Origin of the sequence: Streptomyces sp. CA-142005 (genome assembly GCF_050942335.1) — a bacterium.
Classification (GTDB): Bacteria; Actinomycetota; Actinomycetes; order Streptomycetales; family Streptomycetaceae; genus Streptomyces.
In genome coordinates, this window is the sequence record NZ_CP192078.1 from 8607793 (window position 1) to 8722004 (window position 114212).

General features: G+C 72.1%; 95 protein-coding genes, 2 pseudogenes and 1 riboswitch (1 of these 98 running past the window's edge). Of the genes and pseudogenes, 62 read left to right on the forward strand and 35 right to left on the reverse strand.

Annotated features, from left to right (window positions below; genetic code table 11):
* Positions 1–32: the beginning of a beta-glucuronidase AbsR1 gene (gene absR1 / locus ACQPXS_RS39740; protein ID WP_433454352.1), read on the reverse strand. The gene continues 1060 nt to the left of window position 1, outside the view; the window shows 32 of its 1092 coding nt (coding positions 1–32); its start codon is at positions 30–32; its stop codon lies off the left edge, out of view.
* Positions 33–126: 94 nt separating this feature from the next.
* Here absR1 and ACQPXS_RS39745 point away from each other — a divergent pair, with 94 nt between their 5' ends.
* Positions 127–1842: a LuxR family transcriptional regulator AbsR2 gene (locus ACQPXS_RS39745; protein ID WP_433454353.1), complete on the forward strand. Its 1716-nt coding sequence runs from the start codon at positions 127–129 to the stop codon at positions 1840–1842.
* A gap of 9 nt (positions 1843–1851) precedes the next feature.
* On the opposite strand, the gene ACQPXS_RS39750 is transcribed toward ACQPXS_RS39745, so the two are convergent.
* The gene (locus ACQPXS_RS39750; protein WP_433454354.1) at positions 1852–4464 is read right to left on the reverse strand and encodes a CHAT domain-containing protein; all 2613 of its coding nucleotides are present in this window, start codon (positions 4462–4464) and stop codon (positions 1852–1854) included.
* Between the two features lie 76 nt (positions 4465–4540).
* On the opposite strand from ACQPXS_RS39750, the gene ACQPXS_RS39755 reads away from it, so the two are divergent.
* The 3 genes from ACQPXS_RS39755 to ACQPXS_RS39765 are packed head-to-tail and all read left to right on the forward strand — an operon-like array spanning position 4541 to position 7076.
* Entirely contained in the window at positions 4541–5965 is a 1425-nt protein-coding gene (locus ACQPXS_RS39755; protein ID WP_433454355.1) for a S8/S53 family peptidase, read from the forward strand.
* Positions 5962–6600 (forward strand): RNA polymerase sigma factor, encoded by a 639-nt coding sequence (locus ACQPXS_RS39760; RefSeq protein ID WP_351808120.1) that lies wholly within the window; start codon positions 5962–5964, stop codon positions 6598–6600. Before ACQPXS_RS39755 ends, ACQPXS_RS39760 begins: the two co-directional genes overlap by 4 nt.
* A complete protein-coding gene (locus ACQPXS_RS39765) occupies positions 6597–7076 on the forward strand; it encodes a hypothetical protein (protein WP_433454356.1) in 480 nt (159 codons plus the stop codon). Before ACQPXS_RS39760 ends, ACQPXS_RS39765 begins: the two co-directional genes overlap by 4 nt.
* A 6-nt stretch (positions 7077–7082) precedes the next feature.
* Here the strand turns inward: ACQPXS_RS39765 and ACQPXS_RS39770 are convergent, their stop codons facing one another.
* Both ACQPXS_RS39770 and ACQPXS_RS39775 read right to left on the reverse strand, forming a co-directional pair.
* Positions 7083–8306: a cytochrome P450 gene (locus ACQPXS_RS39770; protein WP_351808122.1), complete on the reverse strand. Its 1224-nt coding sequence runs from the start codon at positions 8304–8306 to the stop codon at positions 7083–7085.
* 116 nt (positions 8307–8422) lie between these two features.
* Positions 8423–9202: an N-formylglutamate amidohydrolase gene (locus ACQPXS_RS39775; RefSeq protein WP_433454357.1), complete on the reverse strand. Its 780-nt coding sequence runs from the start codon at positions 9200–9202 to the stop codon at positions 8423–8425.
* Positions 9203–9285: 83 nt separating this feature from the next.
* On the opposite strand from ACQPXS_RS39775, the gene ACQPXS_RS39780 reads away from it, so the two are divergent.
* Positions 9286–9627, forward strand: a complete 342-nt coding sequence (locus tag ACQPXS_RS39780) for a DUF5713 family protein (protein WP_433454358.1) — start codon at positions 9286–9288, stop codon at positions 9625–9627.
* A gap of 130 nt (positions 9628–9757) precedes the next feature.
* Here the strand turns inward: ACQPXS_RS39780 and ACQPXS_RS39785 are convergent, their stop codons facing one another.
* Positions 9758–11977 carry an NADP-dependent isocitrate dehydrogenase gene (locus ACQPXS_RS39785; protein WP_433454359.1) on the reverse strand — a complete coding sequence of 740 codons (2220 nt, stop codon included), beginning with the start codon at positions 11975–11977 and terminating at the stop codon, positions 9758–9760.
* A 246-nt stretch (positions 11978–12223) separates the two neighbouring features.
* Between ACQPXS_RS39785 and ACQPXS_RS39790 the strand changes: the two genes are divergently transcribed.
* Positions 12224–13771 carry a M1 family metallopeptidase gene (locus ACQPXS_RS39790; protein ID WP_433454361.1) on the forward strand — a complete coding sequence of 516 codons (1548 nt, stop codon included), beginning with the start codon at positions 12224–12226 and terminating at the stop codon, positions 13769–13771.
* Here ACQPXS_RS39790 and ACQPXS_RS39795 read toward each other — a convergent pair whose 3' ends face one another.
* The 3 genes from ACQPXS_RS39795 to ACQPXS_RS39805 are packed head-to-tail and all read right to left on the reverse strand — an operon-like array spanning position 13772 to position 15044.
* On the reverse strand, positions 13772–14176 hold the full coding sequence (locus ACQPXS_RS39795; protein WP_351808127.1) for a DUF4186 domain-containing protein: 405 nt from the start codon (positions 14174–14176) through the stop codon (positions 13772–13774).
* Between the two features lie 32 nt (positions 14177–14208).
* The gene (locus tag ACQPXS_RS39800; protein ID WP_433454362.1) at positions 14209–14535 is read right to left on the reverse strand and encodes an SHOCT domain-containing protein; all 327 of its coding nucleotides are present in this window, start codon (positions 14533–14535) and stop codon (positions 14209–14211) included.
* 50 nt (positions 14536–14585) lie between these two features.
* Positions 14586–15044, reverse strand: a complete 459-nt coding sequence (locus tag ACQPXS_RS39805; protein ID WP_433454363.1) for a DUF6325 family protein — start codon at positions 15042–15044, stop codon at positions 14586–14588.
* A gap of 211 nt (positions 15045–15255) precedes the next feature.
* Between ACQPXS_RS39805 and ACQPXS_RS39810 the strand changes: the two genes are divergently transcribed.
* The 6 genes from ACQPXS_RS39810 to ACQPXS_RS39835 all read left to right on the forward strand — a co-directional run bounded on the left by ACQPXS_RS39810 (position 15256) and on the right by ACQPXS_RS39835 (position 23153).
* Positions 15256–16164 carry a YhjD/YihY/BrkB family envelope integrity protein gene (locus ACQPXS_RS39810; protein ID WP_433454364.1) on the forward strand — a complete coding sequence of 303 codons (909 nt, stop codon included), beginning with the start codon at positions 15256–15258 and terminating at the stop codon, positions 16162–16164.
* A gap of 112 nt (positions 16165–16276) precedes the next feature.
* On the forward strand, positions 16277–17761 hold the full coding sequence (locus ACQPXS_RS39815) for a hypothetical protein (RefSeq protein ID WP_433454366.1): 1485 nt from the start codon (positions 16277–16279) through the stop codon (positions 17759–17761).
* 221 nt (positions 17762–17982) lie between these two features.
* Positions 17983–20598 carry a LuxR C-terminal-related transcriptional regulator gene (locus tag ACQPXS_RS39820; RefSeq protein ID WP_433454368.1) on the forward strand — a complete coding sequence of 872 codons (2616 nt, stop codon included), beginning with the start codon at positions 17983–17985 and terminating at the stop codon, positions 20596–20598.
* Positions 20599–20694: 96 nt separating this feature from the next.
* Positions 20695–22323, forward strand: a complete 1629-nt coding sequence (locus ACQPXS_RS39825) for an MFS transporter (protein ID WP_433454370.1) — start codon at positions 20695–20697, stop codon at positions 22321–22323.
* 16 nt (positions 22324–22339) lie between these two features.
* Positions 22340–22858, forward strand: a complete 519-nt coding sequence (locus ACQPXS_RS39830; RefSeq protein WP_365322607.1) for a hypothetical protein — start codon at positions 22340–22342, stop codon at positions 22856–22858.
* Positions 22859–22955: 97 nt separating this feature from the next.
* On the forward strand, positions 22956–23153 hold the full coding sequence (locus tag ACQPXS_RS39835; protein WP_351808134.1) for a hypothetical protein: 198 nt from the start codon (positions 22956–22958) through the stop codon (positions 23151–23153).
* Positions 23154–23185: 32 nt separating this feature from the next.
* Here the strand turns inward: ACQPXS_RS39835 and ACQPXS_RS39840 are convergent, their stop codons facing one another.
* On the reverse strand, positions 23186–24595 hold the full coding sequence (locus ACQPXS_RS39840; RefSeq protein ID WP_433454372.1) for a DUF2252 domain-containing protein: 1410 nt from the start codon (positions 24593–24595) through the stop codon (positions 23186–23188).
* A gap of 238 nt (positions 24596–24833) precedes the next feature.
* Between ACQPXS_RS39840 and ACQPXS_RS39845 the strand changes: the two genes are divergently transcribed.
* The 3 genes from ACQPXS_RS39845 (at position 24834) to ACQPXS_RS39855 (ending at position 26541) form a co-directional block, all read left to right on the forward strand.
* On the forward strand, positions 24834–25481 hold the full coding sequence (locus tag ACQPXS_RS39845) for an HdeD family acid-resistance protein (RefSeq protein ID WP_433454373.1): 648 nt from the start codon (positions 24834–24836) through the stop codon (positions 25479–25481).
* A 119-nt stretch (positions 25482–25600) separates the two neighbouring features.
* The gene (locus ACQPXS_RS39850) at positions 25601–26077 is read left to right on the forward strand and encodes an SHOCT domain-containing protein (protein WP_433454375.1); all 477 of its coding nucleotides are present in this window, start codon (positions 25601–25603) and stop codon (positions 26075–26077) included.
* A 32-nt stretch (positions 26078–26109) separates the two neighbouring features.
* A complete protein-coding gene (locus ACQPXS_RS39855) occupies positions 26110–26541 on the forward strand; it encodes a DUF7144 family membrane protein (RefSeq protein WP_351808137.1) in 432 nt (143 codons plus the stop codon).
* A gap of 78 nt (positions 26542–26619) precedes the next feature.
* Here the strand turns inward: ACQPXS_RS39855 and ACQPXS_RS39860 are convergent, their stop codons facing one another.
* From ACQPXS_RS39860 to ACQPXS_RS39870, 3 genes and pseudogenes are all read right to left on the reverse strand, one after another.
* On the reverse strand, positions 26620–27708 hold the full coding sequence (locus ACQPXS_RS39860; protein WP_356317168.1) for a mechanosensitive ion channel family protein: 1089 nt from the start codon (positions 27706–27708) through the stop codon (positions 26620–26622).
* A gap of 181 nt (positions 27709–27889) precedes the next feature.
* A pseudogene (locus tag ACQPXS_RS39865) lies at positions 27890–29423 on the reverse strand (amino acid permease).
* Positions 29424–29467: 44 nt separating this feature from the next.
* Positions 29468–30454 carry a hypothetical protein gene (locus tag ACQPXS_RS39870; protein ID WP_433454376.1) on the reverse strand — a complete coding sequence of 329 codons (987 nt, stop codon included), beginning with the start codon at positions 30452–30454 and terminating at the stop codon, positions 29468–29470.
* A gap of 251 nt (positions 30455–30705) precedes the next feature.
* Between ACQPXS_RS39870 and ACQPXS_RS39875 the strand changes: the two genes are divergently transcribed.
* Genes ACQPXS_RS39875 through ACQPXS_RS39885 form a run of 3 tightly spaced genes read left to right on the forward strand, consistent with a single transcriptional unit; the run spans position 30706 to position 34975 of the window.
* Positions 30706–32136, forward strand: coding sequence for an FGGY family carbohydrate kinase (locus tag ACQPXS_RS39875; RefSeq protein WP_433454377.1), 1431 nt, complete (start codon positions 30706–30708; stop codon positions 32134–32136).
* Positions 32133–33611, forward strand: a complete 1479-nt coding sequence (locus ACQPXS_RS39880; protein WP_433454378.1) for an FAD-dependent oxidoreductase — start codon at positions 32133–32135, stop codon at positions 33609–33611. The genes ACQPXS_RS39875 and ACQPXS_RS39880 overlap by 4 nt, the downstream gene beginning before the upstream one ends.
* The gene (locus ACQPXS_RS39885) at positions 33608–34975 is read left to right on the forward strand and encodes an FAD-dependent oxidoreductase (protein ID WP_433454379.1); all 1368 of its coding nucleotides are present in this window, start codon (positions 33608–33610) and stop codon (positions 34973–34975) included. The genes ACQPXS_RS39880 and ACQPXS_RS39885 overlap by 4 nt, the downstream gene beginning before the upstream one ends.
* Positions 34976–35007: 32 nt before the next feature.
* Here the strand turns inward: ACQPXS_RS39885 and ACQPXS_RS39890 are convergent, their stop codons facing one another.
* On the reverse strand, positions 35008–35772 hold the full coding sequence (locus ACQPXS_RS39890; RefSeq protein ID WP_433454381.1) for a crotonase/enoyl-CoA hydratase family protein: 765 nt from the start codon (positions 35770–35772) through the stop codon (positions 35008–35010).
* Between the two features lie 40 nt (positions 35773–35812).
* The gene (locus ACQPXS_RS39895) at positions 35813–36787 is read right to left on the reverse strand and encodes a lysylphosphatidylglycerol synthase transmembrane domain-containing protein (RefSeq protein WP_433454382.1); all 975 of its coding nucleotides are present in this window, start codon (positions 36785–36787) and stop codon (positions 35813–35815) included.
* A gap of 96 nt (positions 36788–36883) precedes the next feature.
* Here ACQPXS_RS39895 and ACQPXS_RS39900 point away from each other — a divergent pair, with 96 nt between their 5' ends.
* The 7 genes from ACQPXS_RS39900 (at position 36884) to ACQPXS_RS39930 (ending at position 48798) form a co-directional block, all read left to right on the forward strand.
* Positions 36884–38803, forward strand: a complete 1920-nt coding sequence (locus tag ACQPXS_RS39900) for an ABC transporter ATP-binding protein (protein WP_433456167.1) — start codon at positions 36884–36886, stop codon at positions 38801–38803.
* Between the two features lie 207 nt (positions 38804–39010).
* Positions 39011–40369: a lectin gene (locus tag ACQPXS_RS39905; RefSeq protein WP_433454383.1), complete on the forward strand. Its 1359-nt coding sequence runs from the start codon at positions 39011–39013 to the stop codon at positions 40367–40369.
* Between the two features lie 18 nt (positions 40370–40387).
* A complete protein-coding gene (locus ACQPXS_RS39910; RefSeq protein WP_433454385.1) occupies positions 40388–42601 on the forward strand; it encodes an RICIN domain-containing protein in 2214 nt (737 codons plus the stop codon).
* A 94-nt stretch (positions 42602–42695) separates the two neighbouring features.
* A complete protein-coding gene (locus ACQPXS_RS39915) occupies positions 42696–43235 on the forward strand; it encodes a (2Fe-2S)-binding protein (protein ID WP_433454386.1) in 540 nt (179 codons plus the stop codon).
* The gene (locus ACQPXS_RS39920) at positions 43232–44227 is read left to right on the forward strand and encodes an FAD binding domain-containing protein (RefSeq protein ID WP_433454388.1); all 996 of its coding nucleotides are present in this window, start codon (positions 43232–43234) and stop codon (positions 44225–44227) included. Before ACQPXS_RS39915 ends, ACQPXS_RS39920 begins: the two co-directional genes overlap by 4 nt.
* A gap of 45 nt (positions 44228–44272) precedes the next feature.
* The gene (locus ACQPXS_RS39925) at positions 44273–46426 is read left to right on the forward strand and encodes a xanthine dehydrogenase family protein molybdopterin-binding subunit (protein ID WP_433454390.1); all 2154 of its coding nucleotides are present in this window, start codon (positions 44273–44275) and stop codon (positions 46424–46426) included.
* Entirely contained in the window at positions 46423–48798 is a 2376-nt protein-coding gene (locus tag ACQPXS_RS39930) for a glycoside hydrolase family 65 protein (protein ID WP_433454392.1), read from the forward strand. Before ACQPXS_RS39925 ends, ACQPXS_RS39930 begins: the two co-directional genes overlap by 4 nt.
* A 6-nt stretch (positions 48799–48804) precedes the next feature.
* Here ACQPXS_RS39930 and ACQPXS_RS39935 read toward each other — a convergent pair whose 3' ends face one another.
* Positions 48805–49848: a bifunctional class I SAM-dependent methyltransferase/NUDIX hydrolase gene (locus tag ACQPXS_RS39935; protein ID WP_433454393.1), complete on the reverse strand. Its 1044-nt coding sequence runs from the start codon at positions 49846–49848 to the stop codon at positions 48805–48807.
* Positions 49849–50001: 153 nt separating this feature from the next.
* Here ACQPXS_RS39935 and ACQPXS_RS39940 point away from each other — a divergent pair, with 153 nt between their 5' ends.
* From ACQPXS_RS39940 to ACQPXS_RS39955, 4 genes are all read left to right on the forward strand, one after another.
* A complete protein-coding gene (locus ACQPXS_RS39940) occupies positions 50002–50817 on the forward strand; it encodes a LytR/AlgR family response regulator transcription factor (protein ID WP_433454394.1) in 816 nt (271 codons plus the stop codon).
* A gap of 124 nt (positions 50818–50941) precedes the next feature.
* Positions 50942–51313, forward strand: coding sequence for a hypothetical protein (locus ACQPXS_RS39945; protein ID WP_433454396.1), 372 nt, complete (start codon positions 50942–50944; stop codon positions 51311–51313).
* 31 nt (positions 51314–51344) lie between these two features.
* On the forward strand, positions 51345–53081 hold the full coding sequence (locus tag ACQPXS_RS39950; RefSeq protein WP_433454397.1) for a cation acetate symporter: 1737 nt from the start codon (positions 51345–51347) through the stop codon (positions 53079–53081).
* Positions 53082–53273: 192 nt separating this feature from the next.
* Positions 53274–54473, forward strand: coding sequence for a sensor histidine kinase (locus ACQPXS_RS39955; protein ID WP_433454398.1), 1200 nt, complete (start codon positions 53274–53276; stop codon positions 54471–54473).
* A 207-nt stretch (positions 54474–54680) separates the two neighbouring features.
* Here the strand turns inward: ACQPXS_RS39955 and ACQPXS_RS39960 are convergent, their stop codons facing one another.
* Positions 54681–55445 (reverse strand): alpha/beta hydrolase, encoded by a 765-nt coding sequence (locus ACQPXS_RS39960; RefSeq protein ID WP_433454399.1) that lies wholly within the window; start codon positions 55443–55445, stop codon positions 54681–54683.
* Positions 55446–55705: 260 nt separating this feature from the next.
* A riboswitch (cobalamin riboswitch) is annotated at positions 55706–55843 on the forward strand.
* 36 nt (positions 55844–55879) lie between these two features.
* Here ACQPXS_RS39960 and ACQPXS_RS39965 point away from each other — a divergent pair.
* Both ACQPXS_RS39965 and ACQPXS_RS39970 read left to right on the forward strand, forming a co-directional pair.
* Positions 55880–56101, forward strand: a complete 222-nt coding sequence (locus tag ACQPXS_RS39965; RefSeq protein ID WP_356313533.1) for a CbtB domain-containing protein — start codon at positions 55880–55882, stop codon at positions 56099–56101.
* A gap of 21 nt (positions 56102–56122) precedes the next feature.
* Positions 56123–56875, forward strand: coding sequence for a CbtA family protein (locus tag ACQPXS_RS39970; protein WP_433454401.1), 753 nt, complete (start codon positions 56123–56125; stop codon positions 56873–56875).
* A gap of 64 nt (positions 56876–56939) precedes the next feature.
* Here the strand turns inward: ACQPXS_RS39970 and ACQPXS_RS39975 are convergent, their stop codons facing one another.
* The 4 genes from ACQPXS_RS39975 to ACQPXS_RS39990 all read right to left on the reverse strand — a co-directional run bounded on the left by ACQPXS_RS39975 (position 56940) and on the right by ACQPXS_RS39990 (position 62146).
* Complete coding sequence (locus tag ACQPXS_RS39975; protein ID WP_433454402.1) at positions 56940–57521, reverse strand: histidine phosphatase family protein; 582 nt, start codon at positions 57519–57521, stop codon at positions 56940–56942.
* Positions 57522–57626: 105 nt separating this feature from the next.
* Positions 57627–58724 (reverse strand): DUF4185 domain-containing protein, encoded by a 1098-nt coding sequence (locus ACQPXS_RS39980; protein WP_433454404.1) that lies wholly within the window; start codon positions 58722–58724, stop codon positions 57627–57629.
* A 157-nt stretch (positions 58725–58881) separates the two neighbouring features.
* A complete protein-coding gene (locus ACQPXS_RS39985) occupies positions 58882–60516 on the reverse strand; it encodes a fucose isomerase (RefSeq protein ID WP_433454405.1) in 1635 nt (544 codons plus the stop codon).
* A gap of 142 nt (positions 60517–60658) precedes the next feature.
* A complete protein-coding gene (locus tag ACQPXS_RS39990) occupies positions 60659–62146 on the reverse strand; it encodes an FGGY-family carbohydrate kinase (protein ID WP_433454407.1) in 1488 nt (495 codons plus the stop codon).
* Between the two features lie 243 nt (positions 62147–62389).
* Here ACQPXS_RS39990 and ACQPXS_RS39995 point away from each other — a divergent pair, with 243 nt between their 5' ends.
* The 4 genes from ACQPXS_RS39995 (at position 62390) to ACQPXS_RS40010 (ending at position 66764) form a co-directional block, all read left to right on the forward strand.
* Positions 62390–63481: a glycoside hydrolase family 172 protein gene (locus ACQPXS_RS39995; RefSeq protein ID WP_433454408.1), complete on the forward strand. Its 1092-nt coding sequence runs from the start codon at positions 62390–62392 to the stop codon at positions 63479–63481.
* 109 nt (positions 63482–63590) lie between these two features.
* On the forward strand, positions 63591–64958 hold the full coding sequence (locus ACQPXS_RS40000; protein ID WP_433454410.1) for an ABC transporter substrate-binding protein: 1368 nt from the start codon (positions 63591–63593) through the stop codon (positions 64956–64958).
* Entirely contained in the window at positions 64955–65917 is a 963-nt protein-coding gene (locus ACQPXS_RS40005; protein WP_365322548.1) for a carbohydrate ABC transporter permease, read from the forward strand. The genes ACQPXS_RS40000 and ACQPXS_RS40005 overlap by 4 nt, the downstream gene beginning before the upstream one ends.
* Positions 65907–66764, forward strand: coding sequence for a carbohydrate ABC transporter permease (locus tag ACQPXS_RS40010; protein ID WP_356313511.1), 858 nt, complete (start codon positions 65907–65909; stop codon positions 66762–66764). The genes ACQPXS_RS40005 and ACQPXS_RS40010 overlap by 11 nt, the downstream gene beginning before the upstream one ends.
* Positions 66765–66871: 107 nt before the next feature.
* Here the strand turns inward: ACQPXS_RS40010 and ACQPXS_RS40015 are convergent, their stop codons facing one another.
* On the reverse strand, positions 66872–67882 hold the full coding sequence (locus ACQPXS_RS40015; protein WP_356313508.1) for a LacI family DNA-binding transcriptional regulator: 1011 nt from the start codon (positions 67880–67882) through the stop codon (positions 66872–66874).
* Positions 67883–68224: 342 nt separating this feature from the next.
* On the opposite strand from ACQPXS_RS40015, the gene ACQPXS_RS40020 reads away from it, so the two are divergent.
* The 5 genes from ACQPXS_RS40020 to ACQPXS_RS40040 all read left to right on the forward strand — a co-directional run bounded on the left by ACQPXS_RS40020 (position 68225) and on the right by ACQPXS_RS40040 (position 74401).
* Complete coding sequence (locus tag ACQPXS_RS40020) at positions 68225–69190, forward strand: cyclase family protein (protein WP_433454412.1); 966 nt, start codon at positions 68225–68227, stop codon at positions 69188–69190.
* Positions 69191–69301: 111 nt separating this feature from the next.
* Entirely contained in the window at positions 69302–70882 is a 1581-nt protein-coding gene (locus tag ACQPXS_RS40025) for a GMC oxidoreductase (protein WP_433454413.1), read from the forward strand.
* A gap of 163 nt (positions 70883–71045) precedes the next feature.
* Entirely contained in the window at positions 71046–71885 is an 840-nt protein-coding gene (locus ACQPXS_RS40030; RefSeq protein WP_433454414.1) for an SDR family oxidoreductase, read from the forward strand.
* 39 nt (positions 71886–71924) lie between these two features.
* Positions 71925–73367, forward strand: a complete 1443-nt coding sequence (locus ACQPXS_RS40035; RefSeq protein WP_433454415.1) for a cytochrome ubiquinol oxidase subunit I — start codon at positions 71925–71927, stop codon at positions 73365–73367.
* Complete coding sequence (locus ACQPXS_RS40040) at positions 73364–74401, forward strand: cytochrome d ubiquinol oxidase subunit II (RefSeq protein ID WP_433454417.1); 1038 nt, start codon at positions 73364–73366, stop codon at positions 74399–74401. Before ACQPXS_RS40035 ends, ACQPXS_RS40040 begins: the two co-directional genes overlap by 4 nt.
* A gap of 252 nt (positions 74402–74653) precedes the next feature.
* Here the strand turns inward: ACQPXS_RS40040 and ACQPXS_RS40045 are convergent, their stop codons facing one another.
* The gene (locus ACQPXS_RS40045; protein ID WP_433454418.1) at positions 74654–76492 is read right to left on the reverse strand and encodes a glycoside hydrolase family 15 protein; all 1839 of its coding nucleotides are present in this window, start codon (positions 76490–76492) and stop codon (positions 74654–74656) included.
* A gap of 243 nt (positions 76493–76735) precedes the next feature.
* Between ACQPXS_RS40045 and ACQPXS_RS40050 the strand changes: the two genes are divergently transcribed.
* The 6 genes from ACQPXS_RS40050 (at position 76736) to ACQPXS_RS40075 (ending at position 86570) form a co-directional block, all read left to right on the forward strand.
* Positions 76736–77071, forward strand: coding sequence for a hypothetical protein (locus ACQPXS_RS40050; protein WP_433454419.1), 336 nt, complete (start codon positions 76736–76738; stop codon positions 77069–77071).
* A gap of 185 nt (positions 77072–77256) precedes the next feature.
* Entirely contained in the window at positions 77257–79551 is a 2295-nt protein-coding gene (locus ACQPXS_RS40055; RefSeq protein ID WP_433454421.1) for an FUSC family protein, read from the forward strand.
* 118 nt (positions 79552–79669) lie between these two features.
* Positions 79670–82402, forward strand: coding sequence for a SpoIIE family protein phosphatase (locus ACQPXS_RS40060; RefSeq protein WP_433456168.1), 2733 nt, complete (start codon positions 79670–79672; stop codon positions 82400–82402).
* A 60-nt stretch (positions 82403–82462) separates the two neighbouring features.
* Positions 82463–84550, forward strand: coding sequence for a SpoIIE family protein phosphatase (locus ACQPXS_RS40065; RefSeq protein WP_433454422.1), 2088 nt, complete (start codon positions 82463–82465; stop codon positions 84548–84550).
* A gap of 155 nt (positions 84551–84705) precedes the next feature.
* The gene (locus ACQPXS_RS40070; protein ID WP_433454424.1) at positions 84706–85134 is read left to right on the forward strand and encodes a DUF7144 family membrane protein; all 429 of its coding nucleotides are present in this window, start codon (positions 84706–84708) and stop codon (positions 85132–85134) included.
* 44 nt (positions 85135–85178) lie between these two features.
* Positions 85179–86570: a diacylglycerol kinase family protein gene (locus tag ACQPXS_RS40075; RefSeq protein ID WP_433454426.1), complete on the forward strand. Its 1392-nt coding sequence runs from the start codon at positions 85179–85181 to the stop codon at positions 86568–86570.
* A gap of 34 nt (positions 86571–86604) precedes the next feature.
* Here ACQPXS_RS40075 and ACQPXS_RS40080 read toward each other — a convergent pair whose 3' ends face one another.
* The 3 genes from ACQPXS_RS40080 to katG form a co-directional block, all read right to left on the reverse strand.
* Positions 86605–86754: a hypothetical protein gene (locus ACQPXS_RS40080; protein WP_433454428.1), complete on the reverse strand. Its 150-nt coding sequence runs from the start codon at positions 86752–86754 to the stop codon at positions 86605–86607.
* 118 nt (positions 86755–86872) lie between these two features.
* On the reverse strand, positions 86873–87592 hold the full coding sequence (locus ACQPXS_RS40085) for a ribonuclease BN (protein ID WP_433454429.1): 720 nt from the start codon (positions 87590–87592) through the stop codon (positions 86873–86875).
* 289 nt (positions 87593–87881) lie between these two features.
* Positions 87882–90074 carry a catalase/peroxidase HPI gene (katG, locus tag ACQPXS_RS40090; RefSeq protein WP_433454430.1) on the reverse strand — a complete coding sequence of 731 codons (2193 nt, stop codon included), beginning with the start codon at positions 90072–90074 and terminating at the stop codon, positions 87882–87884.
* A gap of 539 nt (positions 90075–90613) precedes the next feature.
* Here katG and ACQPXS_RS40095 point away from each other — a divergent pair.
* From ACQPXS_RS40095 to ACQPXS_RS40125, 7 genes are all read left to right on the forward strand, one after another.
* Complete coding sequence (locus tag ACQPXS_RS40095) at positions 90614–91327, forward strand: FadR/GntR family transcriptional regulator (protein WP_433454431.1); 714 nt, start codon at positions 90614–90616, stop codon at positions 91325–91327.
* A gap of 1 nt (position 91328) precedes the next feature.
* Complete coding sequence (locus tag ACQPXS_RS40100) at positions 91329–92162, forward strand: sterol desaturase family protein (RefSeq protein ID WP_433454432.1); 834 nt, start codon at positions 91329–91331, stop codon at positions 92160–92162.
* Positions 92163–92282: 120 nt separating this feature from the next.
* Positions 92283–92588 (forward strand): hypothetical protein, encoded by a 306-nt coding sequence (locus ACQPXS_RS40105; RefSeq protein ID WP_433454433.1) that lies wholly within the window; start codon positions 92283–92285, stop codon positions 92586–92588.
* On the forward strand, positions 92585–92884 hold the full coding sequence (locus ACQPXS_RS40110) for a hypothetical protein (protein ID WP_433454434.1): 300 nt from the start codon (positions 92585–92587) through the stop codon (positions 92882–92884). Before ACQPXS_RS40105 ends, ACQPXS_RS40110 begins: the two co-directional genes overlap by 4 nt.
* A 339-nt stretch (positions 92885–93223) precedes the next feature.
* Positions 93224–94183: a response regulator transcription factor gene (locus ACQPXS_RS40115; protein WP_433454435.1), complete on the forward strand. Its 960-nt coding sequence runs from the start codon at positions 93224–93226 to the stop codon at positions 94181–94183.
* 207 nt (positions 94184–94390) lie between these two features.
* On the forward strand, positions 94391–95806 hold the full coding sequence (locus ACQPXS_RS40120; RefSeq protein ID WP_433454437.1) for a DEAD/DEAH box helicase: 1416 nt from the start codon (positions 94391–94393) through the stop codon (positions 95804–95806).
* A 133-nt stretch (positions 95807–95939) separates the two neighbouring features.
* A complete protein-coding gene (locus ACQPXS_RS40125; RefSeq protein ID WP_351812895.1) occupies positions 95940–96182 on the forward strand; it encodes a DUF5302 domain-containing protein in 243 nt (80 codons plus the stop codon).
* 647 nt (positions 96183–96829) lie between these two features.
* Here the strand turns inward: ACQPXS_RS40125 and ACQPXS_RS40130 are convergent.
* The 3 genes from ACQPXS_RS40130 to ACQPXS_RS40140 all read right to left on the reverse strand — a co-directional run bounded on the left by ACQPXS_RS40130 (position 96830) and on the right by ACQPXS_RS40140 (position 98130).
* Entirely contained in the window at positions 96830–97264 is a 435-nt protein-coding gene (locus ACQPXS_RS40130) for a DUF5994 family protein (protein WP_433454439.1), read from the reverse strand.
* A 193-nt stretch (positions 97265–97457) separates the two neighbouring features.
* The gene (locus ACQPXS_RS40135) at positions 97458–97796 is read right to left on the reverse strand and encodes a hypothetical protein (protein ID WP_433454440.1); all 339 of its coding nucleotides are present in this window, start codon (positions 97794–97796) and stop codon (positions 97458–97460) included.
* A 73-nt stretch (positions 97797–97869) separates the two neighbouring features.
* Complete coding sequence (locus ACQPXS_RS40140; RefSeq protein ID WP_433454441.1) at positions 97870–98130, reverse strand: hypothetical protein; 261 nt, start codon at positions 98128–98130, stop codon at positions 97870–97872.
* Positions 98131–98552: 422 nt separating this feature from the next.
* Here ACQPXS_RS40140 and ACQPXS_RS40145 point away from each other — a divergent pair, with 422 nt between their 5' ends.
* Entirely contained in the window at positions 98553–99140 is a 588-nt protein-coding gene (locus ACQPXS_RS40145) for a hypothetical protein (RefSeq protein WP_433454443.1), read from the forward strand.
* Positions 99141–99341: 201 nt separating this feature from the next.
* On the opposite strand, the gene ACQPXS_RS40150 is transcribed toward ACQPXS_RS40145, so the two are convergent.
* Together ACQPXS_RS40150 and ACQPXS_RS40155 are read right to left on the reverse strand one after the other, a co-directional pair.
* Positions 99342–99716 (reverse strand): SpoIIE family protein phosphatase, encoded by a 375-nt coding sequence (locus ACQPXS_RS40150; protein WP_433454444.1) that lies wholly within the window; start codon positions 99714–99716, stop codon positions 99342–99344.
* Between the two features lie 35 nt (positions 99717–99751).
* A complete protein-coding gene (locus ACQPXS_RS40155; protein WP_433454445.1) occupies positions 99752–100045 on the reverse strand; it encodes a hypothetical protein in 294 nt (97 codons plus the stop codon).
* A gap of 311 nt (positions 100046–100356) precedes the next feature.
* Between ACQPXS_RS40155 and ACQPXS_RS40160 the strand changes: the two genes are divergently transcribed.
* On the forward strand, positions 100357–100845 hold the full coding sequence (locus ACQPXS_RS40160) for a GNAT family N-acetyltransferase (RefSeq protein ID WP_433454447.1): 489 nt from the start codon (positions 100357–100359) through the stop codon (positions 100843–100845).
* Positions 100846–101058: 213 nt separating this feature from the next.
* On the opposite strand, the gene ACQPXS_RS40165 is transcribed toward ACQPXS_RS40160, so the two are convergent.
* Complete coding sequence (locus ACQPXS_RS40165; RefSeq protein WP_351813216.1) at positions 101059–102744, reverse strand: ribonuclease J; 1686 nt, start codon at positions 102742–102744, stop codon at positions 101059–101061.
* Between the two features lie 478 nt (positions 102745–103222).
* Here ACQPXS_RS40165 and ACQPXS_RS40170 point away from each other — a divergent pair.
* Positions 103223–103408 (forward strand): annotated as a pseudogene (locus ACQPXS_RS40170) (transposase); the annotation flags it as partial.
* A gap of 23 nt (positions 103409–103431) precedes the next feature.
* Positions 103432–103632 (forward strand): hypothetical protein, encoded by a 201-nt coding sequence (locus tag ACQPXS_RS40175; protein ID WP_433454449.1) that lies wholly within the window; start codon positions 103432–103434, stop codon positions 103630–103632.
* A 216-nt stretch (positions 103633–103848) separates the two neighbouring features.
* Here ACQPXS_RS40175 and ACQPXS_RS40180 read toward each other — a convergent pair whose 3' ends face one another.
* Both ACQPXS_RS40180 and ACQPXS_RS40185 read right to left on the reverse strand, forming a co-directional pair.
* Positions 103849–105474, reverse strand: a complete 1626-nt coding sequence (locus tag ACQPXS_RS40180; RefSeq protein ID WP_433454450.1) for an ATP-binding SpoIIE family protein phosphatase — start codon at positions 105472–105474, stop codon at positions 103849–103851.
* Complete coding sequence (locus ACQPXS_RS40185; RefSeq protein ID WP_433454452.1) at positions 105465–105938, reverse strand: PAS domain-containing protein; 474 nt, start codon at positions 105936–105938, stop codon at positions 105465–105467. The genes ACQPXS_RS40180 and ACQPXS_RS40185 overlap by 10 nt, the downstream gene beginning before the upstream one ends.
* Before the next feature lie 174 nt (positions 105939–106112).
* Between ACQPXS_RS40185 and ACQPXS_RS40190 the strand changes: the two genes are divergently transcribed.
* From ACQPXS_RS40190 to ACQPXS_RS40205, 4 genes are all read left to right on the forward strand, one after another.
* Positions 106113–106646, forward strand: coding sequence for a hypothetical protein (locus ACQPXS_RS40190; protein ID WP_433454454.1), 534 nt, complete (start codon positions 106113–106115; stop codon positions 106644–106646).
* A 71-nt stretch (positions 106647–106717) separates the two neighbouring features.
* Positions 106718–107731, forward strand: coding sequence for a hypothetical protein (locus ACQPXS_RS40195; RefSeq protein WP_433454455.1), 1014 nt, complete (start codon positions 106718–106720; stop codon positions 107729–107731).
* Positions 107732–107751: 20 nt separating this feature from the next.
* Positions 107752–109086 (forward strand): Dyp-type peroxidase, encoded by a 1335-nt coding sequence (locus ACQPXS_RS40200; RefSeq protein WP_433454456.1) that lies wholly within the window; start codon positions 107752–107754, stop codon positions 109084–109086.
* Between the two features lie 63 nt (positions 109087–109149).
* Positions 109150–110061, forward strand: a complete 912-nt coding sequence (locus ACQPXS_RS40205; protein WP_433454458.1) for a bile acid:sodium symporter family protein — start codon at positions 109150–109152, stop codon at positions 110059–110061.
* 20 nt (positions 110062–110081) lie between these two features.
* Here the strand turns inward: ACQPXS_RS40205 and ACQPXS_RS40210 are convergent, their stop codons facing one another.
* Positions 110082–111587 (reverse strand): long-chain-fatty-acid--CoA ligase, encoded by a 1506-nt coding sequence (locus tag ACQPXS_RS40210; RefSeq protein WP_433454460.1) that lies wholly within the window; start codon positions 111585–111587, stop codon positions 110082–110084.
* Positions 111588–111609: 22 nt separating this feature from the next.
* Entirely contained in the window at positions 111610–112719 is a 1110-nt protein-coding gene (locus tag ACQPXS_RS40215; RefSeq protein ID WP_433454461.1) for a TauD/TfdA family dioxygenase, read from the reverse strand.
* 189 nt (positions 112720–112908) lie between these two features.
* Between ACQPXS_RS40215 and ACQPXS_RS40220 the strand changes: the two genes are divergently transcribed.
* Positions 112909–113931, forward strand: a complete 1023-nt coding sequence (locus ACQPXS_RS40220) for an AraC family transcriptional regulator (protein WP_433454463.1) — start codon at positions 112909–112911, stop codon at positions 113929–113931.
* Positions 113932–114212: the final 281 nt, after the last annotated feature.

Consider the following 114212-nt stretch of genomic DNA (forward strand, 5'->3'; position numbering starts at 1 on the left):
TGCCGCGGGAGCGAGCAGAGGCGTCGGGTCATGCGGCCAGCGTGCCCGCCCGAGCGGCCGGGCGCCTGAGTCGGGGGCTACTCAAGTCGCCCTGTATCAACCGTGAGTACGCGCGCTCTGCATGATGTGAGGACTTACGAGCAGGACGCCAAGACGCTGGAGCAGCCCTGGCCGTTCACCGGCCGGGACGAGGAACTGGAGCTGGTGCGCACCTCGTCGGCCGCCGGCCGGCACGGCATCGTGGTGACCGGACCAGCCGGCCACGGCAAGACCCGGCTGATCACGGAGGCGGTCCGGGGCACGGAGCACACCCTGGTCACCGGCACCCCCGAGGCCCAGGGCCTGCCCTTCGCGGCCTTCGCCCACCTGCTGCCCGAGCCCGTCTCGTTGCACCGCGCGGTGCGCGTCCTGTCCGGCGTACGGCTCCTGGTCGTGGACGACGCGCATCTGCTGGACGAGGCCTCCGCCGCCCTCGTGCACCAGCTCGCCGTGCACGGCCGCACCCGGCTCGTCGTGGCCGCCGTGGACGGCGTGCCCGCGCCCGGCGCGGTGTCCCGGCTGTGGACCGGGGAACTGCTGCCCCGGCTGCCCCTCGAACCGCTGCCCTGCGAGGACGTGGCCCGCCTGCTCGCCGCCGCCGGGCTGGAACCGCTCACCGTCCGCCGCCTGCACCGGGTCTGCCGGGGCGATCTGCGCTTGCTGCGCGACGTGGTCGCCGCGCTCGGCACGACCGGGCGGCTGATTCCCGTTCCCGGTACGCAGGAGCGGGCCTGGCGGGGGGCGCTGCCGGTCACCGCGGCTGTGAAGGAGCGACTGGCGCCCGTGCTCGGGCGCTCCCACCCTGGTGAACGGGACATCCTCGAACGCCTCGCGTTCGCCGAGCCGCTGCCGTTGCCCCTGCCCCTGGACGACGTGGATCCGGGCGTCCTGGAGCGTCTGGAGCGGGACGGTCTGATCCAGGCCGACGACCGAGGCGGCGCCGTCACTCTCGCCCACCCCCTGCACGGGGCGGCCCTGCGCGCCACGGCCGGCCGGCTGCGTGCCCGCCGGCTGACCGGCGCACCACGCGACCACGGACCGGCCCTCGAAGCCGAACGGCGGGTCCTGCTGCGGGCGATCGAGCGGTTCGACGTGCGGTCGGTGCCCACCCCGGTGGGGGAGTGGCTGGTGGCGGAGGGCGCGGTGCTGCCGGCCGGGTACGCCGCCGTCCGCGCCCGGTTCGCGCGGCTGCGGGGTCAGGTCCGCGACGCCGCCGCCTGGGCGCGGGAGGGACTGCGGGGAGCGCCCGGGGACCAGGGGTACCGTGCGGAACTGCGGTCCGCCGAGGGGGAGTCGGGCCAGAGCGGAGACGACGACGTCTACGCCCGGTACGACGCCGTACGCCTCGGTGACGCCGAGGGGGCCGCCCGGCGGTTGCCTGCCGGCAGCGTGTTCGCGCGGCACGCCGATGCGCTGGCGCGCAAGGACGCGGAAGGCCTGGACCGGGTCGCCGAGGCCCTCGAAGAGCGCGGCTTCCTGCTGTTCGCGGCCGAGGCGCGTGCGCAGGCCGTGCGGGTGCACCGGGATCCGCGGGCCGCGCGCGTCTCCCGCACCCGTGCCGTCGCGCTCGCGCGCCGGTGCCAGGGTGCGCGGACGCCCGCCTTGGCCGGGCTGGTCCTCGGTGAACTCACCGCCCGGCAGCGGCAGATCGTGACGCTCGCGGCGGCGGGCCTGAGCAATCGGGAGATCGCCGAGCGGTTGACCCTGTCCGTGCGGACCGTGGGGAATCATCTGTACAGCGCGTACAGCCGTCTCGGCACCGGTGATCGGGGAGCGCTGCCGGTGCTGTGCGCATCCGCGTAGGCGGTGCTCTCACGCCGCCCCGAACGCGGCGAACGCCCAGCCCGTCGCCTGGTGGACCGGGTCCCCGGGCAGGGTGGTGCGGGCATCCCGGAGTGCCTCCGCCAACGACAGTCCCGCGTCCAGGCCCTTGTGCAGGGCCAGCATCAGGGGGACCACGGCCGCGTCGTTGACCGGTGCGCTGCTCGCCACCACCCCGGCCGTGCCGAGCGGCAGCAACGCGGTGACCAGGCCGAGGAGTTCGTCGGCGCCGACGGAGGCGAGGCGGGCGGTGTCGCAGCTGGAGAGGATGATCCGGTACGGGCTGCGGGCGAGCCGTTCGAAGTCGTGCACGATGAGCGGGCCGTCGGCCATGCGGAGGGCGGAGAAGAGCGGGCTGTCGGCGCGGAACGTGCCGTGGGCCGCGAGATGTGCGAGGGCCGCCCCGTCGAGGTGGTCCAGGACCCGCGGGACCTGGGCGTCGTCGCCCTCCAGGACGGTCGCCGTGCCGTAGCGGGCGGCCAGTTCCGGTACTTCCGCGCCGCCGGTGGCGAGGCCCGGTCCGCGCACCAGCACGTGCCGGCCGCCCGGTGGGGGCTCGGTCTCGCGGGCGCGCAGCCAGCTGCCCGCCGACGGGGACACGCTGAGCACCCGCTCGCGCAGCGCGGGCAGCAGTGCCCACGGCACCCGGTGCAGCGCCCCCGGTGGCACGATCACCGCGGGTCCCGAGCCGAGCTGGGCCGCCGCGGCGCCCAGCAGCAGTTCCTGCAGGCGCAGGCCCGCGGCCTCCACCAGCGGCAGCCGGGCCTCGGCGCCGGGATGGGCGAGGCGCCGCAGCCCGGCCTGCACGTACTCGGCCTCGGTGACCGCCTCGGCCAGCGGGCCGCCGGTGAACCGCCGCACCCGGCCCTGCCCGCACAGCAGGACGTGCACCCGCCCGTCGACCACGGCGAGTTCGACCAGGCGGGCCTCGCCGAGGCGGTCCAGCAGCCGGGGCACCTCGAAGCGGTCGCCCTCGTGCGGGGCGGAGCCGCGTATGTGGTGGGTGCGGGAGCGGATCTCCCGTTCCAGGCGCCGCTGTTCGCGCTCCAGCGCGGGCACCGGGCGGCCCTCCATCCGGGCCTCCTCGGCACGGGCCGCGATCTCCCGGTACGCGGTCAGACCGCTCAGCAGCGCCGGGTCGGCGGGCGGCCGGGTGGGCGGCGCGGACAGCACGGTGGCCCGCCAGCGCTCGCTCCACCGCAGCAGCCGCCGCGGTGAGCCGTGGGCGAGGCTCACCTCCTGGGCCAGCGCGGCCAGTTCGGCGCCCTGCGCGGTGGCGTGGGCCCGCAGCTCCGAGGCGCCGAGCGTCATCCGGTGGTCGTCCAGCACGTCCAGGCCGCGCCGGCAGGCCTCCAGCACGCCCCGCCGGGACCCGGCCGCGCGCGCCCGGAGCGCCTGGGCCGCCCAGCCCGTCACCCGGGCCGGCGGCGGACCGCCGTAGCGGCTGCGCGCGGCCACGGCCAAGTGCCGTTCGGCGTCGGCGGTCCAGCCCAGCGCGAGCGCGATCCGGCCCGCGAGCAGCGAGGCCTCCGGCGCCGCCGGGGAGCCGAAGGAGGCCAGCTTCTCGGCGACCGCCGCCGCGTCCGCCACCAGCCGCCCGGAACGGCGTCCGGCCGCCACTCGCGCCTCGATCAGCACCAGCCGCGCATGGGTCTCCCACCACATCCGGCGCTGCGCCGCGAACAGCCGTACGGCGACGGCGGCGCGGGCCACCGCGGTGTGCGCGTCCCCGGCCGAGCGGGCGGCCCGCGCGGCGGCCAGCAGCAACTCGGCCTTGCGGGTGGACTGTCCGCCGATCCGGTCCAGCAGCGCGATCGTCGCGTCCGCCTCGGCCAGCGCCTCCGGGGCCAGCCCGGCCGCCATCAGCACCTCGCAGCGCCGCAGGGACAGCATGTAGGTGGGCGTGCCGAGTTTCGCGTACCGCTCCTCGGCCTCGTCCAGCAGCCGCAGGGCCGCCGGGATGTCCCCGGACCGGAACGCGGCGAGCCCGCGGCTCTCCACCGCGTCGGCCTTGTCGTGCTCCTGGCCGGTGGTGTCCCACAGCCGCTCCGCCGCCGTGAAGTCGGCGACCGCCCGGTCCACCGCGCCGAGCGCCAGGTGCACGGTGGCCCGCAGGGTCAGCGCCCGCGCGGTCCAGATGTCGTCGCCGAGCTGCCGCAGCACCGGCAGCGCCCGCCGTACGTCCTCCAGCGCCTCCCGGTGATGCCCCAGCACCCACCACACGTACGCCCGCCGGTACAGCACCCGGGCCCGGGTGTGCCCGCTGCCCCGGGCGATCCCGCGCTCGAAGGAGGTGAGCCCCTGCCGCGTGCGCCCCGCGTGCACCAGTGCGACCCCGAGCGTGGCGAGCACATCCGCCTCACGGTCGGCCGACTCGGCGCGCGCGGCCAGGTCACGGGCCCGGCGCAGATGCCGGAGCGCGATCCGCAGATCCCCGAAGTCCCGCTGCCAGATGCCGAGCACCTGGTGGGCGACACTGGCGTGCAGCGGCGGCGGACCGGCCCCCAGCACCTGTTCCGCGCGTGCCCGGGCCTCGCCCGGGTCGGCGAACACCAGGGGCAGCAGCTCGAGCACCGACTCGCTTCCCGCCGTCACGTCTCGCATGGTAGTGGCCACCTGTATCAGACGGTGGCCCCGCGGCTCTCACTGTCGAACACCGTCGACAGGGGGAGGACAGGACATGGCACCACAGCGGTTCCACGAGCAGTTCGAGCACATCCAGCGCTCCATGCCGGACGTGTCCCTGGCCATGGGGCCGGACGAGGACGCCCACTTCCTCTACGAGAAGGGCGTCGTGCTGGCCCGGGACGGCGAGGAGGCCCGGGTCGTCGAGGACACCGTGCGCGCCCACTTCACCGCGACCGAGGGTCTGGTCCCCGACCACGTCCGGCGCGACGGCCCGGAGACCAACCGCACCGGCGTCACCCGCATCCGGGTCGGCGACCCGGGTTCCGGCGACGACACCGTCCCGCACGCGCTGCGCGCCCTGGGGGAGGCCGAGGACCGCCGGGGCCGCCGGCTGGTGAGCCGCAACCACGTGGTGCACATCGCGGTCAACGCCTGCCCCGGCGACGAGCCGGTGCCGGTCGCGCGCACCCAGCCGGCCAACCCGGCCGCCGCCGACGGCGGTTACGACGCGGACAGCGCCGTCGGCGTCCTCGTGATCGACACCGGCCTGGTCCACGACCACGGCTCCTACCCGCTGCTCGCCCACACCACGGGCGACGCCCAGACGGCCGAGACCGACGCCGACGGCGTGCTCCGCCAGTACGTCGGCCACGGCACCTTCATCGCCGGGATCCTCGCGGCCGTCGCGCCCAACACCGAGGTGACCGTCCGCGGCACCCTGAACGACGCCGGGGCGATCCTGGAGTCCGAGTTCGGCGCCCGGCTCTTCGACGCGGTCGACCAGGGCGGCTGGCCGGACATCATCAGCCTGTCCGCCGGCACCCCGACGGAGAGCGGCGAGGGCCTGCTCGGCCTGGACGCCTTCATGCGCGAACTGCGCGAGCAGCGCACCCTGCTGGTGGCCGCCGCCGGCAACAACGCCAGTGACACGCCGTTCTGGCCCGCCGCCTACGCCACCCTGCCCGAGTACGCGGACAGCGTGCTGTCGGTCGGCGCGCTCCGCGCGGACGGCGACGGCGAGGCCTGCTTCAGCAACCACGGCCCCTGGGTGCGGGTCTACGCCCCCGGCGAGCGCCTCACCAGCGCCCTCACCGGCTTCGACACACCGGTGCCGTACATCTACCAGCACTCCACCTACGACGCCTGCCGGTTCGGGTTCGACTACCCGTGCACCTGCCAGGTCCCGCGCCACACCGGTGTGTTGAGCGAGGGCCGGGAGAGCACCGGGGCCAAGCCGGACCAGGTGATGTTCGACGGCCTCGCGCAGTGGAGCGGCACCTCCTTCGCCACCCCGGTCGCCGCCGGTCTCGTCGCCGCGCTGATGACGGCGCGGGGGGAGCGCGATCCGCGGGCCGCGCTCGCCCGGCTGCTCGCGGCGACCACGGACACCGCCGAGGTGCGCGGGACGCAGGTCCCGGCGCTCCGGCCGGCCACCTGGCGCCCGGTGCCGGTCGTGGCACCGGCCGTGTCCGCATGAGGTCCGGAACGCTCCGCTCCACGGCGTACGATGACGTGCCGTACATGAGGGGTGGAGCCGTGGACCGAACAGAGGTCGGCGCGCTCGTCCGGTCCGCCGTCGACGGGGACGCCGCGGCCTGGAAGGCGCTGGTGGAAGGGATGAGCCCGCTGGTGTGGTCGGTCGTGCGCGCACACCGGCTCTCCGACGCCGACGGGCACGAGGTCTACCAGACCGTGTGGTTCCGCTTCGCCCAGCACCTGGGCCGGATCCGCGAACCCGACAAGGCGGGGTCCTGGTTGGCCAGCACGGCCCGCCACGAGTGCCTGAAGGTGCTCAAGAGCCTGACCCGGCTGACCCTGACGGACGATCCACGGGTGCTGGACCGGGCCAGCGACGACCGGACCCCGGAGGAGTCGCTGATCGACTCGGAGGACGAGGCGGACCGGGCCGAGCGGGTCCGCCGCCTCTGGCAGGAGCTGGACGGACTGGGGGAGCGCTGCCGGCAGCTGCTGCGCGTGCTGGTGGCCTCCCCGCCGCCCAGCTACGGTGAGATCTCGGCCGCGCTCGGTATCGCGGTCGGCAGCATCGGACCGCTGCGCCAGCGCTGTCTGCGCCGGCTGCGGGCCCGGATGGACGCACGGGGTGCGGCGTGAACGAGGACAACAAGTTCCCGGAAGCGGGCTCGGCGGACGACGAGTTCGCGGACGCCCTGCTGGAGGAGGAACTGCGCCAGGCGGCCGCGGTCCTCGACCCGGTCCCGGACGCCCTGCGCCAACTGGCCCTGGACGCCTACGCGTTGCACGACCTGGACGCGAAAATCGCCGAGCTGACCTTCGACTCGCTCGTGGACGCGCTGCCGGTCAGGGGGGTGCCGGACGCCCCGCGGATGCTGACGTTCAGCGCGGGCGAGGTCACCGTCGACGTCGAGGTCACCGAGGACGGGCTGATCGGCCAGGTGCTGCCGCCGCGGTCCGTGCGCATCGAGGTGCTCGGCGGCCCGCGGACCGCCCACCCGGTCGCGGTCGACACCCTCGGCCGCTTCACCAGCGACACACCGCCGGCCGGCCCGTTCGCCCTGAGGCTGCGGACCGGCGCGGAAGTGATCGTCACGGAGTGGCTGCGGGCCTGAACAGGGTCAGGCGGCCCAGGTCACGGGGAGCGTCCGCGGCCCGCGGATCATCGTCCTGTGCCGCCACCGCACCTCCTCGGCCGGCACCGCGAGCCGCAGCCTGGGCAGCCGGTCCAGCAGGGTGTCCACCAGCAGCTCGGTCTGCAGCCGGGCCAGCAGCGTGCCGGTGCAGAAGTGCGGGCCGTTGCCGAACGCCACGTGGGGGTTCGGATCGCGGTCCGGGTCGATGCGGTCCGGGTCCGGGAAGACGGCCGGGTCCCGGTTGGCGGCGAGGTAGGAGACGTAGACCGGCTCTCCCGCGGCGATGCGGTGACCGGCGATCTCCACGTCCTCCAGCGCGATCCGGGCGAGCCCGACCGAGCTGCGGTGCGGGATCCACCTCAGCAGCTCGTCCAGCACCGGACCGCGCGCCTCGGGCCGCGCCCGCAACCGCTCCATCAACTCGGGCCGGGTCAGCATCAGGTACAGCATCTGCCCGCAGTTGTGCGTGACGGCCTCGCCGCCGATCTGCAGCGGTCCGGCCAGCCCGACGGCCTCCTCCTCGCTGATCTCCCCGCGCGCCACGGCCCCGCCCAGCATCGAGTAGACGTCCTCGCCGGGGCTCTCGGCGCGGGCCCGGACGGTCGCGGTGATCCATCCGTACAGGCCCTCCTTGGCCCGGCCGGCCGCCTCGGCCCCGTTGGTGGAGATGATCTCCCGCGTCCAGGCGTGCACCCGCGCCCGGTCGGCGGCGGGCACGCCCATCACCTCGCTGACCACCGTGAGCGGGAACGGCTCCAGCACCCGCTCGACCAGATCGGCCGGCGGCCCGTCCCGTACGACACCGTCCATCAGCTCGTCCAGGATGGCCTGCGCGCGGGGCCGCAGCCGCTTCATGGCACTCACCGTGAAGGCGCCGGCGACCGGCTTGCGCAGCCGGTTGTGGTCGGGCTGGTCGGCCCAGGCGAGCGAGCCCGGGCGGGGCGCGAAGTTCGGCGCCATCCGGGTCACCTGACGGCGTGTCACCTCGGCGCGGCTGAACCGCGGGTCGTTGGTGATCAGCTTCACGTCGTCGTAACGGGTCGCCAGCCACGCCCAGCCCTCGCCGAACGGCAACCGGATCCGGGTCAGCGGACCCTCCCGCATCAGGGCGGCGAGGCCCGGGTCGAAGTCCGTTCCGTCCAGGTCGGGTGTGGGCCAGTCCCGTACGGGTGGCGGGGCCTGGCCGGTGAGCGTGGTCTCCTCGGTCATGCGTCCCACCCTGGTACGGGCAGCGGCGGCTGTCTCGCGGGAGTAGTCCAGGCGGAGGAGGCGGGGCGCCTTGCACACGCCGGCCACCGGCACCGCACCCCTGGGGGACGCGGTGGTCAGACCGCGTCGACGAGTGCGGCCAACGCCGCGGCCAGGAGGCCGAAGCCGGGCCCGGTGGCTCCCGACGGCTCCGCCATGTAGGTGTCCCGCCGTATCTCCACCATCAGGGCGCTGACCCGGGCGTCGGCGCCGTAGAACTCCAGGGGTACGTACGTCCCGGCGAACGGGCTGTCCAGCCCGGTCCCCCCGCAGTCCGCGAACGCCTTGCGGGCCGCCTCGGTCAGCTCCGACGGCGTGTGGAAGGAATCCGTGCCCAGGCACACCGGCGGACGCGGCCCGGTGCCGTGCAGCTCGTAGGGCAGCGGCTGGGCCGGATACGAGTGCACGTCGATCACCACGGCCCGCCCGGTGGCCGCCAGCCGGTCCGTCACGGCCTCGGTCATGGCCCGCGCGTACGGCCGGAAGTACCGTTCCAGCAGCGGTTCCGGATCGGTGTCCGCGGGCCGCAGCTCGGCCCGGTGCGTGGTCCGCGTGTACACGGCGCCCATGCCGGCGGCCGTCATCTCCTCCCGCTCGTCCGGGAACCGCTCGGGATCCACGACCAGCCGGGACAGCCGGTTCACGAACCGCCACGGTGTCACGGCGGCCAGATGCGCGGCCCGCTCGGCGAGCTCGGCCGTGTGCGCGTCCGTGATGTGGTCCAACTCCCGCTCCAGCGCGGCGTCGTCCAGCACGATCCCGCGGCGCACGTCCTCGGGAATCGTCCGCGCCGAGTGCGGCACGTGCAGCAGCACGGGGGAGGCGGGGTCACCGGGGAGGAGTTCGAAGGAGGACACGGGTGGCTCCGGGGGGCGTTGTCAGTGGTCTGGTGCAGGATCAAGGTGTCACATCGACACCGGGCGAGGGGCGGGGCCGGAGCATGCCGATCAGCAATCCCCGGGCGGCGGGGCACGCCTTCCTGGACGGGCTGTACCGGGACGGGTACTTCCCGGACCACGTCGTGGACAAGGGCCGGGCGGTCCTGCTCGCCCTGTGCGCGCGGATCGAGGCCGAGCGGCCCGCCGACCTGGCCGCGCTCTACCGGCTGACGCAGGCCGCCACCGAGGAGTTCGACGCACTGGAGGCGGAGTTCGAGGCGGCCGGCAGCGAGATCGAGACGGTGGCCCGCGAGGAGATAGGCGGCGACTTCCGGTTCGTCGCGCGGGCCTACGGCTTCGAGGACGCGGACGTGGAGGAGCTGATCGCCACCCGGGAGTGGTGACGGCCGGTCCGCTCTGCCGCAGGGGGGGGTGCGCGGAGACGCCTCCGCCCCGGCCGGTGTCGCTGCCGGCCGGGGCGGAGGGCCACTCACGAGGGCGGCTCGGGCGCCGCAGGTACGGGCGCCGCGGGCACTAGCTCAGGGACGCCAGCGCCTCGTTCCAGGTGGCCGACGGGCGCATGACCGCGTCCGCCTTGGCCTTGTCAACCTTGTAGTAGCCGCCGATGTCGGCCGGCTTGCCCTGCACGGCGAGCAGCTCGTCCACGATCTTCTGCTCGTTCGCGGCGAGGGTCTCGGCGAGCGGCGCGAACGCCTTGGCCAGGTCGGCGTCGTCGGTCTGCCGGGCCAGCTCCTGCGCCCAGTACAGGGACAGGTAGAAGTGGCTGCCGCGGTTGTCGATGCCGCCGACGCGACGGGTCGGGGACTTGTCCTCGTTGAGGAAGGTCGCCGTGGCACGGTCGAGGGTGTCGGCGAGGACCTTGGCGCGGGCGTTGCCGGTGGCCGCCGCGTACTGCTCGAAGGAGGGCACGAGCGCGAAGAACTCACCGAGGGAGTCCCAGCGCAGGTAGTTCTCCTTGACCAGCTGCTGGACGTGCTTCGGCGCGGAGCCGCCGGCGCCCGTCTCGAACAGGCCGCCGCTCGCCATCAGCGGGACGACCGAGAGCATCTTGGCGCTGGTGCCCAGCTCCAGGATGGGGAAGAGGTCGGTCAGGTAGTCACGCAGCACGTTGCCGGTCACCGAGATGGTGTTCTCGCCGCGGCGGATGCGCTCCACCGACAGCTTGGTGGCCTCGACCGGGGACAGGATCCTGATGTCCAGGCCCTCGGTGTCGTGCTCCGGCAGGTACTGCTTCACCTTGGCGATCAGCTGCGCGTCGTGGGCGCGGGTCTCGTCCAGCCAGAACACCGCCGGGTCGCCGGTGGCGCGGGCGCGCGTGACGGCCAGCTTGACCCAGTCGCGGATCGGGGCGTCCTTGGTCTGGCAGGCGCGGAAGATGTCGCCGGCCGAGACCGGCTGCTCGATGAGCACGGTGCCGGCCTGGTCGACCACCCGGACCGTACCCGCGACCGGGACCTCGAAGGTCTTGTCGTGCGAGCCGTACTCCTCGGCCTTCTGCGCCATCAGGCCCACGTTCGGGACCGAGCCCATGGTGGACGGGTCGTAGGCGCCGTTGGCCCGGCAGTCCTCGATGACGGCCTGGTAGACACCGGCGTAGGAGGAGTCCGGGATGACCGCGAGGGTGTCGGCCTCCTGGCCGTCCGGGCCCCACATGTGGCCGGAGGTGCGGATCATCGCCGGCATGGAGGCGTCGACGATGACGTCGGAGGGCACGTGCAGGTTGGTGATGCCCTTGTCGGAGTCGACCATGGCGAGGGCCGGGCCCTCGGCGATCTCGGCGTCGAAGGAGGCCTTGATCTCGGCGCCCTCGGGCAGGTTGTCCAGGCCCTTCAGGATGCCGCCGAGGCCGTCGTTCGGGGTGAGGCCGGCCGCCTTCAGGGTCTCGCCGTACTTGGCGAACGTCTTCGGGAAGAAGGCGCGCACCACGTGGCCGAAGATGATCGGGTCGGAGACCTTCATCATCGTGGCCTTCAGGTGCACGGAGAACAGGACGCCCTCCTGCTTGGCGCGGGCGACCTGCGCGGCGAGGAACTGCTCCAGCTCGGCGACGTGCATGACGGAGGCGTCGACGACCTCGTCCTTCAGCACCGGCACGGACTCGCGCAGCACGGTGGTGGTGCCGTCCTCGCCGGCCAGCTCGATCCGCAGCGCGCCGTCCTCGGCGATGACGACGGACTTCTCGGTGGAGCGGAAGTCGTTCTCGCCCATGGTCGCCACATTGGTCTTGGACTCGGAGGTCCAGGCGCCCATGCGGTGCGGGTGGGTCTTGGCGTAGTTCTTCACCGAGGCCGGGGCGCGGCGGTCGGAGTTGCCCTCACGCAGCACCGGGTTGACGGCGGAACCCTTGACCTTGTCGTAGCGGGCGCGGATCTCGCGCTCCTCGTCGGTCTTCGGGTCGTCCGGGTAGTCCGGCAGCGCGTAGCCCTTGCCCTGCAGCTCGGCGACGGCGGCGCGCAGCTGCGGGATCGACGCCGAGATGTTCGGCAGCTTGACGATGTTGGCGGCGGGCGTCTTGGCCAGGTCACCCAGCTCCGCCAGCGCGTCAGGGATGCGCTGGTCCTCGTTCAGGTACTCCGGGAAGTGGGCGATGATGCGTCCGGCCAGCGAGATGTCCCGGGTGGTCACGGGCACACCGGCCTGCGAGGCGTACGCCTGGATCACCGGCAGGAACGAATGCGTCGCCAGGGCCGGGGCCTCGTCTGTGTAGGTGTAGATGATGGTCGAGTCAGTCACCGGGTGCTCCGCTCCACGTCTGCAACATTGCTCGACATCAAGATATCTCGTGATGGGGACCGGCTCGACAGGGGTCCCGGCCGTCCCGGCCGGAAAACGTGCCGCGCCGGCGCAACCGGAACCCGCCTTTGATGGTCATGACAAATGATCACCCGCAGACCACGGTGATCATCACCCGCGGACCACGGGTGATCGTCACGACCGGCGGCCGGACCGACCACCCGGCCGCCCGAGCGAAGGCGGACCATGAGATATCGCAGCAGAGTGACGGCCCCGGTGGCCGCCCTCATCGGTACGGCCACGGCGCTGACCGTCGGCTCCCCCGCCCTGGCGGCCGGCACGGCCGGGCGCACCGGGGAACCGGGTCCCGAGACCCTCGGCGACCCTGTCATCCCGGCCCTCGGCAACGACGGCTACCGCGTGTCGTCGTACCACCTCGACCTCGCCTACGACCCCACGACCCAGCGGGTGGAGTGCACCGCCACCCTGAAGATCCGCACGATGCGGGCACTGACCCGGTTCTCGCTCGACGCGCTCGGCCTGGACATACGCTCCGTGACGGTCTGCGGCACGGCGGCCGTCTGGGAGGAGGGCCAGGAGAAACTGCGGATCACCCCCGCCCGGCCGCTCGCGGCGAACGCGGTGGCGACCGTCCGGGTCGGCTACGTCGCCGACCCGCGCGGCACCCTCTCGCACACGGCCTGGGTGCCCACCCCGGACGGCTTCGCGATCTGCCCGCAGCCGAACTCCGCGCACACCGTCTTCCCGTGCAACGACCACCCCTCGGACAAGGCGGACTTCACCTTCCGCATCACGGTTCCGAACGGGCTGCGCGGAGTCGCGAACGGCGTGCTCACCGGCACCGAGAGCCTGAGCGGCGGCCGCACGGCGTACTCGTACCGCTCCCTGTCGCCGATCGCCACCGAGCTCGTCCAGATCACCGTCGGCGACTACGTGATCAAGGACCGGCAGGGGCCGCACGGCCTGCCCCTGCGCGACGTGGTCCCGTCGGCCCGCGCCGCCGCCCTGGAACCGGCCCTCGCGCTCACCCCCGGCCTCGTGACCTGGCTGGAGGACCGCCTCGGCGCCTTCCCGTTCGAGACGTACGGCCTGCTGCCGTGCAACTCCGACGCCCCCAACGCCTTCGACTTCACCGGCCTGGAGACCCAGACCCTCACCCTGTACAAGCCGAACTTCCTGCTCCAGGAGGAGAAGAAGATCGGCTCGCACATGATGCACGAGCTGGTCCACTCCTGGTTCGGCAACCTGGTCAGCCCCGCCACCTGGGCCGACCTGTGGCTGAACGAGGGACACGCCGACTTCTACGGGCTGCTCTACCGCTACGAGCGCGGCTGGACCGACTCCCTCGGGCTGACCACGATGGAGGCCCGGATGAAGGACACCTACGCCCGCGGCGACCAGTGGCGCCACGACTCCGGCCCGGTGGCCGCCCCGAACGCCACGAACCTCTTCGACAGCCAGCGCTATCTCGGCGGCGTCCTCGTCCTGTACGCCTTCCGCGAGCTGGTCGGCGAGGACGTCTTCCACGCCGTCGAGCGCACCTTCCTGGACCGCTTCCGCAACTCCTCGGCGTCGACGGCCGACTACATCGCCGTCGCCTCGGAGGTTTCCGGCCAGGACCAGTCCGGCTTCCTGCGCGACTGGCTGTACGGCACGAAGACCCCGCGCATGCCGGGCCACCCCGACTGGACGGTGACCCCGGTCGCCTCCTCGCTCATGGCCCCGCACAGCAGGCGCGGCGGTCACTGGCACGAGAACTCCGCGACGCTCTGATCAGCGGTGACGGGCGGGACCCGGACCGGTCCCGCCCGTCAGCTCCCGCTCGATCCAGCGGCAGATCACGTCCACCACGTACACATGCTCGGCACGCGTCAGCTCCCGCCCCTTGGGAATCCCGTGCCAGCGCTCCAGACAGCCCCGGCAGCAGGTCGCCGTCGCGTGCTGGGCGACGAAGACGGGGTGACCGCGGTACGGAGTCTGCTTGCCGTCCTTGTACGGCTCGGCCGGCGCGAGCCGCCTGGCGATCAGGTCGTAGGCATGCCACCGGATCGTCGCCGGGCCCTTCAGCTCGGCGGTGGCCCGGTCCCGGCCGCGCAGACGGAACCGGGCCCGGAACGGCTGGCGGGCGATCGCGTCCAGCTTCCGGTCCAGGGGACGGGGGTCGGGCGAGGTGGTCATGCCGTGCCGAGCCTACGGCGTGGCGACGTGGCTCAGCCGAGGAGCAGGCGCTTCTGGCTCTCGAACTCCTCCTCCGTCAGCACTCCCTGGGCCTTCAGATCCGCCAGCTGCTTGAGCTGCTCGATCTTCGCGGTCATGTCGTGGGCGGCCGCGGCCGGCTGCGCGGCCGGAGCGGGTGGCGCCGCCTGCTGCGGCTGTGCGTACTGCGGTGGTGGGTACTGCTGTTCGTACTGTTGCTGCCGTTCGTAGTCCTGCTGAGCCCACCTGCCGGCCTGCCGCCGTGAGACGCGGTTGGACACGGCGGTGGCGGTACCGGCGACGACGGCCGTGCGGGCGACGCCGCGAAGCAGTCCGGGCATGTTCGGTCATCTCCCATGGATCGATGCGGCGGGATACGGGACGCTCCGGTTCAGGCGGCCGCGGAGCCGCCGGGCGGTACCGTCTCCTCCGTGGCGTCCAGCGCCGCCAGCAGCGCCTGCACCGGAATCCGGCCGCTCGCGACGAGCTGTGCGCCGCTGCGCCTGAGCGCGCCGGCCAGGGGAGCCGCCCACAGGTTCTCGTAGACCAGCACCGCGGCCGAGTTGCCCGGCTCCAGCGCGTTGGCCGCCTCCTCGAGGTCGCTCTGGTCGAGCACACGGGCCGAGGCTCCCTCGAAGACCGTCAGATCGGTCTCGCCGCCCAGGTCCTGCAACTCCAGTCCGACGACCGAGCCGTCGGCCTCCTTCCGCACGAAGGCGAGGTCGATGATCCGGACGATCCCGCGGTCGACGAGGTCGACCAGCAGCGGGAACGCCTCTCCCGTCATCCGGTTGCCGGGGAACTCGATGACCAGGTAGTCGACGGGCCCCATCTCTTCGACGCTTTCCATGACTTCTCCTCACGGGGCGCAGGGAGGCACCTCCAGTCCACCATGCGGCGCGAGGGGCCGCATATGCAGCGGACGGGGCACGGCGGGGCGGCGGCCCGCCGTGCCCCGGCCCCGGAATGCCGCGGGCCGCTCGGCCCGCCACCCTGGTTCCCAGCGAAGGGAGCGATGTCATGCCGACCGTCGGGGTGCCGTCAGCGGGCGGGGTCCGGGTGTGCCCGCAGAGTCTCCCGCCGGGACGCTGATGGCGACGGCAGGGCGGGGCAAGAAGCTGACCGCCTGGGCGACATCGGTGCACCGGCGGGCGGAGAGCCGGTTCCCCGTGGTCACGCATCTCGCGGACCGCATGGTGTCGGTGAACATCTTCGACTCCGCCACGCGCCTCGCGGCGCAGTGCTTCCTGACGGCGGTCCCCCTGCTGTTCGTGTTCGCGGCGTGCGCTCCGGGGGCGGTGCGCCATCAGCTGATCGCCTCCGTGACAGCGGTCTTCGGGCTGACCGGCACGTCGCGTGCCGAGCTGGATCAGGCGCTCCAGCCCACGTCCGGCGACCTGAAGCAGACCACCGGCGTGGTGGGCGGACTGATGGTGCTGCTGTCGGCCACCGCCGTCAGCCGGGCGATGCAGCGCCTGTGCAAGCGCGCCTGGGAGATCCCGCGCACCGGAACCCGGATCGCCCCCTGGCGGTGGCTGGCCTGGCTGGCCCTGTGGCTCGGGGTCCTGGTGCTCCAGGGCCCGTTGCGCGAGGGCTTCGGAGTCGGCGCCTGGCTCGGCATCCCGCTCACCTGGGTCAGCCAGGTGGGGCTGTGGTGGTGGACCCAGCACCTGCTGCTCGGCGGCCTGGTCGGCTGGAAGCCCCTGCTGCCGGGCGCCCTGATCACGGCGACGGTCCTCACCGTGCTGGCGATGACCGCGCGTCTGTACATGCCCCGGGCCCTCGACCGTGCCCTCGCGGACTACGGGTCCGTGGGGTCGGTGTTCGTGCTCATGTCCTGGCTGATCGTGGTGTGCGTCGCCGCGGCCGTCGCCGTCAGCGCGGGCGCCGTACTGGCGCAGGAGCCCTTCCTCGCGGGCCGCCTCGGCAGCCCGCCGCCGCGGCGCGACCGGGCGGCGCGGGACTCCTGAGGCTTCGCCGTGGGGCGCGGTGTCGCCCGTACGGTCCACCCGGCGCGCGGAACGTCCACGGGGCTGACGCAATGGGGATGTTCAGGCACACCACCCCGCGGCCGGAGGTCCTGTGAACAAGCCGCCCGACTCGCAGCCACCGGAGCCGGACCCGCACCAGCCGGCGGACGCGCAGGGTCGGGACGGGGCCGAGACCGGGCCGGCGAGCGGCTCGGGACGGCCGGATCCGGGCTCGGACCAGGCGGGCGGCAAGGCGGCCCGGCCGGGCCAGGACCCGCAGCGGCCCTACCCGGTGCCACCCGCGTCGGAGCGTGAACAGCCGCCGGCGGGCCGCCCCGCCGGGTCCGCCGCGGGCCGGATCGCGCGCACCACCTCCTCGGCCGTGCTCATCGTGCTGACCTGCATCCTCGTACCGGTCGCGCTGATGGCCACCTGGGTGCACGACATCGCGCTCGACACCGACCGCTATGTGTCCACGGTGGCGCCCCTGGCCACCGAACCCGCCGTCCAGGACGCGGCGGTGCACCGGATCACCGAGGCGGTGGGAGCCCACGTCGACGGCAAACGGGTCGCCGGGGACATCGCCTCCTGGCTGCGGTCCCAGGGCCTGCCGCCGCTCGCCGCCGACGCGGTCAGCCGGCTCGGACCGACGATCGACTCCGCCGTCGACACGGCCGTGACCAGGATCGCCACCCGTGTCGTCCACAGCGACGTCTTCGTGACGGTGTGGCGCAACGCCAACCGCACCGCCCACAACGCCGTCGTGCACGCCCTGACCGGCAAGGGACGCGGTGCGTTCGGCGTCAGCGACGGCACCGTCACCCTGGACGTGGGTACGGCCGTCGACCGGGTGAAGAACGAGCTCGTCGACGCCGGCCTGAAACCCGCCGCCAGGATCCCCCAGGTGAACAAGCAACTGGTGCTGTTCCACTCCGACGAGCTCGCCAAGTTCCGCAAGGGCGCCCGCCTCCTCGACATCGTCGGGAACTGGTTCCCGGTGCTCGTCGTCCTCTTCGGCGCCGCCGGGGTCTTACTGGCCCGCCACCGGCGCCGGGCCCTGGCGCGCACCGCGCTGGGCGCCGCCTTCACCTGCCTGCTGGTGGCCATCGGCCTGGTCGTGGCGCGCGGCTACTACCTCGATCACCTGCCGCCCCAGGTGCAGTCGAGGGCCGCGGCGGAGGCCGTCTTCGACACCCTGCTGCGCTTTCTGCGGGTCAGCCTGCGTACGGCCATTGTCCTGGGCGTGGTCATCGCCCTGGGCGCCTATCTCATCGGTCCGGGACGGCTGCCCGTGGCCGTCCGCGGCTACTCCGACCAGACGGCGGACTCCGCGGCGCGCTGGGCGGCCGGCCATCACATCAGCGCCGGGCGCGTCGGCGCGTACGCGCTGGCCTACCGCCGGGCCGTCACGCTCCTCACCCTGCTGATCATCGCGCTCGTCTTCGCGCTCTGGAACCATCCGACGGTGCTCACCGTCCTGTTGCTGGTCCTCGTCCTCCTCGGCGTCCTGGCGCTGCTCGCCCTGCTGGCGGCCGCGGGCAGGGTGCAGCTGGAGGCGGCACGCGGCGCGCCCAGTCCGCCCGGGAAAGCCCGCTGACAGCGGCGTTCGCCGGAGTCGGCCGGCGACCGCGGCCGGCTCGGGGACCTTCGTGTGCGGTGCGAGAGAACCTGGACGGGCCGGGCGGCCAGGTGCGAACTGCGGGACGGCCGAAAGCCTGGGATCCTGATCGAGTGGAGCCCGCTCCGCAGGCCGGCGGTGACCCTGTGACCACGCGGCAGAAGCAGACGAGGCGATCGGCCGTCACGCACGTCGATCCCATGGGAGAGCCGTTTCTGCAGACCCGGTTCGCCCTGCCCGCCACGCCGGCCACGTTCCTGCGCCGACCGCGGCTCGCCGAACGCCTCGGCCAGGCCTTCGAGACCCCCCTGACGATGGTCAACGGCTCGGCCGGCGCGGGCAAGACCCTGCTGGTCGCGGACTGGGCCGCCCGGCTCGGACAACCGGTCGCCTGGTTCACCAACGAGGCGGGGAACCAGGGCTGCGGAGTCTTCTGGGCCTATGTGCTCCAGGCGCTGCGGGCCGCCGGGGTACCGCTCCCGGCCGACCTCGGCTGCCCCGGCGAGGCGCATCGCGTGGACCACAGGCTGCTGGCCCGTCTCGCCGACGAACTGAGCGGGCTGGAGCGGCCCGCCGTCCTCGTGCTGGACGAGTTCGACCGGGTGACCTCGGCACGGATCGCGGAACAGCTGGAGTTCGTCCTGCACCACTCCGGTCAGGGGCTGCGCCTGGTCCTCGTCACCCGCACCGAGCCGCTGCTGCCGCTGCACCGCTACCGGGCGGCCGGGGACATGACCGAGATCCGGGACGCCGAGCTGGCCTTCACCGACGACGAGGCCGCCGCACTCCTGGACCTGCACGGGCTGCGGCTGCCCGCCGAGGCCACCCGTGCCCTGGTGGAGCGCACCGGAGGCTGGGCCGCCGGACTGCGCCTGTGCGCCCTGGCCGCACGGCAGAGCCCGGACCCCGAGAGGTATCTGAAGGACTTCGAGGCGGGCCGGAGCCCGATCGCCGACTTCCTGCTGGCAGAGGTGCTGAAACGGCAGCCGGCCCGCGTCCAGGACCTCCTGCTGCGCGTCAGCGTCGTGGAAAGGTTCACCCCGGCACTGGTGGCGGAGCTGACCGGGCGCGGCGGCGCCGAGCAGGCCCTCGCCGCACTGCACGGCCAGAACGCCTTCGTGGAGGACCTGGGGCACTCCTGGTACCGCCTGCACCCGCTGTTCGGCGAGATCCTCCGGGTCCATCTCAGGGTCCGCTCGCCAGGACTCGAGACCGAACTCCACCGGCGGGCCGCACAGTGGCTGCGCGGCTCCGGCGCCCTGCCCGAGGCGCTGGCGCACGGGGCCGCCGCCGGCGACTGGAACCTCACCGCCCAGGCCCTCGTCGACGACCTGGCGATCGGTCAGCTCTTCACCGGCCTGCGCGCGAGCGACCTCACCGAGCTGTTCTCCCGCATGGGGCCCGAGGCGACGAACGCGGCGGCGGACCTCGTGCGCGCCGCGCGCGAACTGTCCGCGTCCGACGTGGAACGCGGCCTGGTCCATCTGCGCCGGGCCGAGGAGCGCCTCGCCGCGGACACCGACGCCGCGGGCCGGCTGAGCTGTGCGCTGCTGCGGTCCCTGGCGGCCCGGCTGACCGGCTCCCCCGGCATGGCCGAACAGGCCGTGGCGACGGCCGGTGAACTGCGCGCCGAAGTCTCCGCCCAGCTGCTGGAGAAACACCCCGAGTTCACCGCCCTGCTGCTGACCCACCTGGGCTCGGTCCGGCTGTGGGCCGGGCGCTTCGACGACGCGCGCGCCGCCCTGTCCGAGGTGGCCGGATGCCCCAGCGGCGTCTCCACGGCGCTGCCCCGCGAGGACGCCCTCGCTCAGCTGGCCCTGATCGACTACCTGGGCGGCTGGCTGTGCCGGGCGGAGCGCAAGGCGCGGGCGGCCCTGCGCGAAGCGGAACGGTACGGCCTGGGCCGTCCCCGGTCCTGCGGCTCGGGCCTCGGTCAGCTGGTGCTCGCGGCCGTGGCCTTCGACCGAGGCGAACCGGCCCAGGCCCAGGCCCTCTTGGACGAGGTGGCGGACTGCGGAGCCCCGGGCGATCCGGTGACGGCCGCCGGCCGGTCCCTGGTGACGGCACGGCTGCTGCTGTCGCGGGGTGAGCCACGGGCCGCCGCGGCGGCGGCCGACCTCGACGTACCGGGCCTGGTGGCCTCCCCCTGGGCGCAGGCGCAGACCGCGCTGGTCGCCTCCGCGGCCCATCTGGCCGAGGGCCGCCCGGACAGCGCCCTGAAGGTGCTCGACGACGTCTCCTGCGACGGTGAACCCGCGTGCGCGGCGGAGCTGGCCTGGGCCCGGTGCGCCGCGGGCGACCACGAAGCGGCCATCGACCTGCTCGACCACCTGCGGACGCAGGGCCGCGCCGGACCGCGAGCGACCGTACGGGCCGCGCTGGTGCGGGCGGAGGCCGCCCAGGAGACCGATGCCGCCACCGCGCGCACACTGCTCGCCCGTGCCCTGCGGGAGGCCCGGCGCGAGCGGCTGCGGCGGCCCTTCCTCGAAGCCGGACCGCGGATCCGGCACCTGCTGGACGCACCGCCGCTGCGGGGCCTTGCCGCCGGCTGGCTCACCCCGTGCGGCCCGGCCTCGCCCGACGATCCGGGGGCGGCGGCCGTGGACCCCTCGTCCCCGGTCGTGGAGGAGCTGAGCGGACGCGAACGCGAGGTCGTGGGCAGGCTGGCCGACCTGATGTCCACCGAGGAGATCGCCGCCGACCTGTACGTCTCGGTCAACACGGTGAAGACCCACCTCAAGAGCGCCTACCGGAAACTCGGCGTGAACGGGCGCGCCGAGGCGGTGCGCCGGGCCCGCGAGCACGGGCTGATCTGACCCGGGCCGGGCGTCTCGCCCGTGACGGGTGAGGCGCGCGGCGGCACCGCCCGCTCCCCTGAGAGGGCGGGAGTACGCGGTGAGGTGGTGGACGGCATGGGACACTGGCGCACTTTGATGGTGCTCGGAACGGCCCAGTTCCTGATGGTCCTGGACACGTCCGTCATGAACGTCTCCATCAGCCAGCTGGTCGAGGACTTCCACACCGAGGTCACCGCCATCCAGGCCGTCATCACGCTGTACGCGCTGGTCATGGCCGCTTTCATGATCATCGGAGGCAGGCTCGGCGACATCCACGGCCGCCGCCGGCTGTTCCTGCTCGGCCTGATCGTCTACGGCACCGGTTCGGCGCTCACCGCCGTGGCGCCCACGCTGTGGGTGCTCGCACTCGGCTGGTCGGTGATCGAGGGACTCGGCGCCGCGATGGTGCTGCCCGCGATGGCGGCCCTGGTCGCGGAGGCCTACCGCGGCAAGGACCGGGCCGTCGCCTACGGCGTGATCGGCGGCCTCGCCGGTGCCGGCATCGCGGTCGGCCCGCTGCTGGGCGGCTGGGTGACGACGTATCTGACCTGGCGGCTCGTCTTCGCGGGCGAGGTCGTGGTCGTCCTCGTCGTCCTGCTGTGCCACCGGGTGGTCAAGGAGTCCGCGCGGACCGGACCGCCGCCCCGGCTGGACGTGGTCGGCGCGGTGCTCTCGGCGGGCGGACTGGGTCTGGGCGTGCTCGGCGTGCTGCAGAGCAGCACCTGGGGCTGGGTGCATCCGCGCAACCCGCCCTTCACCGTGCTGGGCTTCGCGCCCACCCTCTTCGTCATCGCCGCCGGGGTGGCCGTGCTGGCCCTGTTCGTGCGCTGGGACCGCAGGCGGGAGGCCGCGGGCGCCGACCCCCTGGTGCACCTGTCCCTGTTCGGCCGGCCGCCCCTGCGCTCCGGTCTACTCACCCTGCTGAGCCAGAACCTTATCCTGCTCGGACTGTTCTTCACCATCCCGCTGTACCTGCAGGTGGTGCAGGGATTCGACGCCTTCCGGACGGGGCTGCGGCTGCTGCCGGTGTCCATCACGATGCTCGTCACCTCCCTCGGTGCCGCCCGGCTCGGCCGCACCATGGGGCCGCGCCGGGTCGTCCGGCTGGCCCTGCTGACCCTGGCCGTGGCCATCGTCTGGCTGCTCGCCACCATCGAACCGGACATCGACAACGCGCAGTTCGCCGGCGCCATGGCGGTGCTCGGCATCGGCATGGGACTGCTCGCCTCCCAGCTGGGCAACGTCGTCCAGTCGAGTGCCGGTGAGACGGAGCGCAGCGAGGTGGGCGGCCTGCAGTTCACGGCGCAGAACCTGGGTTCGGCGCTGGGTACCGCGCTCATCGGGTCCATACTCATCGGCGCGCTGGCGCACGCGTTCACCGCCGGCGTGGAGAGCCATCCCCAGCTGTCGGCCGAGACCCGGCAGCAGACCGGCGTCCGCCTGGAGGCCGGGATCAGCTTCGTGCCCACCGACCAGGTGCGCTCGGCCGCCCAGCGCGCCGGACTGCCCCCGTCCGAGGTCGACGCCCTCACCTCCGCGTACGCCTCGGCCCAACTCGACGGGCTGCGGGCGGCGATCCTCGCCACCGGGGGTATCACCCTCGCGAGCCTCCTCGTCACCCCGCACCTGCCGACCGGGCCGGCCCGGCGGCCGCAGCAGGCGAAGGGCGGGGCACCGACCCGGGTGACCGGCGCCACGGAGTGAGCGCGAAGGTACGGCGATGTCCCCCACCGTTCGCACCGAGGCACGGGAACGCCGTGCCGAGCGCCGCGCCCACGCCGACTACACGGGTGCCGTGTACGGATCGATGCTCGCGGCGTCGGTGGTGATCGGCGCCGGCGCGCTGGGGAAGTTCCCCCGCGTGGAGCTGGTCGTCCTGCTGCTGCTCACCGGTCTCGTCTTCTGGGTGGGGCACGTCCACGCCCAGCTGTTCGGCGCCCGTCTGGCACAACAGGCACTGGACCGGCCGACGGTCCTGCGGGTGTGCCGCGAGGAGTGGCCGATCGTCAAGGCGGCCGTCCCGCCCGCCCTCGCCGTCGCCGTCAGCCCGCTGCTCGGCCTGGGCGTCGACGGCGCGGTCTGGCTGGCGGTCGCCGTCGCCGTGACCGGCCAGGTCGGCTGGTCCGCGGCCGGCGCACGGCAGGCGGGCGCGTCCTGGCGCCTGGTGGCGGGCACCGCCGCCGTCAATCTGCTGCTCGGCCTGGCGATCATCATGTTCAAGATCACACTGACGCACTGAGGCCCGCGCCCGGATCACCTGTGCCGGGTGAGGCCCGGTGCGGCCGGGCGGAGCAGGATCGCAGGCAAGACCGCAGCTCGCGGCGGGAGAACGGCCCATGCTCTACGAGATCCGCGTCGACGGACAGATGTCGGAGACCCTTACCGAGGCCTTTCCGGAACTGGATCACGTGATGATGTCCGGTCAGACGGTGCTGTTCGGTCCCGTCATCGACGAGGCGCACCTCTACGGGCTGCTGAACCGCTGCCAGTCGCTGGGACTGCGGGTCGTGGAGATGCGCCAGCTGCCGGAGTGACCGGCACCCGCCGTCCGCGGGAGGGCCGTGCCTCACAGATCGGCCGCCGTGATCCGGCCCGAGCGGACCGCCTCGCGCAGTGCCTCGAAGTCCCGCTCGGTGCGGTCCGCGTAGGCCTGCGCGAACCCGGTCAGCGCGCGGTCGAAGCGGTCCCCGGCCCCGAGATAGGCGGCGATGGCGACGGGATCACCGGAGCGCGCATGGGCCCGGGCCAGGGCGGCCCCGCACACCTGGCCGGACAGGTTCAGCAGATCCGGGTCCCAGCTCTCCGGCCGGAGGCTGCCCTTCCAGTCCCACAGCTGCCGTACGTAGAAGTCCCGGTCGCGCCCGTCGAGGCCCACGACGTGCGTCCAGCCCAGGAAGATGTCACTGGACGCCTGCAGGAGCCGCTGCCCGGCCACCACCCTGCGGCCCTGGTTGTCGTACCGCTCGCCGCCCGTGTGCGCCGCCAGCACCGACTCCTGTGCCTCCTTGGCCTGCAACAGCAGCGGATCGTCGTCGTCGCGGCCGAGCAGCAGCAGGATCCAGCACCGGGTGCCGACGCTGCCGACCCCGACCACCTTCCGCGCCATGTCCACCAGCCGGTAGTGCCGCAGCAGGTGCCGCCGGTCCGCGGGCAGGGTGCGCGCGTACGACTCCAGCAGCGCCTGGAGGTCCTTGTCCTCCTCGTCGGGGGAGGTCTCGCCCCGCAACCCCCGCAGGGGGGTGAGCAGCGGCGGGTCCGCGGCGATCCGGCGCCCTTCGGGCGTGAGCCGGGTGAGCTTGGCGAAGGCCCGCAGATGCGTCCGGGACCGGGCGCGGTCGGCCGCCTCGGCCGTACGACGCCTGCCCTCCTCGTCCATCGAGACCGCCAGCAGCCCGCGCATCCGGTCGGCGTCGTCCCGGGCGTACCAGATGTCCAGGGTGCGCATGCCGGCGAACTCCCGCATGCGTTCCCGGTAGGCCCGCACGCAGGTGCGCACGGCGTCGTCCTGCTCCTTCTCCGTGAAGCCGTTGTCGCGCCCCGCGACGGCGAGACTGGCCGCCAGCCGCTTGACGTCCCATTCGAAGGGGCCCGGGAACGTCTCGTCGAAGTCGTTGATGTCGAACACCAGATGCCGTTCCGGGGAGGCCAGCAGCCCGAAGTTCAGCAGATGCGCGTCCCCGCACAGCTGGACCCGGAGCCCGGTCCCGGGCAGCGCGCCCAGGTCCGCCGCCATGACCGCCGCCGCGCCGCGGTAGAAGCGGAAGGGGGATTCGAGCATGCGGCCGTAGCGGATCGGCACCAGCTCCGGCACCCGGGTGGCCGCCTGCCGTTCCAGTACGTCGACCACGTCCGGCCGGTCCGGCGCGGCCTCGAACACGCCGTGGCCCGAGCGCGGGGCGTGCCGCCGCGCCCTCCTGCCGTGGGCCGCCCGGTCGGCCGGCGACAAAGCGACGGTGACGGCATGCGGTGCGGTCATGATCCACCCTCCTGGTCCTGCGGCCTGCCTCTCGCCGCCGATCCCGCCTCGCGCGGGGACCGGGGAACACGGGCCGTGGGCCCGCCGCTCCAGCCCACCGCCCGGTCCGGGCGGGGGGATCACCCGCGGCGGGTGATCCGCCGGGACGGCCGCCCCGGGAATTCTGTCCGCTCCAGGGCCGCGGGCCGCCCCGCCGGCGGAGCGCGCGCGGCCGGTGCCGAGGGGGCGAGGAGGAGCCATGAGCGAACCGCGTGGACAGCGACCGCGGGCCGGGCTGTCGTATCCGCCCGGCGCGGCGGGCACCGGCCCCGCACAGGCCATGACGGCGATCGCCCGCTCCTGGACCTGGATCCTGGCGTCGGCGATCGTGACGCTCGTACCGGGCGTGCTGATCCTGGTCTGGCCGGACGAGACGCTGCACGTCCTCGCCGTCGTCCTCGGCCTGTACCTGCTGCTCGGCGGCGCGATCCGGTTCGTGACGGCGTTCGCGCGGGAGGACCACTCCGACCGGCTGCCGGGCCTGCTGGTCGCCGTGCTGTACGTCCTGGCCGGCGTGCTCTGCCTGCGCCATCCGCTGCAGACCATCACCGCGCTGGCGCTGGTCGTCGGGCTCGTGTGGCTGGTGTCCGGGGTGCTCACCCTCTACACGGCGATCGCCGCCAAGGACCTGCCGCACCGGGGTGTCGTCCTGGGTGCCGCGCTGCTCGGCATCGTGGCCGGGATCGCGGTGCTGGCGCTGCCCGCCGAGTCGGCGCGGGCGCTGACCCGGCTGCTCGGGCTGTGGCTCGTGCTGCTGGGCCTGGTCGAGCTGGCGGTCGCCTTCACCTGGCGGGCCGCGCTGCGCAGGAGCGGGGTGGTGCCGGGCGCACCCGGCCCCACGGACTGAACCGGGCGCACGATCACCCGCCTCGGGTGAGGACGTGCCGCTTTGACCGTGTGCATGGTGAGAACGGCAGAGACCGGCTCGGCGAATCCGCGAGCCGGGGCCCTGGATGGAGGAAAGACATGAGCGCGCAGAACTACCTCGCGTACGACTATCCGGTCCTGGGTGTCTTCTGGTCCATGCTGGTGTTCTTCCTGTGGATCATGTGGTTCGTCCTGCTGTTCCGGGTCATCGTCGACATCTTCCGCGACGACGACATGGGCGGCTGGGGCAAGGCCGGCTGGACGATCTTCTGTGTCGTGCTGCCGTTCCTGGGTGTCTTCGTCTACCTGATCGCCCGCGGCAAGGGCATGGGACAGCGGGAGGTGGCGCAGGCGCGCGCCCAGCAGGAGGCCTTCGACTCCTACGTCCGGCAGACCGCGCAGGGCGCGACCGGCACCAGCAGCGCCGACGAACTCGCCAAGCTCTCCGCCATGCGCTCGCGCGGTGACATCACCGACGACGAGTTCCGCAGGGCCAAGGAGCTCGTCCTCAGCGACACCGGCCCGGCCCAGGCCCGGCGCGGCGGCGATTCCGTACCCACCTCCACAGGGCGCTGAGGCGCGCCCACGAGAACGAATCGAGGCCTCCTATGACCACGACCCCCTCCACCCGCGCCCACACCCGCAGCACCAGGCAGGCGTGGGCGGGCGGCCTCACGTCCTTCGCGGGCGTCATGCTGCTGCTCGCCGGGCTGCTCGGTGTGTTCCGGGGCATCATGGCGATCGCCCAGGACAACGTCTTCGTGACGACGCCGAACTACGTCTTCAAGTTCGACCTCACCAGCTGGGGCTGGATCCATCTGGTCCTGGGCGCGATCGCCGTGATCGTCAGCTTCGGCTTGTTCACCCCGTCGATGTGGGCACGCGTCGCCGGCGTGGCCATCGCCGGGCTGGTGATCATCGCCAACTTCCTGTCCCTGCCGTACTACCCGGTGTGGTCCGTCGTGATGATCGCGCTGTCCGGGTTCATCATCTGGGCGCTGTGCGTGGTCCAGGGCAGGGAGTCCGCCGAGACCCTGTAGCAGGCTCCCGACCCGCACGACCGGCAGCGCATGGTCAGCGCCACCGGGCCGTGCGGGCCGGCCTGTTGCGGACGCGGCCTACTCGCCCCGGGCGGGCGGGGCCAGTTCCTCCCCGCTGCGCTGCTGCGGGATCACGACCGCGCCCTGCTGCAGTGCCACCGTCCGGGTGGGCGCCGGGATGCTGATGCCCTCCGCGCGGTAGCGGCGATGGAGGCGCTTGATGAACTCGTGCTTGATGCGGTACTGGTCGCTGAATTCGCCGACGCCGAGGATCACCGTGAAGCCGATGCGGGAGTCGCCGAAGGTGTGGAAGCGGATGGCGGGCTCGTGGTCCGGTACTGCGCCCTCGACCTCGCGCATGGTCTCGGCGACGACCTCCGCCGTGACCCGCTCCACGTGCTCCAGGTCGCAGTCGTAGCCGACGCCGACCTGCACCAGCACCGTCAAGCGCTGCTCGGGATGCGTGTAGTTGGTCATGTTGGCCTTGGCGAGCTGGCCGTTGGGGATGACCACGAGGTTGTTGGAGAGCTGGCGGACCGTCGTCTGGCGCCAGTTGATGTCGACGACATAGCCCTCCTCGCCGCTGCCGAGCCGGATGTAGTCGCCCGGCTGGACCGTCTTGGACGCCAGGATGTGGATGCCGGCGAAGAGGTTGGCGAGGGTGTCCTGCAGGGCCAGGGCGACCGCCAGACCGCCGACGCCCAGGGCGGTCAGCAGGGGCGCGATGGAGATGCCGAGGGTCTGCAGGACCACCAGGAAGCCGATGGCGAGGACCAGGACCCGGGTGATGTTGACGAAGATGGTCGCCGAGCCCGCCACGCCCGAGCGGGACTGGGTGACCGTGCGCACCAGACCCGCGATCACCCGGGCCGCGGACAGCGTCACCACGAAGATCAGCCACACCTCCAGCAACTGGTCGGTGTGGTGCTGCACGGTTCGCGTCAGCGGCAGCACGATCGCGGCCGCCGCCGCGCCGCCCGCGATCGCCGCCCACGGCACGACCGAGCGCAGCGCGTCCACGATGACGTCGTCGCCGCTCCAGCGGGTCCGCTTGGCGTGCTTGGCGAGCCAGCGCAGCAGGGTGCGGGACAAGAAGGCGAGCACCAGACCCGCCGCCACCGCGATTCCGGCGAGGACGAGGTCGTCCAGGGTCAGCGCGCGGTTCACCGGTCACCTCCGGGGCACGCGTCGGCTGCGGGGTTGTGAAGTCTCGTCACGTTGTCACCTGCTCGATGTGCGGATGTGCGATCGCGCCGGCCGGCGGAACCCCGTCGGCCGGCGCGATCGTTCATCCTGCCGTATCCGGCACGCCAGTTCGCACCCGGACCGGCGTCTTCGCGCACGTGGCTCAGACGATGCCCTCCGCGAGCTCGGCCTGGTCGCGGTCGCTGCCGTACGCGGCGGCGGTGGGCGTGCCGTACGAACGGCGGGCGACGTACCACCAGACGGTCGCGAGGACCAGGACGACGGCGAGCGCCACCGACGCGTAGTTCATCGTGTCGACGGTGACCGGTGAGGCCTGCGGCAGGCAGAACAGCACGGTCACACAGGCCACCCAGAGCACGGCGATCCAGCCGACCGGCCGGCTCCAGCGGCCCAGATGCCACGGACCGGGCCGGAAACGGTCGCCCGCGCGCAGCCGCAGCAGCACGGGGATGGCGTAGGCGGGGGTGATGCCGATGACATTGATGGCGGTCACCGCGTTGTAGGCGGTCGTCGAGTACAGCGACGGCAGGGCGAGGACGCCGGCCACGACGACGGACAACCAGACGGCGGCGACCGGGGTTTGGGTGCGGGCGCTCACCTTGCGCCACAGCTGCGAACCGGGCAGCGCGCCGTCGCGGCTGAACGCGAACACCATCCGGCTGGCCGCCGCGACCTCCGCGTTGCCGCAGAACAGCTGGGCGACGATCACCACCAGCAGCAGCGCGCTGGCGCCGCCGGTGCCCAGGCCGTCGAGCAGGATCTGCGCGGGCGGCACACCGGTGTCGGTGGTGCGCGTGGCGTCGTAGTCCTGGATGGCGAAGGTCAGGCCGGCGAGCAGGACGAAGCCCGCGATCCAGGACGCCCAGATGGACCGTACGATGCCGCGCGCCGCCGACACCGAGGCCTGCGCGGTCTCCTCCGACAGGTGCGCGGAGGCGTCGTAGCCGGAGAAGGTGTACTGCGCGAGCAGCAGGCCGATCGCCGCCACGTAGAGCGGGTTGTGCCAGCCGGTCTCGTTGACGAACTTGGTGAACACGAAGGACGCCGACTGGTGGTGGTCGGGGACGATCGCGAGCGCGCCCACGATGAGCGCGACACCGGCCAGGTGCCACCACACGCTCACCGAGTTGAGCAGGCTGACCAGGCGGACGCCGAACAGGTTCAGCACCGCGTGCAGCAGCAGGATGGCGCAGAAGATCAGCATGGTCTTGCCGGGCGTAGGCGTGAAGCCCCACTGCAGGTTGGCGAACGCGCCGGTGAACAGGGCGGCGCCGTAGTCGATGCCGGCGATCGCACCGAGCAGACCGAGCAGATTCAGCCAGCCCGTGTACCAGCCCCAGCGCCGGCCGCCGAGCCGGTCCGCCATGTAGTACAGGGCACCCGAGGTCGGGTAGGCGCTGGTGACCTCGGCGAGCGCCAGGCCGACGCACTAGCACGAACAGGCCGACGCCCGCCCAGCCCCACAGCATCACGGCGGGGCCGCCGGTGTTCAGGCCGAAGCCGTACAGGGTCATGCAGCCGGACAGGATCGAGATCACCGAGAAGCTGATCGCGAAGTTGCCGAAACCGCCCATCCGGCGGGCCAGCACGGGCCGGTAGCCGAGTTCGCGCAGCCGCTTCTCCTCGTCCTGCTGGGGCAGGCCCGGCGAGGGTGCGGGCTCGGGGGTGGGGGACATGCGGGGGACCTCCGGGTCATGAGCGTCGGGGAGAGGGGGGCCGTTCAGGTGCGGGAGCCGTCCGCGGCCGCCCGGCTGCGGTCCCGGGCCTGGACGAAGACCTCCACGGCACGGTCGCGGTCGGGCGTGCGGTACATCCAGGGCGGGGGCGTGAAATACGGTCCGATGGCGTCGAACACCCGTGCTGCGTCTGGGAATTGAAGCGCTCCCCACAGGGCGTGGGCCAGGTGGTTGAGGTCCGGCAGGGAGCGTTCGTCGCGCTCGGTCCGCTCGAACCAGGAGTGCAGGGCGCGCCGCGCCTCCCGGGTCGCGTCCTCCGCCACCCAGTGCAGATCGAGCGCCGCGTCGTACCCGCTGTCGCGCCGGTAGCGCTCGACGCGGACGTACAGCGGCAGCACGTGCAGCGCCGAGCCCGGCGGGGCCTGCGCGGCGGCCCACTGGGCGTATGCGGCGGCCTCCGCGATCCGCCCGGAGCCGCCGCGCGCGTACAGGAACTGGAGCATCCGGTGGTGGGCCTCGCGGTTGTACGGGTCGCGCCGCCCGGCCTCGGCCAGCAGACCCCAGGGGCCCGGCGGCAGCGTCGGCTCCGGCGCGGGCACCCGGTGCTCCTCCCAGCGCTGCTCCGGATCCAGCTGGGCCAGCGCCAGCAGACACACCCAGGGCACCGGGTCCTTCGGGGCGATCCCGGTGGCGGACTGGGCGGCGTCCCAGGCCTCGATCCACAACTCGTGGGTACGACGGTGCCGTTCGCGCTGGGCGCGCAGTGCCCGCTCCACGCCGACCCGCGCCTGCATCACCGCGGCGTGGACGCTGTCCGGCTCCTCCGTGAGCCAGGCGCGCACCACGTCGGTGCCGGCGGCGGCCGTCGCGAGGACCTGGGTGCGCTGCGTCCACTGCCGGCCGGGCGGGGTGTCCGCGAGCAGCGTGCGCATGGCCATCCAGCGGCCGGTGCGCAGGTCCTGGAGGGTGGCGCGCAGGGCGTGGTCGGGGCCGGCGGGGTCGTAGGAGGGACGGGGTCCTTCTCTGGCCATCAGCCGTCTGCCCCGGGCCACTGGCGCGCGGGCGAACTGGCGGGGCGGCGTGACAACAGCCCTCCTGTGGGCGGCGATCGAGGGGTGGGGTGCCGGTCGGCGGTCACTATAGAGGCGCGGGTTCCGCCTTGCCATTCTTGCCAACTCAACCACTTATTCAGCCCAGTTGGAAACACGAGGGTGCTTGACGCCGTCCCGCCGCGGCGGCAGGCTGGCGCGGTGATCTTCGGTGCGCAGTGGGGCAGGGCGCGATGACGGGTCCGGTGCTCGCCGTCGACCAGGGCACGTCCGGCACCAAGGCCCTCGTGGTCTGCCCGGAACGCGGCGTCCTGGGATCCGGGTTCGCCGAGGTCCGCCCTCGCCATCTGCCCGGCGGACGGGTCGAGGTGGACCCGGCCGGGCTGTACGACTCCGTGGTCGACGCCGGCCGGCAGGCGCTCGCCGAGGCCGGCGAGGACGTCGTGGCGCTGGGCCTGGCCAACCAGGGCGAGACCGTCCTCGCCTGGGACCCGGCCGACGGCCGCCCGCTCACCGACGCCCTGGTGTGGCAGGACCGGCGCGCCGAGACCGTGTGCACCGAACTCGCCGAGCACGCAGAGGAATTGCGCTCGCTGACGGGGCTGCCCCTCGACCCGTACTTCGCCGCGCCCAAGATGGCCTGGATCCGCCGCCACCTCACCCGCGAGGGTGTCGTCACCACCTCCGACGCCTGGCTGGTCCACCGCCTCACCGGCGCCTTCGCCACCGACGCCGCCACCGCCGGCCGTACCCAGCTCCTCGATCTGGACCGCGCGCAGTGGTCGCCGAGGGCGCTGGAGATGTTCGGCCTCACGGACGAGCGGCTCCCGCGGCCGGCCGACAACGCCCAGCCCATCGGCACCACCACGGCGTTCGGCCGCGAGATCCCGCTCACCGGGCTGATCGTCGACCAGCAGGCCGCCCTGCTCGCCCAGCGGGTCACCGCGCCCGGCGCCGCCAAGTGCACCTACGGCACCGGCGCGTTCCTGCTCGCGCACACCGGCCACCGGCCCCGGCGCGCTGCCTCCGGCTTGGTCAGCTGCGTGGCCTGGCGGCTCGCCGGAACCACCGCCTACTGCCTGGACGGCCAGGTCTACACCGCGGCCTCCGCCGTCCGCTGGCTCTGCGACCTGGGCGTCCTCTCCTCCGCCGCCGACCTCGACGCCGTCGGCGGCGCCGTCCCCGACAGCGGTGGCGTCACCTTCGTCCCCGCCCTCGCCGGTCTCGCCGCCCCCTGGTGGCGCGGCGACCTGCGCGGCTCGCTCACCGGACTCGGCCTCGACACCGGCCCCGGCCACCTGGTGCGCGCCCTGTGCGAAGGCATCGCCGCCCAGGTCGGCGAACTCGCCGACGCGGCCGCCGCCGACCTCGGCGCCCCGCTGGACACGCTCCGCGTCGACGGCGGCCTGACCCGCTCGGCCCTGCTCATGCAGGCCCAGGCCGACCTGCTGCAACGCGCCGTCGAGGTGTCCGCGCTGCCCGACGCGACCGCACTCGGTGCGGCCGCTCTCGCCCGCCTCGGCGCGGACCGTACCCTGAGCGTGGAACAGGCCCTGCCCGACTGGAAACCCGCCGCCGTGTACGAACCCCGCATCACCGCCGACCAGGCCGCCGAACGCCGCGCCGGCTTCCGCGCCGCCGTAGCGGCCCTGCTCGGCTCATGACCGTCACCGCGGACGGCCCGCTGCCCACACGGACGTACGACGTCGTGATCGTCGGCGCCGGGGTCGTCGGCTGCGCCATCGCCCGGGAACTCGCCCGCCACCCCCGCCTGCGCGTCGCCCTGGTCGAGGCCCGGGACGACGTGGGGCAGGGCACCTCCAAGGCCAACACGGCGATCCTGCACACCGGTTTCGACGCGGCCCCCGGAACCCTGGAGGCCCGGCTGGTCCGCGAGGGCTACGACCGGCTCGGCGCCTACGCGGCCGAGTCCGGCATCCCCGTCGAACGCGTCGGCGCCCTGCTGGTCGCCTGGGACGAGGAGCAGCTCGCCGCCCTGCCCCGGCTGGCCGCGAAGGCCGAGCGCAACGGCTACCACGAGACGCGCCGGCTGGATGCCGGCGAGCTCTACACCCGCGAGCCCCACCTCGGCCCCGGAGCGCTCGGCGCCCTGCACGTGCCCGGCGAGAGCATCATCTGCCCCTGGACGACGACCCTGGCGTACGCCACCCAGGCGGTCCGCGCCGGAGTGGACCTGCACCTGAACACCACCGTGAAGCAGGCGAGTTGGCGGGACGGTCACCGTCTGACCACCTCCCGTGGGACCCTCCGCGCCCGCCACCTGGTCAACGCGGCCGGCCTCCACGCCGACACCGTCGACCGGCTGCTCGGCCACGAGGACTTCACCGTCACCCCGCGCCGCGGCCAGCTCCTGGTGTACGACAAGTTCGCCCGCCCGCTCGTCCGGCACATCCTGCTGCCCGTCCCGACCGCGCTCGGCAAGGGCGTCCTGGTCGCGCCGACCGTCTACGGCAACGTGCTGCTGGGACCCACCGCCGAGGACCTGGACGACAAGCGGGCCACCGGCTCCACCGCCGACGGACTGGCCGGCCTGAGGGCCAAGGGCCGCCGTATCCTGCCCGCCCTCCTGGACGAGGAGGTCACCGCCGTCTACGCCGGGCTGCGCGCGGCCACCGGGCAGGAGGACTATCGCATCGCCGCCCACCCCGAGCAGGCGTACGTCACCGTCGGCGGCATCCGCTCCACCGGACTGACCGCGTCCATGGCCATCGCCGCGCACGTCACCGGCCTGCTGGCCGGGAACGGGCTCGACCTCGGCCCGGAGCGCGAGCCGGAGCCGGTGGCCATGCCCAACCTCGGCGAGGCCTTCCCGCGCTCCTACCAGCGGCCCGAACTCATCGCCGCCGACCCCGAGTACGGCACCCTCGTGTGCCACTGCGAGCGCGTCTCCCGCGGCGAGATCCGGGACGCCCTCGCGGGTACGATCCCGCCCCGCACCCTGGAGGGTCTGCGCCGCCGCACCCGGGCCCGGGCGGGCCGGTGTCAGGGGTTCTACTGCGGGGCGGCGGTGCGGGAGCTGTTCGAACGGGGCTGTCCCGAGGGCGAGTCGGTGGCAGGGCAGCCGGCCGGCGGGGAACCGGTGCGGCGCGGGAAGCCGTTCGGGAGGGGGCGGCCATGACGGACGTACGCCGTGTCGACGTCCTCGTCGTCGGTGCCGGCCCCGCCGGACTCGCGGCCGCCGCACGGCTGGCCGCCTCCGGGGCCGGGCGCGTGGAGGTCCTGGAGCGGGAGGCCGAGCCGGGCGGGGTCCCACGGCACTGCGCACACGGCGGCTTCGGCACGTGGACGCGTCCGCTGACCGGCCCCGGATACGCCCGGCTGCTCACAGAGGCCGCCGTGCGGGCGGGCGCGGTGATCCGGACCGGGGTGACGGTCCTGGACTGGGTGGCGGCCGGGCCGTCGGCCAACACGGAAGCCACGGACGCGGGGACGGCAGGCGCCCGCGGCGCGGGGCCGGGCGCTGCGAACCCCTCGGCCCCCGACGGCCCCGGTGGCGGTCCGGTGTCCGGTGGCCTCGGACCCCGTACCGGTACGGTGCTCACCGCCGTCGGACCCGGCGGACCGGAGATCGTCGAGGCGCGGGCGGTCGTCCTCGCGACCGGTGCCCGGGAACGCCCGCGCACCGCCCGGCTGGTGCCCGGTACCCGCCCGGCCGGTGTCCTCACCACGGGCGAACTCCAGCAGGCGGTCCATCTGTTCGGGCAGCGGATCGGCACCCGCGCGGTCGTCGTCGGCGCCGAGGACGTCTCCTACGCGGCGGCCGCCACCGTGCGCGCGGCCGGCGCCGAGGTCGTCGCGCTGGTCACGGAACACCCGCGGGCCCAGACCGGCCGGGCCCGTGCTCGGTCGGTCCGGTTGCGCGACCGCATTCCGCTGCTGACGCACACCACGGTCGCCGAACTCCTCGGCCACGGCCGCCTGTCCGGGGTCCGCGTGCGCCGTCGCGACGGCCGCACGGCCGTACTGGCCTGCGACACCGTCGTGTTCACCGGCGACTTCGTCCCCGACCACGAACTCGCCCGCCGCGGCGCCCTCGCCCTGGACCCCGGCACCCGCGGCCCCGCCGTCGACGGCGCCCTGCACACCTCACGCCCCGGCGTCTTCGCCGCCGGCAACGTCCTGCACGCCGTCGAGCGGGCCGGCACGGCCGCCGACGAGGGCGCGCGAGTGGCCGGTGCCGTCCTGGACTTCCTGGCGGGCGCCCCCTGGCCGGATCCCGGAGTCCCGCTCGCCGTCGACGCTCCGCTGCGCTGGATCGCCCCGAACCGCATCACCCCGGCCGACCCGCCCGCCCGCCACTTCCTGCGCACAGCCGCCCCGCTGACCCGCCCGGTCCTCCTGGTCCATCAGGACGGCCGCCTCCTGCACCGGGAGCGGCCGGGCCTCGGCACCGCCCTGCCGAACCGCACCCTGACCCTCACCGCACGCTGGACGGGCCGGGTCGACCCGAAGGGCGGCGAGGTACGGGTGAGCGTGGGCTGAGCGGGGCGGCCGCCCCTGCCGTGCGCGACCGCTCAAAGATCGGTGAACGACCCGTGCCGGCCGGAGCCGGAGGCGAACCGTGCGGCACCCTCCGCGCTCTGCGCCAGCACGCCCAGTCCGTACCGGAGCTCACCGCGCAGGGCGGTCTCCTCGTCCAGCCCCTCCTGGTCGAGGACCGACGCGCGGTCGCTGCGCAGGCAGGCCTGCGGGAAGCGGGCGATGTCCGCCGCCAGCGCCTCGGCCTCGGGGCGGGCGCGCCCCGTCGGCACCACGCGGTTGGCGAGCCCCATCTCGTACGCCTCGCGGGCCGGTACCGGGCGGCCGGTGAGGATCATGTCCATGGCCCGGCCGGTGCCGATCAGCCGGGGCAGCCGTACCGTGCCGCCGTCGATCAGCGGCACGCCCCAGCGGCGGCAGAACACCCCGAACACGGCGTCCTCCTCCACCACCCGCAGATCGCACCAGAGGGCGAGTTCGAGGCCGCCCGCGACCGCGTGCCCGGCCACCGCCGCGATCACCGGCTTCGACAGCCGCATCCGGGTCGGCCCCATCGGGCCGTCACCGTCCTCGGCCACGCGGTTGCCGCGCTCGGTACCGATCGCCTTCAGGTCCGCCCCCGCGCAGAACGTGCCGCCCTCGCCCCACAGCACCGCGACCCGGGCACCGTCGTCGGCCTCGAAGTCACGGAAGGCATCGGCGAGTTCGGCGGCCGTGGGACCGTCCACCGCGTTGCGGGCCCGAGGCCGGGAGAGGACGATCGTGGTGACGTACTCCGTGCGCTCCACGCGGACCGGCATGGGAAGCCCTCCTCGTTCTGGTCGGGAAGGCCACTCTGCCTCAGATGACCTTGAACCGGACCAGCGCCCCCAGGGTCAGCGCCCCCGGCAGCAGCGGCACCCACACGGTGATGATCCGGTAGGCGAGGACCACCGCGGTGGCCACCGCGGCCGGGCCGCCCACCGCGACCAGGGCCACGATCAGGGCCGCCTCGACCGAGCCCAGGCCGCCCGGTGTGGGGACCAGCGCCACCGCGACGGTCGCCGCGAGATAGGCGAGCGCCATGTGCGCCACCGGCACCGGCAGCCGCAGCGCCTGGCCGACCGCGGCGAGACCGGCCGCCTGCAGCGCGGGGAAGGCCAGCGAGCCGCCCCACAGGGCCAGGGCGCGGACCGGCCGGGTGTGCACCGACCGCGCCTCGCCGAGGGCGTCCCGGACGAACGCGTGCACGCGGGTGCGCAGCGGTCGTACCAGGGCCACGACGGCCGCCACCACCGCCAGCAGGCCGGCCGCGCCCAGCAGCAGCGGCACGGCCGAGCCGTCCGGCAGCAGGGGGCCGAGCCGCAGCGCGTCGGGGAAGGCCAGCAGCAGCACGGACAGCAGACCGAGCCGGCCCACGGACTCGGCCAGCAGGTACAGGGCGAGCGCGGCCGAGGAGCGGGCGAGCGGCACCCCGCACACGGTCATGAAGCGCAGGTTCACCGCGCCCGCACCCAGTCCGGTGGGCAGCAGATGGTTGGCCGAGGCCGCCGCGAACTGGGTGGCCAGCAGCCGTGCCTTCGGCAGCGGCTGCACCACCGCGCCCTGGCGGGTGAACGCGGCGGCCACCCAGGTCAGGCAGGTGGCGCCGGCCGCCGCGAGCAGCCACGGCCAGGACGCGCCGCGCAGCTGGCCGAAGCCCTCGGCGAGCAGGGAGCGGTTCCGTACGGCGACGACGGCGACGAGCGCGAGCGGCACCAGGCACAGCACCTGGCGTACGGGGACGCGACGGGGGAGTCGTCCCCGGCGAGGTGGGGGAAGCGGGACGGCAGTCACATCGGCAGAGCTTTTCCGTGCCGTACCAACGGCGGGTGAAAAGACGGAAACATTGACCTCAACGAAGCTTGAGGTTCTACGTTCTCTTCCATGAGCATGGAGACCACCGCGTGGATGCAGCTGCACAGTGTCATGACGGCACAGGCCGAGCGCCGTCCGTTCGCCCGCGTCACGCTGCGCCGTATCGCCGCCTTCGCCCGCCCGCACCGCGCGGGCATCGTCCGGTTCGTGGTGCTCGGGGTGGTGACCGCGCTGCTCGCCGTGGCCACCCCCGTGCTCGCCGGCCGCGTCGTCGACGCGATCGTGGCGGGGCACGACTCCGGCACGGTGGTCCGGCTCTCCCTGCTCATCGCGCTCGTCGCCCTCGCGGAGGCGGGGCTGGGCATCCTCGGCCGGCGCCTGTCGGCGACGCTCGGGGAGGGACTCATCCTCGACCTCAGAACGGCTGTGTTCGATCATGTGCAGCGCATGCCCGTCGCGTTCTTCACACGGACTCGTACGGGCGCGCTGGTCAGCCGTCTCAACAACGACGTGATCGGCGCCCAGCGGGCCTTCGCCAACACCCTGTCCGGCGTGGTCAGCAACCTGGTCACCCTGCTGCTCACCCTCGCGGTGATGCTCACCCTGTCCTGGCAGATCACCCTGCTCGCGCTGGTGCTGCTGCCGGTGTTCGTGCTGCCGGCCCGCCGCATGGGCAGCCGGATGGCACGCATGCAGCGCGAGGCGGCGGCGCTGAACGCGGCCATGGGCACCCGGATGACCGAGCGCTTCTCCGCGCCCGGCGCCACCCTGGTCAAGCTGTTCGGCCGCCCGGAGGAGGAGTCGGCGGAGTTCGCGGCCCGCGCCGCCCGGGTCCGTGACATCGGCGTCCGCACGGCCACGGCCCAGTCCGTCTTCATCACCTCCCTCACCCTGGTCTCCGCCCTCGCGCTGGCCCTCGTCTACGGCCTCGGCGGCTGGTTCGCGCTGCACGGCACCCTGCAGGCGGGCGCGGTCGTCTCCCTCGCCCTGCTGCTGACCCGCCTGTACGCCCCGCTGACCGCGCTGGCCGGAGCCCGGGTCGAGGTGATGAGCGCGCTCGTGAGCTTCGAGCGGGTCTTCGAGGTGCTGGACCTCGAGCCGCTGATCGAGGAGAAGCCGGACGCCCGCGAAGTCCCCGGGGGCCCGGTCGCCGTCGAGTTCGAGGACGTCCGCTTCTCGTACCCCTCGGCCGACCAGGTCTCCCTCGCCTCCCTGGAGGAGGTCGCCGCCCTCGACACCCGCGGCGGCTCCGAGGTCCTGCACGGCATCTCCTTCCGCGCCGAACCCGGCCAGACCGTCGCCCTCGTCGGCTCCTCCGGCGCCGGCAAGTCCACCATCGCCCAGCTGCTGCCGCGCCTGTACGACGTCGACGCGGGCGCGGTCCGCATCGGGGGCGTCGACGTCCGCGACCTGACCGCCGCCTCCCTGCGCGGCACGCTCGGCATGGTCACCCAGGACGGCCACCTCTTCCACGACACCGTCCGCGCCAACCTCCTGCTGGCCCGCCCGGAGGCGACGGACGACGACCTCTGGGACGCGCTGGGCCGTGCCCGCCTGGCCGAGGTCGTACGGTCCCTGCCCGACGGCCTGGACACGGTGGTCGGCGAGCGCGGCTACCGGCTCTCCGGCGGTGAACGCCAGCGGATGACCATCGCCCGGCTGCTGCTGGCCCGCCAGCGCGTGGTCATCCTGGACGAGGCCACCGCCCACCTGGACAACACCTCCGAGGCGGCCGTCCAGGAAGCCCTCACCGAGGCCCTGGAGGGCCGTACCGCCGTGGTCATCGCCCACCGCCTGTCCACGATCCGCACCGCCGACCAGATCCTCGTCGTGGAGTCCGGCCGGATCGTGGAGCGCGGCACGCACGAGGAACTGCTGGCGAGGGAGGGCCGGTACGCGGAGCTGTACCGGACCCAGTTCGCGGGGCGGGAGGCTGCCCTGACCGCACCGCCGGAGGCGACGGACGCGCTGGGCGAGGCGGTTGAGCTGGCGTAGGGGGTGAGGGGGCGGGTCGGCGGAGGGCACCGCGGTGTTCGGCGCCCCGACGCCCGGGCGTGCGTGGCGAGTTACTGCCGTACCACTTGACTCCACTGGTCCGGACCTTTAGTTTCACGCCTTAAACAAAGCCTGCGGACACCCCAACGCCCATCTTACTCACGGGTGTTGGGCCGCATCCCCCCACGTGAAAGGCCGCCCCCGCACATGGCCAGACCCCTCCCCGCAGCAGTCTCCCTCGCCGTAATGGCACTCTCCGCCGGACTGCTCACCGCTTCCCCGGCCCAGGCCGCGACCGGAGCCATCACCGGGCTCGCCGGCAAGTGTCTCGACGTCGCCGGGGCCAACTCGGCCGACGGCACGCCCGTCCAGCTCTACGACTGCAACGGCACCAACGCCCAGCAGTGGACGGTCGGCACCGACGGCACCATCCGCGCCCTCGGCAAGTGCCTCGACGTGACCGGCAATTCGACCGCCGACGGCGCCAAGGTGCAGCTGTGGAGCTGCACCGGCGGCGCCAACCAGAAGTGGACCGTCACCGCCGCCCACGACATCGTCAACCCGCAGGCGAACAAGTGCCTGGACGTCACCGACAACAACTCCGCCAACGGCACCCGGACACAGATCTGGAGCTGCACCGGCGGCGCCAACCAGAAGTGGAACGCGCCCGCGAGCGGGGGCGACGGCACCCCGTCGGCGCCGATGGCCGTCGCGCCGTACCTCTACAACGGCTGGGGCAGCCCGCCCAACCCGTCCACCATCACCCAGGCCACGGGCGTGAAGTGGTTCACCCTCGCCTTCGTGCTCAGCAACGGCTACTGCAACCCGCAGTGGGACGGCAGCCGCCCGCTGACCGGCGGGGTCGACCAGCAGACCGTCAACACCGTGCGGGCAGGCGGCGGTGACGTCATCCCGTCCTTCGGCGGTTACAGCGGCAACAAGCTGGAGAGCTCCTGCTCCAGCGCGAGCGAGCTGGCGGCGGCCTACCAGAAGGTCATCAACGCCTACGGCCTGAAGGCGATCGACATCGACATCGAGGCCGACGCCTACAGCAACGGCACCGTGCAGCAGCGGACCGTGGACGCGCTGAAGACCGTCAAGGCCGGCAACCCGGGCCTGAAGGTGTACATCACCATCGGCACCGGGCAGAGCGGGCCCGACACCAGCCTCATCGACCGGGCCGCGTCCTCCGGGCTGACCGTGGACGCCTGGGCCATCATGCCGTTCGACTTCGGCGGCGCCGGACAGAACATGGGCAACCTCACCACGCAGGCCGCCGAGGGCCTGAAGAACGCGCTGAAGAACGCCTATCACTACAGCGACGACCAGGCCTACCGGGACATGGGCATCTCGTCCATGAACGGCATCACCGACAACAACGAGACCGTCACGGTGAACGACTTCCGGACCATCCTGGCCTACGCACAGGCGCACCACCTCGCCCGGCTCACCTTCTGGTCCGCCAACCGCGACCGGCCCTGCACCGGCGGCCCCGCCGACAGCTGCTCCGGCGTGAACCAGTCCGACTGGGACTACACCCGCGTCTTCGCCGCCTACACCGGCTGAGCCCCCGCAGGAGAACCCGTGCTTCCTCTCTCACGCCGCAGACCAACCGCCGTCGCCCTCGTCGCGGCAGCGGCCGCCGCCCTGCTCACCACCGCGCCGACACCCCTGCTCGGTGCCGGGCCCGCGCACGCCGCCACTGCCCAGGCCGCCGCCCTGCCCACCGGCTTCGCGACGGTCGTCAACGCCGCGAGCGGCAAGTGCCTCGACGCCAAGGCCGCCGCCACCGCGAACGGCACCGCCGTCCAGCAGTACACCTGCAACGGCACGAACGCCCAGCAGTGGAGCTTCACCGACGCCGGCAGCGGCTACGTCCACATCGACAACCGCAACGACACCAACCAGGTCGTCGACGTCAGCGACGTGTCCACGGCCGACAACGCGCCGGTGCATCTGTGGAGTTACGGCGGCGGCGCCAACCAGCAGTGGCAGGCCGTGGACGACGGCGGCGGCGCCTTCCACTTCGTCAACAAGAACAGCGGCAAGTGCCTGGACGACCCCGGTGCCTCGACGGCCGACAGCGTGCAGTTCGTGCAGTACACCTGCAACGGCACCGCAGCCCAGCGCTTCCAGGTGGTTCCGGTGACCCAGCCGAGCGGCAACCCGGACCTCGGGCCCAACGTCGTCGTCTTCGACCCGTCGATGTCGTCGTCCACCATCCAGAGCAGGCTGGACACGATCTTCAAACAGCAGGAGACCAACCAGTTCGGCACCCAGCGCTACGCCGTCCTGTTCAAGCCCGGCGCCTACAGCGCGGACGTCAACGTCGGCTTCTACACCCAGGTGCTGGGGCTCGGCCTGACCCCGGACGCGGTGTCGATCAACGGTGCCGTGCACGCCGAGGCCGACTGGTTCCAGGGCAACGCCACGCAGAACTTCTGGCGCGGCGCCGAGAATCTCTCGGTCAACCCGGCCGGCGGCAGCGACCGCTGGGCGGTCTCGCAGGCGGCGCCGTACCGGCGGATGCATCTGCGGGGCAACCTCACCCTGGACGACGGCGGCTGGTCCTCCGGAGGCTACCTCGCCGACAGCAAGGTGGACGGACAGGTCAACTCCGGCTCGCAGCAGCAGTGGCTGACCCGCAACTCCCAGCTCGGCAGCTGGACGGGGTCCAACTGGAACATGGTGTTCACCGGCAGCCAGGGCGTCCCGTCCACCAGCTTCCCCAACCCGCCGTACACCACCGTCGCCCAGAGCCCGGTCACCCGTGAGAAGCCGTTCCTCTACGTGGACGGTTCCGGCACCTACCAGGTGTTCGTGCCGTCCGTGCGCTCCAACACCACGGGCACCAGCTGGACGAGCGGCAGCCCGCAGGGCACCTCGCTGCCGCTCAGCCAGTTCTACGTCGTCAAGCCCGGCGCCACCGCCGCACAGATCAACGCGGCCCTCGCGGCAGGCCAGAACCTGCTCGTCACGCCAGGCGTCTACCACCTCGACCAGACCCTGAAGGTGACCCGCCCCGACACGATCGTCCTCGGCGTCGGGCTCGCCACCTTCGTCCCGGACAACGGCATCACCGCGATGAGCGTCGCCGACGTCGACGGCGTCAAGATCGCGGGCCTGCTCTTCGACGCCGGCACCACCAGCTCGAAGACCCTGGTCGAGGTCGGGCCGGCCGGCTCCACCGCCTCCCACGCGGCCGACCCGACCTCCCTGCACGACGTCTACGTCCGCATCGGCGGCGCCGGCGTCGGCAAGGCGGCCACCAGCCTCGTCGTGAACAGCAGGAACGTCATCGGCGACCACATGTGGATCTGGCGCGCCGACCACGGCAGCGGCGTCGGCTGGACCAGCAACACCGCCGACACCGGACTCGTCGTCAACGGCGACGACGTGACGATGTACGGCCTGTTCGTGGAGCACTTCCAGAAGTACCAGGTGATCTGGAACGGCAACGGCGGCCGCACCTACTTCTTCCAGAACGAGATGCCGTACGACCCGCCGAACCAGTCCGCCTGGATGAACGGCTCCACGAAGGGCTACGCCGCCTACAAGGTCGCCGACTCGGTCACCAGCCACCAGGCGTACGGCCTCGGCAGCTACTGCTACTTCAACGTCAACCCGAGCGTGACCGCCGACCGTGCCTTCGAGGTGCCGGACAACCCGAACGTCCGCTTCACCAGCATGGTCACCGTCTCCCTCGGCGGCACCGGCACCATCAGTCACGTCATCAACAACACCGGAGGACCGTCGAACTCCTCGGCCAACGTCGCGGACCTCGTCCGCTACCCGTGAGCGAAGGGCGTGGCCTGCCGGACGTGTGAGGCACCGCCGCGTGGATACGCGGACTGGACGGACACCAGGGCCCGTCCGGAAGGCCACTCCTGCCATGACCAGAGAAAACCAGCTCTCTCCCGCGTCGGAGATCACCCTCCGGGTCAACGGGAAGCCCCACACCCTGCACGTCGACCACCGGCGTGTCCTGCTGGACCTGCTCCGCGAGGACCTCGGCCTCACCGGGGCGAAGAAGGGCTGCGACCACGGCCAGTGCGGTGCCTGCACCGTGCTGGCCGACGGCCGTCGCCTCAACAGCTGCCTGCTGCTCGCGGTCGCCCTCGACGGCAGCGATATCACCACGATCGAGGGCCTCGGCGGCGACGGCGAGGGGCCGCACCCGCTGCAGCGGGCCTTCCTCGACCGCGACGCCTTCCAGTGCGGCTACTGCACCCCGGGGCAGATCTGCTCCGCCGTCGGCATGCTCGCCGAGGCCGCCGCCGGCCACCCCTCCCACGTCACCGACCCCGCGGCCCCCTCCGGCCGGCCCGTCCCGCTGGACCGGCCCGAGATCCGCGAGCGTCTGAGCGGCAACCTGTGCCGCTGCGGCGCCTACCCGCGCATCGTCGAGGCGGTGGAGGACGTGATCCGGTGAACGGCTTCGGATACCTCAGGCCCGGCAGCGTCCAGGAGGCCGTCGAGGCGTACGCCGCCCATCCCGGCGCCCGCTATCTGGCCGGCGGCACCAACCTGGTCGACCTGATGAAACTCGGCGTCGAGCGGCCCGCCCTGCTCATCGACGTGGGCCGGCTGCCGCTGGCCGGCATCGAGGAGCTGCCCGACGGCTCCCTGCGCGTCGGCGCCACCGTCCGCAACAGCGACCTGGCCGCCGACCCCCGCGTCCGCGACCGCTACCCGGCGCTGTCCCAGGCGCTCCTCTCGGGCGCCTCCGGGCAGTTGCGCAACGCCGCCACCACCGGCGGCAACCTGCTCCAGCGCACCCGCTGCCCCTACTTCCAGGACCTGGACAAACCCTGCAACAAACGCGAGCCCGGCAGCGGCTGCGGCGCCCGGGGCGGCGTCCATCGCGACCACGCCGTCCTCGGGCACTCGGAGCACTGCATCGCCACCAACCCGTCCGACATGGCCGTCGCCCTCGCCGCGCTGGACGCCCAGGTCGAGCTGTACGGCACCGAGGGCACCCGGCGGCTTCCGGCGGCCGAGTTCCACCGGCTGCCCGGCGAGCATCCAGACCGGGACACGTGGATCTGCCCCGGCGAACTGATCACCGGTGTGCTGCTCCCGTCGGCCACCGCCGGCGTCCCATCCGCCTACCGCAAGGCCCGCGACCGGGCGTCGTACGCCTTCGCCCTCGCGTCCGTGGCCGTCGTGCTGCGGATCGCGGACGGCGTCGTCGACCACGCGGGGGTCGCCTTCGGCGGGCTCGCCCACCGGCCCTGGCGAGCCCGGCACACCGAGCTGGCCCTGCTGGGCGCTCCCGCGACCCCCGCGGCCTTCGAGGGAGCCGTGGAGCTGGAACTCGCGCACGCCGAGCCGCTGCGGGACAACGCCTACAAGGTGCCCCTCGCCCGCAATCTCGCCCTGGACGTCCTGAACCGTCTCGCCCCGGCCCCGGCGGTGGCCTGAGCCGCGCAGGAGGAGCGAGCGGAGCAGGCAGAGCAGGAGGAACCCATGACCGGCAACTCCCCGGGCACTGCCGCAGACCACCGCGACAGCCTCGACACGGCCCACGGCAGCGCCCTGGGCGCGCCCGCCGAGCGCCGGGAAGGGCTGCAGAAGGTCACCGGCGTCGCCCGTTACGCCGCCGAGTACAGCCTGCCCGGCCGTGCCCACGCCTGGCCCGTGCCGGCCGCGATCGCGCGCGGCCGGGTGACCGCCGTCGACACCTCGGCCGCCCTCGCCCTGCCCGGCGTCCTCGCCGTGCTCACCCCCGACGACGCCCCACGCCTCGCCGCACCCGAGGACGCCACGCTCGCCGTGCTCCAGGGCCCGCACGTGCCGCACCGGGGCTGGTGCGTGGCCCTGGCCGTCGCCGACACCCTGGAGACGGCCCGAGCGGCCGCCCGGGCGGTACGCGTCACCTACACGGCCGAACCCCACGACGTCGATCTGCACCCCGGGCACCCGCACGCCTACGAGCCGGAGGAGGCCAACGCCGGCTATCCCGGCCGCATCGAGCACGGTGACCCGGAGTCCGCCTACGCCGCCGCCGAGGTCCGGGTCGACACCACCTACCGGGTGCCGCCGCTGCACAATCACCCCATGGAGCCGCACGCCAGCACGGCCCACTGGGACGGGGACCGGCTCACCGTGTACACCTCCAGCCAGGGCGGTACGACCGTGCGGGAGGTCCTCGCCCAGCTGTTCGAGCTGCCCGAGGACCGCATCACCGTCGTCACCGAGCACGTCGGCGGCGGCTTCGGCTCCAAGGGCACCCCGCGCCCCGACGTCGTCCTCGCCACGATGGCGGCCCGGCGCACCGGCCGGCCCGTCACCCTCGCCTACCCCCGCCGTCATCTGCCCACCACCGTCGGCCACCGCGCCCCCACCGTGCAGCGGCTGCGCCTCGGCGCGCACGCGGACGGCCGGCTCGCTGCCGTGCTGCACGAGGTGACCACCCACACCTCCCGGGTGAAGGAGTTCGTCGAGCAGGCCGCGGTGCCCGCCCGCGTCATGTACGCCGCCCCGGCCCTGCTCAGCACCCACCGGGTGGTCCCGCTCGACGTGCCCAGCCCGTCCTGGATGCGCGCCCCCGGCGAGGCGCCCGGCATGTACGCCCTGGAGTCGGCCGTGGACGAACTCGCCGACGCCCTCGGCATGGACCCGGTGGAACTGCGCGTGCGCAACGAACCCGAGCGCGAGCCCGGCAGCGGCAAACCGTTCAGCAGCCGGCACCTCGTGGAATGCCTGCGCGAGGGCGCCCGCCGCTTCGGCTGGGACGGCCGCGATCGACGTCCCGGCATTCGCCGCGAGGGCCCGCTGCTCATCGGCACCGGCGTGGCCGCGGCCACCTACCCGGCCGCCGCCGTCCCGGCCACCGCGACCGCCCGGGCCCTGCCCGACGGCACCTTCGCCGTCCGGATCAACGCGACCGACATCGGCACCGGAGCCCGTACCGTCCTCGCCCAGATCGCCGCCGACGCCCTCGGCGCGCCCCTGGACCGGGTCCGCACCGAGATCGGGCACAGCGACCTGCCGTCGGCCTGGCTGGCCGGCGGCTCCATGGGCACCGCCTCCTGGGGCTGGGCCGTGCACGACGCGTGCGCCGACCTCATGTCCCGGCTCGCCGCGCACACCGGGCCGCTGCCCGCCGACGGCATCGAGACCCATGCCGACACCGCTGGGCGGGCCGACGCCGACAGCCCCTACGCCCGGCACGCCTTCGGGGCCCACTTCGCCGAGGTCGCCGTCGACACCGTCACCGGCGAGACGCGGGTACGGCGGCTGCTCGGCGTCTTCGCCGCCGGGCGGATCCTCAACGCCCGCACCGCACGCTCCCAGTTCACCGGCGGCATGACCATGGGCCTCGGCATGGCCCTCACCGAGCACAGCACGATGGACCGCGCCTTCGGAGACTTCACCGAGGCGGACCTCGCCTCCTACCACGTGCCCGCGCACGCGGACGTCCCCGACATCGAGGCCGACTGGATCGACGAGGACGACCCGCACCTCAACCCCATGGGCAGCAAGGGCATCGGCGAGATCGGCATCGTCGGCACCGCGGCCGCCATCGGCAACGCCGTCCACCACGCCACCGGCATCCGCTACCGCGAACTGCCCCTCACCCCCGACCGGATCCTCACCGGCCTGCTGTCCGAGGGATGACCGTGACGGGACCGACCTGGGAGTACGAAGGCTACCGGCCCGAGGAGGAGCGCCTGCGGGAGTCGCTGTGCACCCTGGGCAACGGGTACTTCGCCACGCGCGGGGCCCTGCCCGAGTGCACCGCCGACGACGTCCACTACCCGGGCACCTACGTGGCCGGCTGCTACAACCGGCTCACCTCCGAGGTCGCCGGACGCCGGGTCGAGCACGAGGACATGGTCAACCTCCCCAACTGGCTGCCGCTGCGCTTCCGCCCGGCGGGCGCCGCCTGGCTCACCCCGGACTCCGACCCCGTCACCGAGCACTATCTGACCCTCCATCTCGACCCCGGCCTGTTGGAACGCCGCACCAGCTACGGCCTTGAGGGCGGCGCCACGCTCCATGTGCGCCAGCTCCGCCTGGTCCACCTGGCGGACCGTCATATCGGTGCTCTGCGCACCGAGTTCACCGTCGAAGGCCAGGGCACCGAGCTGGAGGTCGAGGCCGCGCTGGACGGACGCGTCACCAACTCCGGCGTGGCCCGCTACCGGGACCTGGACGGCCGGCACCTCACCCAGATCCGGACCGGTCTCGCCGCACACGGCGCGATGTGGCTGCGCTGCCACACCCGCACCTCCCGTATCGAATGCGCCCTGGCCGCCCGGCTGGCCACCGACGCACCGGTGGCGACGGCCCACGAAGCCCTGCGCGCCGTCCAGCACGTGAAGCTGCGCCTGACACCCGGCCGTACCATCACCGTCGATAAGACGGTCGCGCTGCACACCTCGCACGACCCCGCCATCGGTGACCCGCTGGACGCGGCCGTCGAGCGCGTCGGCGCCGCCCCCGGCTTCGACGCCCTGCTGGAGACGCACACCGCGGCCTGGGAGCAGCTGTGGCGGCGCACCGCGCTGGAGGTGCCCGGGGAGGCGGGCAGCATCCTGCGGCTGCACCTGTTCCACGTGCTGCAGACCCTCTCGCCGCACACGGCCGACCTCGACGCCGGTGTCCCCGCCCGCGGACTGCACGGCGAGGCCTACCGCGGTCATGTCTTCTGGGACGAACTCTTCGTCCTGCCCTACCTCAACCTGCACCTCCCCGAGGTCGCCCGGGCCCTGCTCCACTACCGGCACCGGCGTCTCGACGCCGCCTGCCACGCGGCCGGCGAACTCGGCCGGCGCGGCGCGCTCTACCCGTGGCAGAGCGGCAGCGACGGCCGCGAGGAGGCCCCGGAACTCCACCTCAACCCCCGCTCCGGCCGCTGGGTGCCGGACCACTCCCGGCTCCAGCACCACGTCGGTTCGGCTGTGGCCTACAACATCTGGCAGTACTGCGAGGCCACCGGGGACACCGACTTCCTGCACGGCGAGGGCGCCGAGATGCTGCTGCAGATCGCGCGCTTCTGGGCGGACTCGGCCGGTTACGACGACCGCCTCGGCCGGTACCGCATCCGGGGCGTGATGGGCCCCGACGAGTACCACGACGCCTACCCCGGCGCGCCCCGGCCGGGACTGGACGACAACGCGTACACCAACGTCACCGCCGCCTGGGTGCTCGCCCGCACCCTGGACCTGCTGAGCACCCTGCCCGAGCCGCGCCGCCGCGAACTCACCGAGAGCATCGGCCTGGACGAGGACGAGCCCGCCCACTGGGAGGAGATCTCCCGCACCCTCCACATCCCCTTCCACGACGGGGTGATCAGCCAGTTCGAGGGCTACGGCGACCTCGCCGAGCTCGACTGGGACGACTACCGCAAGCGGTACGAGGACATCCGCCGCCTCGACCGGATCCTGGAGGCCGAGGGCGACAGCGTGAACCGCTACAAGGCGTCCAAGCAGGCCGACGTCCTCATGCTGGGCTATCTCTTCTCGGTTGCCGAACTCCGGTCCCTCTTCGACCGGTTGGGCCACCGCCTGGACGAACGGACCTGGACCGCGACCGTCGACCACTATCTGCACCGCACCAGCCACGGCTCCACCCTCAGCGGCCTGGTGCACGGCTGGATCCTCACCCGTGCCCGCCGCGCCGACGCCTGGGCCTTCGTCCAGGAGGCGCTGCGCGGCGACATCGCCGACCTGCAGGGCGGCACCACCGGCGAGGGCATCCACCTCGGCGCCATGGCCGGCACCCTCGACCTCGTCCAGCGCGGACTGACCGGCCTGGAGACCCGCGACGGCGCCCTGTGCCTCGACCCCGTCCCGCTCCCCGAACTCTCCTCCTACGGCTTCGCCATCCGCTACCACGGCCACTGGGGCGTCCATCTGCACCTGCGCAGCGGCCTGCTGGAGATCGCCGTACCGGACTCCGACCGCGCCCCCATCGACGTCTGCCTGCGCGACCGGGTGGTCCCGGTGGGCCCCGGGGAGGCGGCCCGGCTGGTGGTCCCGGAGTGACGCCGCTCAGCCGTCCGCCACCGGGTACCGGTGGACGGGCGGGAGCCCCGGCAGCAGACCGGGCCACATGACGTCCAGGACATGAGCGCTCGGCGTGAACAACGGCCCGCCGAGCAACGGCAGGTCGTCGACGTCGTGCCACTCCCAGCGGTGGATCAGCCGCGGTTCGGTGACGAGGGGTTCGCCGGTGAAGGCGCTCACCCGGACGGCCGCGGTCACCCGGGGGATGCCGTGCACGGAGTCCACCAGGATCGCCCGCACCCGCGCCTCCGCCGGGTCGGCCTTCAGGGACGTCTCCTCCTCCAGCTCGCGGACGTCCGCCGCGGCGAAGTCCTCGTCCGCGTCGTTCTTGCCGCCGGGCAACTCCCAGACGCCCCGCACCGACCAGCCCAGCAGCACCCGCCCCGCCCGGTCGGTGACGACGACTCCGGCGCCGGTCAGGGCGTGCGGCGCGGGGCGGCCCTTGCCGGCGTACCCCGGTGCGGTGGGGGAGGGGCCGCGCAGGACGAGCAGCGCCAGGCCGTCGGCGTCGTGGCGGCCGGCGGACGTCCAGCCGGTGCGGAGCAGGGCGATCTCCCGCTCGTCCAGGGCGATGCCGCGCCGCTCGTCCGGCACCGCGTCCGCGACCGGCGTGATCACACACAGCGCCCCGCCCGGGCGCAGCCGCTCGCGCAGCCGGTTGAGCACCCGGGTGCGGTCGCGGACGAAGGCCCAGCCGAGACGGACGGTGATCAAGTCGTAGGCGGGGTGCGGAAGCCGGTCGAGGTCGTCCCGCTCGATGTCCAGGCGGCGGTACGTCACGCCGGCCGCGTCGGTGCGCCGGGCCTGCGTGAGCGCGGCCTCGGACCAGTCGACGGCGTCCACCCGGTAGCCGGATCCGGCCAGATGGCGGGCGAGTTCGCCGAGTCCGCAGCCGATGTCCAGGGCGAGGCCGCCGGCCGGCGCCGGGACGTGCTCCGCCAGCAGCCGCCGCTCGGCCGGCCCCAGCTCACGGAACCGGCCGCCGCCCGCGTAGTGAGCGTCCCACTGCTCGCGCCGCACGCATTCCACCGCGCCTCCTCGGCCTGATCGTCTCCCCGGACTCCGGGATCCTCGCCCGGCCCCGGCCGTCGTACACCACCCGCGTCCGCGTATCGACGTGGACGGCCGGGAAGGCCACCATGCACCGGGTAAGTGGTGGAAAACGGGAAGGAGACAGCGGAGATGAGCGCCACCGACGCTCCCTTGCGTGTGCTGGCGGTGGACGACGAGGAGCCCGCGCTCGAGGAACTGCTGTACCTCCTGAAGCGCGATCCCCGGGTCGGCACCGTGGTACCCGCGGCGGGACCCACCGAGGCACTGCGCCGGCTCGGCCGGGCCATGGCGGACGGCCCGGACGGCGAGGAAGCCGTCGACGTCGTCTTCCTCGACATCAACATGCCGGGACTCGACGGCCTCGAACTCGCCCGCCTGCTGGGCGCGTTCGCCGCGCCGCCGCTGATCGTCTTCGTCACCGCCCACGACGACTTCGCGGTCCGCGCCTTCGACCTCAAGGCCGTCGACTACCTGCTCAAGCCCCTGCGCAAGGAGCGCTTCGCCGAGGCCGTGCGCCGGGTCGCCGAACTCGTCCGGGCCGGGCAGGGCCCCCGGCCGGCCGCCGCCCCCGCCGCGACCGCGCCCGGGCAACCGCCCGCCTTCGGCGATCAGGTCCCCGTCGAACTGGGCGGAGTGACCCGGTTCGTGCCCATCGCCGACATCACCTACGTCGAGGCCCAGGGCGACTACGCGCGCCTGCACACCCCGCACGGCAGCCACCTGGTGCGCGTCGCGCTGTCCGCCCTGGAGGAACAGTGGCGCGCACGCGGGTTCGTGCGCATCCACCGCAGCCGGCTCGTCGCACTCGGGCGCATCGAGGAACTCCGCCTGGACGGCGGCAACGTGACCGTACGGATCGGCGACCGCGTCCTCGCCGTGAGCCGGCGCAACGCCCGGGAACTACGGGACCTGCTGGCCAAACACGCTGCGGGCAGGGCAGGTTGAGCGACCCGAGCGGTCGCCGGGTGACGGACCTGTGGCGATTCTCGTCCACCCGCTGTCTCGGCGGGGGCGCGCTGCGTACACTCGCCGCAGCACGAGGTGATCACCGCTGCGTCGGGAGTGCGTCATGGGTGCGGAATCCGTCCCTCGCAGAGAGGTGGTCACCGGACGCCCGCGCCCCTTTGGCGGTACGGCCACACCCCGCACGACGCCCTCGCCACAGCCCGGGTCCGAGGTGTACCCGGAGCGGTTGATACGACGTCAGCTGAAGGCCGCCCTCATCACCACGGCCCTCCTCGCCGTCCTGCTGGGCCTGCTCCCCGTGCTCCTGCGCATCCTGCCGTTCGCCGACACCGCACCCCGCGTCCCCCTCGCCGTCTGGCTCCTCCTGGGCGTTGCGCCGTACCCCGCCCTGCTGGCCATCGGCGCCTGGTACGTCCGCCGCGCCGAGCGCAACGAGACCGGCCCGGCCGCCGACGCCCCCGCGGAACGCCCCTGACCATGCGCCGACTTCCCGCCGGGGCCGGCCGGTGAACCAGACGTACGGCATCGTGGGCGTGACGGCCGTGATCCTCGCCACGGTCCTCGTCGGCGCGCTCGGGCTGCGCATCTCCCGCACCACCTCCGACTTCTACGTCGCCTCCCGCACCGTCGCCCCCCGGCTCAACGCCTGCGCGGTCAGCGGCGAGTACCTGTCCGCCGCCTCCTTCCTCGGCGTCGCCGGACTCGTCCTCGCCCAGGGCGTCGACATGCTGTGGTTCCCCATCGGCTACACCGCCGGCTTCCTGGTCCTGCTGGCCTTCGTCGCCGCCCCGCTGCGCCGCTCCGGCGCCTACACCCTGCCCGACTTCGCCGAGGCCCGGCTGGAGTCCCGCGCGGTGCGGCGGATCGCCGGTGTACTGGTCGTCGGCATCGGCTGGCTCTACCTGCTGCCCCAGCTGCGCGGCGCCGGCCTGACCCTGCGGCTGCTCACCGGCGCGCCCGGCTGGCTCGGCGGTCTGGTCGTCGCCGCCGTGGTGACCGCGGCCGTTGCCGCCGGCGGGATGCGCAGTATCACCTTCGTCCAGGCCTTCCAGTACTGGCTGAAACTCACCGCTCTGCTGGTGCCCGTGGTGTTCCTGCTGCTCGCCTGGCGCGGTGACAACGCCCCGGCACCCGCCTGGGACGACCGGCCGGTCTTCCACCGCTCCACCGAGGTGCGCGTCGACCGGCCCCTCACGTTCACCGTGCGCGAGCCGGTCCGGGTCACCGCGTCCGGCACCGTCGACGGCCGGGCGGTGCACGGGGATTCGCTGCGGCTCGGCGAGGGCCGGCACCGGATCGGCGCGCAGACCGCCCTGCGCTTCCCGGCCGGCGCCCGCGTCCCGCTGCCGGACCGGGCAGCCGACCGCGCCGCGCCCTCCAGCTGGGCCGAGCCACTGTCCTCCGAGCGCGAACAGCACGGCCTGTACGCCACCTACGGGCTGATCCTCGCCACCTTCCTCGGCACCATGGGCCTGCCGCACGTCGTCGTCCGCTTCTACACCAACCCCGACGGCCGCGCCGCCCGCCGCACCACCGTGAGCGTGCTCGCCCTGCTCGGCGCGTTCTATCTCCTCATCCCCCTGTACGGCATGCTCGGCCGCCTGTACGCCCCCGACCTGCTGCTGACCGGCGACACCGACGCGGCGGTACTCGTCCTGCCGCAGCGGCTGCTCGGCGGGGTCGCCGGGGACCTGCTCGGCGCGCTGGTCGCCGGCGGCGCCTGCGCGGCGTTCCTCTCCACGGCGTCCGGGCTCACGATGTCCGTCGCGGGTGTCCTCGCCCAGGACGTCGTGCCCACGCTCGGCGTCCGTCACTTCCGGCTCGCCACGCTGCCCGCGATCGCGGTGCCGACCGCCGCCGCCGCCGTGGTCAGCGATCTGCCCGTGGCCGACGCGGTCGGACTCGCCTTCGCCGTCTCCGCGTCCTCCTTCTGCCCGCTGCTCGTCCTGGGCATCTGGTGGCGCGGCCTGACCCCGCCGGGCGCGATCGCCGGACTCGTCCTCGGCGGCGGCTCGGCGCTCACCGCCGTGACGGCCACCATCGTCGGCGGCGCTCGCTCCGGCTGGGCGCACACCCTGCTGGCCTGGCCCGCGGTGTGGTCCGTCCCCGTGGGCTTCGCCACGATGGTTCTGATCTCCCTGGCCACCCGCGGCCGTGTCCCACCCGGCACCGCCGCCACCATGGCCCGCCTCCACCTGCCCGAACCCCCGGCCCCCGCCCGCCCCGGACCGGCGACGACCTGACCGAGGAGCCGTTGTGCAGACCAGCGACACAGCCAGACGACCTCCGGCGCCCGCCGGCCGCCCCGACGGCGCCGCCTGCGCGTATGCCGGCCGACGGCGCAGCGGAGGCTCGGGGCGGACCAGGCACGCCACGGTCCGCGACCTGCCCCGGCACTCCACCACCCACCCCGCCGGTCCCACCCCGCGGCGCCGATGACCGTCCTCGGAACCGCGGCGCTCGTTCTCGCGGGGCTCGCGCTGTTCGTGCTCGGTGCCGCCCTCGGGCACGGGGCGGCGCGCCGGCAGCAGGAGCACTCGGCCCACCACGAGGGGGCGCGCGCCCTGGCCCATGGCCTCCACACCGCAGCGCTCGCCGCGGCACCTCTGCGCGCCGGGCTCACCCCGGACACCGCCCGCAAGACGGTCCGCAGGCTGCGCCCCCTGCTCGGCGCCCCCGCCCTCGCCCTCACCGACGGCACCACCGTGCTCGCCTGGGACGGCGCCGGCGAACACCACCGCGCGCAGGTGACGGCACAGCTCGCCCACCCGCCCCGCGCCCGGACGTTCCCGCTGTCCTGCGACGACACCGGCTGCCCCGTCCGCTGGGGCGCCCTGGTGCCGCTTCCCGTCGACGGCAGCGCCCCCGTGGCCCTCGTCGTGCTCGCCGCCGACGAGTCCACCGCTCTGGTCCGGGCCGGCGAGGAAGCGGCCCGCCGGCTCTCCCTGGAACTCGAGCTCGCCGGACTCGACCGGGCCCGCACCAGCGCCCACGAGGCGGAGGTGCGGGCCCTGCGCGCCCAGATCTCCCCGCACTTCATCTACAACTCCCTCGCGAGCATCGCCTCCTTCGTCCGTACCGACCCCGAGCGCGCCCGTGAACTCCTCCAGGAATTCGCCGACTTCACCCGCTACTCCTTCCGCCGCGGTGGCGACTTCACCACCCTCGCCGAGGAGCTGCGCTCCATAGAGCAGTACCTGGAACTCGCCCGCGCCCGCTTCGGCCGGCGTCTGAAGGTCACCCTGCGCATCGCCCCCGAGGTGCTGCCCGTGACGCTGCCGTTCCTGTGTCTGCAGCCCCTCGTCGAGAACGCCCTCAAGCACGGCCTGGAGGGGGCCGTGGAGCGCATCAGCGTCACGATCATCGCGGAGGACGAGGGCGCCGAGGCCCGGGTCGTCATCGAGGACGACGGCATCGGCATGGAACCGGAACGCCTGCGCGCGATCCTGCGCGGCACGGCCGGCCCCGCCACCGGCATCGGCCTGAACAACGTCGACCGCCGGCTCCGCCAGGTCTACGGCGACGACCACGGCCTCGTCATCGAGACCGGCGTCGGGGCGGGCACGAAGATCACCCTCCGCGTCCCGAAGTTCCGCCCCGGCATCCGGGCCCGGCCCACGGGATTCACGGCCTAGCGTCCCGGCGGCGGTCCCGGACCGCAGGGAGCGGCTGGAAGCCGGCCGACCTGTAGGCGGCCACGGCACCGGCATCGGCGACCACGGGCCGACGGCCCGCACCCGTTTACGGCCGGCAACGGGCCTCTGGCTCACGGCAGTCGGGACGTGGAATCGGGCCGCGCCGGCGGCGCCCGACCGGCGGGCCGGGCGCCGCGAACGCTCATGTCAGGCCGGCACGGTGGCCGCTCGGCCGAGATGCCGGGCGAAGAACCGGACCGCGCTGGCGGCCTCGAACCGGGGGAGCTCCTTGTGCTTGCCCGCGTTGGCGTGCAGGGTCTTCTCCTTCGAGGCGAAGGCGTCGAACAGCGCGAGCCCGGCCTCGCGCGGGATGTGCTCGTCGTCCCACTGCATGGCGTACTCGATCGGGATGGTGATCCGCTTCGCCTTCTCCGCCAGGGCGTCGGGCCAGTGCTGGCCGAAGACCGCGGCCGTGATCCGGGGTTCGGCCGCCACCAGCGGCACGCCGATCGCGGTGCCCATGTTGATGCCGAAGTAGCCGACCGGCCCGCCGGCGCCGATTTCCGCGAGCTCCTGGAGGGCGTCCAGGGTCGCCTGCCACTCGGGCACGGCGAGCTCCGCGAGGTGGGCGTTGTAGCGGACGACGATCGGGCCTTCCGGCTCGCCCGCCGCCCTGGCCCGGAACAGCTCGGCGATCTCCCGCTCGTCGTGCGCCGTACGCGGCCGGTCGCCGTGACCGGGCGCGTCGATGCAGGCCACGTGGAAGCCGCAGCCGGTCACCAGGAGTTCGGCCCGGCCCGCCATCGCCGGATGCTTCTTGTGGTTGCCGCCGCCGTGGCCCAGCAGGACCAGGGGCGCACGGTCCGCGCCGGATGCGGGCGACCAGAGGACACCGGTGACCCGGCCCACGGTGAACTCGCGTTCCCTCATGCCGTTGAAGGACGACTCGGTGGTGAACTTCAAAGATTCCATGGCGTGTTGCCTTTCGGGAGTGCCTTGTCCTCGAGGCGCTCCCGGCGACACCTACGTCGATCGCCCGACCGTGACGACGAGGGGGAGCACCCACACGAATACAGCGTTCATGGGTCTCACCTCCTCGGCCTGGTGCACGGTCGACTGCAAGCTACCGGACGGGCAATCAGCCGCCCAACTCTTTTTCCCCGCCTGTCTCCTGCCGTCCCACCTGGTGGGAGAGGAAGATCACTCGGGTGGGAGGCGGTCTTGGCCATGCGCGCGTCACGCGGTACGGTCGGTCCGATATCGATGACGGCGAAACGGAAGCCGGTGGGAATCCGGCACGGTCGCGCCACTGTATGCGGGCCCGCAAGGGGCTCGTGAGTCAGACCCGTGGCCGTCGTCCTGTGCACCACCGAGATGGGACGCGAACTCCCAGAGGAGGTCCTGCCATGGCGCAGACCGTCGTTCAGCCGACAGCCACCACCCCCGCCGTTCCCGCCAAGCTGCCGCTGAAGGCGATTGCTCCCTGGGCGGTCTTCTTCGGCATCCTCATGCTGGTCCTGCTCTACTTCGTCGGCGCCGAGCAGGGCGCCACCTCCGTGCTCAACGGCACGGGCGTCCACGAGTGGGTGCACGACGCCCGCCACCTGCTGGGCTTCCCCTGCCACTGACGCGAGGGTCGTCGCACGCCCATGAACTCCGCAACCGTACGGAACCTTCTCGTCCGGGGCATGCTCGCCGGCCTGGCGGCCGGTGTGCTCGCCCTGGTCGTGGCCTACGTTCTCGGTGAGCCGAACGTCGACAAGGCGATCAGCTTCGAGGAGGCCCACTCCCACGAGCACGAGATGGAGGTCGTCTCGCGCTCCCTGCAGTCGACCGCCGGTCTCGCCACCGGCGTCCTCGTCTACGGGGTCGCCTTCGGCGGCATCGGCGCGCTCGCCTTCAGCTTCGCCCTCGGCCGCGTGGGCCGCTTCGGCCCGCGCGCCACGGCACTGCTGCTGTCGGGCTGCGCGCTGCTCGCCGTGTACGTCGTGCCGTTCCTGAAGTACCCGGCCAACCCGCCGTCGGTCGGCAGCCCCGACACCATCGGCAAGCGGACCGCCCTGTACTTCCTGATGATGCTGCTCGGCGTCCTGCTGGCGGTCGCCGCCGCCATCCTGGGCAAGCGGCTCGCCCCGCGCCTGGGCACCTGGTGGGCCACGGTGGCCGCGGTGGTCGCGTTCACCGTCGTGATCGGCCTGGCCTACCAGTTCCTGCCCGTCGTCAACGAGGTGCCCAAGGGCTTCCCGGCCACCCTGCTGTGGCGGTTCCGGCTCTCCGCCCTGGCGATCCAGACCACACTGTGGGCCGGATTCGGCCTCGTCTTCGGTGAGTTGGCCGAACGGCTGCTGAACCCCAGGCCGGCGACGGCCGCGGGCCGGCGAACGGTCCCGGCCGCACACTGACTCCCTCCATACGCCCCAGGGCCCGTCGGAACCCTCCGTCGGGCCCTGGGGCGTTCCCCGGCGCCTAATCGGCCTCCGGCGGGGCAAGCGGACACCCCAGTCGCAGATTCCAGCGCCCGGCCCGGCCGCCGAGCGCGGTCACGGTCAGCGGCGGCACGTCGAGGCGCCAGAAGACCGCATCGGGCAGGCCCAGTGCGTCGACGACCGCCGCCCGCACCACCTCCGGTTCGGCCACCGCGACCGTACGACCCTCCAGCTTCTGCGCGTCGGCCAGCCAGCCCGCGACCCGCGCGCACAGGTCCCGCACGGACTCACCCCCGTGCGGTGCGGATGCGGGGTCGGTGAGCCAGCGGCCCACCGCCTCCGGTTCGGCGGCCCCCACCTCTTCCAGGGTCCGCCCCCGCCAGCGACCCACGTCGAGGCCCGCCAACTCCGCTACCGGCATGGCGTCGAGGCCCAGTGCCGCGGCGGTCTCCCGGCAGCGGGCGCCGGGGGAGGTCAGGGCACGGGCCGCGGAGGGCAGCGCGCCGGCCGCCGAGCGGGCCCGTGCCGCGCCGCTCTCGTCGATCGAGCCGCCGTCGTCGAAACGGGCCTGCCGCAGTGACGCGCTCATGGCGGGGGAGACGAGAAGCACTCGGCTGGTCATGTGATCCAGAAGTACCAGCTTCCGCGTCGCTCACACAATCCATGGGCGGGGCAGGTCAGCGGTGATGGGCCTCCAGTTCCGCGATCGACGTGAACGTCCTGGTGCTCAGACGGCCAGACCGCTGATCCGGTACTGCATCACCCGGTAGTTCTGGTCGTCGTACCACTGGCTGACGTTGATGTTGAAGTCGCCGAACGTCGATCCGGGCACGATGAAGCCGCCGTACGGGCTGGCCACCGCGTTGCCGGACTCGTTGCCCGGGGTGGTCGGGACGATGATGGTCTGTTCCGGTGTGGTGAACAGGTTGCTGGTCGGGAGCGCGAAGACCTGGGCGCGGATGCCGAGGGGGTCCATGTTCAGCCAGGTCAGGGCGTATTTGCCGCCCATGGCCCGGAAGCAGATCTCGCCCCAGCGGCGGCGCGCGGTGATCGACGTCGGGTAGTTCCCCCAGGCCCAGGCGCCGTTCGCGTAGCCCCACGGCTCGTAGGCCGCCGGGTCGTCCAGCCGGTCCTGGCGCACTCGGTGCAGCAGCAGGTCGGAGTCGACGTCACGGTTGAACACGGTCGACAGGACATAGCAGTAGCCGTCGTCCGCGACCGCGTACGTCTTCTGCTGGAACTGCCCGCCGTACTGGTCGCCCGGCCACAGGCACAGGTACTCCCAGGTCTCGCCGCTGTCCGTCGAGCGCCAGAAGTCCGAGTGGTCGGTCTGGTAGAGGACGCCCCGCATCAGGTGCATGTACATCGTGTCGCCGACGGTGAAGACGTCCGACGGGATGGCGGTCGTGTCGTTCTGGTGGCCCTCCGGGACCAGGCCCACGGCGTGCGCGCCGCCCACGCTGTCGTCGATGACCAGGTAGTCCGGGTCGGGGCGGCGGGCGCGCAGGCCGACCGGGGCGCGCCAGTCCGGGCCGCCCACGCCAGCACCGTCGAAGGTGTCGCCGCAGACGAACAGCATCGTGCCGTCGGGGCACGTGACGGGGATGCCGAGATCCGTCCACGGAGCGGCGAACCGGCCCGTCTCGTCCGGACCCGTGAGGTTCCTGATCTTCGTGCCGGTGATGGTGGTGGCGGCGGCCGCCGGTGGCGCGCTCGCGGCGGACACGGCCGCCGCCGTCGCCAGGCCCAGGCCGGCGGCGAGCAGGGTACGGCGGCTCGGGCCGTCCGGCGCTGGAGTGGAGGTGGGGCGAGGTGAGCCGGCCATGCTGAACTCCTCGGAATCGTGGGGCTTCCCGGTTCGCTTGCTCGGTCGTTCACGTGCCGGTTCGCGGTGCCCCGCCCGTACCGGGGGACGCCGGGCGGAACACCGCGAAGTCTCGGGGCGGGCGCACCGTGGCGCACACGGTCACCCGCCGACCCGGTTACAGCGCCACGTCCCCGCACAGGTGGACCTCGACGCCCAGCTCGGCGAAGAGGGCGGCCTTGGCGCGCAGCGCCTTGTCGGCCGTCTCCGCGTCGGGGGCGTAGGCCACGTTCAGGTGGTTGGCGCGGTGGCGGGCCATGAACTGGTCGCGGCTGACCCCGTGCAGCACCGCGTGCATGATCGGCCACTGCGGGGTGGTGGCGTCCAGCCGGCGCCGGGTCTCCTCCTCCGGCAGTTCGATCGCCGTGGCCCGGCCGAGGTCGACGTGCAGCCGGCCGTCCATCAGGAAGACCCGCGACCAGACGATCTCGCCGGGCTTGGAGACGCCGCTGAGCGTGCCGCCGCCGAGCGGGAAGTACATCGGGGGCTGCCGCATGCTGTACGACTTGTGGTAGCCGCCGTTGTGGGAGGCGGGCACCGAGCCGGAGATCTCGAAGACCCACACGAACCGGCCGTCGTACTCCTCGCCCCAGCGGATGTCGTGCAGCGTGGTGGCCGGGTCGAGGCCCATCGCCGTCCAGATGCGGTTGGTGACCAGCGAGTCGACGGCGACGCCCTCGTCCACCTCGTTGAAGTGCGGCAGCGGCGCGCCGGCGTACAGCTCGCGGGCACCGTCACGGCTGAACACCGGCGGGCGCTGGACGTTGTTGAGCAGACCCTCGGCGAGGTCGCTCGCCGGGACGGTGTCCTTCAGGCCCTGCTGGTACTGGATGCCGACCGCGTCGAGCCCGAAGTCGTCGGCGATGCGCAGCGCGGCTATGTACATCTTGAACTGGCTGAGCAGCTGGGCGTCGGTGAGCTCGGTGGCCTCGTCGGTACCGGTGTGGAAGGTCATCCCGGCGTGGTCGAGCCAGGCGCGGACCGCCTGCGCCTCCTCGTCGGAGACCTTGTTCATCTCCGCGACCAGGGCGCTCTGCGAGAGCCGCTCCTTGTAGATGCCGAGCGGGTTGAGGAACTCGTCGTCGATGATGGCGTTGTACATGCCCATGCAGCCCTCGTCGAAGACGCCGATGATCGCCTTCTCCTCGCGCAGCTGCCGGGCGAGGGCCACACCGAGCTCGGTCTCGGGGTCCTCGGACAGGGCCGGCAACGGCCGGACGTGGCCGACGTCGTGGGTGAGGGTGCCGGTCTCCAGCCAGGTGCGCAGGCCGTCGCGGGCCCAGTCGTCGGTGAAGTCGGCGCTCCACAGCACGGAGTACGCGCGCCCGGCCTTGGTGAGGCTGCCGGCGAGGTTCAACAGGCCCACCAGGCCGGGGAACTCACCGCTCCAGTTGGCGACGACCAGGATGGGACCACGGTGGTCGCGCAGCCCGGCCAGGACGTGGTGGCTGTACTGCCACACACCCTCCACGACGATGAGCGGCGCGTCCTTCGGCAGGGTCTTGAACACCTCGATGCCGGCGCGCTGGCTGTCGATGAAGCCGTGCCCCTTGGTCGCGTCGAAGGCGTGGCCACGGTTCACCTGCCAGCCGAGGTCGGTCAGCGCCGCGGCGAGGTCCTTCTCCAGCTTCTCCTGGGTCGGCCAGCAGGTGACGTTGGCGGCGGGGCGCAGGTCACCACTGGCCACGGTGTAGACGGTGTTCGGCTCGGCGGTGGCCGGCCGGTTCGGGACGGGCAGCGTGTACGAGGTCATGCGATCTCCGTTGAGGGTGTGCGTTTGACAGCCGCCTTCCGGCCGACCGGGTCGGCCGGAAGGCGGGCGAAGGCCGGGGTCCAGGGGGGCGAGCCCCTGGCGGGGTTCAAAGGGCGGAGCGCCTTGCTGGACGCGGCTGGGCTCAGCGCTCCTGGAGCGGCGCCAGGGCGTGCACGGTCGCCGACGTGTCCCGGTACAGCCGCCGGTAGAGGCCGTACAGCTCGTCGTAGCGGTGCCGGTGCTCCGCGCGGGGCGTCACCGTCCGGTGCACGGGGTTCCAGTCGTCGATGTCGGCGTCCCCGACGAGCTGGGCCGCGAGCAGGGCGCCGCCGTAACTGGCACCGATCGTGGTGGTGCGCAGCTCCTGCGGCCGGCCGGTGATGTCGGAGACGATCTGGGTCCACAGGTCGCCCTGGGTGCCGCCGCCGACGGCGACCACCCGGCGGATGTCGCCGCCCGCCTCCTCGATGACCTCGATGTTGTGGCGCACCCCGAACCCGGTGGCCTCCAGCGCGGCCCGGTACAGGTCGCCGCGGGTGTGGGACAGGGTGAGTCCGGCGATCACACCGCGGGCGTCCGGGTCCATGATCGGAGTGCGCTCGCCGGAGAAGTACGGGAGCATCAGCAGCCCGCCCGCGCCGGGCCCCGACTTGGTGGCCAGTCGGGTCAGTTCGGCGTGGTCGCCGTCGGCGAACAGATCGCGCAGCCAGTTGGTGACCGCCCCGGAGGTGGCCATGCCGCCGGCCAGGTTGCGGGTGCCGGGCAGGGCGCCGACCGTGCCCCACAGCGACGGGCTGGTGAGCGGCTTGGGCACGGTGTGGATCAGAAACATGGTCGTGCCATACATGAGCATCAGGTCACCGGTGTGCTGTGCACCGACGCTGAGTGCCTCGGCCCAGGCGTCGATGGTGCCGGTGGTGACGGGGATCCCGGCCGGCAGGCCGGTCGCCGCGGCGGCCTCGGCGGTGACGGTGCCGGCCGCCTCGCCGGACCAGTGCAGCGGGGGCAGCTCGATGCCGGGGACCACGTCGGCCGCCCAGGGGCCGTACCACTCGCCCGCGAGCGTGTCGTACAGCGGAGTGCACTGGCTCGCCGAGTGGTGGTCCAGCACATAGGTCCCGGTGAGCTTGCGGACCAGCCAGGAGCTGGGCATGTACAGGCGGCGGGCGCGGGCGTAGGCCTGGGGCTCCTCCTCGGCGACCCAGGCGATCTTCGGCCCGGCGGCCTGGGTGGTGAGCGCGGAACCGCACCGGCGCATGATCTCCTCGGCGCCCAGCCGTTCCTCGACGCGGCCGATCTGGCGGACCGAGCGGGTGTCGACGCCGTAGAGGATCGCGGGGCGCACCGGGCTGTCGTGCTCGTCGGTGAGCAGGACGCAGGGACCCATACCGCTGACCCCGACCGCGAGCACGGTGGTGTCACCCGGGCCGGTCAGCTCGCCGGCGATTTCGGTGAACTCGCGCCACCACACGGAGGCGTCCATCTCGAAGCGGCCGGGACCCGGTCTGGTGGGGGTGTGCTCCCGCACGGCCGAGCGGATCAGGGTGCCGTCGAGGCCGACTAGGACACCCTTGCTGCTCGATGTGCCGATGTCCACACCGATGACTGCGTTGCGAGACTTGCGAGGCATGAGGTGCACGCTGGCAGAAATCGATTTCAGCGTCAAGAGGCCGCGCAGAGTCGGACCTTGTGGCTGGACGCAGCCGGGTAAACCGCACAAGACGGGCATGGCGGGCCTGATGTGGTGCGCGGGGATCTCACCCCTTGACACCCCCTGACGGCGGCCCTACGTTTCGCTGAAATGGATTTCAAAGGGCTGCGCGGCCCGGCTCCGGGCCCGCCCCGCACCCCACCCATGAAGGCACAGAACACGATGACGACCTTTGGACTCGACGGCATCTCCCGCAGGACCCGTGCCGTGAGCCGTTCCATCAGCGCCGAGAACTTCCATGGTGCCAAGTCCGGCGGCGGCCGCGCCACCGAAGGCACCGGCGCGGTCGCGGCGAGCAGGCTGGGGCCGGGCTGGAAGATCTCCCCGAGCATCGACATCGCCGCCGGCGAGACCGCCGTGCTCGCCGACATCGAGGGGCCGGGCACCATCCGGCACCTGTGGTGCACCACCGACCCGCACACGGCCTGGCGGGGCACCCTCCTGCGGATGCACTGGGAGGGCGAGGAGGCCCCCGCCGTCGAGGTCCCGCTCGGCGACTTCTTCTGCAACGGCTGGAACACCTTCAGCCAGGTCTCGTCCGTGCCCGTCGCCGCCAACCCCAACGGCGGTTTCAACGCGTACTGGCCCATGCCGTTCCGCCGCCGCGCGCGCATCACCCTGGAGAACCTGACCGCCGAGAAGGTCACCCTCTACTACCAGGTCGACTACGAACTCGACGAGGTCGGCGAGGACGCCTCCTACTTCCACGCCCAGTGGCGGCGCAGCCACCCGGTGCCCTACGGCGAGGTGCACACCCTGCTCGACGGGGTCACCGGCACCGGCAGCTACGTCGGCACCTATCTGGCCTGGGGCGTCAACAGCCCCGGCTGGTGGGGCGAGGGCGAGTTCAAGTTCTACCTCGACGGCGACGACGAGTTCCCGACGATCTGCGGCACCGGCACCGAGGACTACTTCGGCGGCGCCTGGAACTTCGACGTCCCCGGGCAGGGCTACACCGCCTACACCACCCCCTACCTGGGCCTGAACCAGATCCTGCGCCCGGACGGGCTCTACCGCAGCCAGCAGCGCTTCGGGATGTACCGCTGGCACATCCTCGACCCCGTCCGCTTCTCGCAGGACCTGCGCGTCACCGTGCAGAGCCTCGGCATCGGCCCCGGCCAGGGCAACGGTCTGCCGCACCGCTACCGGCACACCAGCGACGACATCGCCAGCACCTCACTCTTCTACCTGGACGCCCCGAGCTCGGCCTCCCGTCCGGCCACGCCGGACCTGCTGACCCTCGAAGTGGACTGAGCCGCCTCCCCCACCGAAAACCCCGCACCCCCGTCCCACCGACAGCCCCCCACGCCCGTCCCACCCTCGAGTTCTCCCACGCCCATCCCAATCCGACAGGAGCGCACGCATGCTCCAGCACGGCAACGAAGCCGGGCGCCCGGCCACCACGTCACGCCGGCGTTTCCTCACCGCGGCGGCGGGCGCCGGCGCGGCCCTCGCCTCTCCGGCCCTGCTCACCGGCTGCGGCACGGCACAGGCGAAGGGGGGCAACCTCCAGTTCTGGAACTTCTACGGCCCCCAGCGCTCGCCCGACCCCGCGATCAACGCCCAGTCCAAGTGGTTCGTGGACATGGTCGCCGCGTGGAACCGCACCCACAAGGTACAGATCGACCTCGTCCACGTGCCGATACAGACGTACCTCAACGGCTTCAAGCTCCCGTCCGCCTTCGCCACCGGCGAGGGCCCGGACATGTTCCTTCTCTCGCCCGGCGACTTCCTGCGCTACTACAACGGCGGTGTCCTCGCGGACCTCACCCCGCACATGGACAAGGCCGCCATCGAGGACTACGGCTCCGCACTGGACAGCCGCAAGGTCGACGGCAAGGTCTACGCCCTGCCGATGGAGATCGAGCCACTCGCCATGTTCTACGCCCAGGACGTGTGGGAGAAGGCCGGCCTGTCCGAGGCCGACATCCCCACCACCTGGGACCAGATGCTGGACATCGGCGACAAGCTGCGGACGAAGACCCGGGCGGGCCTCGTCTTCGAGACCAACCCCGGCTACTACCAGAACTTCACCTGGTACCCGTGGATGTGGCAGGGCGGCGGCGACGTCCTGGACCAGCAGGGCGAGGTCGTCTTCGACTCCAAGGCCACCCGCCAGGCCCTCGGGCTGTGGCAGGACGCCGTACGCCACGGCATCGCCCCGCGCACCCTGCCCGCCGCCGGCGATGTGATCGGCGGCTTCAAGGGCGGCAACGTCGCCATGTGGCAGCAGGGCATCTGGAACGTCTCCAGCTTCAAGGCGTTCGCGCCCAAGTACCGCTACGGCGTCTTCAAGCTGCCCGTCCCGACGGGCGGCAAGTACGTCACCACGCTCGGCGGCTGGTCCTTCTGCGCCAACGCCCAGGGCCGCAACCCCGAGGCGGCGGCCGAGTTCTGCGTCTGGGCGCTCGGGTCCATGAAGGATGACTCGATCAACCGGATGGTCGACTGGTGCGTGGGCGCCAAGTCCGACGTGGCGCCGCGCGCCAGCGCCCTGGAGCGGGGCACCGCCAAGGGCGGCTACGACTCCGAGATCATGAAGAAGTTCAAGGACGAGATCTTCCCCGGCGGGCGCGCCGAGCCGCGCTACCCCCCGGTCGTCTACAAGGCGATCTCCGACGCCATCCAGGGCACCATGCTCGCCGGCCGCGGTGTGGCCGGCGAGGCGGCCAGAGCCGCCCAGTCCATCGCTGCGTACACCAAGAGCTACAAGGGGGCGAGCCTGATATGAGCAGCGTCGCCGCACAACAGCGCCGGCGGGCCGCGGCCCCGGCGCAGGCACCCGCCTCCGCGGACACGCCGAGACTCAGCCGCAAGCACCGCGAATGGCTGGCCGCGGGCCTCTTCCTCGCGCCCGACGTGCTGGGCCTCCTGGTCTTCGTCGCGATCCCGATGGTGCTCTCCATCGCCCTGAGCTTCTTCCAGGTCAGCGGCTTCGGCTCGTACAAGTGGATCGGGCTCGGCAACTACGAGCGGATGATGCACGACCCGCTGTTCTGGGAGTCGATGAAGATCACCGGCGAGTACGTCGTGATCCTCGTCCCCGTCCTGTTCTGCGTGAGCCTCGGCCTCGGCCTGCTGGTGAAGCAGAAGCTGCCCGGCGTCGGCGTCTACCGCACCGCGCTCTTCCTGCCGTACGTGATCAGCCTCGTGGTGGTCGGCGTGCTGTGGAAGTTCCTGCTCGACGAGCAGACCGGCGCGGTCAACCGGGCCATGCGGGCGGCCGGCTTCGACGGCGAGTCCTGGCTCGGCAGCCCCTCCCTGGCCCTCGGCTGCGTCATCGCGGTCATGGTCTGGGTGATGATGGGCTACTACATGATCATCTTCCTGGCGGGGCTCCAGGAGATCCCCAAGGAGTTCTACGAGGCCGCGAAGCTGGACGGCGCGGGACCGTGGACCACCTTCCGCACCATCACCTGGCCGCTGCTGCGCCCCACCAGCTTCTTCGTCCTGCTGATGTCGACGGTCGCCGCCATCACCGGTGGCCTCGACCTGATCTTCGTCCTGACCAACGGCGGCCCCGCCAACGGCACGTCCCTGGCGATCTTCTACATCTACCAGCAGGCCTTCGGATTCGGCGAGTTCGGCTACGCGTCGGCCATGGGCTCGTTCCTGGTACTGATCATGGTCGTGATCTCCGCCGTGATCTTCAAGCTCACGAGAGGCGGGAGGTTCGACGATGGCGAGTGACGCCCTGACGACCCGGGCGGGCCGGGAGGGCGGACGCCGGCCGCGCTCCTCACGCGCCGGACTGACGGCCCTGGCCGTGGTCCTGTCGCTGATCAGCATCTTCCCGGTGCTGTGGATGGTCACGTCGTCCTTCAAGTCCCGGGCCACCGTCACCGACGGCAACCTGATCCCGAAGGACTTCACCTTCGACAACTTCGTCTACGTCTTCACCGAGGTCCCCTTCGGCCGCTACCTCTGGAACAGCTTCTTCATCTCCGCGGTGATCACCATCGTGGCGCTGTTCTTCCACTCCATGGCGGCCTACGCGCTCGCCCGGCTGCGCTTCCCGGGCCGCGAGAAGCTCTTCGGCGCGATCTTCGCCACCCTGCTGGTCACGGCCCCCGTCGTGCTGATCCCGCTGTTCCTGGTGGCCCGTGAGCTGGGCCTGCTCAACAGCTACGCCGGCCTGATCATCCCGGCCATCTTCAACGCCTTCGGCATCTTCCTGCTGCGCCAGTTCTACCTGGGGCTGCCCAAGGAGCTGGAGGAGGCGGCGATCGTCGACGGCTGCGGCCACTGGCGGGTGTACTGGAACATCGTCCTGCCGATGTCCCGGCCCATCCTCTCGGCCCTGGCGATCTTCTTCTTCCTCGCCAACTGGAACGCCTTCGTCTGGCCGCTGGTCGCCACCAACGACCAGTCCCTGACGGTGGTCCAGCTCGGCATCGCCTCGTTCCAGACGCAGTACGGCTCCAACTGGAACTACATCCTGGCGGCGGCCACGGTCGCGGCACTGCCCATGCTGGCGCTGTTCTTCGTCTTCCAGCGGCAGATCGTGGAGTCGATCAAGACGTCCGGACTGAAGTAGCTCCGGACCCTGCCGTGGGCCCGGGCGTGCGGCGGCGCAGGGCCCACGAACAAGGGCGCGGTACCGGTCACCCGACCGGTACCGCGCCCTTCGCGTGCCCGGCCGGCTCACGGCCCGGCGGTGCTCTCCCGCACCTGGAGCTTGGTGCGCAGCACCACCGTCTGCAGCGGCGACGGCTTGCCCTCGATGCGCTGCAGCAGCAGATCGGCGGCGGTACGGCCCAGCTCGTACGACGGCAGCTCGACGGCGGTCAGGGAGGGCCGCAGCAGCGACGCCCACGGCACGTCGCCGAAGGAGAGCACCCCGAGGGCCGGGGGAGTGCGCCCGACCTCGCGCAGCGCGTCCAGGACACCGATCGTCATGAGGTTGTTGGCGACGAAGACGGCGTCCGGCGGCTCGGGCAGCGCCAGCAGCTCGCGCATCGCGGCCCGGCCGCCCTCGACCCGGAAGTCGGCGTGCCGCACGTAGGCGTCCCCGGTCTGGGCGGCGTCGCCCGCGGAGTACAGCGCCATGCGGTACCCGGCGAGGCGCTCCTCGGACGTGGAGGCGCCCCGGGGGCCGGTGATGCAGGCGATCCGGCGGTAACCGGCCTGCAGCAGATGGCGGGTGGCCACCTCGCCGCCGTGCTGGTTGTCCACCTGTACGGCGTCCACCTCGGCCGCGTGCGGCCGCCGGTCCACGGCGACCACGGGCACGCCCCGGGCGTTCAGCGGCGCCAGGTCCGTCTCGTCCTGCGAGGCCGCGGCCACGATCACACCGGCCATCTGCTCGCCGAGGGCGACCTCCAGGTAGCGGCGTTCCTTGTCGGTGTCCTCGTCGGAGTTGCACAGGACGACCGAGAAGCTGGTGCGCTGTGCGGCGTCCTCGACCCCGCGGGCGAGCGAGGTGAAGAAGGGGTTCTCGATGTCCGGGATGATCAGGGCGATCACGCTGGACTGCTGCTTGCGCAGCGACCGGGCCAACCGGTTCGGCGCGAAGCCGAGAGCCGCGGCGGCCTGCTGGACGGACTGGGCGCGTTCCGGCGTGACCTTGCCGCCGTTGAAGACACGCGAGACCGTCGCCGGGGACACCCCGGCGGCTCGCGCCACGTCATGGATCGTCACCAACTGAGTGCGCATCCTTTCACCCGTGTGTGATAACACCCTACCCCGCGTCTGAAAAGGATTTCATCCCCGAATTGAGCCCAGGACGGGGCAGATGGGACAGGCGGCGCGGTGCGGACATGCGGGGCCCGTGGCCGAGTGGTGCAATGACGGCAGGGCGTCCCCGAGTTCGACCGTCGTGCCGGGCATGGCGGCCGCGACGGCGGGGCGCTGCGGCTCCCGGCCGGCGGTGTGCTGCCGGTCGTCCTGGTGCTCGACAGCACGCGATGATGCCCGTGGTCATCCTCGCGGCACTGGTCGCCTTCATGACGGCGGAACCGCTGCCCCCGTCCGCGCCGAGCCCCGGAGGAGTTCCCGATGACCTCGCACCAGCGGCCCGCTCCCACGCACTCCCCTCCACCGCGCCCCCTGTCCGAAGCGGACTTCCGCGACCTGTACCGCCGGCTGAGGGAGCAGGCCCTGGACGGCGCCGACCGGCGGCGTGGCGCACTGGACCGGCTGACCCCGGAGCGGGTGGTGGCGGCCGCCGCCGAGGTCCGGAGCGGGCGCACCGTGTCGCTGGCCGCGACCGTCGAGACCCGGTCCGGCCCGGACAGCCCGGAGCCCGCGTCCCATCGGATGACGGCACCGACGCGCCGGGAGACCTGCGGGCACGGCCTCGACTTCGCGCGTGACCGTTTCGCCATGAACGTGCACGGCGACGTCGACAGCCACCTCGACGCCCTGTGCCACGTGATCTTCGACGGCGAGCTGTACGGCGGCGTCCCGGCGAGCACCGTGACACCGGACGGTGCCGGGGCGCTCACCCTCGACCTGGTGCGCGACGGCATCGTCGGACGCGGAGTCCTCCTCGACATCCCGCGCCTGCGCGGTGTCCAGTGGCTCGAGCCCGGCGATCAGGTGACCGCCGAGGACCTCGCCGCGGCCGAGACCGCCCAGCGGACCACTGTCGGACCGGGTGATCTGCTGTTCGTACGCGTGGGGCACCGCCTGCGCCGGCGGACCCTCGGGGCCTGGGACGTGACGCGGACCCGTGCGGGTCTGCATCCGACGGCGATGCGCTTCCCGGCCGAGCGGCGCGTGGCCGTCCTGGGGTCGGACGGCAACAGCGACGCCGCGCCGAGCGCGGTCGCCGAGGTCGCGTTCCCCGTCCATGTGCTGGCCGTCAACGCGATGGGGCTGCACCTGCTGGACTACCTGGACTTCGAGGACCTGGCAGAGGTGTGCGAACAGCAGGGACGCTGGCACTTCCTGTGCGTGGTCGCCCCGTTGCGGCTGCCGGCGGCGACCGGGTCCCCGGTGAACCCGATCGCCGTCCTGTGAGCGTGCCGGTGCGCGGCCCGTTTCCAGGTGCCGCACCGCCGCGGGGCGCGTACGTTCGAAGAGGGATACCCGCAACGGCCGCAGACCGCGCGAGCAAGGACGGTGGTTGAGGTGGACGCCCTGCCCTCGTACGACGTCATCGTGATCGGTACCGGCGCCGGCGGCGGCACCCTGGCCCACCGCCTCGCCCCGTCCGGCAAGCGCGTCCTCGTCCTCGAACGCGGTGACTACCTGCCGCGCGAACGCGACAACTGGGACTCGACGGCCGTGTTCGTCAAGGCCAAGTACCGCGCCCCGGAGTTCTGGCTGGACCGGCACGGCAACGAGTTCCCACCCGAGGTGAACTACTACGTCGGCGGCAACACCAAGTTCTACGGCGCGGCACTGTTCCGGCTGCGTCCCGAGGACTTCGGTGAACTCCGCCATCACGACGGCATCTCGCCCGCCTGGCCCATCGGTTACGACGACCTGGAGCCGTACTACACCCAGGCGGAGCACCTCTACCTGGTGCACGGACGGCACGGCGAGGACCCCCGGGAAGGGCCGTGCAGCGCTCAGTACGCCTATCCGCCGGTCGAACACGAGCCGCGCATCGAGCAGTTGAGCCACGACCTGGAGAAGCGCGGACTGCACCCCTTCCACCTGCCGATCGGCGTCAACCTGACGCAGGACGCGGTCGGCCGGGCAACCCACACCAGCGCCTGCATCCGCTGCAACCGGGTGGACGGCTTCCCCTGTCTGGTCCGCGCCAAGTCCGACGCCCAGGTGATCTGTGTGGAGCCGGCGCTGGAACACCCCAACGTGGAGATGATCACCAACGCCCGGGTGACACGGCTGGAGACCGACCCCTCCGGGCGCAGCGTCACCAGCGTCGTCGTCCAGCTCCCGGACGAGCAGGAGGCCCGGTTCTCGGCCGACGTCGTGGTCGTGGCCTGCGGGGCCGTCAACTCCGCCGCGCTGCTGCTCGCTTCGGCCGGCGACCGGCATCCGAACGGGCTGGCGAACAGCTCGGACGTCGTCGGCCGGTACTACATGCGCCACAACAACCTGGCGCTGATGGCCGTGTCGAAGGAGCCCAACGACACCCAGTTCCAGAAGACTCTCGCCCTGCACGACTGGTACCTGGGCGCGGACGACTGGGACTACCCCCTCGGCGGGGTCCAGATGCTCGGCAAGTCGGACGCCGAGCAGATCCACGGCGAGGCGCCGCGGTGGGCCGGAGCGGTGGCGCCGGACATGCTGTTCGAGGTCCTGGCCCATCACGCCGTCGACTTCTGGCTGTGCGGAGAGGACCTGCCGCAGCCGGACAACCGGGTCACCCTGGAAGGCGACGGCCGCATCCGGCTCACCCTCGACGAGGGCAACAACATCGCGGGGGTCCAGCGCCTGCGGCACAAACTGCAGCAGATGCTCGGCCATCTGGGCATGCACGAGCACCGTCTGCTGTCCCACAGCATCTACCTGCACAAGGGCATGCCGATCGGCGCCACCGCACACCAGGCCGGCACGGTGCGCTTCGGCACCGACCCGGCGTCCTCGGCCCTGGACGTCCACTGCAAGGCCCACGACCTGGACAATCTCTACGTCGTCGACACCAGCTTCTTCCCGAGCATCGGCGCGGTCAATCCGTCCCTGACGGCCATGGCCAACGCCCTCCGCGTGGGCGACCACCTGCTGGAGCGGCTCGGCTGACCCTCCGCCTGCCCCGGCTCCGACCGGGCGAAGAACTCAGCCGGGCAGCGCAACGCGGTCCGCTCCGGGATGCCGCCCCCTCCCGGCGGTGCTTGTCTGATGCCCGGACCTCCGGGCGACGGGCCCGGCTGGATGCGGGCACGCAGTGGAGGAGCAGCACATCGTGAGTTCCACCGAGGGCGCACCCCAGGGCGTCATCCCCACCCAGCTGCTGCGGGGTCAGAAGGCACTCGTGACCGGCGCGAACTCCGGCATCGGCAAGGCCACGGCCATCGCCCTGGGCCGGGCGGGCGCCGATGTCGTGGTGAACTACGTGGCCGGCCGCGAGGACGCCGAGAAGGTGGTCGAGGAGATCACCGCATTCGGGGTGCGGGCGGCCACCCACGAGGCGGACGTCTCCGACGAGCAGCAGGTCGTCGCCATGGTGGACCGGATGGTCAAGGAGTTCGGCACGATCGACATCCTGGTCGCCAACGCGGGACTGCAGCGGGACGCGTCGGTCACGGACATGACCCTCGCCCAGTGGCAGAAGGTCCTGGACGTCAATCTCACCGGGCAGTTCCTGTGCGCGCGTGAGGCGACCAAGGAGTTCCTGCGCCGCGGGATCGTCCCGGAGGTGTCCTGCGCGGCCGGGAAGATCATCTGCATGAGTTCGGTGCACCAGATCATCCCGTGGAGCGGTCACGTCAACTACGCCGCGTCCAAGGGCGGCGTGCAGATGATGATGGAGACCCTGGCCCAGGAACTCGCCCCGAAGCGGATCCGGGTGAACGCGGTCGCCCCCGGAGCCATCAAGACCCCCATCAACCGCAGCGCCTGGGAGACGCCGGAGGCACGGCAGGACCTCATGCGGCTGATCCCCTACAAGCGGATCGGCGATCCCGAGGACATCGCCCACGCCGTCGTCGCCCTCGCGTCCGACCTGATGGACTACGTCGTGGGCACCACCCTGTACGTCGACGGCGGGATGACTCTCTTCCCGGGCTTCGCCACCGGCGGCTGACCCCCACCCCGCCCGCGTCGGCCTCCGGAGACACCTCACATGCACACGCTCCCGCTGCTGGCGGACGTGCCGCCGCAGACGCTGCCGGCCCGATCGATGATGGCCTTCACCCTGGCCTCGCACATCATCCTGGTGCCCCTGGGCGTGGCCCTGCCGCTGATCACGCTCATCATGCACGGCTACGGTCTGCGCCGTGACGACGCCACCGCCCTGCTGCTGGCCCGCCGGTGGTCGGCCGTCATGGCGGTCCAGTTCGCGATCGGCGTCGTCACCGGCACCGTGCTGTCCTTCGAGTTCGGGCTGCTGTGGCCGGGCATGATGGGCCGGTGGGGCGATGTCTTCGGCATCGGGTTCGGCGTCGAGGCCTGGGCGTTCTTCCTGGAGGCCGTCCTCATCGCCATCTACCTCTACGGCTGGCGCAGGCTTCCCTCCCGCGCCCACTTCCTGCTCGGTCTTCCGCTGCCTCTCGTGGCCCTGCTCGGCGCCTTCGGCATCCTGGCGGCCAACTCGTGGATGAACACCCCGCGGGGCTTCACCCTCGACGCCGCCGGCAACCCCGTCGACGTGAAGATCTGGACGGCGGTCTTCACCCCCATGTTCGGCCCGCAGTACTGGCACTTCGTCATGGCGATGTTCGTGACGGCGGGCTATGTCGTGGCCGGTGTCTACGCCGTCGGATGGCTGCGCGGACGCCGGGACCGCTACCACCGGCTGGGGTTCACGATCCCCTTCACGCTCGCCGCCGTGTGCACACCCGTGCAGTTCGTGCTCGGCGACTCCATCGCCCGGCAGGTCTTCCACAAACAGCCGGTGAAGTTCGCCGCCATGGAGATCGTCTGGAAGACCGACACCCATGTGCCGGAGTACCTGTTCGGCCGGATGCATCCGAACGGCACCATCTCCGGCGGCATCAGGATCCCGCAGCTCGACTCCATCCTGGCCGGCTTCCGCCCGGACACCAAGGTCACCGGGCTGACCTCCGTCCCGGCGGGCGACCGGCCGACGCCCGCCCAGGCCACGGTCGTCCACTGGACCTTCGACATCATGGTCGGGATCGGCTCCCTGCTGGTGCTGCTCGCCCTGTGGTACGCGGCGGTGTGGCTGCTGCGCCGCAGGATGCCCGCCAGCCCCTGGTTCTTCCGCGGCGCGGCCGTGGCCGGTCTCGCGTCCGTCGTCGCCGTCGAGTGCGGCTGGATCACCACCGAGGTGGGCCGCCAGCCGTGGATCGTGTACCAGAACATGCGGGTCGCGGAAGCGGTGACGGCCACCCGCTCCAGCAGTCTGTGGATCATGTTCGGGCTGGTCGTCGTCGTGTACGTCTTCGTCTTCGGGTCGTTCCTCGCGGTGCTGCTCAAGATGCGCTCCCGCTGGCGGCTCGCCGACCGGACGGGCGGACCGCGACCGCCCAAGGAGATACCGGAGCCGGACACACCCGAGACGGACACGCCGTACGGGCCGCGCTCCGCCGGGAGCCGGCCGTGATCGCCGGGGTCGTCGCCGTCGTCCTGCTGCTCGCCATCGCCGCCTACGCCTGCGGCGGCGGCACGGACTACGGAGCCGGCTTCTGGGACCTGACCGCGGGCGGAGCGGAACGCGGCAAGCGCCCGCGATGGCTGATCGACCACGCGATGGAACCGGTCTGGGAGGTCAACAACGTCTGGCTGATCTTCGTGCTGGTCATCATGTGGACCGGCTTCCCCGAGCTCTTCCGGCAGGTGTTCACCACGATGTGGCTGCCCCTGGCCCTTGCCGCCGTCGGCATCGTGCTGCGCGGCGCCGGCTTCGCCCTGCGCAAACCCGTCCGGCGGCTGGCCGGCCGGCGCCTGTACGGCGCGGTCTTCGCCGTCGCCTCCCTGCTCACGCCGTTCTTCCTCGGGGCCGCGGCCGGGGGAGTGGCCTCGGGCCGGGTGACCGCCACGACCACGGCGTCGACTCACGCCTGGGCCAATCCGACGTCCCTGCTGTTCGGCCTCCTCGCCATCGCGGCCACGGCGACGCTCGGCGCGGTCTTCCTCGCCGCGGACGCCCGGCGCTTCGCCGCGCCCGACCTCGACCGGTACTTCCGCCGGCGGGCCCTGGGCGCCCTCGCCGCCCTCGCCGTGCTCGCCGTCGTCACCCTGTTCGTCACCCACGGGGACGCGCCGCACGTGTGGCACGGGCTCACCCACGGCGTGGGCCTCGTGTTCGTCGTCGTGGCGGCACTGGCCACGCTCGCCACCGCATGGCTGCTGACACGTCCCTCCGGAGCCCGGACCCGGGTCACGGCCGTCGGCGTGGTCGCGTCGGCCGTCCTCGCCTGGGGCATGGCGCAGCGCCCCTACCTCGTCCCGACCTCGCTGACCGTCGCCGAGGGCGCGGGCGCGCACACCACACTGCGCTGGCTGGCGTTCGTCACCCTCGTCGCCGTCGTGCTCGTCGTCCCCGCGGTCGCCCTGCTGTACTGGCTGGACACCCGTGGCGAACTGGAGGGCCTCAGCGACGCCGACCTGCGCGACGATGCCGTCGACGAGGTCTGACCTCATGGCGGGCCGCCCGCCCGCCCGCTGCGCACGGTGCGGGCCCGGTGAGCGCCGACGGCATCCTGCTGGGCATCGGCCTGACCGTCGCCCTCGCCGTCGGATGCCAGATCCTCGCCGGCCGCCCTGTTCGTCGTACGGCGCGAGGGCCGGCTGGAACCGGTCACCGGCGATCGGCCGGCCGCCGCCCGGCAGGGGGACACCCTCGTGCTGCTCGGCCCCGGACGACCGGAGGGCTGAACCCGGCCCGCGCTAGCGCCGGTCGAGCGCCTCGTTCAGGGTGAGGGCCGAGTCGATGAGGGCGAGATGCGTGAACGCCTGTGGGAAGTTGCCGAGCTGACGGCCCGTCGGGTCGATCTCCTCGGAGTACAGGCCCAGATGGTTGGCGTACCCCATCATCTTCTCGAACGCCAGCCTCGCCCTGTCGGTGCGCCCCGCGCGCGCCAAGGCGTCGACGTACATGAACGTGCACAGCGAGAAGGTGCCCTCGGAGCCACGCAGGCCGTCGGGCGAGGCATCGGGGTTGTAGCGGTAGACCAGGCTGTCGCTGACCAGTTCCTGCTCCATGGCGTCCAGGGTGGACGCCCACATCGGATCCGCCGGGGTGACGAACCCGACCGTCGCCATGCGCAGCAGCGAGGAGTCCAAGACCTCACTGCCGTAGTGCTGGACGAAGGCCTGCCGTTCCTCGCTCCAGCCCTTGGCCATGACCTGCTCGTAGACGGCGTCCCGCTCGGCGTGCCAGCGGTCGGATGCCGACGGCCACCCCTTCGACTCGGCGAGCCGCAGGGCGCGGTCGAACGCCACCCACGACATGACACGGCCGTAGGTGAAGTCCTGGCGACCGCCGCGGGTCTCCCAGATACCCTCCTCGGCCTGGTCCCAGTGGTCGGCCAGCCAGTCCAGGTCCGCCCGTATCGAGGTCCATCCCCCGTGCCCGACCTGGAAGCCGTGCCGGTGCGCGAAGTAGATGCTGTCCAGGGCCTCGCCGTAGATGTCCAGCTGAAGCTGCGTCGCGGCGCCGTTGCCGATCCGCACCGGCGCGGAGCGCGCGTAGCCCTCCCAGTGGTCGAGGATCTGCTCGTCCAGGTCGGAGGAGCCGTCGACCTTGTACATGATGTTGAGCGGACCCGTGGTCCCTTCGCTGCCGACCCGCTCCTTGACCCGGTCGCTCAGCCAGATGATGAACGCGCGGGCCTCCTCCGTGAAGCCCAGTCCCAGCAGCGCGTACACGGAGAAGGAGGCGTCACGGATCCAGGTGAAGCGGTAGTCCCAGTTGCGTTCGCCGCCCAGTTGCTCGGGCAGGGCCGCCGTCGGGGCGGCCACCACCGCGCCGCTCGGGGCGAAGGTCATGAGCTTCAGCGTGATCGCGGAACGCTCCACCACCTCCCGCCAGCGCCCGGTGTAGCGCGACTGTGCCAGCCAGGACCGCCAGAACGCCGCCGTCTCCTCGAAGAGCCGCTCGTGTTCGTCACGGCGTATCTCCGCGGGCGGCCCCTCGGCGCCCATCTCCAGAATCAGCCCGCGCTGCTGGCCGGCCTGCAGGGTCAGCGAGAGATGCAGATCGGCGTCCCGGTCCGTGAGCAAGTCCGCCAGCCGATCGTCCTCCGGTTCCCGGATCGGGTGCACGGTGAGTTCGGTGCCGTCCTCCGCGGCGAAGACCGCGCCGTGCGGGGTGAGGTGCAACCGGTGGGCCATGCGCCCGTAGTCGAACCGCGGGGCGATCGTCACGTCGAACGACATGGTGCCGCGCACACAGCGGACCAGGCGGACCAGCCGGTGGCGGGAGGTGACCGTCTTCCCCGTGACGGGCATGAAGTCGAGCACCTCACCGGCGCCCGCCTCGGTCATGAACCGGGTCACCAGGATCGCCGTGTCGGGCAGGTACAACTGCCTGGTCGCATGGGTGAGATGGGCCGGCCGGACCGTGCAGTGCCCGCCCTTCTCCTTGTCCAGCAGCGCCCCGAAGACACTCGGCGAGTCGAAGCGCGGAGAGCAGAACCAGTCGACCACGCCCTCGGTGGTCACCAGCGCCGCGGTCTGCAGATCTCCGATCAGACCGTGGTTCTCGATCAGCGGGTAGTCGTCCATCGGGGCGCCCCTTTCGGTGTGCGATTCACCCGGATGGGCCCCCAGGATCAGCGTAAGTCGCGGGTCCTGGTGCGGCCACGGGACCGCCACCGGTCCCCGGACACCGCCGGAACCGAATGCCCGGCGACGGCACGCCCGCAACCGTCGGGCGAGGGGACCTCATCGTGCGACTCCGCCGCATCTGGCGGATAGTGAGGAAAGGACGAGATCCCCGGCAGCTCCCCGCACCTCAGGAGGCGCTCGATGCCCCCTTCACGGTTGTTGGCCGCGCTCACCGGCATCACGTTGCTCGGTGTCGCGCTCACCGCCTGCCAGGACCAGGCGTCCGGTCAGATCGTGGCGCGCAACGGTTTCAGGATCGTGCAGACCCTCTCCGACCCGCCGATCCACCGATGCCACCGCTTCCCCGAGGGCGTGACCCACGTCAACAATCAGACACAGAGCAGCCTGCTCCTGTACACGACACCGGACTGCACCGTGCCGCCGGGTGGACAGAGCAGCTACCTGGACATCGGGGCGTCGGACCAGGTTGTCAGGGCCACCGGCCTGTGGCACAGCTTCTCCTTCGCGCCCGGATGACACCGCGGGGTCGGCGCTGCCTCAACCGGCGGCGGGATCGGCTCCGGTGACGTGGGCACAGATGCCGGGCGCGTCACGACGATGCGCGTGACCCGCCGCCCCCTCGGCGGTCGGCCGACCGGATGTCATGAAGAGCGCGGCGCGGGGTGTCGCTGCCGGCCACGACGGGTCGGCGGGAGGTGCGCATGTCCGGGCAGACACCGACCGCGCCGAGGCTGCTCTCGTGGTGGCGTGACCGCGATCCGGATCTGGCGGCGACGCGGCGGGCCGGGCGGACCGCGATCGTCATGCCGACCCTGTTCGCACTGTGCAGTCAGGTCCTGCACTCTCCGGCGATGGCGAGTTTCGCCGCGTTCGGGTCCTTCTCGATGCTGCTGCTGGTCGACTTCAGCGGCCCGATGGTGGAGCGGCTGCGCGCGCAGGCGGGGCTCGGGGTGGCCTGGGCGGTGCTGATCTGCGCGGGGACGCTCGTGGCGCGCGTGACCTGGCTCGCCGTCGTCACGACCCTGCTGGTCGGCTTCGTCGTCCTCTTCTCCGGCGTCGTCAGCTCACTGCTGGCGGGCAGTACGACCGCGCTCCTGATGGCGTTCGTTCTGCCGGTCACGTCACAGGTGCCGCTGTCCCAGCTGCCCGACCGCCTCGCGGGCGCCGGGCTGGCGGCAGCGGCGGCGTTGCCCGCGGTCCGGCTGCTGTGGCCGCGGCCGGTCGCCGATCCGCTCTGCGCGCCCGCGGCCCAGGTCTGCCGTGCCGCCGCCGCGCACCTGCGCGCGGACGCCTCCGGCCTCGGTGGCCTGGGACCGGTGGCCGACGCCGCGCAGCGCCGGGCGGCGGCCGACCGGACCGCCGACGCCGGCACGGAACTGCGGCGCGCCTTCGACACCACCCCGTACCGCCCCACCGGTCTGTCCACGACCTCGCGCGCCGTGGTCCGCCTGGTCGACGAGCTGACCTGGCTGAGCAGCATCCTGGCGGACCGCCCCGTCTACACCGACGGGCCCCCGGCCTGCGACCCGGCCGCGCGCACGGTGCGCCTCGTCGCCGCCGACGTCCTCGATCACGCCGCCGGCCTCCTGACGGAGATGGGCGGCGACGCGGGCCCGCTGCGGACCTCCATGGAGGTGCTGCGGCGGACCATGAAAGGGATGGAGAAGACCTCCACGGTGCGGCTGCCCGCCGACCATCCGGTAGGTGACAGCCCGGCGGAGGTCTACGCGTTCATCGCCACACTCGACCTGTCCTTCCGTGCCCAGGAGCTCGGCTACGCCGTCCTGCAGATCGCCGGCAACGTCGAACTGGCCGCCACCGCATGGCAACGTCCCTGGCACGAACGGCTCCTCGGCCGTGAACCGGGCGCGCTGACCGCACCGCTGGCCCTGGCCCGCGAACGGGCCACAGCGCACCTCGGACTCCGCTCGGTCTGGCTGCACAACAGCCTGCGCGGCGCCGCCGGGCTCGCCATCGCGGTGCTCCTCGCCGAGTTCACCGGGATACAGCATTCCTTCTGGGTCCTGTTCGGCACCCTGTCCGTGCTGCGCTCCAACGCGCTCAACACCGGCCAGAACGCCCTGCGCGCGGTGCTCGGCACCGTGGTGGGCTCGTTCATCGGCGCCGGGCTGCTCCACCTGATCGGCCAGCACGGCACCGCCCTCTGGTTCCTGCTGCCGCCCGCCGTCCTGGTGGCCGGCATCGCCCCCGCCGCGATCTCCTTCACCGCGGGACAGGCCGCCTTCACCGTCACGCTCGCCGTGCTGTTCAACATCGGCCAGAACCCCGACTGGCACATCGTCCTGCTCCGCGTCCAGGACATCGCCCTGGGCTGCGCCGTCAGCATCGCCGTCGCGTTGTTCTTCTGGCCCCGTGGTGCCGCGGCCGCCGTCCACAAGGCTCTCGCCGAGGCGTACACCGACAGCGCTCACTACCTCGTCGACGCCGTGCGCTACACCCTCGGCGCCTCCGGCCCAGCGGAACCCGCCGCGCCCGTCGGCGAACCGGTGCGGCAGAACCTCCAGGCGGCGGCCTCCGCCCGCCGCCTCGACGACGCCTTCCGGACGTACCTGGCCGAACGCGGCGCGAAGCCCCTGCCCTTGGCCGACATGACCGCGCTCGTCACCGGAGTGGCCGCCCTGCGTCTGGCCGCCGACGCCGTCCTCTCCCTGTGGCGGGACACCGGGCCGACGCCCGGCCACGCCGGGCAGACCGACGCCCATCGCGCCGTCGTCGGCGCCGCCTGCGCGGTCATGGACTGGTACTGCGGCTTCGCGGCGAGTCTCGGTCACAAGGCGCCCACCCCCGACCCGGTACCGCTCCGCCCCAAGTCCGCGTCGCAGCTCGTGGAGTCCGTCCGCACCGACCTCGTCGACGGCCGCGGCCGGGCCACCGCCACCGCCGTCCGCGTCATCTGGACCCGTGACCACGTCGACGCCGCCCGCCGCCTCCAGCCGAGCCTCGCCGCGGCGGCGCGGGGGAACGTCGTCGGCTGATGCCGGTACGGCCCGCCCGGTGCGCGCGTGCAGTCCCCCGGACGAGTCTGCGTCCGCCCGGGGAAAGCGCGACAATTGTCTATATGTCTTCTCCGTCACCGGAGGGATGTGGGCGTTGGTGGTCTGGTGGCCCGGACGGGGACGGCGGCCGGGTGGCCGCGGACGCAAGCTCTCGCAGCGGATCCTCCTCGCCCTGCTGCTGATCCTCGCGGTGACGAGCACCATCGGTTTCGCACTGTTCGCCTTCACCCAGCGCGCCCGGCTGGACGCCCTGTACGAGCAGCGGGCGGTGGCGATCGCGCGGATCGCGGCCGGAAACCCGCAGATTCGCGGCGCGCTGGCCGCCGGAGCGCCGCCGACGCGCCACGGCGTCGTGCAGAGCACGGCCCAGCGCATCACCACCGACTCCGGTGCCTCCTATGTCGTGGTGATCGACCTGCACCGTGTCCGTCATTCGCACCCCACTCCCGCCCTGATCGGCCGGAAGGTCTCCGAACCGATCGTGGTCCGGGACGGAAGGGCACACACGAGGATCAACGTGGGTGCGACGGGCCGCTCGGCCAATGGCCTGGTGCCGGTGTACGCACCGGGCGGCGGCCGCCGTCTGGTGGGAGAGGTCTCGGCCGGCATTCCGGAGGCGCAGGTGTCCGGCGAGCTGGTGCGTGAGCTGCCCGCCTTGGGCATCTACGCCGGGATCGCGCTGGCGGTCGGAGCGGGCGCCGCCTTCCTGCTGGCCGCACGGCTCAAGCGGAGCACGTTCGGACTGGAGCTGGAGGAGATCGCGGGTCTGCTCCAGGACCGGGAGGCCACGCTGCACGGTATCCGGGAGGGCGTCGTCGGCCTGGACCCGCGAGGGCGGATCACCGTGGCCAACGACGAGGCACGGCGGCTGCTCGGTCTCACGGGGGACGTCGAGGGACGCCCCGTGGCCGAGCTCGGGCTCGAGCGGGCGGCGGCCGAGCTGCTGGTTCCGGGACGCGTCGTCAGCGACGAGGTGCTCACCGTCGGGGAGCGGTTGCTGGTGGTCAACTGCTGGCCGACGGGGCGCGACGGCGGCCCTCCGGGGAGCGTGGCCACGCTGCGGGACTCCACCGAACTCCGGCTGCTCTCACAGAAGGCCGAGGCGGCTCGCAGGCGCCTGCAACTGCTCTATGACGCCAGCGGCTCCATGGGGACCTCACTCGACGTGAAACATACCGCCGCAGCACTCGCCCGGGTCGGGATACCGCACTTCGCCGACTTCGCCGTGGTCGATCTCGTGGAGTGCGTCCTGCACGGCGAGGAACCGGCGACCGGCGGTCGCAGCCGGATGCACCGGGTGGCCGTGCACGGCATACGCGAGGAGCATCCCTTCATCCGGCGCGACGAGGTCTTCGAGCTGGACCCCGCCACACCGCAGGCGTGGGCGTTCGGCCACCAGCAGGCGGTGCTCGAGCCCGATCTCCACGCCGCGCAGGCGTGGCGTGCCCAGGACCCGGCGCGATCGGAGGCCATCCTCGCCGCCGGCCTCCGCTCGCGCATCGTGGCCCCGCTGCGCGCCCGGGGTGTGCTGCTCGGCGTGGCCTGCTTCTGGCGCACGCGGGAGCGTGAGCCCTTCGACGAGGACGACCTGTCGCTGGCCGAGGAACTGGTGGCCCGCGCCGCGGTCTCCGTCGACAACGCCCGGCGCTACACCCACGAGCACGCGATGGCTGTTGCCCTGCAGCGCAGCCTGCTGCCGCGCGCCATGCCCGACCAGAACGCCGTCGACCTCGCCCACCGGTATCTGCCGGCCCAGTCCGTGGGCGGTGACTGGTTCGACGTCATCCCGCTGCCCGGCGGGCGGGTCGCGCTGGCGGTGGGCGACGTCGTCGGTCACGGTCTGCACGCGGCGGCGACCATGGGGCGGCTGCGAACGGCCGTGCGCAATTTCTCCGCGCTCGACATTCCCCCCGACGAGCTGCTGTGGCATCTGGACGAGCTCGTCGCGAGGATCGACGAGGAGGACGCGAGCGACGACGGCAGGACGGGGATCACCGGCGCGTCCTGCGTGTACGTGATCTACGACCCGACCACCGGGGCCTGCACGATGGCACGGGCCGCGCACCCGCCGCCTGCGGTGGTGATCCCCGACGGCACCGTGCAGTTCCCGGACGTGCCGGCCGGCCCGCCACTGGGTCTGGCGGCGCTGCCGTTCGAGACCACGCAGCTGCGGTTGCCCGAGGGCAGTCGGCTCGTGCTGTACACCGACGGGCTGATCGAGGCCCGCGACCGCGACATCGACGAGAGCCTCGCGCTGCTGAGCGCCGTCCTCGGCGACGCGGGCCGCACCCCGGATGAGACCTGCACCGCGGTGCTGGACGCGCTGCTGCCCGCGCGTCCCAGCGACGACGTCGTTCTGCTCGTCGCCCGGACCCGCGCCCTGGCAGCCGACCGGATCGTCGCCTGGGAAGTGCCCTCCGATCCCGCCGCGGTGGCCGATGCGCGCACCAGGGTCCACCACGTGCTCTCGCAGTGGACGCTGGACGAGCTGGTGTTCACCACCGAACTCATCCTCAGCGAACTGGTCACCAACGCCATCCGCTACGCCACCGGGCCGATCCGGGTGCGCCTGCTGTACGACCGCAGCCTGATCTGCGAGGTCTCGGACACCAGCAGCACCTCGCCTCACCTGCGCCACGCGGCCACCACCGACGAGGGCGGCAGAGGTCTCTTCCTCGTCGCCCAGCTCGCCGCCCGGTGGGGCACCCGGTACCTGTCCACCGGCAAGATCATCTGGGCCGAGCAGACGATCCCCGCACCGGTGGCGGACACCGCCGGACCACACAACGGTCCAGGTGTGCGCTCCCGGGTCTGGGCGGACCATGGATGAAGGCAGAAAACCCGCCGGTACGGCAGGAGCCGAGGGGCCGAGCGGGAAGGAACACGAGACATGGGCACGAAGGACTCCTCCCGAGCAGGCCACGGCCGGCCGGTGGCGGGTCCTGGCGCGCCGCCCAGTGGCCTGCTGGATCTGCTCAGCGTCGCCGCGGTGGTGCTGGACGCGAACGGCCAGGTGGTGTTCTGGAGCCCGAAGGCCGAGGACCTGTTCGGCTACACCGCCGCGGAGGCGCTGGGCCAGCAGGCGGCCCGGCTCACGGTCCACGAGGAGCACCGGGACGAAGTGATCAGGCTGTTCGCCCGGATCATGGAATCCGGCACCGACTGGGCAGGGTCCTTCCCGATCCGGCACAAGGACGGCAGCACGCGCCTGGTGGAGTTCCGCAACATGCGGCTGATGGACGACCTCGGCGGTGTCTACGCCCTGGGCCTCGCCGCGGACCAGGCCGCCGTGGAACGGATCGAGCGGGATGCCTCCCTGGCCATGCGCCTGGTGTCCCAGTCCCCGGTCGGGCTGGCCATTCTGGACCCGGACCTGCGGTACCTCGCGGTGAATCCCGCCCTCGAACGCATCACCGGCCAGTCCGCCGCCGAGCGTCTCGGCCGGCCGGTCGGCGAGATCCTGACCTACCTGGACACGAATCCCGAGGCACGTCTGCGCCGGGTCCTGGAGACGGGCGAGTCGGTCGTGGACCGGCACATCGTCTGCCGTCCGCCCGCCGACCCGGACCACGAGCACGCCTGGTCCGTCTCGTACTACCGGCTGGAGGATTCCGGTGGGCGGGTGCTGGGCCTTGCCTATTCCGTCATCGACGTCACCGAGCGCCATCGAGCCGCCGCCGAGGTGGCACGGGGCCGGCAACGGCTGGCACTGATCGCCCAGGCCTCCGCCTGCGTGGGTTCCACCCTCGACCTGGAGACGACGGCACGCGAGCTCGCCGACATCGTCGTCCCGGTCCTGGCCGATGTGGCCGCCGTGGACGTACTCGACAGCGCCCTCGACGGCCGGAGCGCGTCACGCGAGGGCCCGGCACGCTTCCGCGCCCTCGCCGTCAGTGCGGCCCACTCCACCGAGGCGGTCCGCGCGGCGGACCCGCCAGGGGGACTCGCCACCTACGACAGCGACCGCCTGATCACCCGGTGCGTGCGCACCCGCCAACCGGTACTGGTGCCCCACACCACCCGGGAGGATCTGGAGCGCATCGCCCGGCACGGCGAGGCCGCCTCCCTCCTCGAGGAGGCCGGCGTCCACTCCTATCTCGCCGTACCGCTCCTGGCCCGGGGCGAAGTCCTGGGCGCCCTCGACCTCGCACGCACCCTGAACCCCGCGCCGTTCGACAAGGACGACGCGTTCCTCGCCTGCGAGTTGGCCACCCGGGCCGCGGTCTGCATCGACAACGCCCGCGGATACCAGGCCCAGCGCCAGACGGCCCTCACCCTCCAGCGCAGTCTGCTCCCCGAGCGCCCCTCGCACCTGCCCGGCCTGGAGGTTGCCTGCCGCTACCAGCCCGCGGGCGCCACGTGCGAGATCGGCGGCGACTGGTACGACGCCGTACCTTTCCAGGGTGACAGAACCGCCCTGGTCGTCGGGGACGTGATGGGCAGCGGTATCAAAGCCGCCGCGACCATGGGTCAACTCCGCAGTGCCGCCCGCGCGTTCGCCGAGCTCGCCGTCGCCCCGGCCGAGGCTCTCCATCACCTGGATCACCTGACCGAGGGTGTCGAGCAGACCATCACCACCTGCATCTACTGCGTCTACGACCCGCACCGGGGCACGTGCGAGATCTGCCTCGCCGGCCACCTGCCCCCGGTCCTGATACGACTCGGCCGAGCAGCCCGGCTCCTCGACCTTCCCACCGGCGCGCCGCTCGGCGTCGGCGGGGTGCCCTTCGAGGCCGCCACCATCACCTTCCACCCCGGCGACGAGCTGGTCCTCTACACCGATGGCCTGGTCGAAACCCGGAGCGAACCCATCGACGCTCGCCTGGACACCCTCCTGGACGCCCTCACCGCGACACGCGGCCACGACCTGGAAGGCACCTGCGACCGCCTCCTGGAGATCCTGCGCCCGCCCGGCGGCGAGGACGACGTGGCACTGCTCATCGCCCGGGCCCTGCCCTTCGGCAACGGGGCCGTGTGAGTCCTGGAACGCGCCATCTCACCCGTTCGGGGTGAGGCGGCACGGCCTTTTGACATGCGCAAATGGAATCGGCAGAAGGAGTTCGACACCTACGAGCCGGTCCTGAGCGGTGGCCGTGGTGGTGTCTTGCGACGACGCACACAAGGAGGTGGGCCATGACTGCGACACCTGCAGCGCGCCCGGAAACGGCGAAGCAGCAATGGGCCGGCGGCCTGATGATGTTCGGCGCCGTCATGCTGATGATCTGCGGAGTGCTCGACGTCTTCCGCGGCATCATGGGCATCGCCCAGGACAACGTGTTCATCACCACGAACGGATACGTCTTCCAGTACGACCTCACCGGCTGGGGCTGGATCCACCTCGTTCTCGGCGCGGTCGCCTTCGTGGTCAGCCTGGGCCTGTTCCAGGCAGCGACGTGGGCTCGGGTCGGCGGCGTGGTCATCGCCGGATTCATCATCCTCGCAAACTTCCTCTCCATGCCGTACTACCCGTTGTGGTCGATCGTGGCGATCGCGATCTCCGGATTCGTGATCTGGGCCCTGTGCGTCGTGCAGACCGAGCGACCCTCGGCCGGCTTCCGATAGGGCGGCGCGCCCGTCGCACGGCACTGTTCTCGCGGCATGAGGAGATGGGGCCCGACGTGCGACAGGGACGAGGCCGGGACGCGCGGGCCGTCGCATGGGCAGCCGGCCGCGGAACGCCCGTGGCATGGGCCCGGCTGGCCGTCCTCGCCCTCCTGGGCAGCATGCTCGTGCTGCTCGTCGCCGCTGGGCCGAAAGGCCTGCTCTGGGCACTCGTCGCCGTCGCGGGAGTGGCCCTCACGGCCGTCGGCCTGTGGTGGGTCCTCGCCTACTCCGGGGTCGTCCGGGCCGCGGGTGCCCTCGTTGCCGTCCTGGTTCCGATCGCGGTGCCGGCCCTGTTCGCCACGCAGGGCATGCTGTGGTCGGCCTGCCTGTCCTGGGGACTTTGGATCCTGGCCCTCGCAGCCGCCCGGATCGCCATCACACCGGCGGGGCCCTCCGCCGGCCGCACCCCCGCGCCCGGGCCGGTGCCGGCGGCGCAGCACCCGTGGGTCGTGATGAACCCGCGCTCCGGCGGGGGCAAGGTGGACCGCTTCCACCTGGTGGAGAAGGCGAGGGCGACGGGCGCGAGCATCGTCGTGCTGGACCCGGCGCGCCACCAGGACGTGGCGGACCTGGCCCGCCGTGCGGTGGCCGAGGGGGCCGATCTGCTGGCCGTGGCCGGCGGCGACGGCACCCAGGCCCTGGTCGCTGAGGTCGCCGCCCGGCACGAGGTGCCCTTCGTGGTCGTCCCGGCCGGAACGCGCAACCACTTCGCCCTCGATCTCGGTCTCGACCGCGACGACCCGGCGGCCGCCCTGGAGGCGTTCACCGATGCCGTCGAGTTCCGCGTCGACCTGGGATTCGCCGCCGACCGGGTGTTCGTCAACAACGCGTCCTTCGGAACCTACGCGGCCGTGGTGCGCGAACCCTCCTACCGGGAGGCCAAGCTGCGCACGGCACTGGGGGCGCTGCCCGTTCTCCTCACCGGCCCCGGGGCCCCACGGTTGCGCATGCGCGCCGGACACACGCGGATCGAGGGACTGCAGGCCCTGCTGGTCAGCAACAACCCCTACCGACCCGTCGCCGTCGACTCGGCGCATCCCGGACTCCGGGAGAGCCTGGACTCCGGACACCTGGGGGTGCTGTGCGTGCGGGTCGACACCCCGCGCCAGGCGGCCCGGCTGTCGACCCGGCTCCTGGGAAGCCGGCGGTCCCCGGGCGTGACCCGGCTGACGGCCTCCGAGGTGGTCGTAGAGGCCGACACGGACACGGTGCCGGCCGGCATCGACGGCGAGTCCGTCGTACTGCCCGCTCCGGTGGTCTGCCGGGTGGCACCCGGGGCCCTGCGGGTGCGCGTCCCACGTCACCGCCCGGGAACACCGCCGAACAGGCCCCCGCCCGACTGGCGACGAGTGCTCCACCTGGCCCTGTCCCGTCGGACGCGGCGGCGCGCTTGACCGGCGGCCGGGGCATGGCGGCTGGGGCGGGTGCCTACCGGTCGTCCGCCGGGAGGGCGGGGGGCGGTCCACCGGGCACCGGTGCGCGTGGGGAGAAGCGGACGTGGTGGAAGCCCTCGAAGTCCGGCACCCGGCCGAGCACGGTGTCGTACGGCCACCAGGCGCGCCGGAAGACGTTCGGCACCGACAGCGCCTTCGCTGAAGTGACGGAAGGCCCACGGACACTCGCCGTCGGCCACGGGGACCGTCACGCCGGGCGGCATGACCGGCCACGGCGACCGCGGCCGGCGTCGAGGCTGATGTCAGCGCTGCCGGCGAATCGCGCGGTGCTTGGCGAACTCGTGTCCGACGACGGCACCAAGGTGAATGACCACGCCCACCGCCACCAGCCAGGACAGGATGACCATGACGACACCCACAGGGCCGTACTTCTGGTTGTTGGCCACGATCGTTTCGGAGAAGAAGCGCGAGGAGAACCACCCGAGTCCGGTCCAGGCGACGCCGGTGCTGACAGCCGCCGGCAGGAGGAAGCGCCAGGTGACCCCTCCGATGAGCAGCAGCCGCATGGTCCCCCACCAGAAGAACAGCGCCAGGACGAAATCGGGCAGGCTGCTCAGTCGCGATCCGAGTGCCGCGCCGATCCCGGCCCGGGCCGCGCTGTAGGCGACCAGCGTCGCCAGCCACACGAGCTGAGCCCTCAGGTCCCGCCACCAACGTGACGGCATGCCGAAGAGGAACTGGTACCAGCCTTGCAGGGTGCCGGCCACGGCGACCGCCCCCGCGATCAGCAACACGGCGCTCACCAGGTTGAGGGTGTACGAGCCGGGATCGGGTTTGAACAGACCGGCCACGGCCTGGGCCGCCTGCTCGTTCAGTCCGAGCCATCCCGCCATGACCTTCGCCGCGTCCTGGCCGAACGCGGCGGTGACAAGGATCAGGAACGGGAAGAAGCAGAGGAAGGCGAGCGACGCCAGCTGGAACGAATGGCCGAAGAAGTCCGCCGCGCTGAGGCGTTCCCACAAACGTCCCGCCGCGCTTGCCCCGAAACGGCTTCCCGCCGCCTGCCATGCGTGGTCCAGCCGACTCCAGTACGAGGCCGTGCGCCGGCCCTTGGCAGGGGGGAGGCGGCCAAGTGGACTCGGTCGGCGCTCCGCCATCATGACGTCCCTTCAGCCGGCCGACGGACGTGAGTGACGCCCGCGAGCACGGCCCACGGCTGCACCACCGCCATGTGGTGGGCAGCCGTTCACCTGGTCCTCGCGGTCGTGCTCGCCCCCGGTCGGCCGGTGAGGGCGGACCGGGACGTGGGGCTCAGGCGAGATCGAACCGGTCGAGATTCATCACCTTGTTCCACGCTGCCACGAAGTCACGTACGAACTTCTCTCCCGCGTCCTGGGACGCGTAGACCTCCGAGACGGCTCGGAGCTGGGAGTGCGCACCGAAGATCAGGTCGACGGCGGTGGCCGTCCACTTGACCTCACCGGTGGCGCGATCCCGGCCTTCGAACACGTTCTCGTCCGTAGCCGACACCTTCCACTCCGTGCCCATGTCGAGCAGGTTGACGAAGAAGTCGTTGGTCAGGGTTTCCGGCCGGTGGGTGAAGACACCGTGGGGGGATCCCTTGAAGCCGGTGTTCAGGGCCCGCATGCCGCCGATCAGCACCGTCATCTCGGGAGCGGTCAGCGTCAGCAGGTTGGCGCGGTCCAGCATGAGGGTCTCCGGCGACAGCTTCTCACCCGCCGGAAGGTAGTTGCGGAAGGCATCCGCCTTGGGCTCCAGCACGGCGAACGACGCCGCGTCGGTCTGCTCCTGCGTGGCGTCCGTACGCCCCGGTGCGAACGGAACCGTGACGTCGTACCCGGCGTTCCTCGCGGCCTGCTCGACGGCCGCGCACCCGCCGAGGACGATCAGGTCGGCGAGGGAGACCCGCGTGCCGCCGGTCTGCGAGGCGTTGAAGTCCTGCTGGATTCCTTCGAGCGTGCGCAGTACCTCCGTCACCTCGGGAAGGGCGTTGAGCTCCCAGTCCTTCTGCGGCGCGAGCCGGATCCGTGCTCCGTTCGCCCCGCCGCGCTTGTCGGTGCCGCGGAAGCTCGCCGCCGACGCCCAGGCGGTGGTGACCAGCTGGGGGACGGAAAGGCCCGAGGCGAGGATCCTTTCCTTGAGGGCGGCGATGTCCTCGTCCCCGACCAGTTCGTGATCGACGTCGGGAACGGGGTCCTGCCACAGCTGCGGCTCGGGAATCCACGGGCCGAGGTAACGCGAGAGGGGTCCCATGTCGCGGTGCAGCAGTTTGTACCACGCCTTGGCGAACGCCACCGCGAGTTCGTCCGGGTTCTCGTGGAACCTCTTCGTGATCGGTCCGTAGACCGGGTCCATCTTCAGCGCGAGGTCCGTCGTCAGCATCATGGGGGCGTGCCGCTTCGACGGATCATGGGCGTCGGGCACGGTGTTCCTGGCCGCGGGGTCCGTGGGAGTCCACTGGTGGGCGCCGGCGGGGCTGCTCGTCAGCTCCCACTCGTACCCGTAGAGATTGTCCAGGTACCCGTTGTCCCACGTGGTCGGCTCGGTGGTCCACGCGCCCTCCAGACCGCTGGTGAGCGTGTGGGGGCCCGTGCCGCTGTCGTATGTGTTCCGCCAGCCGAGGCCCTGCTGCTCGATGGGGGCCGCCTCGGGTTCCGGGCCGATGTAACTCGCGTCGACCGCGCCATGACACTTGCCGAAGGTGTGGCCGCCGACGATGAGTGCGACCGTCTCCTCGTCGTTCATCGCCATGCGCCCGAACGTCTCCCGAATGTCCCGGGCGGCAGCCATCGGGTCCGGGTTTCCGTTGGGGCCCTCCGGATTGACGTAGATCAGTCCCATCTGTACGGCGGCGAAAGGACCGGCGAGTTGCCTGTCGCCGCTGTAGCGTTCATCTCCGAGCCATGTGTCCTCGGGCCCCCAGAAGATCTCCTCGGGTTCCCAGATGTCCTGTCGCCCGAAACCGAAGCCGAACGTCTTGAATCCCATGGATTCCATGGCGCAGTTTCCGGCGAAGACCAGAAGATCGGCCCAGGAGATTTTCCGGCCGTACTTCTGTTTGACCGGCCAGAGCAGACGGCGCGCCTTGTCCAGGCTCGCGTTGTCCGGCCAGCTGTTGAGAGGGGCGAAGCGCTGTGCGCCGCTGCCGCCACCGCCGCGGCCGTCCTCGATGCGGTACGTTCCCGCGGCATGCCAGCTCATCCGGATGAAGAGCGGCCCGTAGTGACCGTAGTCGGCGGGCCACCAGTCCTGGGATGTCGTCATCACCTCGAAGACGTCACGCTTCAGCGCGTCGACGTCGAGGGTCGCGAACTCCTTCGCGTAGTCGAAGTCCTCGTCCATCGGGTTGGACCGGGGCGAGTGCTGGTGGAGAACCTGGAGGTCCAGCTGATTCGGCCACCAGTCCCGGTTCGTCCTGGGCCGCCGAGTCGGTGTGGGCGTCGGTGAAGGGATTGCAGGATTCTCGCTTTCACTGCCGGACATGCCCGTCCTTCTTCCTGTCTCTGTGTTCCTTCTGCCGGCTGCCGCTCTTGACGTCGTCGGCTTTGCTGGTGTCGAGCACGTCGACCCACACAATCAGCGCGCCATGGCGCCCACCGGCTGGAAAATATGCTGTGCCGCGTCCGTATGGTGGCGCACCGCAGACCACACCTCTATGAAACACGCAGAGCACCCCGCACGACAGACGTGAAAGAAGGCGCGGCCTTTCCGCTCCCGTGCCGACTTCCGGCGCAAGCCGAATCGAATTCGAGCGAGAGGGAAGGGAGAGACGCCATGACGGCGGCGACGCGCCTCGCCGAAGCCATGGCCGACCTCGACGGCGCAGGCCGGGTCGGCGCGGCGCAGGCCCCCTGGCGCAGGCAACCCTGTACGCGGACCCGGCGGCGATCCTGCGGGCAGTCGGCTGCTACACCGAAGCCCATGCCCTGCTGAGGCGGCCACGGATCGGGCCGGGGCCCGCGTGCCAGAAAAACTGGTCCAACCAGTTGACCAGTGAGCCGGTCGCGTTCACCCTGATCGCCATGAACCATGGACTCGTCCGGCGCGAGGCGGTCTCCGACCAGCTCTTCGCCCTGCTGCGCGACAGGATCCTCGGCGGGGAACTGCCGGCCGGTGCCGCGCTCACCTCCGAACGGGATCTGGCAGCCGAGTTCGGGGTGAACCGGCATGCCGTCCGAGAGGCCGTCAAGCGGCTTCAGCAGGCACGGCTGGTCGAGGTCAGCCACGGCGGCCGCACGCTCGTGCTGGACTGGCGGCACACCGCCGGCCTCGACCTCGCCATGGGCATCGCGGCGGCCGACGCCGGGCCCTCGGTGGAGGACCTCGCCCGCGACGCCCTGGAGATGCGGGCGTGCATCGGCGCCGACGCGGCCCGGCTGTGCGCGATCCGGTGCTCCGAGGACACCGCCGGGCAGATCGTCGAGGCCGCTGGCCGGTACGCGCGCACCGGGCCCGATCTGACCGAGCTCTGCGATGCGGACGTCGCCTGGTGGCGGCTGGTCGTGGAGGGTTCCGGGAACGTCGCCTACCTGCTGGCCTTCAACAGCCTGGTGGGCGGCACACTCCCGGTGGCCGACGTGCCGGACGACCTGCGGACCGCGGAACTCCTCGACGTCGAAGCACATCAGCGGCTGGCAGCGCACATCGCGGCACGCGAGGCCGAGGCGGCCGAACGGCTGGCGCGCGAGCTGCTCGCCCGCAGCGTGCCCGCGACGACGCGGAAGGCGGTGCGCTGACATGATCCCGGCCGTGGTCTACGCGATACCGGCGTTCATGCTGCTGGTCGTCGTCGAGGCACTGTCCTACCGCTTCCTCCCGGACGACGACGAACGCGGCTACGAGCTGCGGGACACCGTCACCAGCATGTCCATGGGCGCCGGCAGCCAGGTCGTCGCGATGCCGTGGAAGGCGGTGACGATCGTGCTGTACGCGGCTCTCTTCGCCGTCGCCCCCTGGCACCTGTCGCCGTCCTCCGCGTGGACGTGGGTGCTGCTGTTCTTCGGCGACGACCTGGCGTACTACGCCTTCCACCGCGCCCACCACCGGGTGCGGGTGCTGTGGGCGAGCCATGTGGTCCACCACTCCAGTGTCCGATTCAACCTCTCGACCGCCCTGCGCCAGAGCTGGACGCCGATGACGGGGCTGCCCTTCTGGCTGCCGCTGGCACTGCTCGGCATTCCGCCGTGGATGATCCTGCTCCAGCAGGCCTTCAGCCTCGTCTACCAGTTCTTCCTGCACACCGAGCGGGTGGACAAACTGTGGCGGCCGGTGGAGTGGTTCTTCAACACGCCCTCCCACCACCGCGTCCACCACGGCTCCAACGAGGACTACCTGGACCGCAACTACGGCGGCATCCTCATCGTCTGGGACCGGCTCTTCGGCACGTTCGAACCGGAAGGCGTGCGGGTGGTGTACGGCCTGACGAAGAACATCGACACCTACAACCCGGTGCGGGTGGCCTTCCACGAGTTCGCGGCCGCCTGGCGCGACGTCCGCGCGGCGCGCCGCTGGCGCGACCGTGCCGGGTATCTGTTCGGGCCGCCCGGCTGGGCGCCCAGGACGGATGGATGACCTGTCACCGCTGATCTTTGCACCAGCGCGGCCAGGCCGGTCCCGCGGGTTTCGTCACGCGCCGGCTTCGTGGGTCGTCCGTGCGATCCCGTGGGCCGGCACCGGCGTCATGCTCGCACCATGACTGACATCCCCCACGACAACACCGCGGAACCGCAGCGCGACCTCGAGCCGTCGGACGTTCCCGCAGGTGCCACCCGCAGGTCCGTCATAGCCACCCTGGGCGGCGCCACCCTCGGCGTGGCCGCGCTGGGTCTCGCCGCCACGCAGGCGACCGCCGCCACCGAGCACCGGGCCGCGGCCCGGCCGGCCGCCGGCTGCGTCCTCACGCCCGATCAGACCGAGGGGCCGTACTACCTGGACCTGGAGACGGTCCGCAAGAAGATCACAGAGGGGAAGGCCGGCGTTCCGCTGACCTCCGCGTGACGGTGGTCGACGCGGCGACGTGCGCCCCGCTGCCCCAGACGGCGGTCGACATCTGGCACTGCGACGCGCTTGGGGTCTACTCCGGTTATGTCGCCGGAGGTTCCACCCCGGACACGACATTCCTGCGCGGCGTGCAGCGGAACAACACGGCCACCCGCACGCTCAACGCACGGGACGGCATCTACCGCAACGGCGGGTCCTCGACCCTGCTCACCCTCACCCAGGCAGGCGGCGACCTCGGCAAGGGGGTGACCGGAACCGTCGTACTCGGCATCGACCCCGCCGCCACCCCCTGACGCACCCGGATGCCCGCGGTGGCCGGCCCTGCCACGGGGGCTGCACGCCACCGTGCACCGGGCGCTCGCGTGGCTGACCGAGCTGGCCGGACGGGGCCGCGGGGAGGTGTTCGCCGACCAGGCCGGCAGCCCGCTCGCGGCGGAACGGGACAATCTCGCCTCGGTACTGGCCTGCAGCGCCGGCCACGGCGATGCCGCACGCGTGCGGCTGACACTGGAGCTGGCGCGTGTGCACTACCAGCAGGAACAGCCGTCGGCCGCCCGTGCGTTACTCACCGGACTACTGCGGGGACCCGGGGCCGGGCGCTGGGCGGGCAGCTGCCGGCGCTCGCCGCACGCGTGGCCTGCCAGCGGGCCGATCCGGAAGAGGCACTGCGTCTGGGCGAGCAGGCGGTGCAGATCGAGCGGATGCGCCGTGACCCGGCCGGACTGGCCAACGCCCTGGACGCCCGGGCGGCGGCGCGACTGTGCCGCGGGGAGTTCGCCGGGGCCGTCGCGGATCTGAGGGAGTGCCTGGAGGTCGTCGCCTCCTTCGGCAGGCCGCAGGACACTGCTTGGTGCAGCCATCACCTGGCCTGGGCGCTGCTTCAGGCCGGCGGGGAGCTGGAGGCCGACGACCTGATGTCACGGTGTCTGCCCGTGCTGAGGCAGCAAGCGCCGTGGCCTCGGACCGCGGCCGCGCTGCACACCGCGGGGGCCATACGGCTGGCCTTAGGGCGTCTGCGCAGCGCGGAGACCCTGTTCTCCGAGGTCCTGCGGATCGCTCCAGGAGCCAGTTTCCATGCCCTGTACCCCGTGGAGGGCCTGGCCCTCGTGGCCATGGAGAGCAGCGACATGCAGCGTGCGCTGCGGCTGTACGAGGCGAGCGCGCAGGCACGGCGCCGCCTGGGCACCGAGCCCGAGGGTCCCTGGCGGCACAGGGTGGAACAGGCGGCGGAGCGTGCCCGGACACAGCTGCCGGCGGCGGCGCGGGAGGCTGCCGTCACCGGTGCTCGCGGACTGCGCGGAGAGCGGCTGGTCGCGTACGCGCTCGGGGCAGGGAGCGCGGACCACCGAACGCGGCGTGATGTCCGGGCCACAGACGATCGGTTCCTGCTCACCGCACGGGAGTTTATGGTGGCCGAACTCGTTGCCGAAGGGTTGACCAACCGCCAGATCGCGGACCGGCTCGGTCTTTCGATCCATACGGTCGCCACGCACCTGGACAAGGTACGCGACAAGCTGGGCCTGCGCTCCCGCACCCAGACCGCACTGTGGGCAGCCGCACGGACCGAGGGCGAGTGGACAGCCCGGCGGTGAGCACCTGGCCGGGCAGTGTCCCCGGCTCGCCGTGCGTCGGGTCGTCGACGCGGGGGGGATCGGTGTCAGGGTCCGAGGCATTGTGTTAGCCTCGTGCTTTTGCGTGGTCGTCGCGGTGGGCGATTCTGCCTGTTCGGTTCCGCTTGTGCGTGGGCTGTTCAATCCTGCCGGGCCTTCCTCGGTACGTTCCCCTGCGGAAGGCTGTTCATGAAGCATCCCGATGACTCCGGCACCGCTCACGGCGGTCCCGCCCAGCCCGAGGTCACGACCCCGGCGCTGCCCCCGGCCGTAACCTTCGCCGGTCTGGAACTGCCGGTGGAGGTGGTTCGGACGCTGAGCGGACTCGGGGTGCGCGAGCCCTTCCCGATCCAGGCCGCCACACTGCCCGATGCCCTGGAGGGGCGCGACGTCCTGGGGTGCGGGCGCACCGGATCGGGCAAGACGCTCGCCTTCGGCCTGCCGCTGCTGACCCGTACGGCCGGGCGGCGCGCCGAACCGAAGCAGCCCCTCGCTCTGGTCCTCGTGCCCACCCGGGAGCTGGCGCAACAGGTCACCCAGGCGCTGGCGCCGTACGCCGAGGCACTGCGGCTGCGGATGGCCACGGTCGTCGGCGGCATGTCGATCGGCCGGCAGGTCGCCGCGCTGCGCCAGGGAGCCGAGGTGGTCGTCGCCACCCCCGGCCGCCTGCACGACCTGATCGAGCGCAACGCCTGCCGCCTGGGACGGGTGAGGATCACCGTGCTGGACGAGGCCGACCAGATGTGCGACTTGGGATTCCTGCCACAGGTTGTCGACGTTCTCGACCAGGTGCACCCCGACGGTCAGCGGATGCTGTTCTCGGCCACACTGGACCGCGACGTCGATCAGCTGGTCCGCCGCTACCTCCACGACCCCGTCGTCCACTCGGTCGACCCGTCCGCGGGCACGGTCACGACGATGGAGCACCACGTTCTGGTCGTCCACGGCCCTGACCGCTACGCCGTCACCACGGAGATCGCCGCCCGCGACGGCCGCGTACTGCTGTTCCTCGACACCAAGCACGCCGTCGACCAGCTCACCCGGCACCTGCGGGCCAGCGGGGTGCACGCCGGGGCCCTGCACAGCGGCAAGTCCCAGCCACAGCGCACACGGACCCTGGCGCAGTTCAAGAACGGCCAGATCACCGTTCTGGTCGCGACCGATGTCGCGGCCCGCGGCCTGCACGTCGACGACCTGGATCTCGTGGTCAACGTCGACCCGCCCACCGACCCCAAGGACTATGTGCACCGGGCGGGCCGCACCGCCCGGGCCGGTGCGTCCGGCACCGTGGTCACGCTCGTGCCGGCTGGCCGGCGCCGCGAGACGAGCCGCATGCTGGCCGGGGCCGGCATCGAGGCAACCGTCACCAAGGTGGGCTCGGGCGAGGCGGAGTTGAGCCGGATCACCGGTGCCAAGGCTCCCACCGGCACCCCGCTCGATGGCGGGCCCGCCGTCCCCCGGCCCAAGAACACCAACGCTCCCTTCCGCGGCCTCGGCACCAGCAAGGACCCCTCCCGCGGCGTCGGCGGCAAGTCGCGGAAGGCCGGCGAGGCCCGCAAGCTCGCCGAGGCCCGCAAGGCAGCCCTCGTGCGTCGCAACGGCTGAGAGGCGTTGCCCTGGCGGTGAAGGTCACGAGAGAGATGTCCGCCGCAGCGGAGCAGGATGATGTCGCCGGTGCCCCGCACCGCGCCCGGCATGACATGCTGTGCTCGCCCACCCCCGAACCCAGGAGGTCACCATGACCGCAGAGCCCGTATCCACGGAAGGTTCGGAGCCGGCTGACCCGGAGACGTCCTCTCTGACGCCGGACAGCGACGGCAACTACGACCTCAAGCGCAAGTTCCGCGAAGCCCTGGCGCGCAAGCGCGGTGTGCAGACGGACGCCGCCGATGCCGCCGCCAACCCCAACGCCTCGAAAGTGCGTGCGGCGCACGGCCCGGCTGCGAGCCAGCGGTCGTTCAGGCGCAAGAGCGGCGGCTGAGTCGATCGGTTCGGGGATCCGGCCGCTTCACCAGCACTCTGAGCGCTGCCCACACACGCGCCCCGTGCAGTGGCCCGCAACGTGCGCATACGCCTGTGCACGGTGCGGGCGCCGATGCGTGGCCACTGCATCTCACCCGGGAAGCCCGGGACGTCCGGGACTCGGTGGGGGGTGAACGCCGTCCAGCGGCGCTTCACGTCATCGCTGAGCGGGGTCTGTTCCGGGGTGAGTGATCGGTCCCCCGTCCCCCCGCCCCCATGTGACCGGCAAGCGCGCTTGACCTGCAAAGGCAGGCAGGCCGGGTCGGCCGTTCGTCCCTCCCAGGCGTTCTGCGCGCTGGCGTACGCGGGGAAACGGTCGAGGAGACCGGTGCAGCGAAAGACCAGGTCCGTCGCGTGCAGTCGGTGAAGATTGCCTCGCTCAGGTCCACGATGAGGAGGAGCCGTCCGGGCCGGGCCGCGCGGGCTTCGCCAGGGCGCGGACCAGGGGCGACACGGCCTGCCTGTCCGGTTCGCCGTGTGCGCGGACGATGCGGCATTCCTCGAAGAGCGCGGGCGCTCCAGCTTGCGTGGTCAACGGCTCGCGCAGGGATCGGGAGCAAGGCGGGATGGCAGTGCCGGCCATGGGCGCCCCAGGGCCGGCGTGCCTCATTCCGCCTCCCCTGTCGTGCCCCCGAGGCGATCGGTCTCGGCGAGGGCCAGCATGCGCGCGGCGGTCAGCGGGTTCTCGGGGTCGGCCGCGGCGGCCAGCAGCCGGGCGGCGGTTCCGGCCGGCTCATCCGGCGGGACGACCAGGAGCACCCAACGTCCCACGGAGCCGCAGTCCAGGGAGATGACGTGCGTCTCGCCTCCGGGGCCGGCCGACTCCACGGCGATCACCCGGCCGGGCGCCATGACGGTGCGCGGGGTGTCGGACCATTCGGCGGGGTCCACGGTGACCCGAACCGTCGTGTCCGGGTCCGGCCCCAACAAGCCGACGAGCGAGGGAAGTTCGAGCTCCAACGCATCGCAGTGCGGCCACCAGGCCCCGTCCAGCGGGCCGTGGCTGGCGTCCGGGGTGAGGGCCAGGCGAGGCGTGGGCATGCGGTACGTGTGCGCGTCGGCCGAGGACGCGCCTTCGGCCGGTGTTCCGCCGGGTTCCATCGTGCGGTCCCGTCCCGGGAGCCGTCGGACGACTGCCCGTTTCGTCACTCGCCGGGAACGGCACCGCCGGTCGCGCTGCGCGAAAAGCTCTCGGTGCGGTCAGGGTACCTCTGGACGAGGAGAAGAGGGCGGGTCAGTCGTCCGGCTGTGCCTCCTCTGGCCTCACCCGGTCCTCCTGTTCCTCCTCCTGTTCCTCCTCCTGTTCCTCCTCTTCCTCCTCCAGCTCCTCCATCAGACGGATCCCCTCGTGCGTCAGCGAGACGGTGGCGGGGGTGTGGTGTGATGTCCAGTCCACGCTGATCAGACCCTCGTCGGTCAGATAGGCGCAGGCGGCGGAGAGGTCCTCGTCGGGCAGCGCCAGCTCGGCGCGCAGCGCCGCTCCATTGACCTCGGGGCGGTTGCGCTCGACGGCCCCGTACAGGGATCGCAGGACCGCCCTCCGGTTGTTCTTGCGTTCGCGGAGTTTCGTCATGGCTGTCGTTCTCCGGTTTGACGGCCGCGCAGGGACGAGGCGACGGCGGATCCTCGGGCCGCTCGGATCCGGGTCACACCTCGTCGGCGTGTGTCTGTGTCTGCTCTGTCGAGGTGCTGGTCGTGAGCCAGGACTGTGCGGGTTCCGCCGCTTGAGCGGTGTCGAGGATGATGTGGAGCCGGGTCCCTCCTGCGCCACCCGCGGGATAGCTGCGCTGCTCGGTCGAGGCGAAGCAGCGCCGGAGCACTTCGGCGACGCGCCGGGCGACCCCCGGCGTCGCGGCCACGATGCGGACCTCGGCCTGGCCTTCGGAGGGAAAGGGCTCGTGCTTCATACGGACCTCCTGGCAGGTGAGGGTGCAACCTCGACTGAGGTCGCTGCCCGACCCGTCGTCGGTGCGGACTGCGGCGCGTCACCACGGCCACCCCCTTTTGAAGGGTATGCCGGGCAAGGGAGCGTGCGTGCCACGACCGACCCCTCGCGGAAGACCGGTGCTCTCCCGGAACGGGCTGTCGCAGTCGTCGGCCGGTCCCGCCGCGCCACCGTGGCGGGACCGGCCGGGAGTACGGTGGAGACACCGAGGGCATGCCGCGCACCGGCTCCGGCACCGGTGCCGTTCTCGGTGATCGGCGACGCCGGGTGGGCCTGGGCCGCGCCCGGGGCAGGGCCGCGCATATGCTCCTCCCGACGACCTCGAACCTCCCCGCGCCGCAGCCGGCACCGGGCAGGTCGCACACGCGCAGGCCGGGCCGACCGATGTGGGAGCAGGAATCCTCGCCCCCCGAGGGAGAACGCGTCCGCCCGCTGACCCGCAGCCAGGTCGAGGACCGCCTGCAGGAGCTGGGCGACCTGTACGCGGAGGTCTCCGGCGGCGGCCCATGGGCGTGGAACGAGGCGCGTGCCGCCTTTCTACGACACCTCGCGGCCGACGCACGACGACCGGGGTTCTCGCTGCTGATCGCGGAGACCACGGTCCTGACCGGATGCGCCTACGGCTTTCCCGTGGGCGGCGCCGGTCCGTGGTGGGCGGGCTTCGACGGCGACGTTCGGGAGAGCCTGCTCCGCCGCGCCGCCCCCGGGCGGCTCTTCGTCGTCTCCGGGATCGTCGTCCCGTCCCGCGTGCGCCGGGAGAACCAGGGCCGTGCCTGGAACCTCGCCCGGCGCCTGCAGCGGCGACTGCTCGCCGACCACGGCGCCGCACTCGGAGTCACGTTGGTGGAAGCCCGGGACGCCGGGATGGTTGAGACGTTGAGGTCGTGGGGATGGCGGAGCGCCGGAGACGACACCCGCACGGCCGGACCGCCCGGCTCGTGCCGCGTGCTGGTGCTGACTGCGGGGGCGTGAGCAGCGCCGTCATCGATCACGGCCCGCCCCGGTCAGCGCACGGGCAGGCGCAGGGCGAGGAGGGCGGTGCCGTCGGTGCTGCCGGGTGGCATCCGGGCGGACAGCTGGTCGCACAGGGTGTGCAGCGGTTCGTGCGTGAGGCGAGGGCATGGCGCCGGAGTCGGCCGAGCCCGCTGTCCAGGACGCTGCCCGGAGCCTCGATCAGGCCGTCGGTGTACAGCAGGAACGTTGGCCCCGGCGACAGGGCGCAAGCTGCACTCGGACGATGACTGCCGACGCCCAGGTGGTTCCGAGAATCAGTCCCTGCCCGGCTTCGAGGTACTGCGCGTTCCCGCCGGGGCCAGCAGCAGGGGAGGCAGGTGCCCGGCACTGGTCCAGCGAAGCACCCAGGGGCCGGTGCCCGAGCCTTCCAACCGCGAGGACGAGGGTGGCCATCGGCACGGTCGTGATGGCGTGCATGGCGTCGTCGAGGCGGTCCACGACGGCACCGGTCGGCCCGGTGCGGTCCCAGGCGAGGGAGCGCAGGATGCCCTGCAGCTGAGCCATGCCGGCCGCGGCGGTCAGATCGTGGCCCACGACGTCGCCGACGACGAGGGCGAGCGTGCCGTCCCTCAGCGGGAACGTGCCGTACCAGTCGCCACCGACCTGCGATCCGGCCGGAGCGGGCTGGTACCGGGCGGCCAGCTGGATCCGGCCGTGCTCGGGCAGTGCAGGAAGAAGGTTGCGTGCATGGCCTCGGCGACCTCGCGCCGGCGGCCGAACCTGCGGGCGTTGTCGATGACCGGGCCGACCCGGCGGCCGATGTTGCTCGCCACGTCCAGATCGCCGGTGTCGAAGGGCCGTGCCGGGTCGGTGCGGACCAGCGTCAGGGCGCCGGTGACCTGCCGTCCAGTGCCCAGTGGCACCGTGACGACCTCCGACGCACCGGTCGCTGAGAGGAAGGCGCTGTGAACCGCGGCCAGGGGGGAGTCGGGCAGTGTCTCCGTGTCTGCCCGGTCCTGCAGGATGGCACCCAGCGAGGGCACGGACGGACTGGCGCCGCTCGCGCAACGCGTTGATGAGCGCTCCGGCTCCCTGTCCGGGCGGGCTGCCGCGGTACCGGACAGGAGCAGGGCGGGGCGTGGACGAGTGGTTCCCGAGAGCGGTGCAGGAACGCCTGCCCGAGCAGCCGTACCCCTCCGAACGAAGGCAGCCCCCGGTGCGAAATACTCTCCCGATGAGTTCACGCACTTCCCCGATCAGTCAGCCGATCACCATACGGAGGGCCGTCGCGCGGGATGCCAAAAGGCTCACACGGCTGGTGCGTGGCTCAGGCGCCTACGAGGGTAAGTACGCAGCCGCAGTCGCGGGCTACCGGGTCGGCCCTGATTACATCGAGGCCCACCGCGTCTACGTAGCCGTCGGCTCCGACGAGCATGGAGGCCGGGTCCTCGGGTTCTACTCGCTCGTCCTCGCCCCACCGGAGCTCGACCTGCTGTTCGTCGCCGACGAAGCGCAAGGACGGGGTATCGGGCGACTGCTCGTCGCGCACATGCAATCCGAGGCCCGTGCCGCCGGGCTCGACCGTGTCATGGTCGTGTCGCACCTTCCCGCCGAGGACTTCTACCACCGCGTCGGTGCCGTACGGATCGGGACCGCCCTCGCGAACCCGCCCGCCGTCCCGTGGGACCGTCCCGAATTCGAGTTCCGCATTCCTTCGGAATGACGCGGTGTGCCGGTTCGCAGGGCACCGGCTTCGCCTGCATGGCGCGCTCCGTGTCGGCCGTCGTCTCTGCCCTGGCGAGGGGATCGGCTGCGTCGGCGGCCTCTCCCTTACCCGAGGCCGACGATCTGGAAGAGGCGTGCGGCGGCCCCGCCCGGGGAGTCCGTCGCGGGCGGGGCCGCGGCCGGAACGGGGACCGTGCTGCCGGGCTATGGCTCAGGCGTCGATGATGACGGGGATGATGAGGGGCTTGCGGCGATAGGTGCGGAACGCCCAGTTCGCCACGGCGCGGGCGAGGAGTTGTTCGAGTTGGCGCGCGTCCCCGACGCCTTCCTCGGCCGCGGTGGCCAGGGTCTTCTCGATGACCGGGATGACCGGCTCGAAGGTGGCGTCGTCGTGGACGAAGCCCCGGGCCAGGAAGTCGGGGGCCTCGGCGAGGGCGCCGGTGTCCGCGTCGACGATCGCCACCACCGTGACCACGCCTTCGGCGGCGAGGGTGAGGCGGTCCTTGAGGGACGCTTCGGTGGCGCCGCCGACTTCCATGCCGTCCACGTAGACGTTGCCGGCGGGGACCTTGCCGGTGATGGACGCGCGTCCGTCGACCAGGTCGACGACGACGCCGTCCTCGGCGATGACGACCCGGTCGGGGTCGACACCGGTGCGGATGGCGAGGTCGGCGTTGGCCCGCAGGTGGCGCCATTCGCCGTGCACGGGCATGACGTTGCGGGGCTTGACGATGTTGTAGCAGTAGACGAGTTCGCCGGCGCTGGCGTGCCCGGAGACGTGCACCTTGGCGTTGCCCTTGTGGACCACGTGGGCGCCCCACCGGGTGAGTCCGTTGATCACCCGGTAGATGGCGTTCTCGTTGCCGGGGATGAGGGAGCTGGCGAGCAGGACGGTGTCGTTCTCGCCGATGCGGATCATGTGGTCGCGGTTGGCCATCCGTGACAGCGCGGCCATCGGTTCGCCCTGGGAGCCGGTGCACACCAGCGTGATCTTGTGGTCCGGGAGCTTCTCCAGTTCCTTCGTGCTCACGACCAGACCGGAGGGGACCTTCAGATAGCCCAGGTCACGGGCGATGCCCATGTTGCGGACCATGGACCGGCCGACGAAGGCGACCTTGCGGCCGTGCTGGTGGGCGGCGTCCAGGACCTGCTGGATGCGGTGCACGTGGCTGGCGAAGCTGGAGACGATGACCCGGCGCGGCGCGGTGCGCATCACCTGCTCGATCGCCGGATTCAGCTCACGCTCGGAGGTGGTGAAGCCGGGGACTTCGGCGTTGGTGGAGTCGGTGAGGAACAGGTCCACGCCCTCCTCGCCGAGGCGGGCGAAGGCGCGCAGATCCGTGATGCGGTCGTCGAGAGGGAACTGGTCCATCTTGAAGTCGCCGGTGTGCAGCACCATCCCGGCCCGCGTGCGGATAGCGACCGCGAGGCTGTCGGGGATGGAGTGGTTGACCGCCACGAACTCGCAGTCGAAGGGCCCGAAACTACGCCGGTCGCCCTCCCGCACGCGCACGGTGCGCGGCCGGATGCCGTGTTCCTTGAGCTTCGCCTCCAGGAACGCCAGCGTCAGCTTGGAGCCGACGACGGGAATGTCGGACCGCTCCCGCAGCAGGTACGGCACGCCGCCGATGTGGTCCTCGTGGCCGTGGGTGAGTACCACGGCGACGATGTCGTCCAGCCGGTCCCGGATCGAGGTGAAGTCCGGCAGGATCACGTCCACACCGGGCTGGGTCTCCTCGGGGAACAGTACGCCGCAGTCGACGATGAGCAGCTTGCCCGCGTGCTCGAAGACGGTCATGTTGCGGCCGATCTCACCCAGGCCGCCCAGGGCGATGACCCGCAGCCCTCCTTCGGGAAGGGGCGGTGCGGCCTTCAGTTCGGGGTGCGGATGACTCATACCCTGACGGTACCCGGAGAGCGGGACAGGGTGATCCACTGCCTGTGTGATCCAACGAGCGCTCGATACGACCCGCCCCGCCGGAGGACGTACTGGCGCTCAGGTCGGCAACCGTCTCCTCTGCCTCCTGCCCCGGCCCCAGGACAGGAGGGCATCCGCAGCCACAGCGACCGCCGCGGGTGCCGGGGTGGCTTCGCGGGTCGCGCGGGCGGTGAGCACCCCGCCCGCGATCACACAGAAGGAGCAGGGCGAACCGACGGCCCGGCCATGCGATCACGGCCGCTGAGGTATCGAGGTCGAACGTGATGTCGACCTTCGCGGTCCGTGTGGTCGGCCCGAGTCGAGGTTGCGCCCAGGGAAGTGGTGTACGGGTTCGACCTGATCCGGGGGTTTGCTCCGGCGTCGGAATGAGTCCCGTATAGATGAACGGCCACCGGCTGATCTTCGAAGTGTCGAAGCCTCGAAGGAGATCAGCACGATGACCGCACCCGACAGTCTGCCCCTGCACGCCCTCGCCGAGGAGAATCTCGCCGCGGCGAGTCCCGATCTGCTGCGCGCGATGATCAAGACGTTCGCCGACGCCCTCATGTCCGCCGAGGCCGACGCCCTCTGCAACGCCGAATACGGGCAGGTCAGCGACGAGAGGGTCAACCACCGCAACGGCGCGACTCTCACAACGAGTTCACAGTGACGGCGCAGACCCGCTTCACCCACCCCAGGCTGTCGATCTACCCCGACGGAGGTGTGGCCCGCCTGCGCGTCCACGGCCAGGCCGTCCCCGACCCCCGCCGCTTCGACGGCCTCACCCCCGACCCCGCCGCTCGGGAACTCGGCGGCGTCGTGGAAGCCAGCAGCTCGTCCGCGGCGACATCGCCGAGGGCCGACTGATCGGCGTCGACGTCGCCGGCGTCGACCCCACGCGGGACCTGCGCGCGGTCTGGCCGACCGGGCGGCGCCTGGTGGGCCCGGCGGCGGAGCTGGTCACGGTGGCCCGCCGGGCGGTCACCGGCGGAGGGTCGGCCCACGGATAGGGCCCGCCAGGACGATGGCGCCTGCCTCGCCGTGTCCGCCGCAGGCAGGGGGGGGCGATCACGCGCACTGAGGTCAGCGTGACACTCCTTCCAGTGTCTGCTCGGTCCAGATGGTCTTGCCGTCGGTCGAATAGCGGGCTCCCCAGCTTTGGGCCAGTTGCGCGACGATGAACAGTCCGCGTCCCCCTTCGTCGGTCGTGCGGGCGTGCCGCAGGTGTGGTGCCGTGGCGCTTGAGTCGCTCACTTCGCAGGTCAGCCCGCGATCCAGGATCAGGCGCAACTCCAGTGGGGGGCTGCCGTAGCGGACCGCATTCGTGACCAGTTCGCTGACGATGAGTTCGGTGTTGAACGCGATCTCTTCCCCCACGTTCCAGTCGGCGAGCTGAACAGTGGTGAGGTCGCGAGCCGCTGCGGCAGCCGTGAGTTCGTTGTCCAGTGGCCATGTGGCGACTCGGTCGGCAGGGAATGGGCGTGTGCGCGCCAGCAGGAACACCGCGCCGTTGTCCCCGATGTCGGCCGGGAGGGCACAGAGGATGTCGTCGCACAGCTTCTGAAGCGTGACATCCGCCAGTGCCGGCCCTGCTTCAAGGTTGCTGGTGGCGGTCGTCAGGTGTGCGGCCAGCGAAGGAGGGCCAGGGAAGGCCATGACGCTGCCGTGCGGTATCTGGATGCTGGTTGCGGCGAAGGGCGCCCGATCGGTGCTGCCCAGCCGTGGTCCGGGCGACGTTTCGGGCTGGGCGATGGTGCCGTCCGGCTGGGCGATGACAGGCCCTGGGTGGCCGGCCCGCGCGATGGTGCAGGTCCTTGTCAGAGGGTCGTAAACGGCGTAGACGCAACTGGCGGTGGCCGGCGCGCGCTCTGGTTCATCGCCGGTGGGAAGTGATGCCTGCTCGGTCATCAAGAGGGTTGCGGTGTCGTTCAGGCGCGCCAAGAGGTCTTCGGGGTCCAGGTCGAGGGCGGCCAAGGCGTGGATGACGGTGCGCAGTTGCCCCATGGCGGCTGTGGCCAGGATTCTGTCTCCGGACACCGATCCGGCGACCAGCGCTGTTCGAGCGCCGGAGAGGGCGATGGTGTCGTACCAGGCGTTGGCACCGGCACCGGCAGCGGGACCGGTCACGCCTGTGGTCTCCAGGGCCGTCCGGGATGCGGCATGCACAGGGACCATGCGCTGGAGGAGGGTCGCGGCGACGGAGTGATCCCGCGTGTAACGGCGGGCGTTGTCGGTGCACAGGGCGGTGTGCCGTGCGAGATCGAGGGCCAGGGCGATGTCGTTCTCGTCGTACGGGCTCTCGGATGTGGCGCGGTAGAGGCTCACCAGTCCGAGTACTGTGTCCCGGAGTGTGAGCGGCACGACCAGGAGGCTGTGCGCTCGGGATGCGCGGATGGCCCGGCCGCGGGCCGGGTCGGTCTCCAGCCAAGGCGCATCGGGGGTGAGGTCGACGGCCCGGGGGAGTCGCTCGGCCAGGGCCCGGCTGTAGGGAGTAGGTGCGGGAAGTACTTCGACGTGTCCCACGGGGTGAGCCTGTGGGGCATCCTCCCCGGCGCTGCTGCGGAAAGCGGCCCGTCTCAGTGTCACGCAGCTGGGGAGCGGGGATGGCGGGTCGTCGCCACGGATCACAGCGTCCACCAACTCCACGACTGCCACGTCCGCGAACTCCGGAACGAGTGCGTCGGCGAGCGCTTGGCAGGTCACCAGCATGTCCAGGGAACGGCCACCCGCTCTCGCACCGTGTCGAGAATGCGCAGCCGCCTCAGAGCCGTTTCCCGGTCGGTCACGTCCACGACCGTGATGCTGACGCCGAGCACCACGCCGTCCGGGTCCAAGAGACGGAAAGCGGTGAGCTCGTAGAGACGTTCCTGGCCGTGGTGGGCAGGGGGCCGTGCCCGCAGGATCCGCCTGCGCACCGACACACCGCTCTCCAGTACCTCCCGCACGAGAGCCTCGGCAGCCTCCGCATCGACCACGTAGTGCGATCCGGGAAAAGTGCGCCCTATGACGTCTTCTTCTCGTGTGCCCTGCATGGCGGGCGTGGCGGTGTTGATGCGGACCACCCGCAGGTCGCAGTCCAGCACAGCCAGGCCAACCGGCGCCTGGCTGAACAGCGCTTCGAGTGTCACTGTCCCGGCGTCAGCGGCTCCCCTTCCCCGACCGGCATCGGCCATGGAAGTCACCTCCCAAGCCGCCCGATGCGGCTCCGTCCTTCCGGTCTACTCCAGCACCGCCGACACAGCGACCGCAGAGGTCACGGCCGGGGACTCTTCCGCTCCGCGGGCGCAACCAGTGAGCCGGTGGGACGATGGCGATGTCCCGACCGGTAGACGGCGGGAGGAGCGGACATGGAAATCAAGCCGCAGGCAGTCGTCATCCCCAAGGACACCGACCACCTGGAACAGGGAAAGTACGGCCCTGTTTTCCCCAGGACGCCCGCGTGTTACGGGTTCACCATCATCGCGCGGGTCAAGCCGGGCCGCGCAGCCGCTGTGCGGGACTACGGCTACGCACTGGCCAAGGCGCTGGAGCAGGATCCGGATCTGCTCGCGCCCTTGAAGTTGCACTACCTCCGATGGGTTCTGTTCGACGACGACACGCGTTTCATGTACCAGGGGATCTTCGACACCGACTTCGACAAGTACACCGAGGACGCGATCGCGCTCTTCGCGAAGGCGGGCGTGAGTACCGTCTTCGAGAATCTCGAGGGGTTTCCCGAGGACTGGCGGACCAACCCCGAGGCGTTCATCCGCTTCGTGCGCGAGCATCACTGCCCGAGCTTCATCGAGTACGGAGAGTACCCGTACGTGACGGCGGACGAGATCAAAAAGGCTCTGCGGGTCAAGGGCGCTCTCTCGGAGATGCTCGACCAGTTGCAGTGAGGGCCGCGGTCGGACCTGCCGGAGACGGATCCCTCCGCGCAGCGTGTGACCGCGGATCGGAGACGATCGACATGAGCGAGGTCAGGACCGCGCGCACATACAACCAGAGGCACATCCCCCGGGGATACACCCCTGGTCGCAAGCGGGTGAGTGTCTACGTCTCGTGGAGCTATCCGGCCGAGGCGGGCCGGTACGCAACGGAGTTGGACAACCGCTTCTCGACCATGACCGAGGTCAGGCGAGTGGCGTGGCCCGCCTATGAGGACCCGAAATGGTCCGACCCCTATCGGTTCCAGCAGGGCATCGCCGGGGCGCTGGAGCTGTTCTTCTGGGCCTGGGTGCCGTTCCAGGACTTCGTCGAGGAGACCACGGGGCATCCGGTTCCGGTGTACCAGCGCATCGACCAGGCCGGCTTCCCCACCCCGCTGGACGAGCGGGTCCTTGCGGACACCGATGTCCTGTTCGTCTTCGGGCTGGACCACATGATCACCGAGCAGGACGCCCAGCCGGGCGAGATCGAGGCACTGACGGCCTTCCTCGCACGCGAGGACGTGCGCCTGGTGCTCGGCCCCCACCACGACGTCGGTGCCTCGGACGATCTGTCCGAGCGGGAGATGGAGTACCGCCACCACGGCGATCCCCTGGTGCCTCGCCAGCAGCGGTTCGCCACCTACGTCAGGGACCTGATGAAGGGTTTGGGCGTGCCGGTCATGAACCGCTATGGACTGCGTCCCGCGACCAGTGAGGGCAACAAGATCGCTCCACTGTCCACGGTCGGGGACCTGGACGCCAAAGGGTGGCTGGAGGGGGTGACGAACTTCAACTTCCACATGCATCTGCCGCACTACGAGGTGACGACCGACGAACCGGACGCCATCCATGTACTGGCGAGGCAGCCGATCGACACGTCCAGGCCGCATCCGTTCACCGAGGCAGGCAACACCGAGTTCAACATGTTCCTGTGGATGCCGCCGAGCGGAGACCGCGCGGGCGATGTGCTGCTGGCGGACTCGACGATCTTCAGTTCCCTGTTCGGGGGCGATGACAGCCTGCGCAACTTCTGGCGGAACCTCGTCTCGAAGTAGGGCCCGCAAGGAGGTCACCCGTGAGTGAGTCCTTGGAAGCGGAACTGGAGCTGGACGACATCCAGCGCGGCGTCCTCAGCCCCCGGCCGACCCCATACGCGGCCGCCTACCTTGCCTTCCGGATCGACGACCGGGAACAGGGGCGGGAGCTGATGCGGCGTGTCAGCGGCGCGGTGACCTCAGCCGCCGACTCGGCCAGTCCTCTCGGGGACACCTGGGTCAGCGCAGCCCTGACCTGTCACGGCCTCAAGGCCCTCGGAGTACCGAGTGCTTCGCTGGACACGTTCGCCTGGGAGTTCCGGCAGGGCATGGCCGCCCGTGCCCGAACACTCGGCGACGTCGGCGACAGCGCCCCGGAGCACTGGGAAGCACCACTCGGCACCCCCGACATCCACGTGGTGATGACCGCCGTCGCCCCCGACTCCCTGCGCCTGCAGACGGCCATCGAGCGCGCTCGCCCGGCTTACGACCGCCTCCCCGGCGTGACCGCGATCTGGCGGCAGGACTGCTACGCGCTGCCCACCGAGACCGAGCACTTCGGGTACCGCGACGGTGTCAGCCATCCCGCCGTCGAAGGAAGCGGCATCGCCGGATCGAACCAACTCGAAGTGCCCCTGAAGGCCGGTGAGTTCGTTCTCGGGTACCCCGACGAACTCGGCGGCACCCAGACCCCGCAGCCGGCCGTGCTGGGGCGCAACGGCAGCTACGCCGTCTTCCGCAAACTCCACCAGAACGTCGCCGAGTTCCGCCGCTACCTGAAGGACAACTCCACCGGGCCCGAAGACCAGGAACTCATCGCGGCGAAGATCATGGGCCGCTGGCGCAGCGGAGCTCCCCTCGCGCTCGCCCCCCAGCACGACGATCCGGCGCTCGGTGCCGACCCGCACCGGCGCAACACCTTCCTGTACCAGCGGGACGACCCGATCGGATTCCACACCCCCGGCGGCTGCCACATCCGCCGGGCCAACCCGCGCGACGCCGCCGTGGCGGGGGAGGTGCGCCTGCACCGCATGATCAGACGCGGCGCCGTCTACGGACCGCCACTGCCGGACGGGGCGCTGGAGGACGACGGCCAGGACCGTGGCCTGATGTTCGCGTTCATCGGCGCACACCTGGGGCGGCAGTTCGAGTTCGTCCAGTCCCAGTGGCTGAACGACAGCGTCTTCTTCGGCGGTGAAGACGGCAAGGACCCCGTCACCGGCTCCCATAACGGTTCCACCGGCTTCACCGTTCCCCGGCGGCCACTGCGACGACGGCTTGCCCCGCTGCCCCGGTTCGTCGTCACCCGAGGCGGTGAGTACTGCTTCCTGCCGAGCCTGAGCGCCCTGCGCTGGCTCGGCGGCCTTCAGGACTGACAAGCGGCGACGCGCACTGCGGCAACGCCCGGAGATCTCCACTCCCCGGAGGGGGGAAGGCCGATGGACACACTGCACCTGGTGCTCAACGCCGTCACCGTCATCTTCATCATGGCCACGATGTTCGCGGCCGGCCTGGGTGCCACCGTCCCCGCACTGCGGGGCGTCTTCACCAACGTCCCGCTGCTCCTGCTGGCGCTGCTCGCCAACATGGTGATCATCCCGCTGCTCGGCTGGGGCATCGGCACGCTCCTCGGTCTCCCGCCGGCCTCCCTCGTCGCCCTGGTCCTGCTCGCCTCGTCCCCGGGCGGCCCCTTCGGCGCGAAACTGGCCATGGTGCAGAACGGCGATGTCGTAGCGGGCGCGGCGACGCAGGTACTCCTCGCCTCCATCGGCAGTCTCACCTTCGCACCCACGGTCAACGGCATCCTCACCGCCGCCGACATCGGCACCAACGTGTCCCTCGACGTCGGGGCACTGGTCCGCACCGTGGCGCTGCTCCAACTCGTGCCGTTCGCCATCGGCCTGCTCATGCGCCGCTACGCCACACCCACGGCGCAGTCATGGCACCCCACGGCAGCCGCGGTCTCCAACATCACCTTCCTGATCGTGCTCGCCGGCATGCTGCTCGGCAACTGGCGAGCAGTCGTGGACCTATTCGGCTCCCTCTCCCTGCTCGCCGGGTTCCTGCTCGCAGTCGCCGCCTTCGGCATCGGTACCTTGCTGGCCACGGGCCCGACGGTGCGCCGCACCACCATGGGCGGCGTCGCTTCGGTACGCAACGTGGGTCCCGCGCTGGCCGCGATCGGGCTCGCCTTCGACGACCAGACCGCCGTGCTGGGGGCGCTGGCAGGGGTCCTGCTCAGCGGGCTGGCCGCGGCCCTCCCGATCGCCACGTTCCTCGGCCGCCGACGTCAGGCCCCGCCGCCGCCCGACACCGACCACGGCACGCCGTCGGCCAGCACCAGTCCTTGACGTCTGTCGCGGCCTGACGCTCACGAGCGGACCGACGACGGCGGGACGGTGATCTCCCGCTTGAGGATCTTGCCGGTCGGGCCCTTGGGGAGCTCGGCGGTGAGGGTGACGATGCGCGGATACTTGTAGGCCGCGACACGTTCCTTGACGTAGTCGCGGATCTCCTCCGGCGTCGCCTCCGCTCCGGTCCTCAGCACGACGACCGCAGCGACTTCCTCGCCGTGCAGCGGGTCCGGAACTCCCACGACCGCGGCCTCGGCGATCGCGGGGTGCCCGTAGAGGACCTCCTCGATCTCCCGCGGGTAGACGTTGTATCCGCCCCGGATGATCAGGTCCTTCTTCCGGTCCACGATGAAGTAGAAGCCGTCCTGGTCGACGCGTGCAAGGTCGCCGGTGTGGAACCAGCCGTCGCGGAGGGCGTGGGTGCTTGCATCGGGGTTGTTGAAGTAGCCCTTCATCACGTTCTCACCGCGCACGGCGATCTCTCCGATCGCGCCGCGCTCCACGGTGGTCCCGTCGTCTGCTACGAGTTTCATCTCGACGCCCCGCACGGGTGTGCCGATCGAGCCGGCCCTGCGCGGGCGGTCCGGATGGTTGAAGGCGGCCACCGGAGAGGTCTCCGACAGGCCGTAGCCTTCCAGGACAGTCGCCCCGAAGGTCCGCTCGAAGCCATGCAGCACCTCGACCGGCAGGGCGGCACCACCCGAGACCGCGAGCCGGAGCCGGGACGCCTCATGCCCGTCGGAGAGTCGGGCCTGCAGAAGCGCGGAGTACATCGTCGGCACTCCGAGGAAGACGGTGACCCGGTCCCGGTGCATGACCTCCAGGGCCCTCCCCGCGTCGAACCGGGGCAGCAGCGTCAGCATCGCGCCTGCGGCCACAGAGGCGTTCATGGCACAGGTCTGCCCGAAGGCGTGGAACAGCGGCAGGCCGCCGAACAGGACGTCCTCCGGGCCGAGCAGAAGCAGGGTCCGCGCGGTGGTGGCCGTGTTGGTCAGCAGGTTGCGGTGGGTCAGTTCGGCTCCTTTGGGCGTGCCGGTGGTGCCCGATGTGTACAGGATGAGGGCGGTGTCGTCGTCGGCCCGTTCGACGACGCCGGCCTCGGGCCGGGCAGCGAGCAGCAGTGCGGGGAAGGCGTCGGGACCCGTGACCAGGCACTCCGCACCGGTCTCGGCGGCGGCCTTCGCGACCTCCTCGGCGCACATCGGGTGGGCCAGTGCCATCCGGGCCCCCGAGTCGCGCAGCACGAAGGCCACCTCACGGGCCTTGAGCAGCGGGTTCATCGGCACCACCACGCCGCCGGCCCGCAGGATGCCGTAGTACACCACCGGGAAGAGCGGCACGTTGGGCATGGTCATGGCGACCGCGTCGCCCGGCCGGACACCCCGGTCGCGCAGGACGGAGGCGAGCCGGGCACTCGCCTCGTCGAGCTGCTCGTACGTCAGGGTGCTGTCGTCCTGGCGTACGGCGACGTGCTCTCCATGCACGGCCGCGGAGTTCACCAGGAGTGCGGCGAGATTGGTCATGACCGTGGTGTCCTCGATTCGTCTAGTGGGTGCGCGGCGACGGACAGTCGCAGCAGCGGCGTGCCATGCGCAGGCTCCGGGGGTGGATGACGTCGCACGGCGTGACCCCGGTGCGTGTATCGGGGCGGGACCGCGATCCGGCAGCCCGTCCGGCCGGATAGGTGTCCCCATGGCGGGCCAGCCACAGGCGCAGCAGGTGGCGTTTGTGCTCCGGGGCGTCGAAGTCCTCGTACGCCGATCGGGCGTGCAGGACCACGTGGTTGTCGATGAGCAGCAGGTCACCGGGCTGGAGAGCCAGTTCGAGGCGGACGGCGGACGAGGCGGCCGTCGTCTCGATGAGGTCGTACAGCTCCCTGTCGGCGGCCGGGGCGCCGTCCGGATCACCGTCGCGGCCGGTGGGCTCTGCCTTGTTCAGGAGGGCACGGTCGTAGCGCATGCTGGGTCGGTCGCCGTGCCGGGTGACGAGCGGGGAGGCGAGGTACGCTCGCTCGCCGGACGCCCGCTCCTCCTGGCGCTCGAAGCGGTGGGTGCGGTACAGGTGCGCGGCGAGATCCGGGCGGGTTTCGAGCACGGCGTTGTGCACGGCAGCGGCACTGGCGAGCAGCGTACGGCCGCCCGAGCGGGCCGGCCGCAGGCACAGCAGGCCGAGCAGGTCCGCCTCTGCGGTGTGGAACGGCAGTGCTGCCCGTGTGAGGTACGCGGGCGGCGCCGGTTCGTCCGGCGTCGGGCCGGCGTCCCGGATGTGGCACAGGGTACGGCCGTCGGCGGTCTGCGGGACGGGCCTGCCCAGGTACTGGCCGATGCCGCGCAGCACGGTGCTCGCTTCGGCCTCCCCGAGCAGATCCGCCGGAATGCCCTTGATCAGAAGGAAGCCCCGCCCCTCGGACAGTGTTCCCGCGGCGCGCTTCAGCTCGGCGGCGAGCGTGGACAGCGGGAAGTCGGCGACGGTCATCCGCAGCAGGGTGGCGGCGCGAGCGCGGGCGGTGTGCAGCGCCGTACGCAATTCGGCACGGGTCTCGGCGGACAGACTCAGAACCCAGTCCTCACGGCCCGCCAGATCGGGTCCGTACCACAGGGCGGGGCCCATGAACGGTTCGGTCGGCACCGTCGGCGCCTGTGGGGTTTCGGCCATGGTCGCCTCCGCGAGGTCCTGGTGAGCCGGGCAGTTTCTTCGGGCGGTGCCGTTGGTGGGCGGGATGGCCGTCGCGCCGCCGCACGGGCCGCGTTGAACGGGGATGCTACGAATCACACGCCCGCCATGCTTGACGTGCCGGGACGCGAAACTTAACTTCTGGGGACCCGCTGCCCTTGGAGCGTGCCCATGAGGCCCCTTGCCCGCACCGCCGCGCTGAACGGCTACGTCGAGCTGAGCCGATCCCTCGGCCTCGACCCCCGCGCGCTGATGAGGGGCGTCGGCCTGGACACCGCGGACCTGGCCGTGCAGGACCGGTGGATCTCCGGCACGGCGGTGGTCGGACTGCTGGAGTTGTCGGCCGCCGCGTCCGGGCGTGAGGACTTCGGTCTGCTGCTGACCGAGCGGCGGCGCTTCTCCAACCTCGGACCCATCAGCCTGCTCGTCCGTGAAGAGCCCGACGTCCGCAGCGCGTTGGCCCTGCTGATCCGCCACCAGCACACCTACAACGAGGTCCTGCACGCGCGGCTCTCGGAAGGCAACGGGGTGGCCACGCTGAAGGTGGATCTCCGGCTCGGGGAGCCGCGGCCGGCCCGGCAGGGCACGGAACTCGCCGTGGGCGCGTTCCACCGCGTGCTGAGCGGCTTCCTCGGCCCGCACTGGCGCCCCTCGTCGGTCTGCTTCGCCCACCAGGCGCCGCGGGACACCGCAAGCCATCGCCGTCTGTTCGGGCCTTCGGTGGAGTTCGACCGCGAATTCAACGGCATCGTCTTCTACGCCGAGGACCTCGACGCCCCCAACGCCATGGCCGACGCGCAGTTGCGCAGCTACACCCGGCAGTACTTCGAGCCCATCGCGGCCCCCAGGGAAGCATCCGAGGTGGACCGGGTGCGCGACCTCATCGAGGCGCTGCTGCCGACCGGGCGCTGCTCCATCGAGCAGATCGCACGCAGCCTCGGCGTCGACCGGCGCACGGTTCACCGTCATCTGGCCCGCTCTGGAGAGACGTTCTCCTCACTGCTCCACTCGACGCGCACGGCGCTCGCGGAGCAGTTCGTCGCCAACCCCAACCGTTCCCTGACCGAGGTCTCCACGCTGCTGGGGTTCTCGTCGCTGAGCGCCTTCTCCCGCTGGTTCCACGAACACTTCGGCACCGGTCCGCGGGAGTGGCGCAAGGGCCGGGGCGGCCTGGCAGCGCCCGGCGGAAGCTGAGCCCGCGGGCGCACGCCGTCAGTGGCACGGGTGGTCCCGGCCGTGTGTCCCCGATTGGCAAGTGACCTGTCTCCACAGGCAAAGCGGCTGCGTGCCGCCCGCCCTACCTTGGCACCACCGCGCCGGCGGTCGGCCTCCGGAGGGATTGCTCTGCAGCTCCCCTGAGGGCACTCCCTCCGGATCGGCCCGCAAACCACTGGGTCGGTTGCTGCGACCGTCCGGACCTACGCCGTCGCAGTCCTGTCGTCGCGTCCGCTGCCTGCTCTGTGACGCGATCACCC

Bases quoted from the DNA above. Each gene is read 5' to 3' on its own strand.
- ACQPXS_RS39750 (WP_433454354.1), bottom strand. From the start codon at position 4,464: ATGCGAGACGTGACGGCGGGAAGCGAGTCGGTGCTCGAGCTGCTGCCC.
- ACQPXS_RS39755 (WP_433454355.1), top strand. From the start codon at position 4,541: ATGGCACCACAGCGGTTCCACGAGCAGTTCGAGCACATCCAGCGCTCC.
- ACQPXS_RS39760 (WP_351808120.1), top strand. From the start codon at position 5,962: ATGAGGTCCGGAACGCTCCGCTCCACGGCGTACGATGACGTGCCGTAC.
- ACQPXS_RS39770 (WP_351808122.1), bottom strand. From the start codon at position 8,306: ATGACCGAGGAGACCACGCTCACCGGCCAGGCCCCGCCACCCGTACGG.
- ACQPXS_RS39780 (WP_433454358.1), top strand. From the start codon at position 9,286: ATGCCGATCAGCAATCCCCGGGCGGCGGGGCACGCCTTCCTGGACGGG.
- ACQPXS_RS39790 (WP_433454361.1), top strand. From the start codon at position 12,224: ATGAGATATCGCAGCAGAGTGACGGCCCCGGTGGCCGCCCTCATCGGT.
- ACQPXS_RS39795 (WP_351808127.1), bottom strand. From the start codon at position 14,176: ATGACCACCTCGCCCGACCCCCGTCCCCTGGACCGGAAGCTGGACGCG.
- ACQPXS_RS39800 (WP_433454362.1), bottom strand. From the start codon at position 14,535: ATGCCCGGACTGCTTCGCGGCGTCGCCCGCACGGCCGTCGTCGCCGGT.
- ACQPXS_RS39805 (WP_433454363.1), bottom strand. From the start codon at position 15,044: ATGGAAAGCGTCGAAGAGATGGGGCCCGTCGACTACCTGGTCATCGAG.
- ACQPXS_RS39820 (WP_433454368.1), top strand. From the start codon at position 17,983: ATGGGAGAGCCGTTTCTGCAGACCCGGTTCGCCCTGCCCGCCACGCCG.
- ACQPXS_RS39825 (WP_433454370.1), top strand. From the start codon at position 20,695: ATGGGACACTGGCGCACTTTGATGGTGCTCGGAACGGCCCAGTTCCTG.
- ACQPXS_RS39830 (WP_365322607.1), top strand. From the start codon at position 22,340: ATGTCCCCCACCGTTCGCACCGAGGCACGGGAACGCCGTGCCGAGCGC.
- ACQPXS_RS39835 (WP_351808134.1), top strand. From the start codon at position 22,956: ATGCTCTACGAGATCCGCGTCGACGGACAGATGTCGGAGACCCTTACC.
- ACQPXS_RS39840 (WP_433454372.1), bottom strand. From the start codon at position 24,595: ATGACCGCACCGCATGCCGTCACCGTCGCTTTGTCGCCGGCCGACCGG.
- ACQPXS_RS39845 (WP_433454373.1), top strand. From the start codon at position 24,834: ATGAGCGAACCGCGTGGACAGCGACCGCGGGCCGGGCTGTCGTATCCG.
- ACQPXS_RS39850 (WP_433454375.1), top strand. From the start codon at position 25,601: ATGAGCGCGCAGAACTACCTCGCGTACGACTATCCGGTCCTGGGTGTC.
- ACQPXS_RS39855 (WP_351808137.1), top strand. From the start codon at position 26,110: ATGACCACGACCCCCTCCACCCGCGCCCACACCCGCAGCACCAGGCAG.
- ACQPXS_RS39870 (WP_433454376.1), bottom strand. From the start codon at position 30,454: ATGGCCAGAGAAGGACCCCGTCCCTCCTACGACCCCGCCGGCCCCGAC.
- ACQPXS_RS39875 (WP_433454377.1), top strand. From the start codon at position 30,706: ATGACGGGTCCGGTGCTCGCCGTCGACCAGGGCACGTCCGGCACCAAG.
- ACQPXS_RS39880 (WP_433454378.1), top strand. From the start codon at position 32,133: ATGACCGTCACCGCGGACGGCCCGCTGCCCACACGGACGTACGACGTC.
- ACQPXS_RS39885 (WP_433454379.1), top strand. From the start codon at position 33,608: ATGACGGACGTACGCCGTGTCGACGTCCTCGTCGTCGGTGCCGGCCCC.
- ACQPXS_RS39890 (WP_433454381.1), bottom strand. From the start codon at position 35,772: ATGCCGGTCCGCGTGGAGCGCACGGAGTACGTCACCACGATCGTCCTC.
- ACQPXS_RS39900 (WP_433456167.1), top strand. From the start codon at position 36,884: ATGGAGACCACCGCGTGGATGCAGCTGCACAGTGTCATGACGGCACAG.
- ACQPXS_RS39905 (WP_433454383.1), top strand. From the start codon at position 39,011: ATGGCCAGACCCCTCCCCGCAGCAGTCTCCCTCGCCGTAATGGCACTC.
- ACQPXS_RS39915 (WP_433454386.1), top strand. From the start codon at position 42,696: ATGACCAGAGAAAACCAGCTCTCTCCCGCGTCGGAGATCACCCTCCGG.
- ACQPXS_RS39925 (WP_433454390.1), top strand. From the start codon at position 44,273: ATGACCGGCAACTCCCCGGGCACTGCCGCAGACCACCGCGACAGCCTC.
- ACQPXS_RS39930 (WP_433454392.1), top strand. From the start codon at position 46,423: ATGACCGTGACGGGACCGACCTGGGAGTACGAAGGCTACCGGCCCGAG.
- ACQPXS_RS39940 (WP_433454394.1), top strand. From the start codon at position 50,002: ATGAGCGCCACCGACGCTCCCTTGCGTGTGCTGGCGGTGGACGACGAG.
- ACQPXS_RS39945 (WP_433454396.1), top strand. From the start codon at position 50,942: ATGGGTGCGGAATCCGTCCCTCGCAGAGAGGTGGTCACCGGACGCCCG.
- ACQPXS_RS39955 (WP_433454398.1), top strand. From the start codon at position 53,274: ATGACCGTCCTCGGAACCGCGGCGCTCGTTCTCGCGGGGCTCGCGCTG.
- ACQPXS_RS39960 (WP_433454399.1), bottom strand. From the start codon at position 55,445: ATGGAATCTTTGAAGTTCACCACCGAGTCGTCCTTCAACGGCATGAGG.
- ACQPXS_RS39965 (WP_356313533.1), top strand. From the start codon at position 55,880: ATGGCGCAGACCGTCGTTCAGCCGACAGCCACCACCCCCGCCGTTCCC.
- ACQPXS_RS39970 (WP_433454401.1), top strand. From the start codon at position 56,123: ATGAACTCCGCAACCGTACGGAACCTTCTCGTCCGGGGCATGCTCGCC.
- ACQPXS_RS39975 (WP_433454402.1), bottom strand. From the start codon at position 57,521: ATGACCAGCCGAGTGCTTCTCGTCTCCCCCGCCATGAGCGCGTCACTG.
- ACQPXS_RS39980 (WP_433454404.1), bottom strand. From the start codon at position 58,724: ATGGCCGGCTCACCTCGCCCCACCTCCACTCCAGCGCCGGACGGCCCG.
- ACQPXS_RS39985 (WP_433454405.1), bottom strand. From the start codon at position 60,516: ATGACCTCGTACACGCTGCCCGTCCCGAACCGGCCGGCCACCGCCGAG.
- ACQPXS_RS39990 (WP_433454407.1), bottom strand. From the start codon at position 62,146: ATGCCTCGCAAGTCTCGCAACGCAGTCATCGGTGTGGACATCGGCACA.
- ACQPXS_RS39995 (WP_433454408.1), top strand. From the start codon at position 62,390: ATGACGACCTTTGGACTCGACGGCATCTCCCGCAGGACCCGTGCCGTG.
- ACQPXS_RS40000 (WP_433454410.1), top strand. From the start codon at position 63,591: ATGCTCCAGCACGGCAACGAAGCCGGGCGCCCGGCCACCACGTCACGC.
- ACQPXS_RS40005 (WP_365322548.1), top strand. From the start codon at position 64,955: ATGAGCAGCGTCGCCGCACAACAGCGCCGGCGGGCCGCGGCCCCGGCG.
- ACQPXS_RS40010 (WP_356313511.1), top strand. From the start codon at position 65,907: ATGGCGAGTGACGCCCTGACGACCCGGGCGGGCCGGGAGGGCGGACGC.
- ACQPXS_RS40015 (WP_356313508.1), bottom strand. From the start codon at position 67,882: ATGCGCACTCAGTTGGTGACGATCCATGACGTGGCGCGAGCCGCCGGG.
- ACQPXS_RS40020 (WP_433454412.1), top strand. From the start codon at position 68,225: ATGACCTCGCACCAGCGGCCCGCTCCCACGCACTCCCCTCCACCGCGC.
- ACQPXS_RS40035 (WP_433454415.1), top strand. From the start codon at position 71,925: ATGCACACGCTCCCGCTGCTGGCGGACGTGCCGCCGCAGACGCTGCCG.
- ACQPXS_RS40045 (WP_433454418.1), bottom strand. From the start codon at position 76,492: ATGGACGACTACCCGCTGATCGAGAACCACGGTCTGATCGGAGATCTG.
- ACQPXS_RS40050 (WP_433454419.1), top strand. From the start codon at position 76,736: ATGCCCCCTTCACGGTTGTTGGCCGCGCTCACCGGCATCACGTTGCTC.
- ACQPXS_RS40055 (WP_433454421.1), top strand. From the start codon at position 77,257: ATGTCCGGGCAGACACCGACCGCGCCGAGGCTGCTCTCGTGGTGGCGT.
- ACQPXS_RS40065 (WP_433454422.1), top strand. From the start codon at position 82,463: ATGGGCACGAAGGACTCCTCCCGAGCAGGCCACGGCCGGCCGGTGGCG.
- ACQPXS_RS40070 (WP_433454424.1), top strand. From the start codon at position 84,706: ATGACTGCGACACCTGCAGCGCGCCCGGAAACGGCGAAGCAGCAATGG.
- ACQPXS_RS40075 (WP_433454426.1), top strand. From the start codon at position 85,179: ATGGGGCCCGACGTGCGACAGGGACGAGGCCGGGACGCGCGGGCCGTC.
- katG (WP_433454430.1), bottom strand. From the start codon at position 90,074: ATGTCCGGCAGTGAAAGCGAGAATCCTGCAATCCCTTCACCGACGCCC.
- ACQPXS_RS40095 (WP_433454431.1), top strand. From the start codon at position 90,614: ATGAACCATGGACTCGTCCGGCGCGAGGCGGTCTCCGACCAGCTCTTC.
- ACQPXS_RS40100 (WP_433454432.1), top strand. From the start codon at position 91,329: ATGATCCCGGCCGTGGTCTACGCGATACCGGCGTTCATGCTGCTGGTC.
- ACQPXS_RS40105 (WP_433454433.1), top strand. From the start codon at position 92,283: ATGACTGACATCCCCCACGACAACACCGCGGAACCGCAGCGCGACCTC.
- ACQPXS_RS40120 (WP_433454437.1), top strand. From the start codon at position 94,391: ATGAAGCATCCCGATGACTCCGGCACCGCTCACGGCGGTCCCGCCCAG.
- ACQPXS_RS40125 (WP_351812895.1), top strand. From the start codon at position 95,940: ATGACCGCAGAGCCCGTATCCACGGAAGGTTCGGAGCCGGCTGACCCG.
- ACQPXS_RS40130 (WP_433454439.1), bottom strand. From the start codon at position 97,264: ATGCCCACGCCTCGCCTGGCCCTCACCCCGGACGCCAGCCACGGCCCG.
- ACQPXS_RS40135 (WP_433454440.1), bottom strand. From the start codon at position 97,796: ATGACGAAACTCCGCGAACGCAAGAACAACCGGAGGGCGGTCCTGCGA.
- ACQPXS_RS40140 (WP_433454441.1), bottom strand. From the start codon at position 98,130: ATGAAGCACGAGCCCTTTCCCTCCGAAGGCCAGGCCGAGGTCCGCATC.
- ACQPXS_RS40145 (WP_433454443.1), top strand. From the start codon at position 98,553: ATGTGGGAGCAGGAATCCTCGCCCCCCGAGGGAGAACGCGTCCGCCCG.
- ACQPXS_RS40160 (WP_433454447.1), top strand. From the start codon at position 100,357: ATGAGTTCACGCACTTCCCCGATCAGTCAGCCGATCACCATACGGAGG.
- ACQPXS_RS40165 (WP_351813216.1), bottom strand. From the start codon at position 102,744: ATGAGTCATCCGCACCCCGAACTGAAGGCCGCACCGCCCCTTCCCGAA.
- ACQPXS_RS40180 (WP_433454450.1), bottom strand. From the start codon at position 105,474: ATGCTGGTGACCTGCCAAGCGCTCGCCGACGCACTCGTTCCGGAGTTC.
- ACQPXS_RS40185 (WP_433454452.1), bottom strand. From the start codon at position 105,938: ATGGCCGATGCCGGTCGGGGAAGGGGAGCCGCTGACGCCGGGACAGTG.
- ACQPXS_RS40190 (WP_433454454.1), top strand. From the start codon at position 106,113: ATGGAAATCAAGCCGCAGGCAGTCGTCATCCCCAAGGACACCGACCAC.
- ACQPXS_RS40195 (WP_433454455.1), top strand. From the start codon at position 106,718: ATGAGCGAGGTCAGGACCGCGCGCACATACAACCAGAGGCACATCCCC.
- ACQPXS_RS40205 (WP_433454458.1), top strand. From the start codon at position 109,150: ATGGACACACTGCACCTGGTGCTCAACGCCGTCACCGTCATCTTCATC.
- ACQPXS_RS40210 (WP_433454460.1), bottom strand. From the start codon at position 111,587: ATGACCAATCTCGCCGCACTCCTGGTGAACTCCGCGGCCGTGCATGGA.
- ACQPXS_RS40215 (WP_433454461.1), bottom strand. From the start codon at position 112,719: ATGGCCGAAACCCCACAGGCGCCGACGGTGCCGACCGAACCGTTCATG.
- ACQPXS_RS40220 (WP_433454463.1), top strand. From the start codon at position 112,909: ATGAGGCCCCTTGCCCGCACCGCCGCGCTGAACGGCTACGTCGAGCTG.